Source organism: Amycolatopsis sp. WAC 01376 (assembly GCF_003947415.1).
Taxonomy (GTDB): domain Bacteria; phylum Actinomycetota; class Actinomycetes; order Mycobacteriales; family Pseudonocardiaceae; genus Amycolatopsis.
Window position 1 is genome coordinate 56,747 of record NZ_QHKL01000001.1, and the last position, 111,860, is coordinate 168,606.

A 111,860-nucleotide genomic window follows, 5' to 3' on the forward strand; every position below is an offset into this window, starting at 1 on the left:
GGCCGCCCGCCGATGCCGCCCGGCCGGACGCTCTTCGGCGACCGGGACCGGAGGCACCGGAGGCGGCGGAGGCGAAGGCGGCACGGGAGGAGCAGGCCGGTACGCGATCGGCGGCTCGTCGGCCGTCCGGTACCCGGCGCGGCGCTCGTTCTCGGCCTCGTCCTCCTCGAACCCGAAGTCGCCGTCGTCTTCGACCTTTTCGCTGAGAGTCGACTCGGTCGCCCAGCCGCCCGCGGCCTCCGCTCGCTTCTTCTGCTCGAGCCGTGCCGTCAGCGCCGCGCTCGTCTCCTGCTTGAGCTTGTCGCCGGCGGCCCGGGTCTCCTCGATCGCCTTGGTCGCCCGGTTGTCGACCAGGTACATCCGATCGCCGTTTTCGCGCTCCAACCCGGCCAGCTTGTGCCGGAGTCTGGCGAGATCCTCCTCAGGATTCACTGATCCCTCCCCTGACCGCTAGCGGAAACCGATGACGCCGTCGTCGTCGAGCGAGCCGCTGATCCGGCTGCCCGTCGTCGTCGCGGTGTCGAACAGGCCGCCGTCGACCCGGTATCCGCTGGACGTGCGCTGCTGGTCTTCGCCGGCCCCTTGCCCGCCTCCGGCCGCGCCGCCGCCCATCATGCCCATGCCGCCCATCATCCCCGCACCGGCCGCGGCCGGATCCTGGGCGCCCCCGCCAGGAGCGGAACCGAGTCCGGACGGCGGCGACGGAGCGGACGCGCCGCCGCCGCTCCCGGCCGGATCCGACGTGTCGCCGAGGCCGTTGTCCTCACCGGCGAACGGGTCGCTCAACGACTGCGCCGTCGTCGATTCGGAACCACCGTCGGCGGCCACCGCCACCGGTTCGGCCTGCTGACCTGGCACCGCCGCGGGCGCTCCGCCGCCGGTCCCGCCGGACGTGGTGTCGTGCGGGCGGACACCTTGTTCGGCCTGCTGACGCGCGGCCTCCTCGACCGGCCGGGCCGCGGCGGCACCTTCCGCGGCGTGCCTTCCGGCCGGCTGCGGCGCGGAGTCCTGGCTCCGGTCGTCTTCACCCAAGGTGTACTTCGACGGCTGCCCCGACCCGTCGTCGACGGTCACCAGCGTCGGCCCGTCGGGACCGTTCGGCCGTTCCGCGGTGATCTTGAGACCGCCGTCTTCGATGTGGATCTTGCCGTCGGGACCGGGCTGATGGACCTGCCCCGGGTTGGCCGGCTTCTCGGCGTCCGGCGCGGCCTTGCCGTCACCGAAGTCGAGGTCGTAGTCCTTTGCCTGGCCGGTGCCGTCCTGGACCGAGATGCCCATCTTCCCGTCGGCGCCGGGCTCGGCCATGGAGATCTTGCGGTCGCCCTGCTCGACCGTCACCGGCTCGGGCCGGGTGTCCTCGATGCCGTTCTTGATCGCCTCACCCGTACGGGGGTCGATCGGATACGGCCGGCCGGTGGCCGGGTCGACGTCGAGCGGCTTGTCCGTGACCGGGTTCTTCTCCTGGCCCGGTACTTCGGGCTTTTCCGGCTGGATGTTCTCGTGATTGCTCGGCGTCATGCGGCCTGCCCCGCCCGCACCGGAAGACGGGCCACCACCAGTACCCGACGACGGACCGCCGCCACCGCCGGTGTCCTTGCCGCCACCGCCCTTCTCGACGGGCTTCTCGCCACCCGTTTCGGGGGTCTTGCCCAAATCCGCGAACGGGTTCTCGACCACCTGGCCGAGTGAATCGAAGTACGCCTTCCACGCGCCGTTGATCGCGTCGCGCGTGTTCTTGCACACCAGCTGGAAGTTCTCGATGTGCTTGCCGTACCAAGCGAGGAAGACGTTCTTCAGCCAGGCCACCGCCTGAGGTTTGAGTACCTCGTCGATGGTGCTCTGGTCGATGTCGCCGCCGTCGTCGTTGAACGCGTCCTTGGCTTCGATGCTCAGGAATTTGATGCAGTGGATGATGTCGTTCTGGCTGCACGAGCCGTCCGCGATGCGGATGATCCGCTCGATGTCCTGCGCCGTCGCGCCGTCGATGTTGTCGGTGTACCACTTCTGCAGCCACTCGACCTTTTCGCGGCAGAACTTGCCCACCGAGGCGTTGGTCCGCAGAAGTCCGTCGCCCGCGGCTTTGAAGGCCTCGGCGACCAGACCGGTCTTGTCCGAATAGGCCTTCTGGTAGGCACGCGCCTGTTCGGCCGCGGCGCCTTCCCAAGTGCCGAGCGAGTTCCCCAGCTTCCCGGAGACGTCCTGCGCCGACCCGGCGACGGCCGCGCCGACCGCGGTCAACTCGTCGGCGCTCGCCTTGAACAGGTTGAACGGGATGTTGTCCTGTTCGTGGTAAAGCCGCTGGAGTTCACCGAGGGAGACAGCCGCTCCGCCGCCCGCCAGGCTCAGCGCGCGGAGGTAGGCCGGGTGGAAGATCTCGTAGACCTTGAACCCCGACAGCCCGGGGACCATGATGTCGTTCGAATTCGCGCAGCCCGGGTCGGTCTCGGTGGCGCGACCGGCGATCTCCTGCGTCTTCGCCGCGTCCTTGTTCAGTGCGTCGCGATCGCCCTGCCGCCCCGCGGCCTGGCTCGCGTCGTACTTCTCTTGCGCGGTCTTGTACGCCGTCTGGACATCTTCGAGGTAGGCGTTGTTGTCACCGATGTCGCTTTCGGTGATCCAGTCACCGTTCATCGACTTGATGTAGTCCCGGAAGCCGTTCCGCTCGGCTTCGCTGGCGAATCCGCAGCTTTCCGGGGTCTCGTCCTCGATGTAGTCGATGTAGTTGAGGGCGAGTTCGCGTTTGGTGTCGCGATCGATGTTCGGGTCGTTGAGGATCTTCTCGACTTCGGCCCGGCTGGGAATGTCGTGACCGGTGTCGCCGCCGACGTCCGCGAGAGGCATCAGTGCTTCCTCATCTCGGCGGCGTTGGAGTCCTCATTGGACTGGTAAAGGTCCTTGGACGCCGCGAGTTTGCGGCCGAACTCGTCCGAGGCCGCGAGGTAACCGCGCGCACACTTCGCCAAGCGCTGGATGCTCGCCGAATAGCCGGTGAAGCAGTCCCCGTGCGCGGGCCCGAAACTCCCGGCGTTCAGGTTGATCTGCTCGACCGCCCCGATCGGCCCTTCGCAAGCCTGCTTGGGCAGGTCCTGCAGGACCTTGGCTGCCTCGTTCAGCTGCGCCGGATCGACCTTGTGCCCGTTGCCCGTCACCGTCACCCTCCCCTAGGTATACGCACACGGAATGTACCGGGCCGGTAACCCGGGCGCAGCGACTTGGGAAGATCGTGAGAGGGCTTACGAGGCGGACGAGACGACGCCCGCGAGCCGGTCCGCGGCCGCCTGTGCGGTGTCGTGCGCGGGGGCCTCGACCATGACGCGGACCAGCTGTTCGGTGCCCGACGGGCGCAGCAGGACACGGCCCTCTTCGCCGAGTTCGGCCTCGACGGCGCCGACGGCGTCGCGGACCGCGGCCGAGACGGCGACCGCCGCCTTGTCCGCCACCGGGACGTTCACCAGCACCTGCGGCAGGCGGTTCATGACGGCGGCGAGCTCGGCGAGCGACTTGCCGGTGGACGCCATGCGGCTCATCACCCGCAGCGCGGTGAGGAGACCGTCGCCGGTGGTCGCGTAAGCGGGAAGGACGACGTGGCCGGACTGCTCGCCGCCGAGCGCGAACCCGCTCGCGCGGAGCTCCTCGAGGACGTAGCGGTCACCGACGGCGGTGGTGACGAGGTTGATGTCGTGCGCACGCATCGCCAGGTGCAGACCGAGGTTGCTCATCACGGTCGCGACCAGGGTGTTCTTGGTCAGCTCGCCGGTCTCGGCGAGCGCGAGCGCGAGGACGGCCATGATCTGGTCGCCGTCGATGAGTTCACCCGCGGCGTCGACCGCGACACAGCGGTCGGCGTCACCGTCGTGCGCGATCCCGAGGTCCGCGCTGTGCTCGACGACCGCCGCGCGCAACGCGTCCGGGTGATTCGACCCACAGTGCTCGTTGATGTTCACGCCATCGGGGTCGGCGTGGATCGCGATGACGTCGGCGCCGGCCTTGCGGTAGACCTCGGGGGCGGCGAAGGACGACGCACCGTTGGCGCAGTCGACGACGACTCGCAGGCCCGCGAGCGGGTGCGGAGTGGCCGAAAGCAGGTGCTCGATGTAGCGGTCACCCGCGTCCGCGACGTCCTTGACGCGGCCGACGCCGATGCCGGTCGGGCGGGCGACGGGAGCGGCGAGACCGGCTTCGATCTCGTCCTCGATCCCGTCGGGGAGCTTGTGCCCGCCTGCCGCGAAGAGCTTGATGCCGTTGTCGGGCATGGGGTTGTGGGAGGCGGAGATCATCACGCCGAGATCCGCTTCGAGCGCGCCGACCAGGTACGCGACGGCGGGCGTCGGGAGGACGCCGAGGCGGAGCACATCGGCACCGGCGGAGGTGAGTCCCGCCACGACGGCGGCCTCGAGCATCTCGCCGCTGGCACGCGGGTCACGGCCGACGACCGCGACCGGACGGTGCGAACGGTCGTGGGCCGCGAGGACACGGGCGGCGCTGGCGGCGAGCGAGAGCGCCAGCTCCGGGGTCAGCTCTTCGTTGGCGAGGCCACGTACGCCGTCGGTACCGAATAGACGAGCCATCTGTCGACCTCCTTGAAAAACCACCACGACAACCTAGCCAGTACCCCCGGTTTCGCCTTTAGCGGGCTAAACGCGACGCGCGGAGCGCGTTTAGCCCGCTAAAGGCGAACGCGTGGGGCACGTGGGACTGCTGTGACAACGGGGTCCTCGGGCACGCCGAGACCCCGGAAACACGGAAGCGCCCATCCGAGAGACGGATGGGCGCTTCCGCGGGTTGCGCCAGAGGCGCGATCAGCGCTTGCTGTACTGCGGAGCCTTACGGGCCTTCTTGAGGCCGTACTTCTTCCGCTCCGTGGCGCGAGCGTCACGGGTCAGGAAGCCGGCCTTCTTCAGGGCCGGGCGGTCGTCGGCGGCGGCCTCGGCGAGCGCACGGGCGATCGCGAGACGGAGCGCACCGGCCTGGCCCGAGATCCCGCCACCGTGCAGGTTGGCGAAGATGTCGAACGAGTCGGGCTTGTCGACCGTCACCAGCGGCTCACGGATGAGCTGCTGGTGCACCTTGTTCGGGAAGTACTCTTCGAGCGTGCGGCCGTTGAGCTTGAACTCACCGGTACCGGGAACGACGCGCACCCGGACGACGGCCTCCTTGCGGCGGCCGACGGTCTGGGCGTTGCCACCCGCGGCACGCGACGGACGAGCACCGGAGGGCGTCTCGCTGGTCGCGACGGCTTCGCCGACGGCAGGGGTTTCCGTGGTCGCGACGGCCTCGGCCGGGGCCTCGGTCGTGGTCTCCTCGGTGCTGGTCACAGACTGTTCCTCACTCACTGCGCGACCTGCGCGATCTTGGTGATCTCGCGCGCCTGCGGCTGCTGCGCGGCGTGCGGGTGCTCGGCGCCGGCGTAGACCTTCAGCTTCTTCGCCTGGGCGCGGCCGAGCTTGTTCTTCGGGAGCATGCCCTTGACGACCTTCTCGAGCAGGTGCTCGGGCTTGGTGTCGAGCAGTTCACCGAAGGAGCGCTTACGCAGACCACCGGGGTAACCGCTGTGCCGGTACGCGAACTTCTGCTCTCGCTTGTTACCGGTGAGCGCGACCTTCTCGGCGTTGACGATGATGACGAAGTCACCGGTGTCCACGTGCGGAGCGTAGGTCGGCTTGTGCTTGCCGCGCAGCAGCGTGGCGACCTCGGTCGCGAGCCGGCCGAGCACGACATCCTCGGCGTCGATCACGTGCCAGGCACGAGTGACGTCGCCGGGCTTGGGGCTGTACGTGGGCAAGGGTCTACCTCGTCGTCAACATTGCGTGTGGGTTCTGTGCGGGCCTAGCGCTTACGCGCCGCAGCGCACAACGACATATGAAGATACCCCCACGCCCGACCCTACTGCGAAGCGGGGGTCGGTCCGGGGTCCCATACTAGGACCGGCGCCCGGCGGGCGCCCCGCAACTGTACCTCGCCGGTGTGGCGGAACCGCCCACGGCATCGTCCTTCGCGGGAGAGGATGAGACGATCCGGACGCGCACCGCGCGCGGGGGGACTCGATTCAGGGGAACGGCGATGAAGAAACGTCCAACGACCATCTTGTGCGTGCTGAGCGCCGTGCTGGTGCTCACCACCGCCTGCGGCCAGGGGCGCGCGGGCACGGCCGTGCCGAAGGGCGACGACGCGGCGACCTACGTCGGCACGAAGTTCGAAACGGCGATGAACAAGCTGCAGGACACCATCGGCGACCAGCGCGACGTCACCAGCGAGTCGGGCGCCTACTTCCGCTTCGACGAGAAGTACATCCGCAGCACGCTCTCGTCCGCCCGCACCGGTTCCCCGGAAGGCCGGGTCAGCCGCCAACGCTCGCAGAAGAACCCGGACGACAGCATCGACTGGTACACCCCGGCCGACGGGACCGTCGAATACGTGTACCTCGGCCCCGTCTACAAGAGCCTCGCCCCGACGCCGTGGGTTTCGATGCCGAAGTCGGAGACCGGGCTGACCATCCCCTGTGCCTGGGTCGGGATCATCACCGCCTGCAAGATGGCCGACGCGATCGCCGTGGCCTACAACGCGGACAAGAAGATCGTGAAGGGCGCGAAAAGCCTTCCGGAGAACCGGATCGAGCTGACCGCCGACATCCCGTTCGGGAAGTTCATCGAGCGACGGGTGGAGATCCTGCCGGCGTCGATCAGCGGGGCGATCACGGGCGACATGAAGAAGGCCCCGGTCCGGACCACCGTCTCCCTCAACTCGGACGGGACGCTGAACCAGATCGTGATGGACGCCAAGATCGAGGGTGGCGGGCACAAGATCGAGCTGCGCTACGACTTCCGCTTCACCGGCAAAGCGAGCACGCAGGACCTGCCGAGGCTGCCGGACGCCTCGCAGATCACCGTGCTGCCGGACAAGGCGGCCAAGGACGATTTCAACCGCCGGTTCAACGAGTTGAAAGGCGTCTGAGGCATGACCGAACAGCAGCCGCAGCAGTGGTGGCAGCCGCCGGCGAACCCCGGGAACCAGCAGCAGGGCTGGCAGCAGGACGGCCAGGCGACCGGGCCGCATCCCGGGCAGTGGCAGCAGAACGACCCCAATGCCGCGACCACCGGTTCCTACACCGGGCAATGGCAGCAGCAGCCCGGCGTCACCGGCTCGTTTTCCGGGCCATGGCAACAGAACGCCGCACCCGCGCCGGGCACGGCGTGGCAGCAACCGCAGCAGCAGCCCGCGCCGCAGCAGCAGGATTGGCAGGCACCGCAACAGGTTCCGGGCACTCCCCCGCAGGGACAGTACGGCGGAGGCTTCCAGCCCGCCCAGTCGTCGCAGTACGGCGGGCTCGGCGCTTTCGGCGCGGAGCCCCCGAAGAAGTCCAAGGTTTCCAAGAAGACCTTGCTGATCGGCGGGATCGCGGCGGCCGTCGTGATCGCGGGCGGCGTCTCGGCTTGGCTGCTCGGCGCGTTCGCGGGTGACACTCTCGACGAGAAGTCGGTCCAGGACGGCGTCGTCCGCGTGCTCAACGAGCACTACGGGGAGCCGGACGTGAAGAACGTGACGTGTCCTTCCGGCCAACTTGTGGAGAACGGGACCACGTTCGATTGCTCGATCGATCTTTCGGGACAGCAGAAGAAGGTCACCGTCCGGGTACTGAACACCACCCCGGAATTCGAGGTCGGCGCACCGCACTGAGCTCCGCCGGACACGGAAAAGCCGCGACGAACCCGTCGCGGCTTTTTCTTTCACACAAACGAAACGGCGGGCTCGGCATCCGAAGATGCCTGCCCGCCGTTGCTCGTTCGGAGCCGGAAGACTCAGAACAGGCCGGTGACGCCCTGTTCCGTGGCCTGGTAGCCGTCGGCCAGCTGCGGCAGCACGCCGGCGACCTGCGCGAGCAGCTGCTTGAGCTCCTCGAAGCTGTTGTCCCACTCCTGCTGAGCGGCCATGTACGCGATCTTCGCGTCACCGTCCCAGGTGTTGACCAGCGGCGACAGGTCGCTCTTCAGCTGCCCGAAGAGGGACTCCAGCTCGCCACCGGTGCTCTTGCAGTCGTCGGCCGCCGCGTGGATTGTCGCGTAATCGACCTTCATCTCGCCCATAAGTTCCTCCAGTCAGAAAGTAAGAAAGTCTTGGATTTGGTGCGGTGTAGCCGAATCAGCCGAGGACGCCGAAGCCCTGGTTGACCGACTTGATGAGCTCCTGCTGCTGCTGCTCGGTCGCGTTGTACTTCGAACCGGCCTGCTCGAGCAGGTCACCGATGTTCTGGAGGGACTGGTTGAGCTTGCGGCCAGCACCGTCGAAGCGCGTCATGACGTTGTTGAACGCGAGCGCCGCGTCGCCGGTCCAGCCCGCGCGGGTGGCCTCGATGTTGTCGCGAAGCTTGCTCAGGTTCTGGTCCATCGAAACGCGGACCTCGGTCACGCGCTTCTCGGCCTCGGTGAACTGCTCAACTGTCCCGGTAAATCCGCCAGCCATGGGAGCTACCCCCTTCGTTCGTGGTTTATCCGTACTTGGTGAAGTTCGTTTGGTACGGACCTACGACGGAGACACTGCCACGTCTGGTTCCCTCTTGTCGCTCGTTGGTTTCAAGTAGTTGCTTGCGTTAACGCTCACGGCGGGAACCGAACGCGGAAACCCGGACAGCACGCCGCGAATCGCGTGCCGAAAAGGGCTTTCACCACGCGATTTAGCAAACGCACAGGGGCCGGTCAATCGCCTCGGCTCATGATTCGCGACTGCGAAAAGTCCTCGTCGTCGTCACCCACACGTGGCCTTCTGGCCGCCGGTTCCGGCCGAAGGGGAACCAAGTCCGCCGCCGGGGGCAACGTGGGAACCGGAAGACCGGCGCCCGTGCGGAACCGTTTCGCCGCGTTCCGGACGGCGGCGGGGGTCGGCGCCGTCTCGCCGCCCGCGAGCCGTCCCTTGCCGAATTGCTTCGCCAGTTCCGCGTTCTCGCCCCGGCGGCGTTCGTACCTTGCCTTGGCCGTGCGGGCGACCTGCCGGGCATAAGTGACCGCGTCACGCCCCGTGCGGGCGAAGTGTTCGGCGGCGGTCTCGGGTTCGGGTGGCATTCGCCTCCCCCTTCAGTTGACGACCACCATCGTTTTGACGACCTGCTCGCAGGCCGCGCTCACGCGTTGTTCGAGCGGTGAGCCGGTGCCGTATTGGCAACCGATGTGGACGCGGGTCTTTCCCTGCGCGACGACGTACCAGTCGACACGCGCGCTCGGCTTGGTTTCGCGGTAGTAGACGACGGTCCGGCCGGCGTAGTTCGCGGAACCGTTGAAGCCACTGTACTTATGCGGTTTCTCCCGTGCCCCGGCACTGAGTTCGTCGACGAGTTTCTGTCTGTCGGCCGTCGCGTCGTAGGCCATCACGTACTCCTGGGCGACCACCAGGTCGTCGCCGGTGAGGGAGTCGCTCGGGTGGATCACCACCTGACGGTTGGCGACGCGGTCGTCGGTTTGCGTCCAGTCCATCGGCGCGATGAAGCGATAGTCGTACTGGGCGAGCGTCCGGCCTTCCGGCTCGGCCTCCCCGCTGTTGACGGCGAAGAGGACGCCACCTACGACCGCCGCGACGGTGACCCCGGCCGCGGCGATGATCCAGGGCGCCTTCTTGCCCTTCCCGCCGCGCTCGGCGGGTTTGGTCTCGCGGGAGGGCTCACCCGGCCGCCACGGCGGCGGGGCCGCTATCCCCTGCTGTCCCATCGGAGGCGATGGCGGCCCCTGCTGCCGCGTCGCGTTTAGCGGGCTAAACGCGCTCTGCGGAGGCGGGGCGGGCTGGTGGGGGCCGGGCGGGAACTGGGGGCGCGGGGTTTCGGGGCGCCGGTCGGCGGGGGCGGGCGCGGGGGCACCGCCGACGCGCGAGACCGCGGAACCAGCGAGCGACCCCGTCCGGTCCGGGTCGATCAGCACCGCGCGCAGGGCACCGCGGGCGACCACGGTCTCCGGCTGGTCCAGCGTGGTGGGTACGACACCGGTCCGCTCGTGCACCAGCCGGGACACCATCGGGATCCGGCTCGACCCGCCCACGAGGAAGATCGCAGTCAGCTGCTTCGGCCGCAGCCCGGAATCGCCGATCGCGGCCACGGTCAGCTCGACCGCGCGCCCGAGCGGGCCCGCGATGATCCGTTCGAGGTCCTCCCGGGTCACGTGGGCGTCGGCGAACGGCGGCGGCATCGGAACGTCGGTGTACGCGTGCCGGGACAGCGTCTCCTTCGCGCCGCGCACGTCCTGCCGCAGCACACGGCGGCGCCGCCGATCCGTGAGCTCGCGGCCTTCGACGAGCTTCCGCCATTCCGGCGGATCGACGGACGACACCAGCGAGCCCACGTGCTCCAGGAGCGCCTGATCGACGTCCGCTCCCCCGAAGCTCGGATCCCCCCGGGTGGCCAGCACCTGGAACCCGGCGCGTTTAGCGGGCGAACTGCGATCCGCCGGGCTGCCGGGCATGCGCTGGACCACGGAGACGTCGACGGTGCCACCGCCGAGGTCGAGCACCGCCAGTGCGTCGCCGGGGCGGCCGCTGAACTCGACGGTGCGCTCGGAGTTGAGGTCGGCCGGAGCGAACGTCGCCGCGTGATAGACCGCCGCGGCGACCGGCTCCGGCACGAGCGCGACCTGACGGGCGAGCCCGCCGGCCGCCTGCCGGAGCAGACGGGTCCGGGTCGCGCCCCAATCGGCGGGGTGGGTCAGGACGAGCAGCTCGACCTCGGCGTCACCGGCGAGCCGGCGCGCCTCGGTCACCGCGCGTTTCAGCACGGCGTGGACGACGTCGGTCACGCGGAGGACGTTGTCGCCCAGCAGCAGGTCGCCTTCGTCGATCCGGCGCTTCGGATTCGGCTCGTAGCGCGACGGATCCACCGCCGCCTGCCGTTCCGCCTCCTGGCCGACGAACAGCGTCCCGTCCGGCGCGGCGTAGACCGCCGACGACATCAAGGGCTGCCCGTCCACCACGACGACCTGCGGCTCGCGGCCGTTGATCGAGGCGACTACGCAGGTGCTCGATGTCCCGAAGTCCACCGCTACCCGCACAGTCACTAGCCACTCCCGCAGATCGTCGTCGTCACCCCTCGCCCAGCCGGGACCTCACCTGGTTCCGCGGGAGGTCAGTCCGGCTGGATCCACGAGACCTGCATGAGCTGCTTGCCGTGCTTCCGGGTCACGAGGTTGCCTCGGCCCGGCGGCATCTGGCTCGGCTTCACGTTCGCGACGAGGTTGCCTTCGTCACGCGAGCCGTTCATGACCATACCGGGCGCCGCGATCTCCCTGAGCTTGCCGAGGATCGGGTCGAACATCGCCCGGCTCGCGCCACCACTGCGGCGCACGACGATGACGTGCAGACCGACGTCCTTCGCCTGCGCGAGGAACTCGGCGAGCGGCTTCAGCGGGTTGCTCGTCTGCGTGGCGACCAGGTCGTAGTCGTCGACGATGATGAACAGCTCCGGACCGGTCCACCAGGACCGGGTCTTGAGCTGCTCCTGCGTGACGTCCGGACCGGGGAGCCGCCGGGTCATCGACCCGTGGACGTCCTTGACCATGCTGTCGAGCTGCGCGGCGGACACCGCGTAGCCGAGCAGCTGGTCCCCGCCGACGAAACCGAGCATCGTGCGCCGGTAGTCGACGAGGATGATGACCGCTTCCTGCGTCGTGTACCGCTCGGTGATGCCCCGGGTGATCTGGCGCAGCAGGTTCGTCTTGCCCGACTCGCCGTCCGCGAACGCGTAGAAGTGCGAATCGGAGGCGAAGTCGAGGTAGATCGGCTGGAGGTCTTCCTCGTTGACGCCGATCGGCACCAGCTTCGTGTTGCGCTTGGTGTCGATGCTGAGGACCTCGTCGTAGGTGACCATCTCCGGCAGCAGGCGGACCTGCGGCGCCGGACGGCCCTTCCACGCCGCCTTGATCTTCGCCACCGCGTCGGCGACACCGGCGGCGACGTCGTCCGCGTTGCTCGAACCGTCGATGCGCGGAAGACCGGTCAGCAGGTGCAGCTTGTCCCTGGTGAGACCGCGGCCGGGACGGCCTGCCGGGACGTTCACCGCGACCCGGCGGTCGATGTCCGACTCGCTCGGGTCACCGAGGCGCAGCTCGAACCGGGTGCCGATCATGTCCTTGATCGCCGGGCGGATGTCCGCCCACCGGTTCGCCGCGATGATGACGTGCACACCGTAGGAAAGACCCTGGGTGGCGAGCTTGGTGATCGAGGTCTCCAGCTCGTCGAAGTCGTCCCGCAGCGCCTTCCAGTTGTCGACGATCAGGAAGGCGTCACCGAAGGCGTCTTCCTCTGGCTTGATCTCGCCGCGCCGCTTGCGGTTGCGGAACTCGTTCATCGAGTCGATGCCCATGGCACCGAACCGGCCTTCCCGCTCGGTGAGCAGGGTGGTCAGCTCGGCCACGATCCGGCGGGCCTTGTCCGGCTCGCGGCGGGCGACGGCGACGCCACCGACGTGCGGCAGGCCCTGGAGACCGGCCAACGTACCGCCACCGAGGTCGAGCGCGTAGAACTGCGCTTCCTCGGGGGTGTGGGTCAGCGCCATCGACATGATCAGCGTCCGGAGCATGGTCGACTTGCCCGACTGCGGGCCGCCGACGATCACACCGTGCCCGGCGCCACCGGAGAAGTCGGCCCACAGCAGGTCACGGCGCTGCTCGTACGGGCGGTCGACGATGCCCATCGGCACCTGCAGCCGTCCGTTGCCGAAGAACCCGACCGGGGAAAGACCGCGGTCGTCGGTGGGGTTCAGGTTCGGCAGCAGGGTGTCGAGCGAGTTCGGCTCCTTGAGCGGCGGCAGCCAGACCTCGTGCGCGGGCGGGCCCTGGCCGATCAGCCGGGACACGATCACGTCGAGCTCACTCGGCTCGACGGCCTCCTCCTGCTTGGCCTCTTCCACCGGCGCGGCTTCGATCTGCTGCGGCTCCGGCTCCTTCGGCAGTTCGACGAAGTCCGGGACGAACAGCTGCGGGCGCTTGTCGGCGCGAACCACCGTCGCGACCGGGCCCGCCGCCTTGATCCCCGCGGGCCGGTACGGGCCCGAGACGTACGAGGCCTTGAAGCGCACCAGCGTCGAGGTGTCGTACTTGAGGTAACCGCCACCGGGCACGGACGGCAGCTCGAACGCGTCGGGCACGCCGATCGCGGCACGGGATTCCGCGGCGGAGAAGGTCTTCAGACCGATGCGGTAGGAAAGGTGCGAGTCGAGACCGCGCAGCTTGCCCTCTTCCAGCCGCTGCGACGCGAGGAGCATGTGCATCTGCAGCGACCGGCCCAGACGGCCGATGGCGACGAACAGGTCGATGAAGTCCGGCTTCGCGGCCAGCAGCTCGGAGAACTCGTCACAGACGATGAAGAGCGCGGGCAGCGGGTCGAGGTCGGCGCCGTTCTCGCGGGCCTTCTCGTACTCCCAGACGTTCTTGAAGTTACCGCCGTTCTTCAGCGCTTCCTGGCGCCTGTTCATCTCGCCGGCGAGGGCGTCCTTCATCCGGTCGACCAGCGTGACCTCGTCCGCGAGGTTGGTGATGACCGCGGAGACGTGCGGTGCGGCGTCCAACCCCATGAACGTCGCACCACCCTTGAAGTCCACGAGGACGAAGTTGAGCGTGCTCGACGAGTGCGTGGCGAGCATGCCCAGCACCAGGGTGCGGAGGAACTCCGACTTACCGGAACCGGTCGCCCCGATGCACAGGCCGTGCGGGCCCATGCCCTCCATCGCGGCTTCCTTGATGTCCAGCTCGACCGGCTGGCCGTACTCGCCGACACCGAAGGGGACGCGGTAGCGGTCTCGCACCGGGCGCGGCCGCCAGGACTGCTGGACGTCGAAGGTCATCGGGTCGCCGGGGATGCCCAGCAGTTCGAGCAGACCGGGGTTGGACAGCAGCGGCTCTTCCTCGGCGGCGTCCTGCGCGGCGGTGCCGACCCGGTACGGGGCGAGGAGCCTCGCGAGGGCTTCGGCCTCGACCACGCTGAGCGTGTCCGGGCGGCCGAACCATTCGACGCCGCCGGCGCTGCGGGCGCCGAGGCGGTCTTCTTCGACGACCAGCCGCAGACCGCGGCGGGCCGCGAGGTTGCCGATGGAGTCGGAAAGATCGATCAGGGTGACGCCGACCAGACCCTCTTCGAGGATGATCTGTTCCTCGCGGGTGACCTCGGCGTCGTCGACGATGATGACGACGTGCGGCTGGTCCGGGGCGGGCGTCGCGTTGCGGGAGAACCGCTGACGGTCACGGAGTTCCTCGTCGAGCCACTGCTCGATCTGCGCGAGGGAACCCGCCATCATCCGCAGCTGGCCGATACCGTCGGCGAGCGCCGGGTGCTGGGCGTGCGGCAGCCACTTCGCCCACTCCCACTCCTCCTTGGCGCGGCCCGCCGTCGCGACCGCGATGAGGACGTCGTCGGGGCTGTGGAAGGTGACCAGCTGCGCCAGCATCGCCCGGGTGAGACCGCGGGTGAGGCCGCGATCGCCCTGCATGCTGACCGCGGCGAACCCGCGGAGGGTGATCTGGGTCGGCAGGTCCGGGACGATCGAATGCGCGCGGACGAACCGGCGCAGCGCGAGCGTGGCGATCGGCTCCAGCTCGTCGACCGGGCCGGTCTGCGGCGGCACCAGCCGCGTCGCGAGCCGGTGCGAGCTGCGGCCGACACGGAGGTGGAGGAAGTCCTGGTCGTTCTGGCGGCGCTCCCACATGCGGCGGCTCGCGGCCAACGACCACATCGTCTGCGGGTCGGGGTGAACCCACTCGAGCGCGGCACGCTGGTCGACCATGGCCTCGCGGGCCCTGTCGCGCATCTGGCCGAGGTAGCGCAGGTAGTCCTTGCGGTCCTCGTCCATCTCGGCCTTTTTGGCGCCGCCACCCTTGCCCGCGCCGCCTGCCATCATGCCGACGGTGCTGAGCACCATCATGCCGCCCATCATCATCATCATGGGATTGCGTCCACCCGTGGTGAACATGAAGACCATCATCCCGATGGAGGCGACGATCATCACCGCGGGAAGCAGCTTCATGACGATGTTGCCCGGGATGGTGCGCGGCACCTCAGGCGGCGGTTCGAGATGCACCTCGCCGCCCGGCGGCCGAGGCGCCGCCAGGCGCGGTGACTTCTTGAACTGCAGCGTGCTCATCGAAGGACCCCTCTTCAAACTCGACGATGGCGGCCACCGTTGGTGCGCGTACTGGTGCGCGAGACAACCTATCGAACGTGGGCCGGTGAAATCCGGACAACGCCGAGAACGGCCCCGGCCGGGGCCGTACGCATGTCGGGAGTGTAGGGCTCCGGCTCCGCCGACGTGCGTTTAGCGGCCTAAGTGCGATCCGGCGGCCCAGACGCCCGACGTGCGTTTAGCCCCCTAATCGCGATCTGGCGGCCGGGGCCCGCTCAGGTGCCCAGGGCTCCGGCGCGTCACGATTAGCCCGCTAAAGTCGACGCGCCGGCAGCCGGTCCGAGGGGCTTCGCAGGTCGCCTCTCTTACTTTTGCCGGTCTTTTTCCGACAGTCGATGATGTGGGCACCCGGGTTCGGTATAGGTTCCCCCGGGAGCAGACTCTCAGGGCAGGGGGACGGCAGTGGCAACGGGCACGACGGTATTCAGCAGGGTGACGGTGGTCGCGCCACGCACCCGGATCGACGTGGCTTTGCCGGCTGACGTCGCGGTGGCGGACCTGCTGCCCATGCTGTTGGAGATGGCGAAGGAGGCGACGCCGGACGGCGGCGCCCGCCACGGCGGCTGGGCACTGGCGAAGCTGGGCGACGCGCCGCTCGACCCGAGCCGGACCCTCGCGTCCCTCGGTGTCGTCGACGGCGAGCTCCTCCAGCTGCGCAAGCGCAACGAGAACCCTCCGCCTCCGCTGTACGACGACGTCGTCGACGCGATCGCCGAGTCGTCCCCGGACAGCTTCCGTCCGTGGACCAAGGAGACGGCGCGCCGCTTCGGGCACATCGCGGGCGGGCTGGCGCTGTTCTTCGCGGCCCTCGCGCTCTTCACCAGCGGGTCGTTCTACGGCGGCAACGCACTCGCCGCCGCGATCGCGGGCGGTGTCGGCGCGATCGCGTGCGTCGCGATCGGCGCGACACTGGCCAAGGCCTACAAGGCCGAGGCGACCGGCGTGCGGCTCGCCGCGGCGGGCGGACTTCCGCTGGCCTTCGTCAGCGGCTTCTACATCGTGCCGGGGCTGTCTCTGTGGGCGAACCTGCTGCTCGCGAGCGCTCTCGTGATCATCGTGGCGGCGGTCTGCATCCTCGTCATCGGGCACGGCATCACCACGTTCATCGCGGCGGCGACGACGGCCACGATCTCGGCGCTGACATTCCTGGCCGCGACGCTCATCGACACTCCGATCGCCGGCATCGCGGCCGGCGCCACCGCGTTCTCGCTGGCGTGCATCTCGCTGCTGCCGCGCGCGACGATCAAGCTCGCGGCCCTCCCGACGCCGCACGTTCCTGGTAGCGCCGAAGAGCTCAAGGAAGACTCGGGCTTCCCGGACTATCGCGCCATCGAACGTCGCACCGCCGTCGCGCACGAGTACATGACCGGTCTGCTGACCGGCTGCGGCGCGGCCACCGCGCTGTTCGCCATCATCGCCTCGACATCCACGTCGGTCTTCGGCCCGATCCTCGGCGTCATCGCCACGCTGGTCCTGCTCCTGCGGGCACGGGCGTACGCGAACGGCGCGCAGGCGATCGCCCTCCTGACCACCGGCATGGTGTCCGGCGCGGGCATCCTGCTCGGCTGGATGTGGTCGGCGAGCCCGCTGAACCGCGTCCTGTTCGTGTTCGGCGCGCTGCTGCTGATCGGCGCCGGCGCGCTCGTGGTCGGCGTGATCTTCCCGAACAAGCGCTTCTCGCCGCCGCTGCGGCGGACCGTGGAGATCTTCGAGGCCGTCTTCATCGCGACGGTGCTCCCGCTGGCGCTCGGCGTCATGGATCTCTACACGACGCTGCGCCACCTCAACTTCAAGTGACGACCCGATCGGATGATGCTCTGATGGCCGTAGCGCGGAAGTCCAGGGGGACGCGCGTCCGCCACCTCGGCCTCGCCGGGCGTACCGGAACGGTGCTGCTGGCGGCCGGTATCGGTGTTCTCTCTCCGGCGTCGGTGGCACTTCCCGCCTGGGCGCAGCAAAGCAGCGTCGCGCCGGACGCTGGCGGCTACTACGCGACCCCGCCTCCGGTGGACACGTCCAAGAAGCCGGCGGACGAGGGCAAGCCGGACAAGACCTACGAGAAGAAGACCGAGTGCGTACAGCGCAGCAAGCTCGGCGGCGACCAGGTCGACATCAAGAACCGTCCGTGGGGCCAGGAGTACCTGCAGATCGAAAAGGTGCACCAGCTGATGCGCGGAGCCACCCGGTCGGTCGGCGGGGGCGTAAAGGTCGCCGTGATCGACACCGGCGTCACCGCGCACCCGTACTTCGGGGGCCGCGTCGAATCGGGTGGTGACTACGTCGCGACCCCCGGTGGCGGCAAGGCACCGGGGCTCGAGGACTGCGACGGCCACGGCACCGAGGTCGCGGGGATCATCGCCGCGAATCCGCCCGACGCGAGCATCGGATTCCGCGGAGTCGCCCCAGACGCCACGATCCTGTCGATCCGTCAGTCGAGCCAGAACTACGAGGAAGCGGAGAAGAAGCCCGAGCCGCCCGCGTCCAGCGCCGCTCCGCCGTCTTCGTCGAACAACCCGGGATCGCAGCTTCCGCCGTCCTCACAGGGAAACGGTGCCGTCGGTGGCACCGCGCCGGGTCAGGACAAGGGCGGACGGCAACAGGAACAGGGCAAGACGGCCGGGAACCTCAAGACGCTCGCGCAGGCCGTGGTCAGGGCTGTCGACAAGGGCGCCAAGGTAATCAACATGTCGGTCGACAACTGTCGACCGTCCTCCGGGAACATCACCCCGAATGAGCTACCACTCCAGGCGGCGGTGAACTACGCCGTTCAGAACGACGTGGTCGTGGTCGCGGCGGCGGGCAACGTCAGCGAAAAATGCCCGCAGAACGATCAGCCGGACCCCAAGACTCCCAAGACGATCGTCACGCCGCCCTGGTTCTCCGACGACGTCCTCTCGGTCGCGGCGATCGACGACACCGGCGGTGTCGCGGATTTCAGCGTCAACGGGCCGTGGGTCAGTGTCGCCGCTCCGGGCACCAAGATCATCTCGCTGGACCCGGCCGAGGGGTCGAGCAGCCTCGCCAACCTGACGATCGAGGGCAACGGGAAGCCCGGTGCCATCCAGGGCACCAGCTTCGCCGCGCCGTACGTCGCCGGACTCGCCGCCCTCGTGCGGGCGAAGTTCCCGACACTGCCGGCTCGTGACGTGATGAACCGGATCAAGGCGACGGCGCAGCATCCGGCCGCACCGGGCGGACGGGATAACTTCGTCGGCTTCGGTGTCGTCGACCCGATCGCGGCGCTGACGGCGATCGTGCCGTCGGAGGCGGACAAGGCCAAGCCGGTCCCGCTGCCCGCGAATCTGCCGCCCGCGAACGACCGTGACCCCGCCCCGATGATCGTCGCACTCGCCGGAACCGGCGGGGGCCTGGTGGCGCTGCTCGTCACGCTGTTCGTGGTCCACTCGGTCCGCCGCAACCGGCCGGCCACCCCGGCCCGCAAAACCCCGTAGGCGTCGACTTTAGCGGGCTAAACGTGATCCGAGCGGGACTCGCCTCCGAGCCGCCCAGATCGCGGTTAGCCCGCTAAAGTCGCTCCGCCGCTGGGGCGCCTACTTGGCGGGCTTGGGCTTCGGAGCGGGCTTCGCCGGGGCGTCGTCCTCGCCGATCACGGGCGGGACGACCTGGCCGGGCTCGCCGACCACGTCGGACGGTTTCGATGCGGGCCGCGTCTTCGACTGGTGAGCCGTCTGGCCTCCCCCGCCCATACCGCCCATCATGGGCGCCATCCCCATCGGCATCATCGCCGATCCCGCCCCGGCGACGCCCTGCCCATGGGCCGGAGCGGTCTGAACGGGCGCGACCTCCGGGATCGGCGCCTGACCTTGCTCGATCAGAGGCTCCTGCGACCCGGTCTTCCGGCCGTCGGTCGAGGACGGCGACGTCGACTGTTCGTCCGACGCAGCGCCGGAATCTGCCTCAGCGGCGGCCTTCTCCGGCACCGGCGCACCCGGCGCTTCGGAATCGTCGTGGAGTTTGAACTCGTCCTGCGGGTACCGGTGGGCGATCTCGATGCTCCGCGAGCCGGCGTCAGGATCGTCGACGCCGTCGCAAAACCGCACGAAGCCCTCGAGGACGTCGCGCGCGGCTTCGTAGAGGGCTTTGGCCGACTCCTGCGCCTCCTCCAGTTGAGTTCGCGCGCGCCGGACGCCACCGACCGGGAGCATCGCGGTCTCGGAGGTCAGCTCCGCCGTGTCGACCAGGATCTCGACGAGGTCGGTCAGGATGCGACGGGTCGACACCACCAGCTCGTCCAGCGAACCCGCCAGGGTCGTGAGGGCGTCTTCGACGTCGGAGCCCGCGGCGTTGATGTCCACGATGTACGTGACGAACGCGTCAGCGTCCTTGCCCGCCCACCCGGCGTCGAGGCGCCCGAGGTCCTCGGCCAGTTCTTTCGAAACGGTGCCTGCGGCCTTCGCCGCTTTCCGGAGCCGGTCCGCCTCGTCCTTCAAGTCCTCCCAGCGCCCCGCCAGCGGGGTCAGGTAGGCCTCGACCGGATCGATCAGCCCCAGATGGCCGGACAGCTCCGAAACGAAGGCGAGATGCGGTGCCGCGGCCTCGACCAGCTCCTCGCCACCAGAGCCGGTCGCGTTTAGGGGGCTAAACGCGCTCTGGGGCGCCACGGGAGCGGCAGCCGAACGGGCGGCCGCCATCGGGTGCGGGAGGGAATCCGTCGGGTTCTCCGATTCGGCGATCATGCGGTTCAGAGCTCCACGGCGCGCTTGATCATCTGCGCGGCCTCGTCGTCGTGCCCGGCATGCCGCGCGGTCACCGTGTGCAGGGCCTCGGACGCCGACCTCAGCGCGGCCGCACCTTCCACCAGCTGACGTCGGATGGCCTCCGCCGCGCGCCCGTAGGACGCGCCGAGGCCCAGTTCCTCCCCCAGCGTTCCGTGCGACTCGACGGTGACACCGTCCCCGGTCACCTCCGCGGCCGCCAGTTCGAGCTCTCCGGCGGCCGCGTCCACCCGCTTCGCATAGTCACCGACGACGACGCCGTCGATCTTCAGGCCGGCCACTGCACTCCTCCACTCACCCGATACCGCTTGGGCGTTGAGACGCTCGCGCCGTCCGGCGGGTTCCCGCGATCAGTTACCCGCCGGAGCCTGCTGCGATTGCGTGGCGACCGAACCGGCCCGATCGTCGATCGGCACGGTGTCGAACGTCCGGAGCACGTCCTGCGTGTTCAGCGAAGCGCCGTTGGGCAGGATCCTGATGATGGACTCCGGCGCGGGCACCCGCTTGTTGAGCCCGATCGAGTCCGCCGTCACCGCGTCGGGGACGCCGTAACGGATGCCGCGATCGGAGATCAGCTGGATCGGTCCCTTGTCGAAGGTCTCCTTGCCGGTCGCCGACTGGACGACGGCCGCGAAACCAGGCTCCATGAAGAAGCTGTTGATCGGCGCGCCCACCGGGCCGGGGGTACCGATCTTGACGCCGGGCGCGGATCCGTCGGCGTTCCTGCCCTTCGGCAGCTTGTCGTCGACGAACACCGCCGTGTGCCCGTCCCGGTTGGCGCCGTCGCCCGCGATGGACCAGCCAAGGCACGAGACCCGGGAACCCTGGGTCGCGTTGAGCACCGTCGGCACCGTCTGGGGGTAGGCGTCGAGTTCGACGACCTGGGAGACACGCGTGAGGTTGCGGATCTTGCCCAGCGGCACGGACATCACCGAAGTGCTGCCGTCGTTCTTCCCGGTCTGCACGATGTCCGCGACGGCCGGGGAAATGGACTGGATCCCTTCCTTCGTGATGAGGTAGAAGTCCTTCCGCCCCTCGGCCTGCTCGGTGGAGAAGACGTCGCCGACCTTCATGCTTTCGATTTCGAAGTTGGGGGTCTCGCCGTCGCCGGGGACGGACGGGAGCTTCAGCTCCGGCACCTCGGGAATCGCGTCGAGCAGCCCCTGGGAGATACCGCGGGGCTGGTCGGACAGCTTCAGCGCGGAACGGACGGCGCTCGCGTCCGGCTTGATCTCGGCCTTGACCGCGTTCGCGTTCCGGAGGTTGGGGTCCGGCCTCTGCCGGTAGATCAGGTACTCCCTGCCGTTGGCGCCCTTGGCGAGCAACGCCTCGTTCTGGCCGAGTTCGCGGTTCCCGAGCTGTTTCACACCCGCGTAGACGGTCGTCTCCGTCTTCGACAGATCCGGCTGGGGCACCGTCGGGTCGTACATGACCTCGTCGCACACGCCCCAGTCCGCGGAGACCCGCTGGCTTTCCGTCGGCATCAGCTGCGGGCCGTTCGGAATGCCCATGAGCTGACCGCGGGGAATGTTCTTCAGCTGCTCGTCCGAGACGACTGTGGGGTTCTTCACTTCGGAGGCCTGCGTCGGCCCGGAAGGCTTGGCCCCCGCCTGCTGCGCCCCTTGTTTCGACTGCGCGATGATCAGCAGCCGCGCGGAGGCGAGGTTGAAGGTCGGAATCAGTTTCTTCGGGTTCCCGGCCACGACGTACACCGTTCCGGACTGCTCGCCGATGACGATGTTGCCCGCGTCCGGCACGGACGGCTTCGGGCTCAGCAGGCCCCAGATGACGAAGACCAGGACGCCCAGCGCGGCCAGCACGATACCCACGATGGTGGCCCGCGTGTGCGTGCGCATCGGGTCGTGGAGCATGACGGCGTCGCGACGGACCAGCGCGGATTGCATCCGTCGCAGAACGAACTGATAAGCCTGAACTTGAGACTTAGTAGTCGGTGTTGATGGCATTCTCGACCTACAGTCCTCCCCGTCGCGGTACGGTTCCGCAGGATAGCCGTACGGGGACCGTCTGGTGTGGGGTTTCTACCAACTCCAGCTAGTGTCAAGTTCCTCGGGACCGGCTTTCCGGGTACGCAGCACGCACGAGGGGAAGAGAAAGCGCGGATGTCCGTCACCACTCCTCCACGTCCGCCCGGCCCTCCGGGGCCGCAACCTCCTGGTCGTCCGCCGGGTCCGCCGCCAAGGCCCGGCAGACCGGGTGGTCCGGGCGGCCCGGTCGGAGGCCCGGGAGGTCCCGGAGTTCCTCGCGGTCCCGGTGGCCCAGGCGGCCCTGGGGGGCCTGGCGGACCGCAGGGTCCTGGCGGCCCCGGTGGTCCGGGAGGGCCCAAGGGTCCCGGCGGACCTGGTGGCCCAGGAGGTCCTGGTGGGCCCGGTGGCCCGGGCGGTCCTCCGTCCGGCGGCCCCGGCCCGCAGTCCGGCCCTCCGCCCGCTCCGGCGGCGCGGATCGCCGCGCCCACGCGGCGCCGGACCGGCGGGATCAACCTCGGCCCGCTGCCGGTGGCGAACCTGGTCGTGCTCGAACTCGGGCTCGCGATCGGCCTCGTCCTGCTCGCGATCAACATGAAGCTCAAGTACGTCGCGATCGGCGTGCTCGGGGTCGCGATCATCATCGCGTTCCTGCGCTGGGGCGGCCGCTGGTTCACCCAATGGGCCGGCCTCACCATGCGGTACATGTTCCGTTCACACGATCGTGTGGCGAATCCGCTTCCGCCGAGCAGCATCGAGTCACTCGCCGCCGAAGAGGACGCCGTCACCGGCCCTGACGACGCCCGGGTGAACCTGCTTCGCCTCGCCGTTCCCGACCTCGTCGTCGCGCACGGCGTGGACCACGAACGCCAGCAGGTCGGCCTCGCGTGGAACGACGGGACGTGGACCGCCGTCCTGCTCGTCGAACCCGCGCCCGCGCTGATCACCCAGGCGGGTGGCGCGCCGAGCCTGCCGCTGTCCGCGCTCGCGCCGTGCCTCGAAGACCGCGGTGTGGTCCTCGACTCGATCCAGATGATCTGGCACTGCTACCCGGGCAGCGCCGCGCTTCCGTCGGACTCGCCTGCCCTCAGCTCCTACATGGAGGTGCTCGGCCCGCTGCCCGCTGCCGCGCGGCGGACGACCTGGGTCGCCATCCGGCTCGACCCGCGCCGGTGCCCGGCCGCCATCCGCGAACGTGGCGGCGGCGTCGTCGGTGCGCATCGCGCGCTGATCGGCGCGCTGTCGCGGGTGCGCAACGCCTTGGAGTCGCAAGGCGTGCCGACCCGGCCGCTCGATCCGGACGAGCTGCTGCGGTCCAGCATTTCGGCCGCGGAGCTGACCGCGGTCGCCGGCTCGCAGGGGAAGGTCGGTCTGCAGGAGCGCTGGACCGGCGTCACCGCGGCGGGCATCGGGCACGCGAGCTACGCGATCACCAGCTGGCCGAAGGGCAAGATCAGCGGCAGCCTGAACGCGCTGACCAGTGTCCGCGCGTTGTCGGCGACGGTGGCGATGTCGATCTCGCCGTCCGCGGACGAAGGCAAGATCGGCCTGCGGGGAATCGTTCGCCTGAGCGCGCGGAACCCTCGTGAACTGGACGCCGCCGACCAGCGGCTGCAGGGCATCTCGGACCGGCTGGGAGTGACGTTGACGCCGCTGCGCGGCCTGCAGATCTCCGGGTTCTCCGCGACTTTGCCGATCGGAGGCACGGCATGAGCACCCGCATGCGCGACGCAGGCCAGAGCGCCGGTGTCGCCCCGGAATTCACCGTCGACCCGGCGATGCTCGACGCGATCAGCCCGTCCGGTGACCGAGGCGGCATCGTCCTCGGCTCCGGGCTCAAGGGTGAACCGCTGACGATTTCCGCGCTGCGCTCGGCGCCGACCCGGATCGTGCTCGTCGGTGGCCTGTACCTGGCTCGTCAGGTCGCGCTGCGAGCGATGGCGGTCGGGGCGTGGGTCGTCGTGGCGACCGGGCGGCCGGCCGCGTGGCAGGTTCTCCCGCAGGCCGCGGGGAATCAGCCCAACGGCAGGCCTTCGCCGCTGGTGCAGATCCGGCGGCTGTCGCCGGTGGACCTCCCGCGCCCGTCCGAGGACGCGCCGCTGCTGGTCGTGACCGACGGCGGGCCGACCCCGCAGGACCTGTTCCCGCCGCGGTCGCCGTGGCAGACGACGGTCTACGTGCTGCCGTACCTGCACCCGCAGGCCGGGGCGACCGCGAACGCGGCCGACCTCGTGCTGATGCAGCGGCTCCCGCCGGGCCAGGCCGAACTCGCCGCGCGGATCTGGCGGCTCCCGCCCCAGATGATGAAGCAGCTCACGACGTTGAAGGACGACCAGGTCGTCGCTCTGGGCCGGAACCTCTGGCGCCCTCTTCGCCTGGTCACCACGGCGAAAGAGCAGCAGATCCTGGGCCCCGTACGCCGCGGCGACTGACCCCGACACGGCGACTTTAGCGGGCTAACCGCGCTCTGCGGGGGCACTGTCCATATCGGACAGTGCCCCCGTTCTGCGTCCGCCACGCGTCGCGTTTAGGCCGCTAAAGTCGACCTGGGGCGCGGGGTTTGGGCGTCAAGAGGGAATCGCGCAGGCTGTGGATAAGCCGGGGGTTGTGGATAAATCGCCCCCGAGAGGCAGTGACGGCCGCGCCTTGTCGGTCTTGTCGATCACCGTGTCAGCATGACCAAACCTTTCGATTCATCTCACCTCCCCGAAGTCTTCCGCGGCTCAGACGCACGCAAGGCAGGCCTGATCACGGCCAGCCGCCTGCGTGGCCCGAGCGTCCGGCGACTGTTCCAGGACGTCTACACGCGCGCTGACGTCGAGGTCACGCACGAACTCCGTTGTCGCGGGGCCGCGTTACTGGCACCGCCGGAAGCCGTGCTGACCGGGCGATCGGCCGCGACCGTCCAGGGCGTCCAGCTGGCCAAGCCCCATGACCCGGTCGAGATGGTGGTGCCGGAGAAACAACGCTTCGGCCCGATCGTCGGTATCAAGATTCGGCGGACCGAGGTCAAACCCGAAGAATCGAGGCCGTGGAACGGAATCCGCATCGCGCGAAGAAGTCGAATCGCACTGGACCTGCTCCTCCGGCTTTCTCCTCGCAAATCCGGGTGGGTACGACGGCTCCGCATCGGCGTCCCCGATCTGGACCAGTTCATGAGAGCCGAGAAACTGACCGATCTGCACCTCAACGGAGAGTTCTACGGTCGCCGCAATCGAGGCATTCGCTTGGCCAGGCACGCTTTGCGCCTCTCCGATCCTCGCGCGGAGTCACCCCCGGAATCGGAACTGCGGATCGTGCTGTCCGCCGGTGGCATTACCGCGACACCTCAGTTCGAGGTCTTCTCCCGGACGGGTCACTTCGTCGCTCGTCTTGACCTCGGCGACGAGACACACCGGGTCGCCATCGAATACGACGGCCGATGGCACAACACTCCAAAGCAACGAGCCCACGATCGCAAACGGCGAAGACGAGCGGAGGCCGAGGGCTGGCGTTTCGTCATCGTCACCGCGGAGGACCTGGCGATGGACTTCAAAGGCATCGTCGAGGCCGTCTGGCAGGCCCGCCGCAGCGCGTTTAGCCCGCTAACCGCGCCGCGTCCGGGTCAGGAGGAGGTGCGCATGGCTCGCGTTTGATCCGCACGGGCGGCGAGTTCGGCGTCCGGCGGGTACTCGACGGCCATCAGCGTCAGGCCGTGTGCGGGAGCGACAGCGCTGTCACGCGTCCGGCTCTCCAGAACGCCGCCGGGCCAATCGAGCGGACGACGGCCGTCGCCGACCAAGAGCAGTGCCCCCACGAGGCTACGCACCATCGAATGACAGAACGCGTCAGCGGAGACCGCGACCTCGACCGCGTGCGGCCCGGTGCGCTGCCATTCGAGCCGCTGCAGCTCGCGAATGGTCGTCCCGCCTTCACGCTGCTTACAGAAGGCCGCGAAGTCCTGAAGCCCCAAGAGTGCCGACGACGCCTCGTTCATCGCATCGACCGAAAGCGGACGGGTCCAGGCCAGGGTGTCGTGACGCCGCAACGGATCGACGCCCCATGGCGCATCCGAAACACGGTAAAGGTAGTGACGCCGCACGGCCGAGAACCGCGCGTCGAACCCAGGCGCCGCGACCCGGGCGGCCAACACCCGCACGTCCCCCGGCAGGTACCGATTCCAGCGGTGACGCATCCGCCCCAGGTCAGGAATGCCCTGCTCGTCCAGTTCCAGGCGGCCGGATCGCGTTTTGCCCGCTAAAGGCGAGACGTCGACGTGGACCACCTGGCCGGACGCGTGCACACCGGCATCGGTGCGGCCGGCGACGACGACGGACTTCGGGACCGAGGCTCCTGGGGGCTGCTTCGCGAGCGCCTCTTCGAGGACTCCCTGCACCGTGCGCCGCCCGGGCTGCCGCGCCCAGCCGGAGAAATCGGTGCCGTCGTAGGAAACATCCAGACGCAGACGAACGAGCCCGCCCTCCGCAGTGGGAGTGGCGGGCTCGTCCGGGGTGTTCGGTGCCGTCAGGACGTCAGTCCTTCTTGCTGTCCGCGTCCGCGACGGGGGCCTCAGCGGCCTCGTCGGCGGCAGGAGCCTCGGTGGCCTCCGGAGCCTCGGTGGCGGCCGTGTCGGCAACCTCAGGGGCCTCGGTGGTCTCCTCGGCGGCCGGGGCGGCAGCCTTCGGCTCGTCCTTCGCGAACTTCGTCTTGCGCGCGGCCTCGGCCTCGGCGGTGACGGTCTTCTCGGCAACCAGCTCGATGACGGCCATGGGGGCGTTGTCGCCCTTGCGCGCCATCGTCTTGGTGATCCGGGTGTAGCCACCCGGACGCTCCGCGAAGAACGGACCGATCTCGGCGATCAGCTTGTGCACGACATCCTTGTCGCGCACGATGCGCTGGATCTGACGACGGTTGTGCAGGTCGCCCCGCTTCGCCTTCGTGATCAGCTTCTCGGCCAGCGGGCGCACCCGCCGGGCCTTCGCCTCGGTCGTCGTGATCTTGCCGTGCTCGAACAGCTGGGTGGCCAGGTTGGCCAGGATCAGCCGTTCGTGCGCGGGCGACCCGCCGAGACGGGGTCCCTTTGTGGGGGTGGGCATCGGTTCTCCTCGTTCAGCTCACAGCTGGAGGCCGGGGCTCCCCCACCCCTACCGGTGAGGGAGCCGAAGCTGGCCTTACAGCTGCTCCGTCTCTGCGTAGTCCTGGCCATCGTCGTGGCCGTTGTCCGAAATTCCGTCCGTGATGCTGTCGACGCCCTCGGACCAGCCTTCACCGTCGTAGCTGGCCGCGGCCGCGGTCGGGTCGAACCCGGGCGGGCTGTCCTTCAGCGCGAGGCCGAGACCGACGAGCTTGAGCTTGACCTCGTCGATCGACTTCGCACCGAAGTTGCGGATGTCCAGCAGGTCGGCCTCGCTGCGCGAGACCAGTTCGCCGACGGTGTGGATGCCCTCGCGCTTGAGGCAGTTGTACGACCGGACGGTGAGGTCCAGGTCCTCGATCGGCATCGCGTAGGCGGCGATGGTGTCCGCCTCCTGCGGCGACGGGCCGATCTCGATGCCTTCGGCGTCGACGTTCAGCTCGCGCGCGAGACCGAACAGCTCCACCAGCGTCTTACCGGCCGACGCGACAGCGTCCCGCGGCGTGATCGACGGCTTCGTCTCCACGTCCAGGATCAGCTTGTCGAAGTCGGTGCGCTGCTCGACACGGGTCGCCTCGACCTTGTACGTCACCTTCAGCACCGGGGAGTAGATGGAGTCGACCGGGATCCGGCCGATCTCCGCGCCCGCCTGCTTGTTCTGCAGGGCCGGAACGTAACCGCGGCCGCGCTCGACGACGAGCTCGATCTCGAGCTTGCCCTTGCCGTTCAGCGACGCGATGTGCAGATCCGGGTTGTGCACGGTGACACCGGCCGGGGGCACGATGTCGGCAGCGGTGACCTCACCGGGGCCCTGCTTGCGCAGGTACATGGTGACCGGCTCGTCCTCTTCCGAGGAGACCACGAGCTCCTTGAGGTTCAGGATGATGTCGGTGACGTCTTCCTTCACCCCGGGAACGGTGGTGAACTCGTGCAGCACGCCGTCGATGCGGATGCTCGTCACGGCCGCGCCCGGAATGGACGACAGCAGCGTGCGACGCAGCGAGTTGCCGAGCGTGTAGCCGAAGCCGGGCTCCAGCGGTTCGATGGTGAACCGGGAGCGGGTCTCGTTGACCGTCTCTTCGCCGAGAGCCGGCCGCTGGGAAATCAGCATCTTTCCTAATTCCTTTCCAAACGGCGCCCGCCATATGACACCGAAAGGGATGGCGAAACGGCGGCGCACTCCGGGCGCCGCCGCCCGTGCCCACACCGGGCCGGGGTTTCCCCGGCCCGGTGATGGATCACTTCGAGTAGAGCTCGACGATCAGCTGTTCCTGGACCGGAACGTCGATCTGAGCGCGCTCCGGGAGCTGGTGGACCAGCACACGGAGGTTGGACGGAACAACCTGGAGCCACGCGGGAACGGGACGCTCGCCGAACGACTCCTTGGCAGCGACGAAGGGCAGCATCGCGAACGACTTCGGCCGCACGTCGATGATGTCCCACTTGCTGACCTGGTACGAGGGCACGTTGACCTTGACGCCGTTGACCACGAAGTGACCGTGGCTCACCAGCTGACGCGCCTGACGGCGGGTGCGGGCGATACCGGCGCGGTAGATCACGTTGTCCAGACGGGACTCGAGGATCTGCAGCAGGTTCTCACCGGTCTTACCCGGACGCCGGACGGCTTCCTTGTAGTACCGGACGAACTGACGCTCGAGAACGCCGTAGGTGTAGCGAGCCTTCTGCTTCTCCTGCGACTGCAGGAGGTACTCGGACTCCTTGATGCGCCCGCGGCCGTGCTGGCCCGGCGGGTAGGGGCGACGCTCGAAAGCCTGGTCGCCGCCGATGAGGTCAACCTTGAGGCGACGCGAAATACGCGTCGCGGGGCCGGTGTAACGAGCCATTTCTTCTTACTCCTCCCCGTTCCTCAGACCCGGCGCCGCTTGGGCGGGCGGCAGCCGTTGTGAGGCTGCGGGGTCACGTCCTGGATGGTGCCGACCTCGAGGCCGGCGGCCTGCAGCGAGCGGATCGCCGTCTCGCGACCCGAACCCGGGCCCTTCACGAAGACGTCGACCTTCTTCATGCCGTGCTCGGCAGCCTTGCGGGCGGCGCTCTCGGCGGCCATCTGCGCGGCGAACGGGGTGGACTTACGCGAGCCCTTGAAGCCCACGTGACCACTCGACGCCCACGCGATCACGGCACCGGTGGGGTCCGTGATCGAGACGATGGTGTTGTTGAAGGTGCTCTTGATGTGCGCGTGACCGTGCGCGACATTCTTCTTTTCCTTACGGCGGACCTTCTTGGCCCCCGCCGCAGTACGAGACTTCGGTGGCATGTTTTGAGGGTTCTCCTGTTAGCGCGCGTTCTCTTGGTGAGCGGCGACCGCTTCGGCCTGTCCGCGCCGGATGATCGAACCGGCGTCGGTGTACAGGTTGCGGAGCGCCATCGGGCGGGCGTAGAGCGCCTTGGGCGAGACACAAGCCGAGCCACGACGGCGGACGCCGCCCATCTGCACGACCTTCTTGCCCTGGACGCTCACTTCTTGCCAGCCTTCTTCTTGCCGGCGACCGTCTTCTTCGGACCCTTACGGGTGCGGGCGTTCGTCTTGGTGCGCTGACCACGGACGGGAAGTCCGCGACGCCAGCGAAGGCCCTCGTAGCACCCGATCTCGATCTTCCGACGGATGTCGGCGTTCACCTCGCGGCGAAGGTCACCCTCGACCTTGAAGTTCTCCTCGATGTAGACCCGCAGCTTGGCGAGGTCGTCATCGCTCAGATCCTTGACGCGAGTGTCCGCGTTGAGCTCGGCAGCAGCGATGAGCTGCTTCGAGCGGGTACGGCCGATGCCGTAGATGTAAGTCAGCGCGATCTCCAACCGCTTTTCGCGGGGGAGGTCTACGCCAGCGAGTCGTGCCATTGGCGTTGATGCTCCTTCATAGAATTCATCTTCAGGTCTGCTCCCCGTCCGGTTCCGGGACCGACTCGCCTGTCGTGCCCTTGGCTTGCGCTTCGGGTGTCCCGGCCTCGGCCTGAAGTCCGAGGGCGAACCGGGCCGTTCGCACGGCCCGGCAGGTGCGGGGAGATTGTGTAGCCGTCAATCCACTCTGTACGAGTGCGAGTGATCAGCCCTGCCGCTGCTTGTGCCGCAGGTTCTCGCAGATCACCATGATCCGGCCGTGACGGCGGATCACCTTGCACTTGTCGCAGATCTTCTTGACGCTCGGCTGGACCTTCACGTCTCCTGCTCTCCTGCTTGTGCTAACTCGTCGTGATCACTTGTAGCGGTAGACGATGCGACCACGAGACAAGTCGTAGGGCGAGAGCTCCACGACAACCCTGTCCTCCGGCAGAATGCGGATGTAGTGCTGCCGCATCTTGCCGCTGATGTGTGCAAGGACCTTGTGGCCGTTCTCCAACTCGACGCGGAACATCGCGTTCGGGAGCGGCTCGACTACGCGGCCTTCGACCTCGATGGCCCCGTCTTTCTTGCCCATGTCCTCCGCATTTCCTGTCGCTACGCTGTGTTATCAGTCAGAGCTTGAGTGCTTGGCTGGGTGGTGCATCGGCACACTCCAGCCCGGGTCCAATGTCCGTTCGCGAGAATTCACGAGCGCGCAGGATCCGGGCGCGATGAGTACACCGACTTGACAGTGTACGCAACCCGTGTCGTAAGCCCCAAACGGGGGGTGACTGTGTTAGATGACCCCTGAGTCCGCCTGCTGCGACCTCTACCATCGTAGACCCTCGCCGACCTGCGTTTAGCGGGCTAAACGCGATCCGGCAGGCCTGCGACCTGGCGGGCTCCGGGGGCGAGGTGCACCCGATGGGGTAGCGGGCGGCCGCCCCGGCGGCGCGACCCGAGGCGCTGCGCCGACCTGCGGGCGGACTTGCGTTTCGCGGGCTGACTGCGATCCGGGCGCGTTCGCCTTTAGCGGGCTAAACGCGCTCCGGTGATCGCGTTTAGGGGGCTAAACGCAGGTCAGGGCGACTTGCGTTTAGCGGGCTAAACGCGATCCGAGAGCGGGAAGGCCGAGGTCAGGCGTCTTCGGGGGCGGTCAGCACCCACGGACCGTCGTCGGTGATCGCGACGGTGTGCTCCCAGTGCGCGGCCCGCGAGCCGTCCGCGGTCACGACGGTCCACCCGTCGTCGAGCTCGACGGTCTCACCGCCGCCACCGGTCAGCATGGGCTCGATCGCGAGCGCCATGCCGGTCTTGAGCCGCGGGCCCTTGCCCGGTTTGCCCAGGTTCGGCAGGAACGGGTCCATGTGCATCTGGCGCCCGATGCCGTGACCGCCGTACTCGACGATCATCCCGTACTCGATGCCGTCTTCCTGGCCTGCCTTCTCGGCCGCGGTCTGCACCGCGTGCGAGATGTCCGTGAGCCTGCCGCCGGACGACACCGCGGCGATTCCCGCCCACATCGCCGCCTCGGTGGCGGCCGAAAGCGCCAGATCCGCCTTCGACACCTCACCGATCGCGAGGGTGACCGCGGAATCGCCGTGCCAGCCGTCGAGGATGGCGCCGCAATCCACCGAAATGATGTCGCCGTCGTTCAGGGCGTGCGTCTTCGACGGGATGCCGTGGACGATCTGCTCGTTCACCGAAGCGCAGATCGACGCCGGAAAGCCGTGGTATCCCTTGAACGAGGGCACCGCGCCGGCGTCGCGGATCGTCTGCTCGGCGAGTTCGTCGAGATCGGCCGTGGTCGCCCCCGGCTTGGCGATCTCGCGCACCGCGGTGAGGGTGCGCCAGACGACCAGTCCGGCGGCCCGCATCGCCTGGAGCTCGCCAGGAGTCTTGATTTCGATCATGCGCCCACGACGAAGCCGTTGCAGTACACGCAGTCCTCCGAGGTTCACGTGCGGTCGCGCAGCGCTTCCAGCACGCGGGCGGAGATCTCGTCGACCGTGCCGACGCCGTCGACGGTGACCAGGATGTCCGCGTAGTACTCGAGCAGCGGAGCCGTCTCGGACACGTAGATCTGCTGACGACGACGGATGACCTCTTCGGTGTCGTCCGAGCGGCCGCGGGACAGCAGCCGCTCGACGACGACGTCTTCCGAAACCTGGAGCTGGATGACCGCGTTCAGCTTGGTGTCGACCTCGCCGAGGATCTCGCCGAGAACGTCGGCCTGCTTGGTGTTCCGAGGGAACCCGTCCAGCAGGAAACCGACCTTGGCGTCAGGTTCGGCAAGGCGCTCGCGCACCATCTCGTTCGTGACCGAATCGGGCACGAGTTCGCCGGAATCCAGGTAGCGCTTGGCCTCCTGGCCCAGCGGCGTCTGCTCGCCCACGTGGGCGCGGAACAGATCGCCGGTCGAGATGTGCGGGATCCGGAGCTTCTCCGACAGTGCTACCGCCTGAGTACCTTTGCCCGCGCCAGGAGGGCCAACGAGAACCAGGCGCGTCACTTCAAGAACCCTTCGTAGTTACGTTGCATCAGCTGGCTTTCGATCTGCTTCACGGTGTCGAGACCGACACCGACCATGATCAGCACAGCCGTGCCACCGAACGGGAAGTTCTGGTTGTTCCCGCTACCGGTAACGGACAAGAAGAAGTTCGGAAGGATCGCGATGATGCCCAGGTACAGCGAGCCCGGCAGAGTGATGCGGCCGAGGACGTAGCTGAGGTACTCCGCGGTGGGACGGCCCGGGCGGATACCCGGGATGAAGCCACCGAACTTCTTCATCTCTTCCGCACGCTCGTCCACGTTGAACGTGATCGTGATGTAGAAGTACGTGAAGAAGATGATCAACGCGAAGTACAGCAGGACGTGCGCCCAGCTGGACTGGTTGACGATGTAGTTCTGGATGAAGACCTGCCAGCCGGCGTTGCTGTTGGCGTCACCGACGAGGCGGCTGATCAGGTCCGGCAGGTAGAGCAGCGACGAGGCGAAGATGACCGGGATGACACCGGCCTGGTTCACCTTGATCGGCAGGTACGTCGACGTTCCGCCGTACATGCGGCGGCCGATCATGCGCTTGGCGTACTGCACCGGGATCCGGCGCTGGCCCTGCTCGACGAAGATGACGCTGGCGATGATCACCAGGCCGAACACACAGATCAGGGTGAAGACCACCGGGCCGGCGCTGCTGAGGATGTTGCCACCCTCGATCGGGATCCGGGCCGCGATGTTCAGGAAGATGAGGACGGACATGCCGTTGCCGACACCGCGCTCGGTGATCAGCTCACCCAGCCACATCATGACGGCGGTACCGGCGGTCATCGTGATGACGATGATGGCCAGCGTGTAGACGCTGTTGTCCGGGATGATCGCGGTGTCGCACTGCGGGAAGAGCTGCTTGCGGTCGGCGAGCGCCACCACACCGGTGGCCTGCAGGATCGCGAGGGCGATCGTCAGGTACCGGGTGTACTGGGTCAGCTTGCCCTGGCCGGCCTGGCCTTCCTTCTTCAGTTCCTCGAACCGCGGGATGACCACGGTGAGGAGCTGGACGATGATGCTCGCCGTGATGTACGGCATGATGCCGGTCGAGAACAGCGACAGCTGCAGCAGTGCACCGCCACTGAACAGGTTCAGCAGCTGATAGACGCCCTCCTGCGACCCGGTCTCCGTGCATTGCTGCACGGCGGAATACGAGATACCCGGGGCCGGAATGGTGGCACCGATTCGGTAGACCGCGACGATGGCTAGCGTGAACAGGATCTTCTTACGTAGATCCGGCGTCGCTAGAGCCGAGCGGAAGGCGCTGAGCACGCGGGGAACCTCCTCGGCGTCGTCGGCTGTCTTACCGACGATCGGCTTGGCCGGCCTGGGGCCGGCGGGAACACACAGCTTTCTGGCACAAGCCAGGAACGCTTCGGGGCACACTCGTCCCGAAGCGTGTCGCCGACTCTAACAGCTTCACAGGGCGTGTCCGCAGTGCGTGTGGGTTTTCCGGACGAAGGTTGGTCCGCGAGGTTGATCGACTCGCGCTTCTCGCTCGGGAACCTTGACAGATCGCCTTGTCGTCACTCACTTTCCTGGCCCCACCGGATCGCACTTAGCCCGCTAAACGCGCTGTGATCAGGGACGGGTTCAGGAGCTCGAAGCGGCGAGCGCGCCCGCCATCCCGAGGAGCACGACGCCGGTGCCGCGGTCGACGTTGCGGGTCGCGCGGCGGGACAGCCGGAGCGACTTCACGAGCGCTCCTGCCCCGATGTAGGTCGCGCCGGCGACGAACTCGGCGAGCAGGTAGACGGCGCCGAGGATCGCGATCTGAGTGGAAAAGGAGCCGTGAGCTGCGTCGATGAACTGGGGTACGAACGCGGTGAAGATGAGGATCGCCTTCGGGTTCGTGATCGCGACGACGAATTCCTTCCTCGCGATCCGTAGCGCCGGTACGGATTCAGTACCCTGCGGCGCCTGGACCAGCGCGGTCCGCCCGGCCCGGAACGTCGACCACAGCAGGCGCCCGCCGATCCAGACCAGGTAGGCGACGCCCGCCCACTTGATCACCGTGAGTGCAAGTTCGGAAGCCGCGAGGAGCTGTCCGAGCCCTGCCGCGACAGCCGCGATCAACACCGTGAATGCGGCCAAACGGCCTAACAGGCCGGCGAGCCCTTTCCACGCCCCCTGTGTCATGCCGTGGTGCAGACCGAGCAGATTGTTCGCCCCTGGCGTAAAAGCCACGAGCACCGCCGCTCCGAAAAAGACCGTCACCCAAGTCATCGGCCACCTCCTCCCCCACCGTATCGGCGGCCGCGAGCGCGTTTAGCGGGCTAATCGCGCTCTTTTCGGCCGGATTCCGGTGGAGGCGCGAAGGCCGAATAGTCCGGTGTCGCCGGCTGTGCGTCGGGCGGAAGCACCGTGATGGAGATGCCGTCTTTCGGTGTGGGCATGTCCGCGAGGCTCAGGTCACCGTTCATCGGGAACTCGTCGTCCTGGACGCGGTGGCTCATCAGAGCCGCACCGGCCGCGGCCACGACTGCGGCGAAGAGCGCCCACATGCCCGCCTCCAGCGTCAGCGTCACCTTGGTGTCCTCTCCCATCGGGCGTCCGAGCCCCAGCGTGACGGCGGTGACGACGACTCCCGCGAGGAATACCGCCGCGATGGTGGTGAGCCATCGGTCCACAGTGCCCGGACGTCGGAGGCGGGCGGCGCGGACGCTGGCGACCGTGGCCGCGAGAAGGAACGCCGCGGCGATCAGGAGCGGGATGCCGACAGGCGACGTCGATGTGGTCACTGGAGGGTGGCCGGGCTGGATGATCTTCAGCTCCCACGCACCTTGCACGACCTCGATCACGACCTCGGCGCTGCGATCGAAGCTGAGTTGATGCTCGGTGCTGAATAACGGGAAGAGACAGCCCATGAGGGTCAGCACCAGGGCCAGGACACCCAATCCCGCCGCGACGAGCCTTCGGGGTTCAGGCCGGCCGGACCGCACCGGCCTTTCCGCAGGATCCATGGGACCCGGGACCGATACGACCATCGGCGGGGCGTCCGGCTGCTGAGGGGGCTGCGGATCCTGCCCTGGAGGTATGGCCACCCCACGATCCTTCCAGCTCAGGCACCCCTCCGCCATGCTCCGGCCTCCTCGTCCAGATCGCCTTTAGCCCCCTAATCGCGATCTGGACGGCGGGCACCTGGGCGACCGGCGGAGCGCGTTTAGCCCCCTAATCGCGATCCGGGGGCCGGAGGGGCTGCCCGCGTCGGGATCGCGATTAGGGGGCTAAACGCAAGTCGGCGCGAGCGCCGGGCGGAGGGGCCGGATCGCGATTAGGGGGCTAAACGCGCCCGGGGTGAGCGCAAGCGAAAGGCCCGCCGTGGCGGAGCCAGGCGGGCCTTTCGGTGAAGCGAGCGAAGAAAGCTCAGAGCGTGGTGGCGGAGCCACCGGCGGCGGAGAGCTTCTCCTTGGCGGAGCCGGAGAAAGCGTCGGCGGTGACGTCCAGCTTGACGCCGTTCAGGTCACCGTTGCCGAGCACCTTCACGAGCTTGTTCTTGCGAACAAGACCCTTTGCGACGAGCTCCTCGTTGCCGACCTTGCCACCCTCCGGGAAAACGCGGGCGATGTCGCCCAGGTTCACCGGCTGGTACTCGGTACGGAAGCGGTTCTTGAAGCCGCGAAGCTTCGGGAGCCGCATGTGGATGGGCATCTGCCCACCCTCGAAACCGGCGGGCACGTTCTTCCGGGCCTTGGTGCCCTTGGTACCGCGACCGGCGGTCTTGCCCTTCGAGCCCTCACCACGGCCGACGCGCATCTTCTCGCGCTTCGAGCCCGGAGCGGGACGAAGGTGGTGGATCTTGATGGCAGTCATGCCTTGACCTCCTCGACCTCCACCAGGTGGCGGACCGTGTGGATGAGGCCGCGAACCTGGGGGGTGTCTTCACGCACCACAGACTGCCGGATCTTGCGCAGCCCGAGGGTGCGCAACGATTCACGGTGGTTGTGCTTGGTGCCGATCTTGCTCTTGACCTGGGTCACCTTGAGCTGAGTCATGTCAGACCCCCTGACCCGCACGCTGGCGCAGCATCCGAGCCGGGGCGACGTCCTCGAGCGGGAGACCGCGGCGGGCCGCGACCTCTTCGGGACGCTGCAGACCCTTCAGGGCCGCCACGGTCGCGTGCACGATGTTGATCGCGTTGTCGGAGCCGAGCGACTTCGACAGCACGTCGTGGACACCCGCGCACTCCAGCACCGCGCGGACCGGACCACCGGCGATGACACCGGTACCGGCGGAAGCCGGACGCAGCAGCACGACACCGGCGGCTTCCTCACCCTGGATCGGGTGGGGAATGGTGCCACCGACGCGGGGAACGCGGAAGAAGTTCTTCTTCGCTTCCTCGACGCCCTTGGCGATGGCCGCGGGAACTTCCTTGGCCTTGCCGTAGCCGACGCCGACCTGACCGTCGCCGTCACCGACGACCACCAGGGCGGTGAAGCTGAAGCGACGACCACCCTTGACGACCTTGGCGACGCGGTTGATCGTCACGACCTTCTCGAGGTGCGGGGTCTTTTCCTGGCCGGCCCCGCCACGACCGCTGTCGCGACGATCCCGGCCGCCACCACGACGTTCATTGCGGTCGTTGCCGCCCTGTCCGCCGGGTCCGCCCTGTCCGCCGCCGAATTGCCGTGTACGTCCCGGCATCAGGCTGTCCTTCCATTCACGAGCATCTGCATCAGAATTCCAACCCCGCTTCACGGGCGGCGTCAGCGAGAGCGGCGATGCGGCCGTGGTAAGCGTTACCGCCACGGTCGAACACCACGGTCGAGACACCGGCGTTCTTGGCGCGGTTGGCGACAAGCTCCCCGACCTTCGCGGCCTTGGCCTTCTTGTCGCCGTCGAGCGCGCGGACGTCCGCCTCGAGGGTGGACGCCGACGCCAGGGTCTTGCCGGCGAGGTCGTCGATCAGCTGCACGGCGATGTGCCGCGACGAACGCTTGACGACCAGGCGCGGACGCTGGTCCGTGCCGTTGATCTTCTTGCGAAGGCGGAAGTGCCGACGGGCCTTCGCGACGCGGCGGCGGGTCGAGATGTCCTTGCCGACCGGCTTGCGCTTCGTAGTCGTGTCGCTCATGATCACTTACCCGTCTTTCCGACCTTGCGGCGGATCTTCTCACCCTCGTAGCGCAGGCCCTTGCCCTTGTACGGGTCCGGGCGGCGCAGCTTGCGGATGACCGCGGCGATCTGGCCGACCTTCTGCTTGTCGATGCCCGAGACCGAGAACCGGGTGGGGGTCTCGACCTTGAAGGTGATGCCTTCCGGGGCCTCGATCTTCACCGGGTGGCTGTAGCCGAGGGCGAACTCGAGGTCCGATCCCTTGGCCTGCACGCGGTAACCGACACCGTGGATTTCGAGCTTCTTCTCGTAGCCTTCGGTCACACCGACGACGAGGTTGTTGACCAGCGTCCGGGTGAGACCGTGCAGGGCACGGCTGGTGCGCTCCTCGTCGGGCCGCTTCACCTGCAGCGTGCCGTCTTCGGCGCGCTCCACGGTGATCGGCTCGGCGATGGTGTGCTCAAGGGTGCCCTTGGGCCCCTTGACCTTGATCTGCTGACCATCGATGGTCACCTCGACCCCGGAGGGGACGGCGACCGGCAGCTTTCCAATGCGTGACATGTCTGTGCCCCCTTCCTTACCAGACGTAGGCGAGGACTTCGCCGCCCACGCTGTTTCGCTTGGCCTGACGGTCGGTCTGGAGGCCGGACGACGTCGAGATGATCGCGACGCCGAGGCCACCGAGAACCGACGGCAGTTCGGTCGATTTTGCGTAGACCCGCAGGCCGGGCTTGGACACGCGGCGAAGGCCGGCGATGCTGCGCTCACGGTTGGGGCCGTACTTCAGCTCCACGATGAGGTTCTTGTGCTTCTCGCCCGGCTCGTCGCGGTAGCCCGAGATGTAGCCCTCGCGCTTGAGGATCTCGGCGATGTTCGCCTTGATCTTCGAGTGGGGAAGCACGACCTCGTCGTGGTAAGCCGAGTTCGCGTTACGCAGACGGGTCAAGAAGTCTGCGATGGGGTCGGTCATCGTCATGGTGACCTGTCAACCTTTCTCGCCCTGGTTCCCTGCATCGACTGCAAGGCCTGTGGCGAAGTGGGAGTTAAAAAAGACTCTTACCAGCTGGACTTGCGGACGCCGGGCAGCTCGCCCGCGTGTGCCATCTCGCGAAGGCAGATCCGGCAGAGCCCGAACTTGCGGAACACCGAGTGCGGGCGACCGCATCGCTGGCAACGCGTGTAACCGCGAACCTTGAACTTCGGCGTCTTCGCGGCCTTGTGGACCAGTGCTTTCTTGGCCATCGACTCAGTTCTCCTTGAACGGGAAGCCGAGCTTGCGAAGCAGCGCGCGGCCCTCGTCGTCGGTGTTGGCGGTGGTGACGACAGTGACGTCCATACCGCGCGGGCGGTCGATGGCGTCCGGGTCGATCTCGTGGAACATGGACTGCTCGTTGAGACCGAACGTGTAGTTGCCGTTGCCGTCGAACTGCTTCGGCGAAAGTCCGCGGAAGTCACGGATACGCGGAAGCGCGATGGTCAGCAGCCGGTCGAGGAACTCCCACATCCGGTCGCCGCGCAGCGTGACGCGCGCACCGATCGGCTGGCCCTCGCGCAGCTTGAACTGCGCGATGGACTTGCGAGCCTTGCGAACCTCGGGCTTCTGCCCGGTGATCGCGGCCAGGTCGCGGATGGCGCCTTCGATCAGCTTGCTGTCACGGGCGGCGTCACCGACACCCATGTTCACGACGACCTTGACGACGCCCGGGATCTGGTGGACGTTCTCGAAGGAGAACTCCTCCTGGAGCTGTCCCTTGATCTCCTCGCGGTACCGCACCTTGAGGCGCGGGGCGATCTTCTCTGCGGTGGTCATGATCAGATGTCCTTACCGTTCCGGCGCGAGACCCGGACCTTCTTGCCGTCCTCGCCGATGCGGTAGCCGATGCGAGCCGGCTTGCCGTCGGAGTCGACGACCATCACGTTCGAGACGTGGATGGGCGCCTCCTGGGTGACGATGCCGCCGGACTGCGCACCGCGCTGGGTCTGGGAGATCCGCGTGTGCTTCTTGATCCGGTTCACGCCTTCGACCAGCACGCGCTCACGCTCGGGGTAGGCCTGGATGACCTTGCCCTTGGCACCCTTGTCCTTGCCGGCGATGACGACGACCGTGTCGCCCTTCTTCACCTTCATGCTCTACAACACCTCCGGCGCGAGCGAAATGATCTTCATGAACTTTCGGTCGCGCAGCTCGCGGCCCACCGGGCCGAAGATGCGGGTGCCGCGGGGCTCATTGTCGTTCTTGATGAGCACAGCAGCGTTTTCGTCGAAGCGGATGTAAGAACCGTCCGGACGACGGCGCTCCTTGCGCGTGCGAACGATGACGGCCTTGACGACGTCACCCTTCTTCACGCCGGCAGCCGGCATGGCGTCCTTCACGGTGGCGACGATGACGTCGCCGATGCCCGCGTAGCGCCGCCCCGAGCCGCCGAGAACGCGGATGCAAAGGATTTCCTTCGCGCCCGTGTTGTCGGCAACCCGAAGCCGCGACTCCTGCTGGATCACGTCTACTCCTGTATGTCGCGCTGGTTCTCGCGCTGAAGCGCGAGCCTTGCGGAACTAAGGGACTCAAAAAGAGCCCTACTTACTTGGCCTTCTCCACGATCTGCACCAGACGCCAGCGCTTGGTCGCCGACAGCGGGCGGGTCTCCATCAGGGTGACCCGGTCGCCGACGCCGGCTTCGTTGTTCTCGTCGTGCACCTTGACCTTGCTGGTGCTGCGGAGAACCTTGGCGTAGCGACGGTGCTTCTTGCGGTCTTCGAGCTCGACCACGATCGTCTTGTTCATCTTGTCCGAGACGACGTAACCCTCACGGACCTTGCGGTCGTTACGGGGGGCCGCCTCAGCGTTGGGCTGCTCGCTCATGCGGCACCTTCACTCTCGGCGTCAGGGGAAACGGACAGGCCGAGTTCACGCTCGCGCATGACCGTGTAGATCCGCGCGATGTCCGTGCGGACGGTGCGCAGACGGCGGTTGTTGTCGAGCTGTCCGGTCGCCATCTGGAAGCGGAGGTTGAAGAGCTCCTCCTTGTATTCCTTCAGACGCAGAACGAGCTCTTCCGCGGTGAGCTCACGCAGCTCCGATGCCTGGGCAGCACCTGCCTTCGCCATCAGAACTCACCACCTTCACGGGTCACGATGCGGCACTTCATGGGCAGCTTGTGGATCGCGCGACGGAGCGCCTCACGGGCGGTCTCCTCGTTCGGGAACGAGATCTCGAACATCACGCGGCCCGGCTTCACGTTGGCGATCCACCACTCGGGCGAACCCTTACCGGAACCCATGCGGGTTTCCGCCGGCTTCTTGGTCAGCGGGCGGTCCGGGTAGATGGTCGTCCACACCTTGCCGCCACGCTTGATGTGACGCGTCATGGCGATACGAGCGGACTCGATCTGCCTGTTGGTCACGTAGCTGTGCTCAAGCGCCTGGATGCCGTACTCGCCGAAGCTCACATTCGTACCGCCCTTGGCGGCACCGTGGCGCTTCGGGGAGTGCTGCTTCCGGTGCTTGACCCTGCGCGGGATGAGCACGTGTCAGCCCTCCGTCTTTTCTGCAGTCTCAGCAGCCGGGGCCTCAACGGCCGCAGGGGCGGTGTCGTCGCTCTTGGCGGCGGCAGCTGCCCGACCGGCTTCGGTCGAGGTCGGCGTCGTGACCGACGCACCGGAACGGCGCGGGCGGGACGGACGGTCACCACGGTCACGGCGCGGGGCACGCTCGGCGGCCGCGGCGGCGTCACGCGCCTCCCTGGCCTTGAGGCCACCCACGAGCTCGCCCTTGTAGATCCACACCTTCACGCCGATGCGACCGAACGTCGTCTTGGCCTCGAAGAAGCCGTAGTCGATGTCGGCACGCAGCGTGTGCAGCGGGACGCGGCCATCGCGGTAGTGCTCGGAGCGGGACATCTCGGCACCGCCGAGACGACCGCCGCACTGCACGCGGATGCCCTTGACCTGCGGCGAACGCATGGAGGTCTGGATCGCCTTGCGCATCGCGCGGCGGAACGCCACACGGTTGCTCAGCTGCTCCGCGACACCCTGAGCGACGAGCTGGGCGTCGGCCTCGGGGTTCTTGACCTCGAGGATGTTCAGCTGGACCTGCTTGGCGGTCAGCTTCTCCAGCGCGCCGCGGATGCGGTCGGCCTCCGCGCCGCGACGGCCGATGACGATGCCCGGCCGGGCGGTGTGGATGTCGACGCGGACCCGGTCACGGGTGCGCTCGATCTCGACCTTGGAGATCCCGGCGCGCTCCATGCCCGTGGACAGCAGCTTCCGGATCTTGACGTCCTCGGCCACGTACTCCGCGTACTGCTTGTCGGCGTACCAACGCGACTTCCAGTCCGTGGTGATACCCAGGCGGAAGCCGTGCGGGTTGATCTTCTGGCCCACTACCGGCCACCTGCCTTCTTCTTGCCCTGTGCCTTCTTGGCCTCGGCCTTCGGACGCGACTCCACCTCGACGGTGATGTGGCTGGTCCGCTTGCGGATCCGGTACGCGCGGCCCTGGGCCCGCGGACGGATGCGCTTGAGGGTCGGGCCCTCATCGGCGTAGGCGTTCTTGATCCAGAGGGTGTCCGGATCGAGATCGAGGTTGTTCTCGGCGTTGGCCATGGCGCTGGCGAGCACCTTCGCGACCGGCTCGCTTGCCGCCTGCGGGGCGAACTGGAGCACGGCCAAGGCGTCGGCGGCGCTACGTCCCTTGATCAGCTCGATCACCCGGCGCACCTTGGTAGGCGAGTCCCGGACGAAGCGAGCCCGCGCGTAAGCCGTCGGCAATGCCTCGGCCACGTCGTTCTGGGCGTTCATCGCTAGCTTCCTTGTTCTCTCGTGCCCGCTCAGCGGCGGCGCGACTTGCGGTCGTCCTTGATGTGGCCCTTGAAGGTCCTAGTCGGGGCGAACTCGCCCAACTTGTGACCCACCATCGCCTCGGTGACGAACACCGGGACGTGCTTGCGTCCGTCGTGGACCGCGATCGTGTGTCCCAGGAAATCCGGGATGATCGTGGACCGACGCGACCAAGTCTTGATCACGGTCTTCTTGCCCGACTCGTTGAGAACGTCCACCTTCTTGAGCAGGTGGTCGTCCACGAAGGGGCCCTTTTTAAGGCTACGTGGCATGTGCTTCTACCTCCCTGCTCAGCGCTTGTTCTTGCCGGTACGGCGGCGGCGGACGATCATCGAGTCCGAAGCCTTGCGGCGACGGGTACGACCCTCGGGCTTACCGTTCGGGTTCACCGGGTGACGACCACCGGAGGTCTTACCCTCACCACCACCGTGCGGGTGGTCGACCGGGTTCATGACGACACCACGGACGGTGGGACGCTTGCCGCGCCAGCGGTTACGGCCCGCCTTGCCCCAGTTGATGTTGGAGTGGTCGGAGTTGCCGACCTCGCCGATGGTGGCGCGGTTGCGCACGTCGACGTTCCGGATCTCGCCAGACGGGAGACGAAGCTGGGCGTAAGGCCCGTCCTTCGCCACCAGCTGCACCTTGGCACCGGCGGACCGCGCCATCTTCGCGCCGCCACCGGGGCGGAGCTCGATCGCGTGGATCACGGTGCCGACCGGGATGTTGCGCAGCGGCAGGTTGTTACCCGGCTTGATGTCGGCGCGGGGGCCGTTCTCAACCGTGTCACCCTGCTTGAGCTTCTCCGGGGCGATGATGTAGCGCTTCTCGCCGTCGGCGTAGTGCAGGAGCGCGATACGAGCGGACCGGTTGGGGTCGTACTCGATGTGCGCGACCTTGGCGGGAACGCCGTCCTTGTCGTTCCGGCGGAAGTCGATCAGCCGGTACGCACGCTTGTGGCCACCACCCTTGTGGCGGGTGGTGATCTTGCCGCTGGAGTTACGGCCGCCGGTCTTGCTCAGCGGACGCAGCAGCGACTTCTCCGGGGTGGACCGAGTGATCTCGGCGAAGTCGGAGACGCTGGAACCGCGACGACCCGGGGTCGTCGGCTTGTACTTGCGGATGCCCATGTGTCAGCTCAGTCCTTTACGCGGTGGGTCCGCCGAAGATCTCGATCGGCTTGCTCTCAGCCGAAAGAGTCACGATGGCGCGCTTGGTGTCCTTGCGCTTGCCGAAGCCGGCGCGAGTCCGCTTACGCTTGCCCTGGCGGTTGAGGGTGTTGACACTGACCACCTTGACGCCGAACACCTTCTCGACCGCGATCTTGATCTGGGTCTTGTTGGCGTCCGGGCGAACCACGAACGTGTACTTGTGCTCTTCAAGCAGTCCGTAGGACTTCTCGGAGATCACCGGCGCGAGCAAGATGTCGCGGGCATCGGGGATGGCGATCGCACTCACTGCTCGTCACTCCCTTCAACCTCGCTCGACCGAGCCGAAGCCTTCGCGCCCTTGCCCCGGACGGGGCCGGCGACGAACACGTCGTAAGCGGCCTTGGTGAACACCACGTCGTCGTTGACCAACACGTCGTAAGTGTTGAGCTGGTCGGGCGTGATGAGGTGGACCTCGGCCAGGTTCCGCAGCGAGTTCCAGCTCAGCTCGTCGTCGCGGTGCAGCACCACGAGAACGCGCTTGGCCTGGGTCACCGCGGCGATGACGGCCTTGGCGGACTTGGTGGACGGCTTCTCGCCGGTCACCAGTTCGGTGACGACGTGCAGCTGTCCGGCGCGGGCCCGGTCAGAGAGGGCGCCACGCAGGGCGGCGGCCTTCATCTTCTTCGGGGTCCGCTGGGTGTAGTCGCGCGGCGTGGGGCCGTGGACGACGCCACCACCGTTGAACTGCGGCGCACGGGTCGAACCCTGGCGGGCGCGGCCGGTGCCCTTCTGGCGGTACGGCTTCTTGCCACCACCGCGGACTTCACCGCGGGTCTTGGTGTCATGCGTGCCCTGGCGAGCGGCGGCCAGCTGGCCCACCACGACCTGGTGCATGAGGGGCACGTTGGCCTGCACGTCGAAGATCTCCGTGGGGAGCTCGACCGTGCCGTCGGCTTTACCGGCCGGGGTCTTCAGCTCGACGCTGGTCATGATCAGTTACCACCCTTCGCGGCGCTGCGAACGAACAGCAGGCCGCCCTTGGGACCGGGCACGGCGCCCTTGATCAGCAGCAGGCCGTCCTCGGCACGCACCGCGTGCACGGTCAGGTTCTGCGTGGTGACCCGGTCGTTGCCCATCCGGCCCGCCATGCGCAGGCCCTTGAAGACACGGCCCGGGGTGGCGCAGCCACCGATCGAGCCGGGCTTGCGGTGCACGGCCTGTGCACCGTGGCTCGCGCCCTGGCCCTTGAAGCCGTGACGCTTCATGACACCGGCGTAGCCCTTGCCCTTGCTGGTACCGGTCACGTCGACCTCGATACCGGCCTCGAACACCTCAGCGGTGATCTCCTGGCCGACCTCGTAGGTCTCGGCGTCGGTGGTACGCAGCTCGGCAAGGAAACGACGCGGGGTCACGCTCGCCTTGTCGAAGTGGCCGGTGCGCGGCTTGTTGACCCGGCGCGGGTCGACCGCGCCGAAAGCCAGCTGCACGGCCTTGTAGCCGTCGGTTTCCTGGGTCCGAACCTGGGTGACCACGTTCGGGCCGGCCTGCACGACGGTCACCGGGACGACCCGGTTGTTCTCGTCGAAGACCTGGGTCATGCCGAGCTTGGTGCCCAGAATGCCCTTCATTTGCCTGTCAGACATGAGTCTCTTACTCTCCGCCGCTCGCCAGCCGCTACTGGATGTTGACGTCGACGCTCGCCGGCAGGTCGATGCGCATGAGCGCGTCGACCGTCTTCGGCGTCGGGTCGAGGATGTCGATCAGACGCTTGTGCGTGCGCATCTCGAAGTGCTCGCGCGAGTCCTTGTACTTGTGCGGCGAGCGGATGACGCAGTAAACGTTCTTCTCGGTGGGCAGCGGCACCGGCCCGACAACACGGGCGCCGGTGCGCGTGACCGTCTCGACGATCTTGCGCGCCGAGGTGTCGATCGCCTCGTGGTCGTAGGCCTTGAGCCGGATGCGGATCTTCTGTCCCGCCATGGTGGCTGCTCGTTCCTTGTCGTCTCGTGCCGCTTTTGTCTTTTCAAACCTCAGTCTGGCTGAGGTTTTCCCAGTTCAACGGCCCTGTCCCCGGTCCACGCGGTCGGGCGTGTCGAGCCCGACGCACAGACGGATCCCGCGGGATCTTCGTCTTGCCTGGTCTTCCTCAACGTGAGGAGGCATCGAGCCGGCGAAAATGCTTCATCGCCGTCTCAAACGCCCTTGCCCGCTAGCCTCACCCGAAGGAAGTGCTCCGCGGACCGTGGCCGCTCATACCAGGGCGGCCGGAACCTCGAAAGGTTCGGCCGCCCCAGGACGAGCAACCTGAATAGTGTCGCACACGTGATTTGACGCCCCAAACCCGGGGGTGTATCGACCCCGGGCGGGGCGTCTAAATCACTTGTTGATCTTGGTGACCTGGCCGGCGCCCACGGTCCGTCCACCCTCACGGATGGCGAAACGCAGACCCTCGTCCATGGCGACCGGCTGGATCAGCACAACGCTGATGTCCGTGTTGTCGCCCGGCATGACCATCTCGACACCCTCCTTGAGGGTGACGACGCCGGTCACGTCCGTGGTACGGAAGTAGAACTGCGGGCGGTAGTTGTTGAAGAACGGGGTGTGACGGCCACCCTCGTCCTTCGACAGGATGTAGACCGAGCCCTCGAACTCCGTGTGCGGGGTGGTGGTGCCCGGCTTCACGACGACCTGGCCGCGCTCGACGTCCTCGCGCTTGATGCCGCGGACCAGCAGACCGACGTTGTCGCCGGCCTCACCCTGGTCGAGCAGCTTGCGGAACATCTCGACACCGGTGACGGTGGTCTTGGTCGACTTCTCCTTGATGCCGACGATCTCGACCTCTTCGTTCACGTTGACGCGGCCACGCTCGATACGGCCGGTCACGACCGTGCCACGGCCGGTGATCGTGAAGACGTCTTCGATCGGCATCAGGAACGGCTTGTCGAGCTCGCGCACCGGGTCCGGCACGTTCTCGTCGACGGCCTGCATGAGCTCGAGAACGCTCTCGCCCCACTTGGCGTCGCCCTCGAGGGCCTTCAGGCCGGAGACCTTGACGACCGGAGCGTCGTCACCAGGGAAGTCCTGGGAGGACAGCAGCTCGCGGACCTCGAGCTCGACGAGCTCCAGGATCTCCTCGTCGTCGACCATGTCGGCCTTGTTCAGCGCGACCACGATGTAGGGCACGCCGACCTGCTTCGCGAGCAGCACGTGCTCACGGGTCTGCGGCATCGGGCCGTCGGTCGCCGCGACCACGAGGATCGCGCCGTCCATCTGCGCCGCACCGGTGATCATGTTCTTGATGTAGTCCGCGTGACCGGGGGCGTCCACGTGAGCGTAGTGACGCTTCTCGGTCTGGTACTCGACGTGCGAGATGTTGATCGTGATGCCGCGCTGCTTCTCTTCCGGCGCGTTGTCGATCTGGTCGAACGCCGACGCCGTGTTCAGCTCGGGGTACTTGTCGTGCAGAACCTTGGTGATCGCCGCGGTCAGAGTGGTCTTACCGTGGTCGACGTGACCGATGGTCCCGATGTTGACGTGCGGCTTGGTCCGCTCGAATTTCGCCTTCGCCACTGGAATGTCCTCCTGGACTGTTTTGCTTACTCACCGGCCAACGTGGCTGTCGGACGGGGATTCGTTTCTTGACGGATGCTGCGGACGTTCAGGAGTGTTCCTTATGCCCGCGAGCGGACGGGAACTACTCCCCCGTCGCCTTCGCGATGATTTCCTTCGCGACGTTCGCGGGAACCTCGGCGTAGGAGTCGAACACCATGGAGTAGTTGGCACGTCCCTGCGTACGCGAACGCAGGTCGCCGACGTAACCGAACATCTCCGACAGCGGGACCAGTGCCTTGACGACACGGGTACCGGCGCGCTCCTCCATGGCCTGGATCTGGCCACGGCGGGAGTTGAGGTCGCCGATCACATCGCCCATGTAGTCCTCGGGCGTGGTGACCTCGACGGCCATCAGCGGCTCGAGGATGACCGGACCGGCCTTCTTCGCGGCTTCCTTCATCGCCATGGAACCGGCGATCTTGAAGGCCATTTCCGAAGAGTCGACCTCGTGGTACGCGCCGTCCAACAAGGTGAACTTCAACCCGACGAGCGGGTAGCCGGCCAGCACGCCGTACTGCATGGCGTCCTGCGCGCCCGCGTCGACCGACGGGATGTACTCCCGCGGCACGCGACCACCGGTGACCTTGTTGTCGAACTCGTAGAGGGCACCGTCGGTGGACTCGAGCGGCTCGAGCTTGACGATGACCTTCGCGAACTGGCCGGAACCACCGGTCTGCTTCTTGTGCACGTAGTCGAGCTTCTCGACCGTCTTGCGCACCGTCTCGCGGTAGGCGACCTGCGGCTTACCGATGTTCGCCTCGACCTTGTAGTCGGACTTCATGCGGTTGACCAGCACCTCGAGGTGCAGCTCGCCCATACCGGCGATGATCGTCTGGCCGGTGTCCTCGTCCAGGTTGACCTGGAACGTCGGGTCCTCTTCGGCCAGCTTCTGGATCGCCAGGGACAGCTTTTCCTGGTCGGCCTTGGTCTTCGGCTCGATCGCGACGCGGATGACCGGCGCCGGGAACGTCATCGACTCGAGGACGACCGGGTTCTGCGGGTCGGCCAGGGTGTCACCGGTGGTGGTGTCCTTCAGGCCGATGACCGCGTAGATGTGGCCCGCCTGGGCCTCATCGACCGGGTTCTCCTTGTTGGAGTGCATCTGGAAGAGCTTCCCGATGCGCTCCTTGCGCTCCTTGGTGGCGTTGATCAGCTGCGCGCCGGCGGAGACCTTGCCCGAGTACACCCGGATGTAGGTCAGCTTGCCGAAGAACGGGTGCGCGGCGATCTTGAACGCCAGTGCGGAGAACGGCTCTTCGGTCGACGGCTTGCGCGACACGACGGTCTCGCCGTCGGGCAGCGTGCCCTCGACGGCGGGGACGTCCAGCGGCGACGGAAGGTAGTCGATGACCGCGTCGAGCATGGGCTGAACGCCCTTGTTCTTGAAGGCGGAACCGGTGAGCACCGGGTACGCCTCGCGGTTCACGGTGAGCTTCCGGATACCGGCCTTGAGCTCGGCCTCGGTCGGCTCCTCACCCTCGAGGAACTTCTCCATCAGGGAGTCGTCGGTCTCGGCGATGGCCTCGACCAGCTTCTCCCGGTACTCGGCCGCCTTGTCGGCGAGCTCGGCCGGGATCTCCTCGACGGCGTAGTCCTCGCCCTTCTGGACCTCGCCGCGCCAGGTCAGCGCCTTCATGCGGACCAGGTCGACGACGCCTTCGAATTCGCTCTCGGCGCCGATCGGCAGCTGGATGACCAGCGGGCGGGCGCCGAGGCGCTCCTCGATGGTGCGGACGGTGAAGTAGAAGTCCGCGCCGAGCTTGTCCATCTTGTTGACGAAGCAGATACGAGGAACCTCGTACTTGTCCGCCTGACGCCAGACCTGCTCGGACTGCGGCTCGACACCTTCCTTGCCGTCGAAGACGGCGACGGCACCATCGAGCACGCGGAGCGAACGCTCCACCTCGACGGTGAAGTCGACGTGCCCCGGGGTGTCGATGATGTTGATCTGGTGATCGGCCCAGAAAGTGGTGGTGGCAGCCGAGGTGATGGTGATACCCCGCTTCTGCTCCTCCTCCATCCAGTCCATGGTGGCGGCGCCATCGTGGACTTCACCGATCTTGTAGTTGACCCCGGTGTAGAACAGGATCCGCTCGGTGGTGGTGGTCTTACCGGCGTCGATGTGGGCCATGATGCCGATGTTGCGGACCTGGTTCAGGTCGGTCAGCACGTCACGTGCCACGAGAGTGTTCCCCTGTCTCAAAATTGGGGCCCGGCAAGGCTTTGATCGGCAGCCGGGCGGTCATCACCAGCGGTAGTGCGCGAAGGCCTTGTTGGACTCGGCCATCTTGTGCGTGTCCTCGCGCCGCTTCACGCTGGCGCCGAGGCCGTTGCTCGCGTCGAGCAGCTCGTTCTGCAGGCGTTCGATCATGGTCTTCTCGCGGCGGGCCGCGGAGAAGGAAACCAGCCAGCGAAGCGCGAGCGTGGTGGAACGTCCCGGCTTGACCTCGATCGGCACCTGGTAGGTGGCACCACCGACACGGCGGCTCTTCACCTCGATGGTGGGCTTCACGTTGTCAAGGGCGCGCTTCAGCGTGACGACCGGGTCAGTGCCGGTCTTCTCGCGAGCGCCTTCGAGGGCGCCGTAGACGATGCGCTCGGCCAGAGACCGCTTGCCGTCCTTCAGCACCTTGTTCACCAGCTGAGTGACCAGCGGGGATGCGTAGACGGGGTCAGAGATCAGCGGCCGCTTGGGGGCCGGACCCTTGCGGGGCATTAGCTCTTCTCCTTCTTCGCGCCATACCGGCTGCGCGCCTGCTTACGGTTCTTGACACCCTGGGTGTCGAGCGAACCGCGGATGATCTTGTAGCGGACACCCGGCAGGTCCTTCACACGACCACCGCGCACGAGCACCATCGAGTGCTCCTGCAGGTTGTGGCCTTCACCGGGAATGTAGGCGGTGACCTCGATGCCGCTGGTCAGCTTCACACGAGCGACCTTGCGAAGCGCCGAGTTCGGCTTCTTGGGGGTTGTGGTGTACACGCGAGTGCACACACCACGCCGCTGCGGGCTCCCCTTGAGGGCCGCGGTCTTCTGCTTGGCAGCCTTGTCCTGGCGGCCCTTACGGACCAGCTGCTGGATCGTGGGCAATGGACCAGCTTTCTGTTCGCGATCTTGCTACTACGTGTTGTCTCCGGCCCCCGCGGTCGGGCGTGTCGGCCCGCGTCACGGTCTTGCGACCGGTAACTTCCCGTAGGGATTTTCCGTCGGATCCCGTGTGGGCGAAGCCGGTGGACCGGATGCCTGAGCACCCCGTCCATGCCGCACGGCACACGGGACGGCCCGACGCCTGCCGGGCACGGTCTCCAAAGATACCCGGCCTCTTCCGGACCGGCCAAATCGGGGGGTCTATAACTATATCGTGCCGGGCGTCACGCCGCGGCGACCCTGATGGAACGGCGTTTCGGGCCGGTTCATTCCTCGTCGGGCTTGGCGTGGTCCGCCCTGCCCGGATGCGGGTCCCTCGAGAGATCGATCAACGGATGCACGGGAGCCCCCTCCGGCGCCGCGTGACTCCCCCGCCGGGGTTCTTCGATGCTTTCCTGCTGCTCGGCGTCCACGACGCCCTCCCCTCACTCGTACTGATCCCGTACTGATTCCGCCCTGCTCGGCGAACCACGCTACCTATTCCCCTATCGGGTGAGCCGGATGGATCCGGAAAGGACACCATCGCGGCAAAGCGGTGAATGGGTCACGATGACACCGGTCACAGTGCCGCCGCTGATGACCGGACGACGCACCGCAAGCACGGGGAGGCTCCATGTCGGCCGAGTTCGAACAACTCGTCGCGGAATTCGAGAAATTCCAGTCCAAGATCAAACAGGCCGAGACGCAGTTCGCGAAGGTCGGCGAGATGCAGAGTGAACTGGCCGAACTGGAGTCGGTGGCGACGTCACCGGACCGTTCGATCACCGTCGTCGCGGGCCCCGGCGGGTCCTTCAAGGACATCCGCCTCAGCCTGGAAGCCCTTCGGCAGCAACCACAACAGCTCGGCGCCGCCATTCTGTCCACTTTGCACACCGCGGTGGCCGACGCGGCGCGGAAGCAGGCCGGGATCGTCGACGCGCAGTTCGGCGGGACGTTCCATCCGAACGTCGGAGAACAGGTTCTCGAAGCCCAAGCCGAAGCATTGGGAACCACAACGGACGATCTGCGGTCTCAGATGTCGGAGGAGCCACCACCGAGCACCGCCCGCCGCCCTCGGAACGAAGACGACTTCAGTGAGGAAACGGTGCTCCGGCGGTCGGACGAACCGGCTCCCGGACGACCGCCGTCGGCCGGGGACTCGCCCGGTGACCAGTTCCTCAAGAACCTGTTCGACGAGGAGGATCACCGATGACCGGACCAGGCGGGCACGCGGTCAAAACGCAGGCCTTGGTCGACTACGCGACCAAACTCGGTTACTACAAGGACGAGGCGGGGAAGTTCGGCGACCTCGTCGACCAGGCCGATGTCACGGACAAGTCGTGGGGCCTGATCGGGCTCGCGGTGAAGCAGACCTACACCGGCAAGCTCGCCGATCTGCGCGAACTGCTCGAACTGATGAAGACCGGGGTCGACGCGTTCTCCGGGAAGATGACCCAGGCGGCGTCGATCTACAACGGCTTCGAAAACGACGCGACGATCACCCTGGGGAAGTACGAAGCCAAGATCGACGGACCGAAGTGAGCTGGGGGACGGCATGACCGACGAGAAGGCGAGTATCGCCGGCGGCGTCAAGATCACGGGTGACGACAGCTTCGGCAAGAACGCGCTCGACGCGGCGAAGAAGGTGCCGATCGCGGGCAAGGGCGTCACCACCGTCGCCAACGCCTACGAGAAGTTCGGCGCCGCGCAGGGTCCCGGCGACGTCGTGGCCGCGGGCGGGCAGCTGATCCAGGACGGCGCCGGGTTCATCGCGGGGGCGGGCGCGGACCTCGCGAGCTTCGTGCTCGACCCGGTCGGCTGGCTGGTCAGCAACGGCCTGAACATCCTGATCGAGCTGATCCAGCCGCTGCAGGACGCGCTGCACTTCGTCACGGGCGACGGTCCGGCGCTCAAGACCGCGGCCGGCAACTTCGGCAACATCGCCAAGGGCTTCGTGACGCTGGCCGACGACTTCGTCAAGACCGGCGACGAGTCACTGAAGGACTGGGTGGGCGACGCGGGCGACGCGGCCCGGAACGCGCTCGGCGACTTCGCCGTCGGCATCAAGGGCATCGGCAACAGCGCCGGCACGGTGGCCGAGACCCTGCAGATGTGGTCGATGGTGATGACCGTCATCGAAGAGGTCGTCAAATCGATCATCTCCGAGCTCGTCACCTGGGCGATCTACATCTGGCTGCCCGCGCTGGCCGCTTCCGTCGTGAGCCTCGGCTCGTCGGTGGCCGCCGCGATGACCGCGACGATCGCCAAGGCCGCGAGCGCGATGGGCAAGATCACCAAGCACCTCGGCAAACTCGGCAAGCTGCTCGACAAGTTCATGGGCTTCCTGCTGAAGTGGACGGACGACCTGGTCAAACAGGGTTCGAAGCTGACGAAGGCGGGCAAGGTCGGGATGACCCCCGGCCAGGAGAAGGCGATCGTCGGCGCGTTCGCCAAGGAATCCGGGACCCAGCTCGGCACGTTCGGCGATGCCGCGAAGGACGCCCTCAAGGGTGTGCCGAACCAGGCGATCAAGCAGGTGGTCGGGGTCAATCCCGCCGATCTGTCGAAGGGATCGGCGTACCAGGGCAAGGCGGCCTTCGACTTCGCGAACAAGGCCATCGACAACACCAAGACCACCACGACCGGGCAGGAATACGGCCGGACCGGCGGCCACCACAGCGAAGAGGAGACCCGCGAGAACCTCGACATGGACCAGTAGGGTCGCCCGATGGACGATCAGCTGGCCGGGCCGTGGCTCATCGCCGGTGGGTACAGCCTGGCCCTGGGGCTGTTGCTGCTCGGCGGGCGCTTCGACGGACGGCGGCCCACGGCGGCGGCCGTCAGCTACGCGCTCTGCGGGATCCTCGTCTCCGAAACGTCGCTGTACTGGCTCTCGGCGGGGTCCGGCAGCGCGGTGCCCGGCTGGCTCTGGTTCGCCTTCCCGGTGGTGATCGCGGCGTTGGCGGCGTGGCGGGGGCATCGGCAGCGGACGTGGACCGGCAGGCTCGACGGGACCGGTGAGCCGAGCTTCGGCGTGCTCCCCCAGCGCGGGATCGCCGTCACCCACGCCTCGCCCGAGTCGGTGGCGACGGCCGTCGAGTTCGAGCACAACGGGCATCGGCTGCTCGGGGCCGAGTACGGGCTCGGCGGCTCGGCGGACTTCCCGGACCTCGCCAGGACAGCTGACCTGATCGATGGGACGTATGCCCTGATCCAGCTTCGGACGCCTGAGGTGCCGTCGGTCGTCATCACCCCGGTCACGGGTGCCTTCGAGCCGGAGCGGTTCACGCCGTTGGAGGACGCCCGCATCACGCGGAACACCATCGGGGCACCGAAGCCGGACGCGCTGCTCCAGCGGTTCGAGACCGGCACGGAGTTCGACCGCCGGTTCACCGTGACGACGTCCGATCCGGAGTTCGCCAAGACACTGCTCTCCCCCGGCGTTCGCGCGCTGCTGGAGGGCGACTCGTGGTTCCGGGTCCGCGAAGTCGCCTTCCACGCCGGCTCGCTGTGGACCTCCGAAGCCGGGACGCTGACCGAAGAGATGATGTTCGCCGACTCCCGGCGGCTGGCCATCCTGGCGTCCACAGTGGACTGGGAGGACGCGGATTTCCGTGCTGTCGCGGAGGCTTCCGACACCAGCGACGCCGGATGGCTCGGCGGACGGCGTGGCCCGCTCGCCGGGCTCCGCGGCCCGCTCAACCGGCGCCGGGAAGCGGCGGGCCGTCAGCCGCTGTCGTCGCTTTCACTGGTGGCGCGCACGGTCGTCGCGCTCGCGCTGGTGCTGCCGGGGCTGGCGCTCGCGGTGAACTCGCTGACCGCGTTGACCGGGCTCGCCCCCGAGGCGCGGCTCACCGTGACCGCGACCCTGCGCGCGGAGGCGGGCACGTCGAACTGCACCAGCTGCGGCAACGGCAACCTGGTGGACGGCACCTACGAACTCGACGGCGAGACGCACGAGGTCAAGGACCTGCGGTGGATGTCGTTCGGGACGTTCCCAGAGCGGGGTGACGTCGTCGACATCGCCGTGACCCCGCTGTGGTGGCATCCGCTGATCGAAGGCAAGGACACCGGCGTCATCCTGCTGCTGATCGGACTGGCCCCCGTCCTCGCCGGTGCCCTCCTCGGCAAGGCGACCTTCACCCCGCGGCCGCGTCGCCTTTAGCGGGCTAAACGCGATCCGGCACCGTCTGGGCCAGGGACTTCGCGAAGTAGTGATGCGCGAAGGGCTCGTTGTTGAAGGGCTCGACCGTCTCGTAGCCGAGGCGGGCGTACAGGGCCCTCGCCTCGACGAGGTCGTCGCGGGTGTCGAGGCGGATCAGTGTGGCGCCGAGTCCCCTGGCGACGTCCTCGGCGGCGGCCACGAGCAGCGACGCACCGCCCTTGCCGCGTTCGGACTTCCGCAGGAAGACACGGGTGAGCTCGGTGATGTCCGGCGCGGCGACCCGCAGCCCGGCGCAACCCGCGAGCACCCCGTCGCGCCAAGCGAGCAGGAAGGCGCCGGTCGGCGGGACCAGGTTCCGGCTGTGGTGCTCCTCGAGCAGGACGTCGAGCTCCTCCTCGGTGACCTGGCGCCCGTAGTAGCGGGACGCGATCTCGTCGAGGTACTCACGCAGCAACCGGGCGGCGTCCGGGTGATCGACGGGGGTGACTTCGAAGCTCCAGGTCATGGCTACATTCTGCCTACCCGGGCCAGTGAATTTCCCCGGCCGCCGGATCGCGATTAGGGGGCTAAAGTCGACACGGGGGCCGGAGAGCGCGCCCGGGCCCGGATCGCGATTAGCCCGCTAAAGTCGACATCGGTCAGGAGGGGGCGAGGCGGCCGGCGCAGGTCGCGACCTCACCGGGAGCGGACTTCTCCGACGTGACGACGGCACCGCCGACGGCCACCCGACATTCGACCGCGCCCTCGCCCTGCCCCATCAGCTGGACGGTCGGCGGGGTGCCGGTGTTCTTCCACGTGAGCTCCTTGCGCCACGGCAGCGTCACCTGCGACTCCTGATGCACGAGCCCCAGCCCGTTCGAGTCGTAGACCACGGTCGCGGTCCCCGTCCCTGCGAGCTCGTACGCGATCCGCCAGTCGTTCGACACCGCCTGCGGCTGGCTGAGCGTCCGTGTGATCGTGCGGTCCGGCTCCCGCGACGGCGCGGCGCCGGTGGGCTCGCCGACAACGGCTACGGTTTCGGCCTGCGGCTCTTCGCCGCCCTTGAGCAGCACCACACAGGTCGCGAGCGCGGCCACCACGATCCCCGCGATGGCGATGCGCCCGATCAGTTGTCTGTCGGCCATCGGTTCTCCTCACCGAAAGCGGCGGCGCGGCCCGGGAGCCGCGCCGCCGCGGAAGTCAGGACGGCAGCAGCCGGCCGGGGACGCCGTTGAGGGACTGGATGAGGCCCAGCACCGGGACACCGAGCGGCGCGAACGTCCAGATGTTGTTGAGGTCGCTCGTGTCGGGTTCGTCGACGACCACGACATCGTTCGGGGCGTCCTGCGCAGCAAGCGCCGGAGCGGCCGAGCCGAGCACGACGAGACCGGCGAGCGCGGCACCGGTGACCGCGCGAACGAAGGTCTTCTTCATGAGATTCTCCTTTGCTGGTAACGGTTTTACGAAATCGGCGTGATGATCCCGTAGATCGGGGCGAGGACGTCGGTGGGCACGGGAACGGTCGGACCGAGCAGTCCGCCGAGGTCGACGCCGGGGATCAGCCAGAGCGCCGGGCCGCCGCCACCGGTCGGCAGGCCCGGCAACGGGTCGGCCGAGGCGACCCCGCCGGCGAGTCCGGACAACGCGCCCGCGACGGCGAGCGGCAGCAGCACACGGGCCGCGATTCGCTTCATCTCTTCTCCCTTTTCCTTTCACCGCTGCTGGAAGCGAGCGGAATCCTTCACCGCAGAACCGAGCTGACCGGCACGATCGTGCCGTCGGGAATCCATTGCCCCGCGTAGTTCCGGTCGGCGATCATCCCGACGGCGTGCGGTTCGCCCGGGTACATCGGCATGGCGTTGACCTGTGCGGCCGCAAAAATCTGGACGTCGCCGTTCATCGACCTCCACTGGTCGCCGAGCCAGTTCCGGAAGCCGCCGAGCGTGGGGCTTTCGCCGCCGAAGGCGTTGCTCGCGGCGACAGCGAAGCTCACGGCGACCTGTTCGCGCGGGTCGAATCTCAGCGGCAGGGAGGAACTCGCGACGGAGTTGACGATCGGCCCGTTGAGCAGCCAGGGCGCCAGGTACAGGCCGTACTGGTGGGTCGGCTTGAGCCGCTGGGACTCGGCCGCGCGGGTCATCGCCGTGTAGCCGCCCGCCCAGCCGGACACGACGACCAGCGCGGTGTTCGCGCCAGCCTCGGTCTGCACCGCGAGCCCGGAGCGTGCGGCGGTCTCGCGGACCAGTTTCGCGGCGGCCACACCGCGCGGTGAGGTGTCCTCGACAAGCGTGAGCGCGGAAGGCTTGCGCGCGGCGAGGAACTCGACGAGTTTGACGAGAGAACCGCTGTCCTCACTCGAAAGCGCGTCCGCGGGGCAGGAGGTGAGGACCTCGCGGCGGTCGGCGATCAGGCCACCCAGCGCGGCCGAAGCACACTCGGGCGCGTCCGTGTCGGCGATGGGGTGCCCCTGCTCGTCGCCCGCGTCGACCTCGATGGTCGTCTTCTCCTCGCCACGGCTGATGATCAGGTCGCTGCGCCCGGTCGGCAGGTCGATCTCGGCCCAGGTGCCTTCGGCGCCGGGGCGCACGATGGCCTTGCCGATCAGGCCGCCTTCGATCCCGGCGGACAGGTCTTCTCCCGCGCTCGCGGGAAAGTGGACGAGATTCTTGCCGGGCCGCTGCGGGCTCACGAGTACCGGGAACCGCTGGTCGCCGATAGCGGCGTCCGCGAGCAGCGCGACACCGGGAATCGGCGATTCGGGCGGCTTGGGAATGGCCGCGAGGGCGCTCCAGGCAAGGAAACCGACGGCCACGGCGGCCGCGCCGAACCGGTAAGCCCGCGTGGAATCCTTGCCTGTGAAGAAGAATACCGCGACCACGGTGGCGACGACCGGCAGCAAAGCGATCACGAGCAACGTGAGGCCGAAGAGCGTGCCGTAGATCCGGCGGTCGAAACCCAGACCGGAGGAGAACAGCTGGACCGTACCCGCGACGACGAGAAGTCCGCCCAGGGTCAGCGAAAGCGGGCCGAGCCGGAAGTTCGTCTGACGCCACTGCCCGGCGGGCACCCAGACGGACAGAACGGTGACACCGAACCAGAGGGCCGCCGCGGCGACGTAGACGGTGTCGATGGCGAATTCGACGCCCGTCCGCCCGAGCGAGGTTTCGAGCACCACCAGCGCGGCGAGCGCGAGGGAGGCCCAGCGGCCCGCCGACGGCCAGCGGATCAGGACGGGGATCGCCAGCGCGAGTACGAGATGCACGATCAGCGCGATGACGTTGACGTCGGTCGCGAAGGCGGAGATCGCGGCCAGCGCGGCCGAAACCCCGCCCAGTACGGCGATGGTGAGGTGGAGGCGCCGGGGCAGCTCGCCCACGAGCGGGCGGAGGATTCCCGTTCCGGCGAGGAAAGCGGTCGCCAGCAGGAGGCCGAGCCGAAGCACGACCAGTGCGATGTCGACTCCGGCCGAACCCGAGCTCGCCGGTATGACGTGGTGATCCATGGGGACCTTCTCCGAGCAGATCGGCGGAGCCGTGGGTGGCGGAGTGTGCCCGCCACCCACGACCTTCCGCGCCGAACAGGGTTACTTGAGATCCGCGTCCGCCACGACGAACAGTTCGGAGTGCGGTTTGGCGTTGCCGAAGGACCCGTGCGGCCAGGTCTTCCGGTTGAAGTTGATCCCGACTCCTCCGGTGAACTCGTCCCGGAAGTTCTGGTCGACGCCGACCTTCCCGTCCTCGCCGAGGTTCAGCAGGTTGACCTTGTGGTCACCGTCCAAACCGGACCGAGCGACGAAGTAGTTCGACACCGCGAGATGTTGCGGCTTGTCGGTTTCGTGGTAGTACCCGTCCTCGCCGAGCACGAAGTTGTCGTACGCGCCCCAGTGCGGGCCACCGCCGGACGTGCCGGGGTTGATCGGCGCCGCGCCGACGACGGTCGGCAGGTCGCCGCCACCGCCCTGCTGCGACTTCTCCTTCGTGTCGATCCGGCCCTTGATGTTCTCGACCTTGTCACCCGCGGCGACGAGTTTCTGGATGTCGAGCACGTAGACGCCACCGGTGGTGCCGGGGTCGTCGGGGCCGAGCGCGCCCTTCTGGCGGCCGGTGATCGCGCGGTAGAGGTACTTGTCGTCGGGGCTGGTCTGGATCCAGCCACCGTTCGAGCCGCCACCGTTGGAGTCGTTGTTCGGGTGGATCGCCTTGTTCGCCGCGCCGTCGTCGAACACCTGGATCCAGTGCGGCTCCTTGGCGGTGATGTCGGGCGTGTAGAACACCGCGCCGCCCTGCATGGTCTGGGCGAACGCGCCCTTGTGACCGGGCAGGTTCGTCACCGTGGTCTCCATGACCGCGCGGCTTTCGGCGTGCAGCGGGTCCGCGGGATCGGCGCGAGGGCCGTCCGGCAGGTACGAGACCGCCTTGAGCTTCGGCTTGTTGCGGTCGGAGATGTCCCAGGTGCGGACGGTCGGCCGCCGCAGATACGGCGACGGCTGCTTCACCGGGTCGAGGATGATGTTGCGCGGCTCGGCGTAGTCACTGGTGACCAGGGTGTTGAGGTCCTCACGGGCCTGGATGCCGTGCGGGTTGGCGCAGGTCGGTTTGTCCAGCTGCGGGAGGTTGTCGCACAGCTTCTTGTTGTCGCCCTGCGGGGTGGCCGCGGGGGACTCGGAAAGCACCTGCGCGTTCTGGTCGAAGCGGACGACTTCACCGGGACTGCCGGCGAAACCGTTGCCCACCACTGTGGAACCGTTGGCGTAGGTGTGCGGACCGGGAACCACCGGACCGCCCATGTACGTGCCGTACGCGGTGCCGTCCTTGAGTACCCAGTACGCGTCGGGCACGGAACCGCCGAGGGTCTGGGTCGGGAGGCTGACGCCCTTGAGCTTCAGTTGCGGCAACGCGGAGACGTCGAAGGCGTACGTCGCGGCGGCGAACAGCGCGCCGGCGTAGATCGTGTCGCCCTTGTGCCACACGTATTGCATGTGGTGCGGCTCGTTCTCGACGAGCGGTCCGACGGTGGCGGTGTTGACGACCTTGCCGTAGGTCGGCGAACCCTGCGTCGCGTCGATCACGGCGAGGAAGTCCGGACCGGGCAACGCGTTCTTGATCTTGTTCAGGCCCCCGCCGAGCGAACCCGGCAGGTTCTTGACGTCCTTGACCAGGGTGTCGGCGATGTTCTCGTCACCGGCCCAGACCAGCAGCCACTTCTTGCGCTTGCCGTCCGCACTCCGGGACGCCGTGATGTCCTTGGACACCAGGTGGTTCTGGACCCAGTACTCCTTGCCGTCGGCCGCCTTCTTCGCGTCTTTGACGACCTGGACGTCGGCGTAGGCACTGGTCGTGGAGCCGGTGTAGGTCACCGTGCCCACGGCCAAGGCCGCCGCCATGGCGCCGATCACCACTTTTCGCCACTTTGGCGAGTTGGATAGCATTCTTTCTCCCTGTTTTCGCTACCGAAGCGCCGGACATTCGGCACACCTCTCCCCCATTTCGCGCAGGCGTCACCGGCGCGAATCAAAGGGAAAGCAATCAACCGCCGGTTCGCACAGGGAACCGTTGCGGCACAGTGGAAAGCGTCAGCGCACGAGGAACGGACGCATCCGTGTCGGATACGCTGATTCAGCACGGCGCGACAAACCCGGAATAGGTCAGGAATCCATACACAGCGCGCTTGCCTGCTGTCGCAGATCAACGTGCCGGCGCCACACCAAGGCGACTGGGGATTGCATGGGCGAAATACTCGTGTGAAGCCGTCAGAGTGTCAATCTCGTGATCAAAGAATGGGACACGCCACGGCCGGGTGAATTTCCCACGATGCGGATGGGCCATTGAGCCGAACGGGTGACGGTTTTCCGAGCACTGGGAATTAGGCCACCTGGCGGCACTACGGCAGGTCACAACGGACCAGTAACCCGAATCCGGCGGCCACTATCCCGTTACGTGTTCGTTATGCAATCCCGGGAACTCTGGCTTCGCTGGAGCGGTATGACATGGCCATGCCGAAGACGGATACGTGCAGCCGCCACTGCTACCGGCCGCAGCGCGCCGTCGACCACTTCGCCCGATGGGCCAAGGAGCTCTCGGACGAGAAGATGAAGGCGGAGTTCTACCCGAACGTGGCGAAGGACCGGCTGTTCGCCGACGGGTACATCGCGGAGAAGTCCGGGCACAGCCACAGGAGCACGGTGGACCTGACGATCGTGGAACTGCTGCCCCGGCCGCAGCGCCCCCATCGACCCGGCGAGACCCTCATGCCCTGCTTCGCGCCGGACCAGTTCCCGGACACCTACTTCGACTTCCCCGGCTCCCGATCCTCGCTGACCTGCGCTTCCACCCTGCCGGATCGCGATTAGGGGGCTAAACGCAAGTCGCCCTCGCCCCGGCGCCGGATCGCGTTTAGCCCGCTAAACGCAAGTCCCGCCGGATCGCGTTTAGCGGGCTAAACGCGATCCGGCGGGACCGGGCGCGGGCAGGTGACAGATCGCGATTAGGGGGCTAAACGCACGTCAGTCGGCCTGGCGGCGACGGCGGCGGGAGGTGAAGACCAGACCCGCGCCGAGTACCAGGGTGGCCAGGGCGAGTGCGCCGAGGCCGAGTACGTCGACTCCGGTGCTGGCCAGACCCGTTCCGCCGCCGGAGCCTTGCTGACCCGGCGCGCCGGGAGCGGGCGTGGTGGTTCCGGAAGCGTCACAGCCAGGACGCCGGGTCGGCATGGTGAGCGGCGGTTCCTCGCCCTTCTCCGCTACGACGTGCAGCCGGGAAGGGTTGTCCGCCGGGCCGACGACGTAGATCGAGGCCGGGTTGTCGTACTTGACCCGCCAACCCTTCGGGGGCGCGAAGAACAGGCGGTACTTCGGCCCCGGCACCACGTTGGCGATCTTGAAGTGCCCCTTCGCGTCGGTCGTCGTCTCGGCGATGGTCGGACAGTCACCGTCGGAGGTGAGTACGAGCTTGACGCCGGCGAGGCCCTCCTGAGGCTTGCCCGGATCGGCGTTGCGGACCACCTGGCCCGCAAGGGTGGCGATCCCACCCGGCACCGCGGCTTCGTCGTTCGCGACCGGGTTGCCGTCGATGCCGACGTCGGCAAAGCCGAAGTCGCAACCCACCGCGACCCGGCCATGGTTCAGTGCGGCGTCCGGAACCTTCTCGGTCACGTCGAAGGTGCGGGTCTGGCCAGGCGCGATCGTCGCTCCACCCGCGGAGTACGAGAGCTCGCCCCAACCGGGACCGCTGCTCTTCAGACCGAAGTCCACCCCGGCACGATTGCACCCGGCCACGATGCCGACGAGCGGAATGGTGCCGGAATTCGACAGCTTCACGGTGACATGCGCGAGCTCACCGGGTTTGTAGCTCTCCTTGGTGAAGGCCACCGTCGCTTTGAGTGCGCCGTTCAACGGCCGCACACCACGGATGGACAGGTCCTTGGTGTCCGCGCCGATCTTGATGACCTTGAACGGGAACAGCCAGCCCTTGATCGCGTCGCCGCCGCCGAGGAAATACTTGGCAGCCGGAATGTCCCCGAAATCGATCTTCCCGTCGGCGCCACTCGTGGCCTTGTACTCCTTGGAACCGATGGCGTGCCGCAACGTGAGCGGGATATCGGCCAGTTGTTCGCCGTCGTCGAGTTGGCCATCGCCGTTCTCGTCGCCGAATACGACACCCGCCGCACGGCCGGTGACCTTCGTGACGGAGACGGGCTGGTCGAACGTGCCGGCGCTGAAGCCGGTGTGGTCGTAGACAAAGCCCCGGACGGTCGCGGTGTCCTTGTCGAGGTCTCCGATCTGCCCGGTGACGGTCACCTCCGTGGCCTCCCCCGGCTCGAGGTTCACGCCCGGCGCGCGACCCAGCGCTCCCCAGCCCGGCTCGTAGGGAATCGACAGGGCACCCGGCTCGCTGAAGAACTGGTTGACCCGAAGACCGGCTGCCCGGGTTTTTCCGGTGTTCTTGACCTTGAAGGTGAATCGGACCTCTTCGTCGGTCTTGTAAGACGCTTTTTCGAAAGCGACCGTGGCGACGACTTCCGCTCGCTCAGCCTGCTGCTTCGGCGCCGCGGGCGGCGAACTCTCGGCAGGTGGCGCGCCGGGTTCCGGAGCCGGAGAAGTCGCCGGTGCTTCGGACGTCACCGGCACGCTGGAGGTCGGGGCTGGAGGCTCCGGATCCGCTCCGGCGGGCGTGGCGAATACGCCGGTCAGTGCCGCTGTCGCGGCGATTGTGGCGAGAGCACGCGAGATGGATCTGCCACTTGGAGATTTATTCACACAAAGTCACCCCAGATTGCGAACAGGAAATGCGCAGAGCCCCCGAACCGCGTATAACCGGATCACCTTAACCGGATTCGCCTGGAGTCAGAAGTCGTTTCGAGTGACCGAGTCACCCGGAAACGGGAATGGCCCCCGCCGGATCGGCGGGGGCCATTCTCGTGGATCGTGCTTCGGTCAGCGGAAGTCGCGGCCGAAGTCGTAGTCGTCCAGCGGAACCGCGGCACCCGGGGTGGAGCCGAAGACATCCGGCGTGTAGTAGCCGTCGTCGTAGGACGGGATCGCGTAAGCGGCGACCCGCGCCTCCTCGGTCGGCTGCACCTGGATGTTGCGGTACTTGTTGATCCCGGTACCGGCCGGGATCAGCTTACCGATGATCACGTTCTCCTTGAGGCCCACGAGCTTGTCCGAACGGCCGTTGATGGCCGCGTCGGTCAGGACACGCGTGGTCTCCTGGAACGAGGCCGCCGACAGCCACGAGTCCGTGGTCAGCGAGGCCTTCGTGATCCCCATCAGCACCGGACGACCCGAGGCGGGCTCGCCGCCTTCGGCGACCGACGCCCGGTTCTTCGCCTCGAACTTGGTCCGCTCGGGCAGTTCGCCCGGGAGGAAGTCCGTGGCACCGGAGTCGATGATCGTCACGCGGCGCAGCATCTGCCGCACGATGACCTCGATGTGCTTGTCGTGGATCGACACACCCTGCGCCCGGTACACCTTCTGGACCTCGTCCACCAGGTGCATCTGCGCCTCGCGCGGCCCCATGACCCGCAGGACCTCGTGCGGGTCCGGCGTACCTTCGAGCAGCTGCTGACCGACGTTGACACGGTCACCGTCGCCCAGCGGGCCGCTCGGGGTGTTCGCGAGCCGCTGACGCTTGGACAGCTTGTCGAAGACGATCTCTTCGCTGCCGTCGTCCGGGATCAGCGTGATCTTCCAGAACCGCTCGCTCTCCTCGATGCGCACACGGCCATCGACGTCGGCGATCGGCGCCTTGCCCTTCGGGACCCGGGCCTCGAACAGCTCCTGGACACGGGGCAGACCGGTCGTGATGTCGTCACCGGCGACACCACCTTGGTGGAACGTACGCATCGTCAGCTGCGTACCCGGCTCACCGATCGACTGGGCCGCGACGATACCCACGGCCTCGCCGACGTCGACGAGCTGACCGGTCGCCATGGACCGGCCGTAGCAGGTGGCGCAGATACCGACAGCCGACTCGCAGGTCAGCACCGAACGCACCTTGACCTTGGCGATCCCGCTCGAGATGAGCTTGTCGATCGCCGGGTCACCGATGTCGTCACCGGCGTTGAGCACGACGTTGCCCTTGGCGTCGACCGCGTCGGTCGCCAGGTTCCGCGCGTACACGCTGGTCTCGACGTGCTGGTCGCGCAGGACCTTGCCGTCGCCGATGTCCTCACCGATCGGCATGTTGATGCCTCGGGTGGTGCCACAGTCGACCTCGCGGACGATGACGTCCTGCGACACGTCCACCAGACGACGGGTCAGGTAACCCGAGTCGGCGGTACGGAGCGCCGTGTCCGCCAGACCCTTACGGGCACCGTGCGTCGCGATGAAGTACTCCGCCACCGACAGGCCTTCACGGAAGTTGGCCTTGATCGGACGCGGGATGTACTCACCCTTCGGGTTCGACACCAGACCACGCATACCGGCCAGCGACCGGACCTGCGTCATGTTGCCCGCCGCGCCCGACTTCACGATCATCGCGATCGGGTTGTCGTCCGGCAGCGCCGTCTCCATGATCTTGTGGACCTCTTCGGTGGCCTGCGTCCACACCTTGACGAGCTCGTTGTTGCGCTCGGCGTGCGACAGCTGACCACGCTGGTACCGCTTCTCGACCTGGTCGGCCTTGCCTTCGTACTCGTCCAGAATGGCCTTCTTGCCGGTCGGGACGAGGACGTCGGAGATCGCGACCGTGACACCCGAACGGGTCGCCCAGTAGAAACCGGCGTCCTTCAGGCGGTCCAGGGTCTGCGCGACCTGCGTCATCGAGTAGCGCTCGGCGAGGTCGTTCACGATCAGGGCCTGACGCTTCTTCGGCATCGGCTCGTTGATGAACGGGTAGTCCGCCGGCAGCAGCTCGTTGAACAGCACGCGGCCCAGGGTGGTCTCGGCCAGCCAGGCCTTGCCCGGCTCCCAGCCCTTCTCCGCGAGCGCCGCTTCGTCGGCCTTGGCGGGCTGACGGTCGACAATGCGGATCTTGACCGGGGCGTGCAGGCTCAGCGCCTTGAGGTCGTACGCCATGATCGCTTCGGCGGGCGAGGAGTACGCGTTGCCGGCACCCGCGGCGTTCTCGGTGAGACGGGTCAGGTGGAACAGACCGGTCACCATGTCCAGACGCGGCATGGCGAGCGGGCGGCCCGACGCCGGCGAAAGGATGTTGTTCGCCGACAGCATCAGGATGCGGGCCTCGGCCTGCGCCTCCGCGGAAAGCGGGAGGTGCACGGCCATCTGGTCACCGTCGAAGTCCGCGTTGAACGCTTCACAGACCAGCGGGTGCAGCTGGATGGCCTTGCCTTCGACCAGCTGCGGCTCGAAGGCCTGGATACCGAGACGGTGCAGGGTCGGCGCACGGTTCAGCATCACCGGGTGGCCGGTGATGACCTCTTCGAGCACGTCCCACACCTGCGGCCGCGAGCGCTCCACCATCCGCTTGGCGGACTTGATGTTCTGCGCGTGGTTCAGGTCGACCAGCCGCTTCATGACGAACGGCTTGAACAGCTCGAGCGCCATGTCCTTCGGCAGACCGCACTGGTGCAGCTTCAGCTGCGGGCCGACGATGATGACCGAACGGCCCGAGTAGTCGACACGCTTGCCGAGCAGGTTCTGACGGAACCGGCCCTGCTTGCCCTTGAGCAGGTCGGACAGCGACTTCAGCGGGCGGTTACCGGGACCGGTGACCGGGCGGCCGCGGCGGCCGTTGTCGAACAGCGCGTCGACGGCCTCCTGCAGCATCCGCTTCTCGTTGTTGACGATGATCTCGGGCGCGCCGAGGTCGATCAGCCGCTTCAACCGGTTGTTCCGGTTGATGACCCGGCGGTAGAGGTCGTTCAGGTCGGAGGTGGCGAACCGGCCACCGTCGAGCTGGACCATCGGGCGCAGGTCCGGCGGGATCACCGGGACGGCGTCGAGCACCATGCCGCGCGGGTCGTTGCCGGTGGCCTGGAAGGCCGCGACGACCTTGAGCCGCTTCAGCGCGCGGAGCTTCTTCTGCCCCTTGCCGTTGCGGATGGTGTCGCGCAGGTTGTCGGCCTCGGCCGCGACGTCGAACTCGGTGGCCAGCTTCTGGATGGCCTCCGCGCCCATGCCGCCGGTGAAGTACTCGCCGTAGCGGTCGACGAGCTCGCGGTAGAGCAGCTCGTCGGCGATCAGCTGACGCACGTCGAGCTTGGTGAAGGTCGTCCAGACCTCCTCGAGACGGTCCAGCTCGCGACCGGCGCGGTCACGCAGCTGACGCATCTCGCGCTCGCCGCCTTCCTTGACCTTGCGGCGGACGTCGGACTTGGCGCCCTCCGCCTCCAGCTCGGCCAGGTCGGCTTCCAGCTTCTGCGCCCGTGCCTCGATGTCCGCGTCACGCTTGGTCTCGAGGTTCTTGCGCTCGACGCCGATCTCGTTCTCGAGGGTCGGCAGGTCGTTGTGCCGCAGCTCGGTGTTCACACCGGTGATCACGTAGGCCGCGAAGTAGATGATCTTCTCGAGGTCCTTCGGCGCCAGGTCGAGCAGGTAGCCCAGGCGGGAGGGAACACCCTTGAAGTACCAGATGTGGGTGACGGGGGCGGCCAGCTCGATGTGGCCCATCCGCTCACGGCGCACCTTGGCGCGGGTGACCTCGACGCCACAGCGCTCGCAGATGATGCCCTTGAAGCGGACCCGCTTGTACTTACCGCAGTAGCACTCCCAGTCCCGGGTCGGGCCGAAGATCTTCTCGCAGAAGAGGCCGTCCTTCTCGGGCTTGAGCGTCCGGTAGTTGATGGTCTCCGGCTTCTTGACCTCACCGAAGGACCACTGACGGATGTCGTCGGCGGTCGCGAGGCCGATGCGGAGCTCATCGAAGAAGTTGACGTCCAGCACGTCTTTGCATCCCCTTGGGGTTGAGTCGACTAGAGGGGTTGGCGGTCGAGGCGGGGCCCACGGGAGGCAGGCCCCGCCTCGGACAGCCGTCAGTGCACGACGTCGTCCACCGAGGGCGACTCGTTGCGGGACAGGTTGATGCCGAGGTTGGCCGCGGCGCGCTCGAGGTCTTCGTCGTCGGAGTCGCGCATCTCGATCGCGGCGCCGTCGCTCGACAGCACCTCGACGTTGAGGCAGAGCGACTGGAGCTCCTTCAGGAGCACCTTGAACGACTCGGGGATACCCGGCTCGGGGATGTTCTCCCCCTTGACGATGGCCTCGTACACCTTGACGCGGCCGACCACGTCGTCCGACTTGATCGTCAGGAGCTCCTGCAGGGTGTATGCGGCGCCGTACGCCTGCATCGCCCAGCACTCCATCTCGCCGAACCGCTGGCCACCGAACTGCGCCTTACCACCCAGCGGCTGCTGCGTGATCATCGAGTACGGGCCGGTGGACCGGGCGTGGATCTTGTCGTCGACAAGGTGGTGCAGCTTCAGGATGTACATGTAGCCGACGGCGACCGGGTACGGGTACGGCTCGCCGGAGCGGCCGTCCAGCAGCGTGGCCTTGCCGTTCTGCTTGACCATGCGCTCACCGTCGCGGTTCGGCTTGGTGGCGCCGAGCAGACCGGTCAGCTCGTCTTCCTTGGCACCGTCGAACACCGGGGTGGCGGTGTTCGTGCCGGGGTCGACGTCGTAGAGCTCCTCGTTGAGGTTCTTCGCCCAGTCCGGGTTGCCTTCGATCTTCCAACCCTGCGAAGCCAGCCAGCCCAGGTGAAGCTCCAGGACCTGGCCGATGTTCATACGACGCGGGACACCGTGGGTGTTCAGGATGATGTCGACGGGCGTGCCGTCCTCCATGAACGGCATGTCCTCTGCGGGGAGGATCTTGCCGATGACACCCTTGTTCCCGTGGCGGCCGGCGAGCTTGTCGCCCGGCTGGATCTTCCGCTTCTGGGCCACGTAGACGCGGACCAGTTCGTTGACGCCCGGGGGCAGCTCGTCGTCGTCCTCACGCGAGAACACGCGGATGCCGATGACCTTGCCGGTCTCACCGTGCGGCACCTTCAGCGAGGTGTCGCGGACCTCACGGGCCTTCTCACCGAAGATCGCGCGGAGCAGACGCTCTTCCGGGGTCAGCTCGGTCTCACCCTTGGGCGTGACCTTGCCGACCAGGATGTCGCCGTCGCGGACCTCGGCACCGATCCGGATGATGCCGCGCTCGTCGAGGTCGGCCAGGACCTCTTCGGAGACGTTCGGGATGTCCCGCGTGATCTCCTCGGCGCCCAGCTTGGTGTCGCGGGCGTCGATCTCGTGCTCCTCGATGTGGATCGACGTGAGCACGTCGTCCTGCACCAGGCGCTCCGAGAGGATGATCGCGTCCTCGTAGTTGTGGCCCTCCCACGGCATGACCGCGACGAGCAGGTTCTTGCCGAGCGCCATCTCACCGTTCTCGGTGGACGGGCCGTCGGCGATGACCTGACCCTGCTCGACCCGGTCACCCTCGTTGACGATCGGGCGGTGGTTGAAGCAGGTGCCGTGGTTCGAGCGGCGGAACTTGTACAGTCCGTAGCTCTTCCGCGTGCCGTCGTCGTGCATGATCGTGATCAGGTCGGCCGAGAGCTCCTCGACGACACCGGACTGCTCGGCGACGAGCACGTCACCGGCGTCCACCGCGGCGCGCAGCTCCACACCGGTGCCGACGTACGGCGCCTGGTTGCGGAGCAGCGGCACGGCCTGACGCTGCATGTTCGCGCCCATCAGCGCGCGGTTCGCGTCGTCGTGCTCGAGGAACGGGATCATCGCCGTCGCGACCGAGACCATCTGCCGCGGCGAGACGTCCATGTAGTCCACGTCCAGCGGGTCGATCAGCTCGACCTCGCCGCCCTTCTTACGGACCAGGACGCGATCTTCGACGAAGGTGCCGTCTTCCGAGATCGGCGCGTTCGCCTGCGCCTTCACGAAACGGTCTTCCTCGTCCGCGGTGAGGTAGTCGACCTGGTCGGTGACGCGGCCCTCGACGACCTTGCGGTACGGGGTCTCGATGAAACCGAACGGGTTGACCCGCGCGTACGAGCAGAGCGAACCGATCAGGCCGATGTTCGGGCCTTCCGGCGTCTCGATCGGGCACATGCGGCCGTAGTGCGACGGGTGGACGTCACGGACCTCCATGCCGGCGCGCTCACGCGACAGACCACCCGGGCCGAGGGCGGACAGACGACGCTTGTGCGTCAGCCCCGACAGCGGGTTGTTCTGGTCCATGAACTGCGACAGCTGCGAAGTACCGAAGAACTCCTTGATCGCCGCCACGACGGGACGGATGTTGATCAGGGTCTGCGGCGTGATCGCCTCGACGTCCTGCGTGGTCATCCGCTCGCGGACGACGCGCTCCATCCGGGACAGACCCACGCGGATCTGGTTCTGGATGAGCTCGCCGACGGTGCGGAGACGACGGTTGCCGAAGTGGTCGATGTCGTCGGTCTCGACCGGGATGACCTGGTCGCCGACGGTCGCCTTGTCCTCGCCCGCGTGCAGGCGGACCAGGTACTCGATCGTCGAGACGATGTCCTCTTCGGTCAGCGTCCCGGTGTCGTACGGCGTGGTCAGGCCGAGCTTCTTGTTGACCTTGTACCGGCCGACCTTGGCCAGGTCGTAGCGCTTCGGCTTGAAGAACAGGTTCTCCAGCAGCGTCTGCGCGGACTCCTTGGTGGGGGGCTCGCCCGGGCGCAGCTTGCGGTAGATGTCGAGGAGCGCCTCGTCGGTGCCGGCGGTGTGGTCCTTCTCGAGGGTGGCGAGCAGCGTCTCGGAGAACGAGAAGCGCTCACGGATCGCCTCGGTGGTCCAGCCCAGCGCCTTCAGCAGCACGGTCACCGGCTGGCGGCGCTTGCGGTCGATACGGACGCCGACGGTGTCGCGCTTGTCGACGTCGAACTCGAGCCAGGCACCCCGGCTCGGGATGACGCGGACGTTGAAGACGTCCTTGTCGGTGGTCTTGTCGACGCTGGTGTCGAAGTACACACCCGGCGAACGGACCAGCTGGGACACGACGACACGCTCGGTGCCGTTGATGACGAAGGTGCCCTTGTCGGTCATCACCGGGAAGTCGCCCATGAAGACCGTCTGGCTCTTGATCTCGCCGGTGTTGTTGTTCACGAACTCGGCGGTCACGAACAGCGGGGCCGCGTACGTCATGTCCTTGTCCTTGCACTCCTCGACGGAGGCCTTGACCTCGTCGAAGCGCGGGTCGGAGAAGGACAGCGACATGGATCCGGAGAAGTCTTCGATCGGCGAGATCTCGTTGAGGACCTCTTCCAGGCCGCCGACCGGGTTTTCTTCACCTTCTTCGACGCGGCGTTCGAACCACGCCTCGTCGCCGGTGAACCATTCAAAGGACCTGATCTGCACGTCGAGCAGGTTCGGGGTGCTGAGCGGCTCGCGAATCTTTGCGAAGGAGACCCGCTTGGGGGCTCCCGGGATTCCCGTGGACTCCGAGCGAGATACAGCCGAGGTGGTCGCAGCAGTGGCCTGGTTCGCGGGAGAGACTGCCAAGATGCGTCCTTCCGGGGACAATGAGCGGTGAGCAGCCGCGTCAGCAACAGCTGATGCGGTCTGTCAAGGGTGCCGTGTGCCCACTATCCTAACTACCGGCTCCGGGCAGCCTGAAAGAGGGCAGCGCAAAGAAGCAGTCTAGCCCGAACGTCACGGTCTGTCCAGGGGGCGCTCCTGATGGGGCCCAGCCTGCTTCGCAACGTCTTCAGGTATGCCTCTCCTCGGCCTCCCCGGACCGTCCCTCCCGCAAGGGCACCGCCGGTTCTCACCGTTGCCAGTAAGCGTGACCCCACAGGGGCTCTGAGTCAAGATGCCGCGCGGTGGTCCCGCCGGTTGGCGCAGCGTCGAAGAAGCTCCGCGGCGGGCGTCTTACAGGACGATCATCCTGGTTACCGACCGGTACGCGCAGGTTACGGCGTTGGGGCGCCGACCTGCGTTTAGCGGGCTAAACGCGATCCCGCCCGGGCGGCGTTTCGGAGGGTCACCGGGTCGGGGCGGGGGTGGTTCGGGGCGCCTCAGGGGCGTTTCGGGGCGTGTGGCGGTTGTGGCCGGTGGGTCGGCTGGTGCGGCGCACAGGAAGGGCGCTCGGATCGCGTTTAGGGGGCTAAACGCGACGCGTCTCGGGCGGCTGCGGAGGCGAGGTGGTCGTGAGTGGCCAGGACGGTTCTGGCGGGCCTCTTGGGTACCTGCAGCGCCTCTTGCATGAAGTACGTGAAGGCCCCCTTCCTGTACCTAAGCGCAAGGATGGGGCCTTCATGTACTTGGGCAGGGGTGAAGGTCGAGTTTCCTCGGCTGAGCCGAGGGAAGGGGGCCTTCACGCGCGGGTCTGCCTCGGCTCGCGCCGAGCTCAGCCCGACATGACGTGAGGGGCCCCTTCCCTACTCTCAGGGTAGGGAAGGAGTCCCTCACGGACCTGCGATCCCGACCCACCCGCCGCCGGTGCTGGTGCCGGTGGCTCCGGATCGCGTTTAGCCCGCTAAACGCAGGTCAGCGGGCCGCGGGGCTGGCGGAAAGCCGTGAAGGCGCCGGTAGCGTCGGATCGCGTTTAGCGGGCTAAACGCGACGCGTTACTTGGAGGGGGCCGGGGAGGCGGGGGGTGAGGCGGGCGCAGAGGAAGCGGCCGGGTTGGGCGGAGCGGCGTAGGTGTTCATCGCCGTGATCTTCCACTTGTCGCCCTGCAGTTCCGCGTTCAAGTGCAGTTGCGCGCTTCCCGCGGTGGTCTTGTTCGTGTCGGCCCGCGTCGAGCTCTGGTCGACGAACACCATCACGTCGGCCCGGTCGCCTTCCAGCCGGATGACGGCGCTGCGGGTGACCTTGCAGGTCACGACCATCTTCTGCTGCGGGGCCAGCCGTTTGACCTCACCCATCAGCAGGTTGTACTTCGCCCGCACCTCGTCGTTGACCAGCAGATCGCCTGCCGCGGTCTCGGTCTTCGCGATATTGTTGTAGTCGTACGAGAACAGCGCTTCGGTCGCCTTCGCGACCTGGTCCTTGACCTGCGCGGTCTTCGCGACGTCCAGCAGCGCCGTGTTGTTCGTCGAGCTGGACACCTCGTCGGCTTGGATCTTGAAGAGCACGGCGGTCGCGGCCAGCAGGAGTCCGACGACGACCAGCGCGCCCGCCAGAATCAGCTGCCGAGAGCCTGACTTCTTCTCGCTCTCCGAAGAAGACTCCGACTCTTCATCGGCTTCGGTAGCGACCTCGGCTTCGGCCTCTTCGAGGTCGTCCGGCTTCTCTTCGGCGGCCGCGCGGACCTTCGCACGCGGGCTCGGCTTCGCGACAACCTCGTCTTCGGAGGCTTCAGAGGCTTCGGCGGCTTCAGGAGCTTCGGACGGCTCTTCAGGAGCCTCGACAGCGGCAACCTCAGGCTCAGCCGCCTCAACGACCTCAGGCTCAGGCTCCGGTTCGGGCGCAGGCGCGGGCTTAGGCGCAGGCCGCGGCGACGGGCGGCGGACCGGCACCGGCGTTTCGTCGACCTCGACCTCTGAAGCGGGGCCTTCCGGAGAGGCGGGAGCAGGAGACGCTGCGGGCCGTCGCAGACCGGCCACCCGGGGGCGGCGCACCGGCGGAGTGCTGCGAGGGGGCTGGCGGCGAGAGGGGGGCACTACGAGGCTCCGTTCTAGGTGACGCTCTTACTGACCGGCCGCGACGAGGGGCACGTTGTCGATCCCGGACAGCTTCCACTCATCGCCGACCCGGGTCATCGAGACCTCCAGGCGCAACGCCTTCGAGCTCGCCTTGTCGCCCTGGGTGACCTGGGTGGAGATGGCGGCGAGGAAGCTCGCCTTGCCTTCGTGGTCGTCGAGTTCCTGGACCGCGATGTCCTGGATGGTGGTCACGACCTTGGTCTTCGCGTCGCCGAGTGCCTTGCGATAGGTCGGTTCCAGTTGCTTCAGCTGCTCCGCCATCTTGTCGTCGGAGACGGCTTTCTGGCGGTTGAAGAACTCGTCGAGGTTCTCGAAGTCGACCTCGGTGTAGGCCTTGATCGCGGTGCCGCCCGCCTTGGCCACTTCGTCGCGGGAGCGCGCCAGGTCGGCGTTGTCGTCCGACGCGGCCACGGCCCACATGACACCGAAGATCGCCGCGGCGACGAAGGCGGCCAGCGCGAACGCCGCCGCCCCCAGGACGAGGGTCCGCGATCGAGAAGAACTCATGACACTCCAGGGTAGGTATACGGTCTCGGGCTCAGCCGGGCAGGCCCAGCAGCGTGCCCAGGGTGGGCAGGCTGACCCCCGGGCTCTGCAGGACGCTCGGCATGCCCTGCGCCGCGCGCAGGCTGGCCAGCTCCTCGGCCGACCGTCCGGCGTTGGCGGCGACGTCGCCCTGCGACGGGATCTGTGGGACCCCGTTGTACGGCACGTTCTGCGAGCCGCGCACGTTGATCGGGCTGCCCTTCGGCTCGGCGCAGTACGCGTCGTCCTTCGGCGCGCGAGGCGTCGTGTCGGTGCCTTCGCGGTACTTGTCGAGGCCGATGTAGCCCTTGGTGCACGAAGGCGGGTTGAACAGGTTGAGCGCCAGGCCCAGGTGCGCGGTGCCGTCGTTGGCGACGCTGTTCGCGCCCGCGGCCAGCATCGGGTACGTCACCAGTCCTTGTTCGAGCCCGTCGAGCCGGGTCACCAGGAGGTTCGACGTCGTGAGCAGGTTCGCCGTCAGCGCGCCGAGCCCCGGGCCGGATTCGGCGAGCACCGAGCTGATCTGGTTCGCCACCTGCGGGGTGATCCCGATCAGCTTCCGGATGTCGGCGTCGGAGTTCTTCAGCGTGCCGGAGAGCTTGTTGAGGTCGGCGCTGAACGACTTCATCGAGCTCGCCATGTCGTTCTGCGTCTCGAGGACCTGCCCGCCCTTTTCCAGCAGCTGGATGGTCTGCGGCAGGTACTCCTGCGCGGTCGCGGTGAAGCTCCGCGCGGTGTCGAGCAGCCGTTGCAGGTCCGGGCCGGTGCCGTTGAAGGCGTTGTACGACTCGTCGACGACCTTGCGCAGCGAGTCGGTCGGCACCGACGCCGCGAGGCTGTCGAGGTCGCCGATGAGCTGCTCGGTGGGCACCGGCGTCTTGACCTTGTCGGCCGGGATGACCGAACCCGAGTTCAGGAACGGTCCCTTCTCGCTCTTCGGCTTCAGGTCGACGAACTGTTCGCTGACCGCCGACCGGTTCGCGACGACGGCGTCCAGATCGGCGGGCACCGGCGGGGCGTCCGGCGCGATGTTGAGGTCGGCTTCCAGCCCGGTCTTGGTGAGGCGCAGCTCGCCGACCCGGCCGATGTTGAAGCCGCGGTAGGTGACCTCGGCGTTCTGGAAGATGCCGCCGGACTGCTTGAGCTGCAGCTTCACCGTGTAGCCCTCGTCGCCGAAGACCTGGCCGAGTCCGGCGAACCGGATCAGCGCGTACACGATGGCGACCACGGAGATGATCGCGAACGCGACCAGCTGGATCTTCGTCCTACGGACCAGCATCAGCCGGCACCTCCCGACAGCACGCCGAAGATCCCGGCGGGACCGGTCTGTTGCGGTTGCCCGCCGCCCTGCGGCGCGCTCGCCTGGCCACCGGCGACACCGCCGACGCTGTCCGGGATCGGCAGCGGCGGGTTCGCGCCCGGACCCTCGGTGCCCCCGGTCAGTCCTGGCACCGGGATGACGTCCTGGAGCGGGTTCTGGCGGCTGCGGCCGAGGTTCTTGAGGATCTCGTTCAGGTTCAGGTCGATCTTCGCGAACAGGTTGAAGTAGTCGCCCTTGACCCCGTCGTAGGCGGCGTCGCTGAACGGGAAGGTCAACAGGATCTCCAGCGCCTTGGGCAGATCCGCGCCCGCCTCGCCGAGCTTCTGCAGCGTCGGCTGCAACGCCTTGAGGTCGGCGACGAGGTCTTCCTTGCTCTTGTTCACCGTGTCGACGGCGACCCCGGAGAGGTGGTTGAGCGCGTTCAGCATGGTCACCAGCTGGCCGCGCTGCTGCTCCAGCACGCCGAGGCCGGGGCCGAGGTTGTCGACCGCGCCGACCAGCTTGTCCTTCTGGCCGTTCAGCGTGAGCGAGAGCCGGTTCAGCCCGTCGAGCGCCCGCGTGATGTTCGCGGACTGCTTGTCCAGGTTCGTGACGAGCTCGTTGGCGTTGTTCAGCAGCGCCTTGAGCTCCGGCGAGCGGCCGGCGGTGGCGTTGTTGAGTTCCTTGGTGATGGTGTTGAGCTGTTCCACCCCGCCGCCGTTGAGCAGCAGTGAGAGCGCGCCGAGCAATTCCTCGACCTCGACGCTGCGGTTCGTGCGGGCCAGCGGGATCACGGCGTTGTCGGCGAGTTCGCCCTGCCGGTCGCCGGGCGCGGCCAGCTCGACGTACTTCTCACCGAGAAGGCTCGACTGTTTGACGTTGGCCAGCGCGTTCGCCGGCAGTTTCACGTCGCCGTTGACCCGAAGTGTGACCTCGGCGTTCCAGCCGTCCTGGGTCAGCCCGATTGCTTCGACGCGGCCGATGGCGACCTCGTTGACCTTCACCCCGGCTTGCGGCGTCAGGTCGAGGACGTCCCGGAACTGCACCTTGACCGTGTACGGGTGGTCGCCGAGTTCGGCGCCGCCGGGCAACGGGACGTCGTAGATCCCGTTGAATCCGCAGCCGCTCAACGTCAATGCCGCGATCGTGCCGACAGCCGCGAAAGTAAGTTTCTTCATCACTTCGCCGCCGTTCCATAGAGCTGCCCGGCGATCGGGAGCGGAAGTGGCGGCAGCTGGCCCGCCTGCGAGGACTGGATCACCTGCGCGATCGACGGCAACGGCACCAGCCCGTCGACCAGTCCGGCGATCCCCTTGCACGCGTCGCCCAGTGCGTCGAGCGCGTCCGGGGTCTGCTTGAGCAGGTTGCACACCATCACCAGCGGCGGCTGGGTGAGCTCGTTGAGGTTGGCCCGCGCGTCGAGCGTGCCCGACGAGGCGTTGTAGGTGTTGACCAGGTTCCCGAGGCCGACCGGGGCGACGTCGAGGATCTCGGCGAGCGCGCCGCGCTGGTCCACGAGCACCTTGGTCACGCTGGCCAGCTTGTCCACATTGGACTTGAGCCGGTCGCGGTTCTTCTCGATGAACCCCTGCACCGCGGTGAGCGTGTCGGACAGCTGCTTCACCGTGGCCGAGAGGTTTTCCCGCTCTCCCGCGAGGAATCCGCTGACGTCGGCGAGCTGCCGCTCGAAGTCGCGGACCTGTTTGTCGCTGTTCACCAGCGTCTGCGAGAAGGAGCCGAGGTTTTCGACCGTCTTGAACAGGTCGTCCTTGTTGCCGGACAACGTGCCCGCGGCCTGGCCGAGCTTCGTGATCGTGTCGTGCAGTGCCTGCCCGTTGCCGTCGAAGTTCTTCGCGGCGGTGTCGAGCAGGTTCGACAGCGAACCGTTCTTGTTGGCGCCATTGGGTCCGAGCGACTTGCTGACCCGGGAGAGGCTGGCGGCGAGTTCGTCGACCTCGAGGGGGACCTCGGTGCGGTCGAGCCCGATGACGGCGCCGTCGGCGATCCGCGGGCCGCCCTTGTAGGCCGGGGCCAGCTGCACGTACCGGTCGCTGACCAGCGACGGCGACACGATGATCGCCTTCGCGTCGGCGGGCACCGCCACCGAACGGTCGTATTCGAGTTCGACGCGGACCTGGTTGCCCATCGGCTGGATCTTGGTGACCGTGCCCATGTCGACGCCGAGCATGCGGACACTGTTGCCTTCGTAGAGGCCGACGGTGCCGGCGAAGTAGGCGGTCACGTGGTTGCGGCCGGCGTCCTTGAGCGTCCACCACAGCGCGCCGGCGACGACCAGCGCGAGCACGATCGCGATGGTGAAGCCCCGCGCGAGACCGGCTGAGAGACGGGTACTCATTTCTCGTAGCACCCCTTGTCGTTGATCGGGCCGAACGACGGCAGGACCAGTCCGCAGATGTAGTTGTCGAACCAGCGGCCGTTGCCGATCGTGTTCGTGAACACCCGGATGAACGGCGCGAACCGCGCGATGCCCTGGCCGAGGGCGTCCTGGTTGCGCTGCAGCATCGAGGTCAGCTGGTCGAGCTGGGTGAGCACCGGGTCGAGCTGCGCGTCGTTGTCATCGACAAGGCCCTTGAGCTGGGTGGCGAGGGCGCGCGAGCCGTCCAGGAGGGCGGAGATCGCCTCCTTGCGCTTGGCCACCTCACCGAGCAGCTTGTTGCCGTCGGCCAGGAGCTTCTGGAACTCGGCGTCACGGTCGACGAGCGTCTGCGACACCTGCCGCGTGTTCGCGAGCAGGCTCGACAGCTGCGAGTCACGCTTGGCGATCGTGTCGGAGAGGCGGGAAAGGCCGTTCAGTGCGCCCTTCACGTCGGCCGGGGTGTCGGAGAAGGTCTCCGTGATGACGTCGAAGCTCTTCGCCAGCTGCGTCGTGTCGATGTCGTCGACGGTCTGCGAAAGCCCGCGGAAAGCGTCGAGGACGTCGAACGGCGACGCCGTGCGCTCACGCGGGATGGTCGTGCTCGGGTCGAGCGTGCGCTGCCCCTGCGGGTCGAGCGCCAGGTACTTCTGGCCGAGCACGGTCTTGATCTTGATCGCCGCGCTGGTCTTGTCACCGAGCCAGGCGTCCTTGACCTTGAACGAGATCCGGACCTTGTCCCCGTCGAGCTTGATCTCGGAGACCTTGCCGACCTTCACCCCGGCGACCCGGACGTCGTTCTCCTCCTGCAGGCCGGAAGTCTCGCTGAAGTCCGCGCTGTAGGTCGTCCCGCCACCGATGACCGGCAGGTCGTCGGAATTGAGGGCGGCGAGGAAACCGAGCAACAGCACCGAGATGCCGACCAACGCGATCGGGATCGGATTGCGTTTCTGGAACGACTTCATGCCGTGCACCTCGCCCGGTTCACCGGCAGCAGCGGCAGGTTGATCGGTTCGTTGATCAGCGGAGGCAGGGCGACGGCTCCCGTCATCTCACAAGCGAAGAAGTTGAACCAGGAGCCGTAGTCGGCCGTGCGGGTCAGCGCCGTCACCTTCTGCGGCAGGAACTGGATGAAGTGCTCGACGATCGGCTGGCTGTCATTGAGGTTCTTCGTCAGCGTGCCGAGCGCGGCGATGTCCTGCTTCAACGGCTCACGAGCTTCCCCGAGCAGGCCGGAAGTGGTCTGGGCGAGGGTGCCGAGCGACTCGATGGCGTCGCCGATCGGCTCGCGGTCCGCGGCCAGCCCGGAGACCAGCTGCTGCAGTTTGACGATCAGGTCGTTCAGCTGCGGCGTGTGCGCGTTGACCGTGTCGAGCACCGAGTTCAGGTTGTCGATGACCTCACCGATCACCTTGTCCTTGTCGGAGATCGTGGTGGCCAGCGACGCGGTGTGCTTCAGCAGGCTTTCGATCGTGCCGCCCTCACCCTGCAGGACCTGGATGACCTCGTAGGACAACTTGTTGATGTCGTCCGGGTTGAGCGCGGTGAACAGCGGCTTGAACCCGTTGAACAGCTGCGTCAGGTCGAGTGCGGGCGTGGTCCGCTCCAGCGGGATGTTACCGCCGGGCTCCAGGTTCTTCCCGGACGAGTCGGTGCCCTGCCCGAGCGAGACGTAACGCTGGCCGACCAGGTTCCGGAACTTGATCTGCGCGGTGACCCCGGCGGGCAGCTTGCGGCCGGCGTCGACCTCGAACTCGACCTCGGCCTGGCGCCGGTCGACGATGCGGACGTCCTTGACCTGCCCCACCCTGACGCCGGCGATGCGGACGTCGTCGTTGGGCAGCAGCAGGGTCGCGTCGCTGAACCGTGCCTTGTAGGCGTTGGTGCTGGTGGTGTTCACGTTGGCGATGCTGATCCCGAGGATCGTCGTGAACAGCACGGTCACGACGATGAAGGCGCAGAGCTTGATCAGCGGAGCGAGCAATCCCCTCACTGGACGTGCACCTCCGCCCCGCGATAGAGCGGACCGACGAGCAGCGAGCCCCAGCCGGGCACGTCCGAAGCGGACATGCCGACCTGCGGGGCGACCAGCTGCGCGAGGAAGTCCGATTCGGACGCGCTGTAGGACGGGCTACCGCCGGGCGCTCCCCCACCGTTGCCGTTGTAGCCGCCGTAGTTCGCGAAGCCGTTCGACGGCGAGAGACCGTCGTTCGCCGACCGCGCCGGCGGCTTGGCCGTGCTGCCGTCCTTGATCGGGCCGTCCGGCGGGTACTGCGGGAACGGGTCCGGGAACTGCTTCAGGTCGTAGCAGCGCGGACCGCGTTTGTCCTCGAACCGCGGCTCGTCCTTGCCCGGCAGGTACGGCCCGCGGTTGACGGTGACCTCGATGGTCGCGTGCAGGCCCGGCCGGTCGGTGCCCTTGCCGAGGGCCTTGTCGATCTTCGGCAGGTTGGCCGCCATCTGCCCGATCACGCACGGGTACTCCGGCGCGTACTTCGCCAGCAGCTCCGCCGTCGGGCGGGCGGTGTCGGCGAGCCGGATCAGGTTATCCGCGTTGTTCTGCAGGAACGTCTGGAGATCGACCGAAGCCTGGGTGACGCTGCCGTACAGGTTCGCGAGGTTCATCTTCTGGTCCACCACGGTGCGGGTGGTGGTGCTCAGGTTGTCCAAGGTCTGCACCAGATCCGGGGCGACGGCGTTGAGGTTGTCCGAGAACTTCGCGAGTTCCTTGAGGTTCTGCTGGAGCTTGGGCTCGTGCGGGTTCAGCTCCCCGACGTAGCTGCCGAGCTGCGCGAGGGTGTCGCCGAGCTGGTCGCCGCGGCCGTTGAGCGCGGTGGAGATCGCCGAAAGCGTGCTCGACAGCTTCTGCGGCTGGACGGCCTGCAAGACCGGCATCAGATGCGCGAAAGCCTGCTCCAGCTCGACAGCGCCGGACGTGCGGTCCTGGGTGATCACGTCGCCCTCGGCGATCGTCTTCGACGAAGGCGCGTCCGGGATCTCCAGTGAAACGAAACGCTCACCGAACAACGTCTTCGGCAGGAATCGCGCGGAAACGTTCTGAGGGATCAGTTTCGCCGACTCCGGATTCAGCGCGAGCGTGAGTTCGGCACCGTCCGGGGTCGCGGCGATCTCCTTCACCGAACCGACGATGAGGCCGCGGACCTTCACGTCGGACTGTTTCAGCAGCTGGTTCCCGATGCTGCCCGACTGGAGCTTCACACTCACCACGGGGGTGAACGCCCGTTGGTACAGCGCGATGCTCAGGGCCACCCCGCCGATGAGCACGGCGACCAAGAGCAGACCCAACAGCCTGCGCCGGATTGTCGCGATCATCCTGCGATCCTCACCGTGACGTCGGTTCCCCAGATCGCGAAACCGATGAAGAAGTTCATGATGGACACCGTGACGATGCTCAGCCGGACCGCCTTACCGACCGCCACGCCGACACCGGCGGGGCCACCGGTGGCCCGGTAACCGAAATAACAATGCGACAGGATGATCAAGACGCTGAACAACAGCACCTTGATGAACGAATACAGCACATCCTGTGGTGGTAGGAACAGATCGAAGTAATGGTCGTAGGTACCCGCCGACTGGTTGTAGATGTAGATAACGACCAACCGGGACGCGAGATACGAACTCAGCAGGCCGATGACGTACAGCGGGATGACCGCGACGAAACCGGCGATGATCCGCGTGGTCACCAGATACGGCAGGCTCGGGACACCCATGACCTCGAGCGCGTCGATCTCCTCCGAGATCCGCATCGCACCCAGCTGGGCGGTGAACCCCGCGCCGACCGTCGCCGAAAGCGCGAGGCCGGCGACCAGCGGGGCGATCTCACGCGTGTTGAAGAACGCGGTCAGGAAGCCGGTGAAGGCCGAAGTGCCGATCGAGTTCAGCGCCGAATAACCCTGAAGGCCGACGAGGACACCGGTGAACAGCGTCAAGCCGACCATCACACCGACCGTGCCACCGATGACCGCGAGCGAGCCGGAACCGAAGCTCACCTCGGCCAGCAGCCGCAGGACTTCTTTCATGTAGCGGCGAAGCGTCCTCGGCGTCCACAGCAACGCGCGGCCGTAGAACGACATCTGGTCACCGAGGTTGTCCAGAGTCTGCAAAGGACGGTTGGCAACCCCCTTGGCGCGGGTAAGGAAGGTCATGCGTCAGTCCAGCTTTCCGGGCACGATCTGCAGGTAGATCAGCGTGATCACGAAGTTCACCACGAACAGCATGAGGAACGTGATGACGACCGACTGGTTCACCGCGTCCCCGACGCCCTTCGGGCCGCCGGACGGATTCAGTCCCCGGTAGGCGGCGACGACCCCGGCGATGAAGCCGAAGATCAGCGCCTTCAGCTCGCCGACCCAGAGGTCCGGCAGCTGGGCCAGCGCGGAGAAACTCGCCAGGTACGCGCCCGGTGTCCCGCCCTGGAGGACGACGTTGAAGAAGTAGCCGCCGAGCACGCCGATGACGCTGACCATGCCGTTCAGCAGGAGCGCGATCAGCATCATCGCGAGCACACGCGGCACGATCAGCCGCTGCACCGCGGAGACGCCGAGCACCTCCATGGCGTCGATCTCTTCACGGATCGTCCGCGCGCCGATGTCGGCGCAGACGGCGCTACCGCCGGCGCCCGCGACCAGCAGCGCCGTGACCAGCGGACTGGCCTGCTGCACGGTGGCGAGCACCGACCCGGCACCCGTGTAGGACTGGGCGCCGAGCTGGCGGGCGAGCGAACCGAACTGCAGCGAGATGACCGCGCCGAACGGGATCGCGACGAGCGCCGTCGGCAGGATCGTCACACTCGCGATGAACCAGGCCTGCTGGATGAACTCCCGCAGCTGGAACGGGCGCTGGAAGATGCCACGAACGATGTCGAGGCCGAGAGCGAACAGGTTCCCGGTCTCGCGCAACATGCCGATCCCGGGGATCTTCGCCGATGAAGCGGAAGAGCTCACGCGCCACCTGACCCCGGATCTTGTGGCCGCAAGCGGTGGTTGCCTGCTCTCCCGGGGTGCGGGATGTGGGCGACCTGGTCGTCGGGCAGTTGCCCCTGGTGATGGTTCGGAATCGAGCTTTCGGCGGGCACCGACCGGTGCCCGGCCGTCGCGAGGCGCTGCGGGCGGACGCCGTAGCGCTGCTGCTCCTCCGGGGAGAGCGACTCGATGATGCTCTGCTGTGCCTCGTCCGGCAGGCCGTGCAGGATCTGCATGACCCGGTCCTTACGGCGGACCGCGCCCATCCGCGTCGGCACGCCGGGCGTCGGCTGCATCTGCGGCGGCACCCCGCTGACGTCCTCGACACCGCCCGCGTGGTGACCGGCCTCGAACATCGCGCGCTCCGCGGCGAGCTGGGCCGAGTCCTTCTCCTCGCTCATGCCGATGGGGCCGTCCATCTTGCCGTTGAGGAACTGCTTGACGACCGGCTCCTCGCTGGTCAGCAGCACCTCGCGCGGGCCGAACATGACCAGTTCCTTGCGGAACAGCATGCCAAGGTTGTCCGGCACGGTGCGGGCGAGGTTGATGTTGTGCGTGACGATCAGGAACGTCGCGTCGATCTGCGCGTTGACGTCCAGGAAGAGCTGGGAGATATAGGTGGTGCGGACCGGGTCGAGACCGGAGTCCGGCTCGTCGACCAGGATGATCTGCGGGTCCAGCACCAGAGCACGGGCGAGACCGGCGCGCTTGCGCATACCGCCGGAGATCTCGCCGGGCAGCTTCTTGTCGGCGCCGTTGAGACCGGTCATCTCGAGCTTCTCGAGCACGATCCGGCGGACCTCGGTCTCCGACTTCTTCGTGTGCTCCCGCAGAGGGAACGCCACGTTGTCGTAGAGGTTCATCGACCCGAACAGCGCGCCGTCCTGGAAAAGGACGCCGAAGAGCTTGCGCACCTCGTAAAGCTGGTGTTCGGAGCACGTCACGATGTCGACGCCGTTGATCATGCAACGGCCACGGTCCGGTTTGAGCAGACCGATCATCGACTTCAAGAAGACGGACTTACCGGTTCCGGACGGACCGAGCATCGCCGAAACCTCGCCCGGAGGCAGGGTCAGCGTGACGTCCCGCCAGATGGCCTGCTTACCGAAGGACTTGGAAAGACCTTCGATGACCACCTCGGCACCCATCGCACCTCCAGGAGCTGTTCCGCGTCGTCGCGCACTGCCGTCCCGTGCCACTGGCCCGAGAGGACGCATGCGTTCGCGCAGCGATACCCGCGTCAACCAGGTGCAACGAGCTGAGTGCGAACAGGTTACTCACCAGTTTTCTTTTCTGGCCAGACCCGCGGGTAACTTTTCGCGCAGCCCGCCACCGGCCCGTGCACCGCTTGCAGCACCGTAGTGCACGTCACTCCCGCCCGCAGATCCACAACCGGGCCCTGCCCAGGTCGGGGCGCTACCGCGTCGCGATTAGGGGGCTAAACGCAGGTCAGCGCGGGTGCCCCTCAGCGTCCCGCCGGATCGCGATTAGGGGGCTAAAGGCGATCCGGCGCCCTGGGCGCGCTCAGGTGCTTAGCGTGGCTACGCGTCGCGATTAGGGGGCTAAAGGCGATCCGCGCCCTAAGGCTGGAGACAGCGAAGGGGCGGGCATCCGTACTGGATGCCCGCCCCTTCGACGGTGCTGCGGTAGGCGCTGACGCGCCCGGGATCACTTGATGGTGATCTTGGCGCCCGCGGCCTCGAGCTTCTCCTTGGCGGCCTCGGCGGCCTCCTTGTCGACCTTCTCCAGGAGGGCCTTGGGAGCGGCCTCGACCAGCTCCTTGGCCTCCTTCAGGCCCAGACCCGAGACGACCTCACGGACGACCTTGATGACCTGGATCTTCTTCTCACCGGCGGACTCGAGAACGACGTCGAACTCGTCCTGCTCCTCGGCGGCGGCCGGGGCGGCGCCGACCGGGCCGGCGGCGACGACGGCAGCCGGGGCGGCCGCGGTCACGTCGAAGGTGGTCTCGAATTCCTTCACGAACTCGGACAGCTCAAGAAGGGTGAGCTCCTTGAAGGCGTCGATCAGCTCGGTGGTGCTCAGCTTCGCCATGGTGGCTTCCTCTCTGAAACGAACTAAAAGTTCGGGGTGGGGGGTGTTCAGCTCTCGGCGGGTGCTTCGGCTGCTTCGGTACCGGCGTTGCGCTGCTTGTCCTCCAGCGCGGCAGCCAGGCGAGCGACCTGGGACGCCGGCGCCTGGAACAGCGCGGCAGCCTGGGACAGCTTCGCCTTGAACGCGCCCGCCGCCTTGGCGAGCAGGACCTCACGGCTGTCGAGATCGGCGATCTTGGTGATCTCGTCCACGGACAGCATCTTGCCGTCCATGTAGCCGCCCTTGATCACAAGCGCGTTGTTGTCCTTCGCGAAGTCGCGAAGCGCCTTCGCGGCGTCAACAGCTTCACCTTCGACGAAGGCGATGGCGGTCGGGCCGACGAACAGGTCTTCGAGGCCCTCGATGCCCGCGTCCGTGGCGGCACGCTTGACGAGGGTGTTCTTCGCGACCCGGTACTTGGCACTGGTGCCGAGAGCGCGGCGCAGCTGGGACAGCTGGGACACGGAGAGGCCGGTGTACTGGGTAACGACTGTGGCCGAGCTGGTGCGGAAACGCTCCGCGATCTCGGCGACGGCCGCCTCCTTGTCAGGCTTCGCCATGGTCGCCTCCTCTCTTGGCTAGTGGTCCACTGGCCTTGAGAGCCCTGAAACGACGAAACGCCCCAGCGCAGACAGGCGCGGGGCGTCAGGGCACGCGACGGGATGCGTCGCGGCGAGCCTCGTTCCTCCTGCGCGGGTCGCCCGCCCTAGCGGGGCCTTCGTTCTCCAGGCCAGATGACCAGGAGAAGACCAGCGGTCTTCGGTAGAACCTTGACAAGAGTACGTGACCCTGTTTCGGCCTCCGCACGGACCCCTGGCGAATCGCGTTTAGCGGGCTAAACGCGACCGGCGGAGTGCACGGGAGGGCTCGCGGGGCATCATGGTGACGTGGCGGAGCAGCGTGATGACGGAAAGCCGGGCAACGAGCCCGGCACGGACATCGAGCCCAAGGCGGGAGGTCAGCCCGCGCCCCGGCTGGACGAGGAGCAACTGCGCCAGTTCCAGCAGTTTCAGCAGTTCCAGGACTATCTGAAGTTCACCGAGGCACAGCAGCAGGGCCTCGTGCCGTCGCAACCCACGCAGCCCGTGACCCAGCACTACGGTGGGCAGCCTCCAGTGCCTCCGGGGCCGCCGCCCGGCGAACTCGTCAAGGCCCCTCGGCCGCGCGCGCCGCGCTGGCTGCGGCGGCTGGGCGGGAAGCTTCTCGCCTGGGTGATCGTGATCCTGCTGATCTGCATCGGCGCCACTATCGCCTACCGGCAGATCTTCCCCAGCGACGCCGGGCAGGACACGGCGACGTTCGTCCAGGGCGGCGGGGGCAAGCACCACACGAACCAGGTGCTTTCGACCAATCCCTGGGAAGCCGTGCGGGCCATCTACGACACGATCGGCAAGCCGTATCCGCCCGCCACCCGGGTCGAGAAGGTCTGCCTGTCGATGAGCGAACAGGCGCAGGCCCAGTTCGCCCGCGACCTCGGCTACCCGGACTGTGCGACCGCCGTCCCGGCCCTGAACGCCAAGGTCACCGACATCACGCCGTACATCTACGCGGTACGCCCGATGTCGAGCGTGGTCCCGCGGCAGAACCTGACGATCCACTCGTGCTGGTACAACATCCGCGGCGGCCCCCTGCTGGGCAGCTTCACCCTGCAGGAAGTCGAAATGGGCCAGTGGCTGATCACCGGGCACGCGAACTCGCCCGAGCCCTGCCCCGCTCCCCCGACCGGCAACTGACCTGCGCTTCCTGCCGCCGGATCGCGTTTAGCCCGCTAAACGCAAGTGCGCCGGCGGATCGCCTTTAGCGGGCTAAACGCGACGCGGGTCAGAGGTCGTGCGAGGTCAGGAAGCCGGTCAGCGCCGAGCCGAAGGCGGGGTGCATGACGGCGGCCATGTGATCGCCGGGGACGCGGACGAGGCGCGCGCCGGCGATGGCGGCGGCCAGGCGTTCGGGTTCCGCGGCCAGCGGGTCGGTGTCCCCCGCGAGGATCAGGGTCGGTACGGCGATCGCCGTCAGGTCCAGTTTCGGATTCGCCGTCCCGCGGGCGACGGCCGCGAGCGCGATCCGGTCTGCCCGCAGCGCGTCGGCGAGGATGCGGAAAGGCGCCGAAGACGGCGGAAGCGTCGAAGGGGCCTCCGTCAGCAGAGCCTCACTGATCGCCTCCGGAGTGACGACGCGGGTGTCCACCCCGCCGAAGTCGACGATCCCCGAACCGACCCCGCCGATCGCGAGGCACCGGATGCGCGGGTCGGCGGCCACCGCGCCGAGCGCGATCATCGCGCCCATCGAGTAGCCGACCATCGACACCTCGTCGAGGTTCAGCGTGTCGAGCAACGCCGACACGTCGCGGACCATCGCGTCGTCGCCGTAGCTCGCCTCGTCGTGCGGCTTCGCCGACCGTCCGTGGCCGCGCGCGTCCAGGCTGATCACGGTCAGCTCCGCGTCCTGGAGGGTGTCGACGACGCCCGGCGCGATCCAGTTGGCGTTCGTGTCCGCGGCGAAGCCGTGCTGTAGCAGCACCGGACGCCCTTTACCTTCCCAAACGGTGTAGCTGAGCTGAAGCCCGTCGAACGACGCGAAGGTAGGCATGCCCTCAAGCAAACACGAAAAAGGGGCGGCCCCGCCGTAGCGGGACCGCCCCCTTCTCAGTGATGTCTAACTCAGACTCACGCGTCCTCGGAGAGGAGGTTGCGAGTCCGGGCCGGGTCGACCGGGATACCCGGGCCCATCGTCGTGGAGACGACGACCTTGCGCAGGTAACGGCCCTTGGCCGACGACGGCTTGGCGCGGAGGATCTCGTCCAGCGCGGCCGCGTAGTTCTCCACCAGCTTCTCGGTGTCGAACGAGGCCTTGCCGATGACGAAGTGCAGGTTGGCCTGCTTGTCCACGCGGAAGTTGATCTTACCGCCCTTGATGTCCGTCACGGCCTTCGCGACCGCGGGGGTCACGGTGCCGGTCTTCGGGTTCGGCATCAGGCCACGCGGGCCGAGGATGCGGGCGATACGGCCGACCTTGGCCATCTGGTCCGGCGTCGCGATCGCGGCGTCGAACTCGAGCCAGCCACCCTGGATGCGCTCGATCAGTTCGTCGGTGCCGACCACGTCCGCGCCGGCGGCCTCGGCCTCGGCGGCCTTGTCACCAACGGCGAAAACGATGACGCGGGCGGTCTTACCGGTGCCGTGCGGCAGGTTCACGGTGCCGCGGACCATCTGGTCGGCTTTGCGAGGGTCGACACCGAGGCGCATCGCGACCTCGACGGTGGCGTCCATCTTCGCGGAGGAAGTCTCCTTGGCCAGCTTCGCGGCCTCGAGCGGGGCGTAGAGCCGCTCGCGGTCCACCAGCTCAAAAGCCTTGCGGTAGGCCTTGCTGTGCTTGGGCATTGCTTCTGTCCTTAACTGTTCAACGGATCAGTGTGGTGTTGGAGCCAGCACTGGCTCTCCCACGGTGGAACTGGGTGGAACTCAGTCGACGACCGTGATGCCCATCGAGCGGGCGGTGCCGGCGATGATCTTCGCGGCCTGATCGACGTCGTGCGCGTTCAGGTCGGATTCCTTGGTCTTCGCGATGTCGCGGACCTGGTCCCAAGTGACCTTGGCGACCTTGGTCTTGTGCGGCTCGCCGGAACCCTTCTCCACGCCCGCGGCCTTCAGCAGCAGCTTCGCGGCCGGCGGCGTCTTGAGCTTGAAGTCGAACGAACGGTCTTCGTACACGGAGATCTCGACCGGGACGACGTCCCCACGCTGCGACTCGGTCGCGGCGTTGTAGGCCTTGCAGAACTCCATGATGTTGACGCCGTGCTGACCCAGCGCGGGGCCGACCGGCGGCGCGGGGTTGGCCGCACCCGCCTTGATCTGCAGCTTGATGATCGCCGCAAGCTTCTTCTTCTTGGGTGGCATTTCGTTTGTTCCTTCTTACTGACTTGAGTCCCCCGCACACCTGCCAGTACGCGGGGACTGCCGGCCGTCTGGCAGCCGTCAGATCTTGGAGACCTGGTTGAACGACAGCTCGACCGGGGTCTCCCGGCCGAAGATCGACACCAGGACCTTCAGCTTCTGTCCGTCCACGTTGACCTCGGAGATCGTCGCGGGCAGCGTCGCGAACGGGCCGTCCATGACGGTGACCGACTCGCCGATCTCGAAGTCGACCTCGACCGCGGGGCCACCCAGCTGCGACTCGGAAGCGGCAGCCTCGCCCTTGCCGGACTTGGCCGGCGTGGCGGTCTCGACCTTGGGCGCGAGGAACTTGAGCACCTCTTCCACGGTCAGCGGCGACGGACGCGACGTGGCGCCGACGAACCCGGTGACACCCGGCGTGTTGCGCACCGCGCTCCACGAGGCGTCGTTCAGGTCCATCCGGACCAGGATGTAGCCGGGCAGCACCTTGCGCTGCACCTGCTTGCGCTGGCCGTTCTTGATCTCGGTGACCTCTTCGGTCGGGACCTCGATCTGGAAGATGTAGTCCTCGACGTCCAGGGTCTGGGTCCGGGTCTCGAGGTTGGTCTTCACCTTGTTCTCGTAACCCGCGTACGAGTGCACGACGTACCACTCACCGGGAGCGGCGTTGAGTTCCGCGCGCATCTTCGCGACCGGGTCGACGTTCTCGTCGGCTTCGGCGGCGGTGTCGTCGGCTGCGTTGTCGTCGGTCTCGTCGGACGCCTCTTCGGCCTCCGCGACATCTGCGGCTTCGTCGACCTCGTCGCCTGCGGCGGGCACCTCGACGGAATCCAGGTGCTCGGACTGCTCGTCGCCGAGTGCCGCGTGCACCTGCTCGTCGGAAAGCTCGGTCAGCTCATGACCGGCTGCTGTGCCGTTGTCGGAGGTCACGTTCCGTCCTCTCAGTTGATCGGTTGCCGTGGCGCAGGCCACCGTGCGGTGCGCTCAGGCACCGCGAACGGCTGCCTCAGCTGCCGAAGACGGCACCGACGACCTCTTTGAAGGCCAGGTCGAGGCCGCTCACCAGCGCCACCATGAACACCACGAAGACCAGCACCACCGCGGTGTAGGTGACCATCTGCTTGCGGTTCGGCCAGATGACCTTGCGCAGCTCGGCCCAGACTTCGCGGATGAAGCGCATCAGCCGGGCGAAGATCGACGCCTGCTTCGGCTTGCGGTCGCGCTTCGGAGTCGCCGTGCCCTTGGCGTCCTTGGACTTCTCGGTCTTGTCCCCGGCCTTCGCCTTGCCGGCGGGGCGGGTCTTGTCGTCCGACTTGGCGTCGGACTTACCGGACGGGCGCGCGGACGCACGGCGCTCACGCCGGGCAGCGGCGGTCACCGGGCGGGACTGTTCGTCGGGCTTCTGCCCGGCGCCGTCCTGCGCCTTCTCACCGCTGGCGTCGCTGTCGCTCACGACCACTCCTCCGCCTTCACCAGTTCGCTTACGCAGGGGTGACAGGACTTGAACCTGCAACCTGCGGTTTTGGAGACCGCTGCTCTGCCAATTGAGCTACACCCCTTTGGAACCCCGATGCTCTGGAGCTCCCGAGGACGCATTCCATCGTCCCCACCGCCGTGGCGGGGATGACCGTAGTGCGTTCCGAGACCAGAAGTCTACGGCAACCCCGGAACAGCTTCGCAACCGCGCCCCTCAAAGCGGCGCGGAGCAGCCTTCCGCGAGGAAACTCCCCCACGGCCGACACCATGATCGTGCCACGATGTCGCCATGAGCGCTCCCGCACCCTCGCCTTCGCCGGCTTCCCGCGTCTCGGCCCGCATCGGCGGCATCACGCCGTCGGCCACGCTGGCCGTCGACGCGAAGGCCCGGGCGCTCAAGGCGCAGGGTCGTCCGGTGATCGGCTTCGGTGCCGGCCAGCCGGACTTCCCCACCCCCGCCAACGTGCTCGAAGCCGCCGAAGCGGCCGTCCGCGACAAGGTCAATCACGGCTACACCGCCGCGGGCGGGCTGCCGGAGCTGCGTGAGGCGATCGCGGCGAAGACCGTGCGCGACTCCGGGTACGAGGTCGACCCCGGCCGCGTCCTGGTGACGAACGGCGGCAAGCAGGCGGTCTACTCGGCGTTCGCGACGCTGCTCGACCCGGGCGACGAGGTGCTGCTGCCCGCCCCGTACTGGACGACGTACCCGGAGTCGATCGCCCTCGCCGGCGGGGTCCCGGTGCAGGTCACGGCCGACGAGACGACGGGCTATCTGGTCACCGTCGAGCAGCTCGAAGCCGCCAGGACGCCGCGCACGAAGGTGTTGCTGTTCGTGTCGCCGTCGAACCCGACCGGCGCGGTGTACCCGCGTGAACAGGTCGAGGCGATCGGGCGCTGGGCGCACGAGAACGGCCTCTGGGTCATCACCGACGAGATCTACGAGCACCTGGTCTACGACGGTGCCGAAGCGCCCTCGATGCCCGTCCTGGTCCCGGAACTCGCCGACCGGACGATCGTGCTCAACGGCGTCGCGAAGACGTACTCGATGACCGGCTGGCGGGTGGGCTGGCTGCTCGGGCCGCAGGACGTGGTCAAGGCGGCGACGGCGTACCAATCGCACTTGTGCGGCAACGTTTCGAACGTCGCGCAACGGGCCGCGCTGGCCGCGGTGAGCGGTCCGCTCGACGCCGTGCACGCGATGCGCGATGCGTTCGATTCCCGTCGAAAGACGGCACTTTCGCTGCTTTCCGAGATCCCCGGCGTCGAGACTCCGGTGCCGCTCGGCGCTTTCTATGTTTACCCGTCGATGAAAGCCTTGCTGGGCAAGGAGATCCGCGGCGAACGACCGGCCGACACGGTCGCGTTGGCCGATCTGATCCTGCGCGAGGCCGAAGTCGCCGTGGTGCCCGGCGAGGCGTTCGGCACGCCGGGGTACTTCCGGATTTCCTATGCGCTGAACGAAAATGATCTTGCCGAAGGGATATCCAGGATGGGCCGGCTGCTCGCGGAAGCACGGTGACCGTGATGCGCCTGGGAATCGCCCTTCCGCAGTACGGTCCCCTCGCTTCCCTGGACGCCGTCCCCGGTTTCGCCGCGGCCGCCGAGGAACTCGGATACGAGTCGTTGTGGGTCGGGGATCGGGTGCTGGCCCCGGTTTCTCCGTCGGACTTCTATCCCGGCGGCACCCCGGAACGGCCGTACCCGCCGGAGTTCGTCACCTTCGCGGATCCGCTGATCCTGCTGACGGTGGCCGCGACCGTCACCCGACGGGTCCGGCTCGGCACCAGCACGCTCACCGGGACGGTGTATCCCGCCGTGGTGCTCGCCCGGATGCTGACTTCACTGGATCAGGTGAGCGGCGGCCGGCTGGATGTCGGGCTGGGCACCGGTTGGCTTCGCGACGAGTACACCGCGACAGGCACGCCATGGAAGGGCCGCGGCAAGCAGCTGGAGGAACTCCTCGACGTCCTTCGGGAGTTCTGGACCGGCGATCCGGTCGAGCACGAAGGCGAACGCTGGCGGATCCCGGCGTCGAAGGTGGGGCTGCGACCGGTACAGAATCCGCATCCGCCGGTGTTGCTGGGCGGGCTTTCGGCGGCGGCACTGGACCGCGTCGGCCGCCGCGCCGAGGGCTGGTTGCCCGCCGGACTGCCCGCGCCCTATCTCGCGAAGCTCTGGGGAACCGTGGTGAGTGCCGCCGAGAAGGCGGGCCGCGACCCCGAGACGCTGCGGCGGGTGCTGCGGATCAATCCGAAACCCGGCACCGATCTCAAGGACGTCGCCGCGCAGCTGGCCGCGGCCGCCGAAACCGGGATCACCGAGGCCTTCGTCGACCCGCACTACCTCGCGCGGGACGTCACCCATGCCCTCGATCTCGCCGCCGAGCTGCGCGATCTCGTCCCGACAGACTGAAGGCCCTCCCCGCCGGGAAGGGCCTTCAGAAGTCAGGATTCGCCGTCGGCGAGCTGAATGAGCGCGTGGGCCTTCGCGGCGTATTTCCAGTTGCCGAGGTCCCGGATCGTCTTGATCTTGAGCTCCGCGAGGAGCTCGTCGTGCTTCTTGGTCAGGCCCTCGAGCGCGGACGGCGGGGCGTCCAGCAGCTCGCCGATGGTCTTGTCCTCCCACGCCTTGTCGACCAGCTTGTTCAAGTTCAGGCTCACGTTTTCGCCTTTCCTCGGTGCCAGGTACTCGCCCACCCTGAATGTGATCCACGTCTCAGGCAACTCGAGATCACCCGTTCACCTGAGCTTCACCGACGGTCGGACCGATGACAAAAGTGACCCAGGTCGCGTACAACGAACGGGTGACGCGGCGGAGAACTGGCGGGGGCTGCCTGTTCCTGGTGATCGTGCTGTCCGTCCTGGGGATCGCCTATCACCTGTGGGAGCGTGGAACGTCGGTGACACCGCCGGGGGTCACCACTTCGGACGGCTCGGGCCGCTACGTGGCGCTGGGGGATTCCTATACGGCTTCGCCGGGCACCGGACGGCCCGTGGGCGCGCCGGCGGGCTGCGACCGTTCGGACAACAACTACCCGAGCTTGCTGGCCGCGAAGCTGCGTCCGGCCGAGTTCGTCGATGCCAGCTGCGGTGGCGCCACGACCGAACACCTCACCGGCGAACAGAAGACCCGTGACGGCACGAACGCTCCGCAGCTCGACGCCATCGATGGCGACACGACGCTGGTGACCGTCGGGATCGGCGGCAACGACGTGGGCTTCGTCGGCTTCGCGAACCAGTGCGCGACGCAGCAGCAGACCGCTTCGCCCTGCAAGACCCAGCTGACCGCGGGCGGCCGCGACCAACTCGCCGAGCGGATCACCGCCGCGGCGGACCGGCTCGGCGGAATCCTGGACCAGATCCGCTCGAAGGCCCCTTCGGCGCGCATCGTGGTCGTCGGATACCCGACGGTGCTTCCGGACGACGACGCCGGTTGCTGGCCGGTCCTGCCGGTCGGCGCGGGAGACGTGGCCTACTTCCGAGACTCGCTGAAGCGGCTTAACACGGCGCTACAGGAGACGGCGAAGGAGCACGAAGCGGGCTTCGCCGACATGTCGACCGCGAGCAAGGGGCGGGACATGTGCAGCGCCGCGAACCGGCGCTGGGTCGAAGGCCCCGCGCCTTCGGTGCCCGCCGCGCCGCTGCACCCGAACGCGCGGGGCGCGGAAGGCATGGCGGAGGTCATCGAGAAGCTGCTCAAGCTCGCTTGAGGCGTGGTGGGCTCGCTTGCATGACTGGACCTGTCACGCGGGACCGTGTGGATTTCGGGTCATCCAACGCCTCAAAATCCACACAGTGGGCGTCATTGGTCCGGTCATGCGCCTTACAGCCGCTTAAGCGCGCGAAGCAGGCTTTCTTAAGCTCGCGAAGCCCCTTCGCGCCCCTACGCGAGCCGCCGCAGCCTTTCTCAAGGCCCGCTGACCTGCGGAAAGAGAGCAAGGGACCTTTGCTCTCGCTTACTTAGGCACGCTAAGCGACGCTAGCAAAGGTCCCTTGCTATCACTTTTCGAGGTCAGGCGCGGACGACCGCCTGCGCCTTGCCCAGGACGGCCTTGCCGTCGAACTTGGCGGTGATGTCGATGCGAGCGGTGCCGTCGTCGTTGACCACGGCGACCTTCCCGGTGAACTCGATCGTCGCGGCGCCCTCGTTCGGCACGACCACGGGGCGCGTGAAGCGCGCGAAGTAGTCGACGAGACGGCCCGGGTCGCCGAGCCAGTCGGTGACGAGCCGCGCGCCGAGCGCCATGGTCAGCATCCCGTGCGCGATGACGTCCGGCAGGCCGACCTCCTTGGCGAAGGCCTCATTCCAGTGGATGGGGTTGAAGTCCAGAGAAGCGCCGGCGTAGCGCACCAGCTGCTCCCTGGTGACGTCGACGGTCAGCGGCGTCAGTTCTTCTCCGGCGGTGAACGTGCTCACGCGCCCTCCCCTCGGACCACGAGCTGGGCGTACGTGGTGGCGATCGGGCCGCCGTCGGCGCCGGAGATCTCGGCGCGCAGGTTGATGAAGTCGTTCCCGGCGCGGGTCATGATGTTGTCGATGTACGTGGTGAGCGACAGGACGTCGCCCGCGTGCACCGGCCGCGTGTAGGTGAACCGCTGGTCGCCGTGGACCATCCGCGAATAGTCGAGACCCAGCTCCGGGTCGGAGACGATCGCGTTGATCGAAGCGAGGTTGATGATCGTGAGGAACGTCGGCGGCGCGATGACGTCGGGGTGCCCGGCCGCCTTCGCCGCTTCGGTGTCGCGGTAGAGCGGGTTCGTGTCGCCGAGCGCGTCGGCGAACTCCCGGATCTTCTCGCGACTCACTTCATAGGTACTGGTCGGCGGGTACGCCCGCCCGGTGAACGACTGGTCCAAGGCCACCCGAGCAGGCTACCTAACCCGGAAAAGCCCGAAGCCGCCCTGGTTGACCAGGACGGCTTCGGGTGAGACAGGTAGAACCGCTAGACGCTCAGCGGGTCTCTTTGTGAGTCCGGTGCGTACCGCAGTTCGGGCAGAACTTCTTCATCTCCAGGCGATCCGGGTTGTTGCGCCGGTTCTTCTTGGTGATGTAGTTGCGGTGCTTGCACTCCTCACACGCGAGCGTGATCTTCGGTCGCACGTCAGTGGCAGCCACAGCATATCCTTCTCTACTAGGCCTGGGATACCCAGGATTACCGCGTAGCGGTGGCCGGACTTGAACCGGCGACACAGCGATTATGAGCCGCTTGCTCTGCCAGCTGAGCTACACCGCCTTACATGCCCCTGGCCGCGACACGCTTACGTGACGCGGCTGAGGTAGCGAGCCCCTTTACGGAATCGAACCGTAGACCTTTTCCTTACCATGGAAACGCTCTACCGACTGAGCTAAAGGGGCCTTGCCCTCTCGCGAGGACTTAGAAAGATTAGCAGGCCGGTTAAGGGGCCTTAACCGGGGGGCCGGTTAAGGCAAAACCTCAGGTCAGCAGGGTTAAAACGGTCTCGGAGTGTCGTCCGGGCGAGCGCGCCGTGCGGGCTTGCAGCCACGCCTCCAGGCGGTCCTCCGGCAGCGGCCGCGAGATGAGATAGCCCTGTGCCACGTCACATCCCATCGCCTCGAGCTGATCCCGCGCGACGTCCTCCTCGACGCCCTCCGCCACGACCGTGAGGCCGAGCGAATGGCCCAGTTCGACGATGGAGCGCACGACGGCGAGGTCGCCGAGGTCCGTGCCCATGCCGAGGACGAAGCTCTTGTCGATCTTGACCTGGTCGACCGGGAGCTGCCGCAGGTACGCCAGCGACGAGTAGCCGGTGCCGAAGTCGTCGACGGCGAGCACGATGCCCAGCGAGTGCAGTTCCCGCAGGATCGGCAGCGCCTTCTGTGGGTCGGACATCACACCGGACTCGGTGAGCTCGAAGGTGAGCAACTCGGGCGGGATGCCGAAGCGGTCGAGTTCGCGGGCGACCTTCGTCGGGAAGTCCTCGTCGGCCAGGTTCCGCACCGACAGGTTCACGGCGGCGGAGATGCGCAGACCTTCGTCGAGCCACTTCCGCACGCGCTTCAACGACTCTTCGAGCACGAACGACGTCAGGACGCCGATGAGGCCCGCCGCTTCGATCGCCGGGACGAACTCGTCCGGGCCGAGCCTGCCGAACTCCGGATGCACCCAGCGCACGAGCGCCTCGACGCCCTGGATCTGCCGGTTCGGCAAGGTGATCTTCGGCTGGTAGTGGACGCTCAGCTGGCCTTCTTCGAGCGACTGCCGGAACTGCGTGACCATCTGGAACCGGCGCATGAAGATCTGGCCCATGCTGGCCATGTAGCCGCGGACCTCTTCGCCGCCCTTGGTCGCGCGGACGGCGACGTCGGCGCGTTGCAGGAGCCCGTCGACGTCGACCTGGTCGTCGTCTTCAGCCGACGAGGTGGCGTAGCCGATCATCGCGTTGGCTTCGACGGAGAGCCGGTCCACCGGGTACGGGGCGACGAGTTCCGCGCGGAGCAGTTCCGCGGCGGCCTGGGCACGTTCCGGCGCGCAGCCGACGAGGAGCGCCGCGAAGGACGCGCCTTCGAGTCTGGCGAGCGGGACGTCGGGGCCGAGCGCGTCGCGGATCCGCCGGCCCGCGGCGATGACCATCCGATCGGCCCACACGTAGCCGAGGGCGTCGCTGACGGTGGAGAAGACGTCGAGATCGACCCGGAGCACGACCGCGTCGACCTGTTCCCGCAACGGTTCCTTGGCGACCTGGCGGAAGCCCGGCCGGTTGAGCAGGCCGGTCAGCGGATCGTGGTAGGCGTCGTGGCGCAGGGTCGCAAGCAGGCGCCGGTTGTCCAGCGAGGTCGCGAGGTGGCTGGCCATCGTGCCGAGCAGCTGGACGTCGTACTTGCCGAAACCACGCCAGCGGGACAGCCTGTCGTGCGCTTCGACGACGCCGAGGAGCTGGTTCGCGCTGCGCAGCGGCACGACGAGCGCCTCCTGCGCGCCGCGGTCGAGCAACGCGGAGCGGACGTCAGGGTTGGCTTCGGTGATCCGGAAGTGCCGGACGTGCGCGCCGGGCAGGCGCAGCAACGGGTCGTCGGCGGCCGGGTCGACGGGCGGGAGTTCGTCGCCCGCGACGACCATCCGCATGGTGTCCTTGGGTTCCAGCCGCAGCCTGAGCACGACCCGGCCGGCGGCCAGCTGGTCCTTGATGCGTTCGGCGATGGTCGCCCACTCGCGGACGTCGACACCGCCGACGAGTTCGTCGGCTCGTCCGGCGGGCCGCGCGGCGGCCTGTTGACCGGATCGCGCGACCATCAGGCTGACGTCGGACAACGCTTCCATGTCGCGCTGTTCGCGCAGCAGATCCGAGTACGCCCAGTACAACGCGGTGAGCCCGAGGAAGACGGCCAGCACGAGCGGCCAGGCCTTCGGCGTACCGGAAATGACCAGATAACCGGAAAGACCGACCGAAGCGTTGACGAAGCCGACGACGAGGATGCGGCCGGTCAGCCGGATCGCGGTGCTGACCCGCATGCGGCGGCGCAGCACGCGGACGGCGGCGAGCGCGAGCAGCGTGCTGACCAGCGGCGCGGTCAAAGTGCCAGCCAGCGCGGCGATCCAGGTCATGTCGTGGGCACCGGAGGCCTGTTTCACCAGTCCTGCCACGGCGAACGCGCCGGTGATCTCCAGCAGGAAGGCACCGGCGTTGTAGAGGACGCGGCCCGCGACCTTGCGGGCCAGCAGTGTCCCGATGCCCGCCGCGAGATGGGCGGCGAGCACGACTTCGAAGGGAGCGACGAAGAATCCGATGACCAGCGGGATCTCGGTGAACGAGATCGTCCACGAGATGCCGCTGCGGACGTCGACGTTGATGCCGAGCTGTTCGGCGAGCAGGAACGCGAGCGCGAGGATCGGCCCGATCCACAACAGATCGTCCGAGGCCTCGAAGTCCAGCCAGAGGCTGACCGCGGCCGCGGCGGCGATGCCCATGGTGAGTACCGCGAAGGTGTAGACGCGGAACCGTCGCTCGTCGGTACGAGCCTCCGTAACGGCGCCTCCCTTGCCCGCTGTCGCCTGTGCGGCGCTCCCGGGCCTGCCGTTCGTGTCCGGCATCCGACCTTCCTTCCCGGCTGCCCAACCGGTCTTGTCCCACCGCGACCCCGGGGACGAGGGCAATACAGTACCCCGGAGGGCGTACCCAAGTCCCATTCGAGACAGTATGAGATCACCCCAGGGTTAACAATGGGCGCGTCGCGCTGACCTGCGTGGACCAAGGGGTGAAATGGGAGCGTTATTCGCGTTCCTTCCGACTACCGGAAGTCACCTGACGCCACGCTCCGGCCAATCTCGTGAAGTTCCCGGCGGACCCGTCAGTAGGGGCTTCAATAGCCCTATGAATAGCCACGCCATCGCCGCCGGGCATGCCGAGCGGCTCGCCACCGTGGACGCCCTGCTCCCCGAAATGCCTGCACTGGAGCCTGTCCAGGGCGCCGTGTCACTCTCCGCGACAGAAGGCGACTCGGCCGCCGCCGGATTGTCGGTACGGACTGAAGCGGGTCCCGATTCTGCTGACTCTCCGTGGCGGGCCCTCGTCGAACATCGCCTCGAAGCGCGACTCACCGGCCCTCGCCCGGAAGCGGCCCTTGACGCATTACTCACCCGATGGGATGAACATCTGAAGACCGTGGCCCCACCAGGGGATGTCGAGACGGCGGCGACCGTGGTGCGGCCGAGCCGGGACTCCCCCGGCTCGGCCGAATTGCTGCGCCGCGGCTTCGCGCCCGTGCTGGTGATCGCGGTCCGCCCGGCCGACCGGCTCGCCGTGACGGGACCGCCCGCCACTCCCGGTGTGCACATCCGGCCCGCCGAAGCCGATGATCTCGAAACCGCCGTCGGACTCGAACTGGAATTGCAGCGTTACGACGCGCAGTTCGGTTCTGTCACCTTGCGCGAGGGCGCGGAGGAAACGATCGCCGCGGACCTGTCGAAACACCTGGGCCGGGAGAACCCGACGTTGTGGATCGCCGAGTTGTACGGGCGGGCGCTGGGCATGGTGCGGGTGCAGTTCCCCGGCGAGACGGCGTGGGTCAGCGGCCGGGTCGCGGCCGACCGGGTCGGCTACCTGTCGTCGCTGGCGGTGGCCGAACCGGCGCGTTCGAGCGGGGTGGGGACGGCGCTCGCCGCGCACGCGCACCAGATCTTCGACGAGTGCGGCACCGAAGCCGTGCTGCTGCACCACGCGCTGGCCAACCCGCGCTCGACGCCGTTCTGGTACGCGCAGGGCTACCGGCCGCTCTGGACGTACTGGCAGCGCCGACCGGCGGTGCCCTGATCCCGATAGGCTCGTTTTCGTGAAGAAGGACGAGGACGCGGCCCCGGTGGCGCCGACGGGTGTCGACACCGAAAAGCCGTCCGCGGCGAGGATCTACGACTGGTTCCTCGGCGGGACCCACAACTGGGCGGTCGATCGCGAGTTCGCCCGCGCGCTGGAAAAGCAGTGGCGGTGGGTCAAACCGGGCGCGCGGCACAACCGGGAGTTCATGAACCGGGTCGTGCGCGCCGCGCTGAACGCGGGGATCCGGCAGTTCGTCGATCTGGGTTCCGGTGTCCCGACAGCCGGGAACGTGCACGAGATCCTCCAGGAGGAACTGGAGCCTGGTGACACGGCGAAGGTCGTGTACGTCGACTACGAGCCTGTCGCGGTGGCGCACGCGGAGCTGATCCTCGAACGGCACGAGGCGACCGGCTGGGCCGGGATCGTCCACGCGGACATGCGGCGGCCGAAGGACGTCCTGCGGCATCCGGAGACATTGCGGCTGATCGATTTCGACCAGCCGGTGTGCCTGATGATGATGGCCGTCCTGCATTTCGCCGGGCCGCAGGACGATCCGCCGACACTGGTCGCGACCTATCGGAACGCGCTGGCGCCGGGCAGCTGGCTGGGGCTGTCGCATATGAGCTTCGGCGGCCAGACCGGCGAGGACGCGGACGGGCTGCACTGGATGGTCGAGCAGTACCGGAAGACGAGCAACCCGGTGTGGATGCGGGACCGCGAAGAGATCGAGCCGCTCTTCGGGGACTGGCCGCTGCTGGAGCCCGGCGTCGTCCACCTGCCCGACTGGCGGCCGGTGCGGGAGCTGCGGCGGGACGAGGAAGGCGCCCGGCCGTTCGCCTGGTGCGGGGTCGCCGTCCACCCCTGACCTCCGACCTCTGACCCGGACACGTCGCCTTTAGCGGGCTAACCGTCACGCGTTGGGGCGCAGAGGTCGGAGGGGTGGGGTGATCGCTGACGGCGAACGCGGAAAGGAAACAAACGGGTCGATCGGAGAGTTGAGCTAGGCAGACTCAACTAACCGAGGAGTGCACAGATGACCGACAACCGCCTCCTGCCCGTCCTCCCGCTCGATGACGACGTCGTGCTGCCGGGCATGATCGTCCCGCTCGACCTCGCCGACACGGAGACGCGGGCCGCGGTGGAGTCCGCCCAGGCCAACACGCCTGCCCAGGCTTCCTTTCCGGGGATCCGGTCCAGCGCCGCCACCAAGGCCGAGGTGCTGATCGTCCCCCGCGTCCACGGCGAGTACGCCGAACTCGGCACCATCGCGACCGTCGAGCGCATCGGGCGCGTGCCCGGCGGCAAGACCGCGGTGCTGCCGCGCGGCACCCGCCGCGCCGTCGTCGGCCGCATCGCCGACGGCCCCGGCGCCGCCCGCTGGGTGCACGCCGAGGTCGCCACCGAGACCACCGACGACAACTCCGCGAAGCTCGCGTCCGAGTACAAGAGCGTCGTCCTCGCGATCCTCCAGCAGCGTGGCGGCTGGCAGATGATCGACGCCGTCCAGGAGGTCGAGGACCCGTCCGCGCTCGCCGACCTCGCGGGCAACTCGTCGTACCTGAACACCGAGCAGAAGCTCGAACTGCTCTCCGCGCTCGATGTTTCGGCACGGCTCGAAAAGGCGCTCGAATGGAGCCGCGAGCAGCTGGCCGAACTCGAGGTCACCGACACCATCCGCAAGGACGTCCAGGAGGGCATGGAGAAGCAGCAGAAGGAGTTCCTGCTGCGCCGCCAGCTCGAAGCGATCCGCAAGGAGCTGGGCGAACTCGACGGCACCGCCAACGACGACGACTACCGCGCCCGCGTCGAGGCCGCCGAACTGCCGGACGCGGTCAAGAAGGCCGCACTGTCCGAAGTGGACAAACTGGAGCGGACCTCCGACCAGTCCCCCGAGGGCGGCTGGATCCGCACGTGGCTGGACACGGTCCTCGAACTGCCGTGGAACGAGCGCACCACCGACGTCCACGACATCGCCGCCGCGCGAAACATCCTCGACGCCGATCACGCCGGTCTCGACGATGTGAAGGAACGCATCATCGAGTACCTGGCCGTGCGCAAGCGTCGCGCGGAGTCGGGGCTCGGCCCGGTCGGCGGACGGCGTTCGGGTGCGGTGCTGGCGCTCGCCGGTCCTCCCGGGGTCGGCAAGACGTCGCTCGGCGAGTCCGTGGCGAAGGCGATGGGCCGCAAGTTCGTCCGCGTGGCGCTCGGCGGCATCCGCGACGAGGCCGAGATCCGCGGTCACCGCCGCACCTACGTCGGCGCGCTGCCCGGCCGGATCGTCCGTGCCATCAAGGAAGCCGGCTCGATGAACCCGGTCGTGCTGCTCGACGAGATCGACAAGGTCGGCGCCGACTACCGCGGCGACCCGACGGCCGCGCTGCTGGAGGTGCTGGACCCGGAGCAGAACCACACGTTCCGCGACCACTACCTCGAGGTCGAACTGGACCTGTCCGACGTCGTGTTCCTCGCGACGGCGAACGCGCTCGAGACCATCCCAGGCCCGCTGCTGGACCGGATGGAGCTGGTCACCCTCGACGGCTACACCGAGGACGAGAAGGTCACCATCGCCCGCGACCACCTGCTCCCCCGCGAGCTGGATCGCGCCGGTCTCGGCAAGGACGACGTCACGCTGACCGACGGCGCGTTCAGCCGCATCGCCGCCGAGTACACGCGGGAAGCCGGGGTACGCAACGCGAACCGGACCATCGCGAAGGTGCTGCGGAAGGTGGCGACCAAGGTCGCGCTGGACGAGGTAGAGCTGCCGCTGACGATCGACGCCGACGGGCTCGAAACCTACCTCGGCCGTCCGCGGCACCTGCCGGAGTCTTCGCTGCCCGCGTCGACCCAGCGCACGTCCACCCCGGGCGTGGCGACCGGGCTGGCGGTGACCGGCGCCGGCGGTGACGTCCTCTACATCGAGGCGTCCCTGGCGGATCCGGAGTCCGGCTCGACCGGGCTGCAACTGACCGGCCAGCTGGGTGAGGTGATGAAGGAGTCGGTGCAGATCGCGTTGTCTTACCTGCGCTCGCGCGGCGCCGAACTGGAACTCCCGGTCGCCGACCTGAAGGACCGCGGCATCCACGTGCACGTCCCCGCGGGCGCGGTGCCCAAGGACGGGCCGAGTGCCGGCATCACGATGACGACCGCGCTGGCGTCCCTGCTTTCGGGCCGGGTCGTGAAGTCGGACGTCGCGATGACCGGTGAGGTGTCGCTGACCGGACGCGTGCTACCGATCGGCGGGGTCAAGCAGAAGCTGCTGGCCGCGCACCGGGCGGGGATGAAGACGGTGATCATCCCGCAGCGCAACGAGCCCGACCTGGACGACGTCCCGGCCGAAGTGCTGGCACAGCTGGACGTCCACGCCGTGGCGAACGTCCGCGACGTACTGGACATCGCGTTGGCCCCGGCGACGGCTCCGGTCGCCCAGGCGGCGTAACAGCGCGAGGCTGAAGCCCCGGATCCCGCCAAGGGTCCGGGGCTTTCGGCATTCCGGAATCCGGACGAACCCGGACATTGACTCGACTTAAACTCCCTATCACGTTTTGATAACGTGTATTGCGTGCCACCCAGCCGGGGTGCGTGACCCTTGAGAGGGCAAGGTCATGAGTCAAGGAATTCTTTCCCCGTTGCGGCCGAGGCGCAGGTGCGTTTCGACCGGTCAGATCGTCTGTTTGAGCGTTCTCGCCACATTCACCACACTGCTGACCTTCGCCGGTACGAGCGCGCCGATCGCGGCGGGAGTCGCGATCGGGCTCTTCAGCGCCGTCTTCGGCCGGACCGTGCCCGCACGGGCACGCCGATGAACACGGAATCGGCGTTCATGGCGCATTTGCGCGAACTCCGCGACCGAAGCGGCCTCAGCATCCGCGCGCTGGCCGCCGCGACCGGTCAGTCCCGCAGCACCTTGGCCGACACGCTGGCCCGCGACACCTTGCCCGGTAACGAAAACCAGATGAGAGTCCTGCTTCGGGTCCTGCTCCGCGCCGTTCCGGGAGAGCCCGGGCTCGACGAACATCTCGACGGCTGGCGTCACCTGATCGGACGTCGTCACCACCGTAATGGCGGATACGGTTCACTCGATCGGATACTGCTCGCTTTGGCCGTCGCGGAACAACACGGCGGGGCCGACGCGCCCGGGCTCCGCAAAGCCCGGGAAATAGTGCTGAGCGAGGGTTCCCTACGAAAGTTGCCTTCTCGCGGTGAATACGCCGCGAATTCACCTGGAAGTCCCGTTCCGCCCGTACTCTCCGACCCGCTCCTTCCCGCACCACCACATCAGCGGATGTCTCGGAGGCATGAGTGAAGCGACGGAATTTCCTGCGCGCGGCCGTGGTCGGCGCCGGTGTCACGGCGTTCGGAAACAGGCTCTCGGGGGCGGCCCTCGCCGCACCCGCCCAGAACGGCCCCAGCCCGTACGGCGCGCTTCAGGCGGCCGACGCGAACGGGATCCAGTTGCCGGCGGGCTTCACCAGCCGGGTCATCGCCCGATCCGGCCAGAAGGTCGCGAGCACCGGATACACCTGGCACAACGCGCCGGACGGCGGCGCGGTGTTCGCCGACGGCAGCGGCTGGATCTACGTGTCGAACTCGGAGATCACCCCTGGCGGGGGCGCGAGCGCGGTCAAATTCGACGCGAGCGGGAACATCACCGGCGCCCACCGCATCCTGGCGAACACCCGCCAGAACTGCGCGGGCGGCAAGACTCCTTGGAACACCTGGCTTTCCTGTGAAGAGATCGACCTCGGATTCGTCTACGAGTGCCAGCCGAACGGCCCGGCCACGGCCGCCGTCCAGCGGCCCGCGATGGGGAAGTTCAAACACGAGGCCGCGGCGGCCGACCCGGTGCGCAAGGTCGTCTACCTGACCGAAGACACCTCGGACGGCTGCTTCTACCGCTTCGTCCCGACGACCTGGGGCAACCTTTCCGCCGGAACGCTGCAGGTGCTGAAGGCGGGCACGGCGACATCGGGCAGCTTCACCTGGGCGAACGTGCCCGACCCCGACGGCTCCCCCACCGCCACCCGCAACCAGGTCTCCGGTGCCAAGCGGTTCAGCGGCGGCGAAGGGCTGCACTACGCCAACGACACCGCGTGGTTCACCACCAAGGGTGACAACCGCGTCTGGCAGCTCAACCTGACCAACAGCACCTACGAACTGGCCTACGACGACTCCCTGGTCAGCCCCGGTTCGGCGCCGCTGACCGGCGTCGACAACGTCGCCGGCACCTCGTCGGGCGACCTCTACGTCGCCGAGGACGGCGGCAACATGGAGATCTGCATCATCACGCCGAACGACATCGTGGCGCCGTTCCTGCGGATCAACGGCCAGAGCTCGTCGGAGATCTGCGGTCCCGCGTTCACCCCCGCCGGGAACAGGCTGTATTTCTCGTCGCAACGCGGCACCTCCGGTTCGTCCTCCGGCGGGATCACCTACGAGGTGACCGGCCCCTTCCGTTCCTGACCACCGTGTGCGGGGGCGCCCGGTCTGGGCGCCCCCGCACCGGCTCAGGCATTCGTGCGGTTCTTCTCACGCAGCCGGGTCACCACGAAGAGGGTCAGCGCGATCGCGACGGCGGCGATCACGAAGTACTGGAAGAACCCGGCGTACTCCTCGACCAGGTGCCAGCTCTCCCCGAGGCCGTAACCGGCCAGGACGAACCCGGTGTTCCAGATCAGGCTGCCCAGCGTGGTCAGCGCCAGGAACCGCCAGAACGGCATGCGTTCGATCCCGGCGGGCAGGGAGATGAGGCTCCGGAAGATCGGCACCATCCGGCCGAGGAACACCGCCTTGGCACCGTGCTTCTGGAACCAGGCTTCGGTCTTGTCGAAGTCCGAGGTCTTGACCAGCGGGATCTTCGCCATCCAGCGGCGCGTGCGGTCGCGGCCGAGCAGCAGGCCGAGGTAGTACACGATGACCGCGCCGGCGACCGAGCCGAAGGTGGTCCACACCAGCGCTTCCACCAGGGTGAACGTCCCCCGGCTCGCGGAGAACCCGGCGAGCGGCAGCACCAGTTCGCTCGGGATCGGCGGGAACAGGTTGTCCAGTCCGACGATGATCGCGGCACCAGGACCTCCCAGTGAGTCCATCAGTGACACTGCCCAGCCGGCGAGGCCGCCCATCGATTCGTTGGCGGTTTCGGCGAGGAGGAGGTTCATGGCGGCCTTTCGTGGTCGTCTGCGGGTACCAACGAACGTACGAATTGCCCGGGTTCCGCACCCTGCGGTGAAGCGGCATAAATCACTGCGGAAAACCGCAATACCGACCTTCGGATACCCCGCTAACCTGGCGCTATGCCCATTCCGGCAGCGATGCGCCGCTACCTGCGCAAGATGCTCCGCGGCACGCTCGGCCTGGCGATCGGCGCCACGACAGCGGTCGCGGAGTTCTTCTACCTGCTCTTCGGCGGCATCGCGCTCGTGGTCCCCGCGTTGCGGGCGCCCGTCTTCTCGGGCGCCCGCGCACTGTCCGAAATGGAGCGGCAACGGCTGGAGAAGTACTTCGGCGTGGAGAACGCGACGGATTACACCGGTCGCCGCGCGATGGCCTACCTGGTCCCGCGTTGCGTCATCGGGTTGCTCACCGCAGCGATCTTCGGCCTGATCCTGCTGGGCGCCGGATCCGGCCTGATCATCGGATACCAGCTCCTCGACGGCAGGTCGCCCGGCGGCGACGCCCCGGCCGACTGGTACGACCCGGTCACCACGTCACTCTTCGGCGCACTGCTCGTTTTCCTTTCCTTGCAAGGACTCCTCGGTGCCGCGACGCTGGACCAGAAGCTGGCGATGAGCTTTTTCGGCCCCAGCAAGAAGGAACAGCTGCGCCGCCGGGTCTCCGAACTCGCGACCAGCCGGGCGGAGGTGGTCGAGGCGGTCAACGGCGAGCGCCGCCGGATCGAACGTGACCTGCACGACGGCGTCCAGCAGCGGCTCGTCGCGCTGGGGATGCTGCTCGGCCGGGCGCGGCGCGCCGGTGATCCGGGCCACGCGTCGGAGCTGCTGCGGCAGGCGCACGAGGAATCCCAACGCGCCCTCGAAGACCTCCGAGAGGTCTCGTGGCGGGTGTATCCGATCGCGCTGGACTCGGACGGGCTGCACCCAGCGCTGGAAGCGCTCGCGGAACGCTCCGGGGTGCCGGTCCACCTGCGGGTCGACCTGCCGGAACGGCCACCGGCGGCCATCGAGACCGTCGTCTACTTCGTCGCGTCCGAAGCGGTCACCAATACGATCAAGCACGCCGCGGCGACGCGGATCGACATCGAGGCCGAGCGGGACGGGGACAGGGTGCGGGTGCGGATCACCGATGACGGCACGGGCGGGGCGCGGGAGTCCGGCGGCGGGCTTTCCGGCCTCGCGATGCGCGTCGCGGCCGCGGACGGTGAGTTCACTGTGGACAGTCCACTCGGCGGGCCGACCGTGGTGACGGCGGTGCTGCCGTGCGGGTGATCCTCGCCGAGGACTCGACCCTGCTGCGCGAGGGGCTGGTCCGCTTGCTGGTCGAAGAGGGACACGAGGTCGTGGCGTCGGTCGGCGACGGCGACGCGCTCCTCTCGACGACGGCCGCGTATCGGCCGGACGTGATCGTCACCGACGTCCGCATGCCGCCGACCCATACGGACGAGGGTCTTCGCGCGGCGCTCGAGATCCGGAAACGCTGGCCGGAGATCGGCGTCCTGGTGCTCTCCCAGTACGTCGAGAAGCGCTACGCCGCCGAACTGATCACCGGCGACGGCGAACGCGTCGGCTATCTGCTGAAGGACAGGGTCGCCCAGGTGGGCGAATTCCTGGAGGCGCTCGACCGGGTCGCCGCGGGTGGGGCGGCGTTCGATCCGGAGGTGGTCCGGCGGCTGCTCGCGCGGACCACGCACACCGATCCGCTCGCGAAGCTGACCGTCCGGGAGCGTGAAGTGCTGGAGAAAATGGCGCAGGGCCACACGAACCCCGGGATCGCCGAGTCGCTGTTCGTGTCGCTGAGTGCCGTCGAGAAGCACGTCAACGCCATCTTCGACAAGCTCGGACTGGCCAGTACCGCCGGCTACAGCCGGCGCGTCCTGGCGATCCTGCGCTACCTCGGTTCCTGACCGCCGAGTTGACAGGCAAGTGACGGCTTGCCTATAACTGAGTCGTGGACGGCGACCTGTTCAAGGCGATCGGCGACGCGACGCGGCGCGCAATCCTGGACGAGCTGACCGAAAAGGACGGTCAGACCCTGTTCGAGATCTGCGGCAGGCTGACCATGAAACATGGCCTGAGCTCTTCGAGGCAGGCCATCTCGCAGCATCTCGCGATGCTCGAACAGGCGGGCCTGGTGCACACCCGGCGGCAGGGCCGCTACAAGTTCCACCATCTCGACACGAGCCCGCTGCGGTCGATCGTCGAGCGGTGGCCCATCGACCGAGAGGAACCGAACCCGTGATCCGGATCAACATCACCAGCGTCTTCGTCGACGACCAGGCCAAGGCCCTCGCCTTCTACACCGAGAAGCTGGGGTTCACCAAGAAGCACGACGTGCCCACCGGCGACGCCCGCTGGCTCACCGTGGTCTCCCCCGCCGACCCCGACGGCGTCGAACTGCTGCTGGAGCCGGACGGCCACCCGGCGGCGAAGCCGTTCAAAAAGGCGCTGGCGAGCGACGGCATCCCGTTCACCCAGTTCGCCGTCGACGACGTGTACGCCGAGGTCGAACGACTCAAGGGGCTGGGCGTCGAGTTCACGCAGGACGCCGTCGACATGGGGCCGGTGGTCACCGCCGTCTTCGACGACACCTGCGGCAACCTCATCCAGCTCGCCACGATGAAGTAGGACTGGCGACGGAAAGCGGGGCTTGGTCCACTGTGGACCAAGCCCCGCTTCGTTTCACTGAAAGATGGACGTTTTCCCTACTGCTGCACCCATTCCACGAGTTCCACGGGCACGCCGTTCGGGTCGGTGACCATGAAGAGGCGTTCCCCCCAAGGCTCTTCCCGCAGCGGCAACGTGATCTCGACACCTTCGCCGCGCAGGCGCTTCTCCTCGGCTTCGAGGTTCTCGACCGTGAAGGCCACGATCACGCCGGACGCGCGCTGCTGCCGCAGGTTCTCCGGCAGGACCTCGATGCCCGCCTGGAGCAGCACGATGGTCACCTTCGCGGTTTCGTGCCCGAGGGAGACGAAACCCTCCGCGGCCATCTGCTCGGTGAAGCCGAAGTGCTCGGTGAAGAAACGGCTGGAGGCGGCGACGTCGTCGACGGTCAGCGAGACGGTGGAGGCAAGGACGTTCATGGGCTATCCCCTTCGGTCGGCAGTGCGGTATCGGATGAGCTGATCGGTCAGTACGACCGGCGGCGCGGGACGCCGGTCGAGCGGCGCACCGGCATCGAGCGGCCGGGGAACGGCTGCTGATGGCGGCGGTCGTTCCGGCGGGCCTGAGCGCGGTTGGTGCCTTCGTTGCCTTGGGGGATTCGAGCAGTCAAGGAGCCTCTTTCTCTCACTGGGCGGTAGTACGGACGTAAGTTTACATCCGACCTACAGGAAGTCAAGGATATTTTTACGACGGTGGTAAACTTCGCGCATGACCAGCACGGACGTGGGTTTGCGAGAGCTCAAGAAGCAGGAGACGCGGCAGCTGATCTCCGATCAGGCGACGCTCCTCTTCATCGAGAAGGGCTTCGAGGAGACGACCATCGCGGAGATCGCCGCGGCGGCGAGAGTCGCGAAGAAGACCGTCACCAACTACTTCGCCCGCAAAGAGGACCTGGCACTCGACCAGCACGAAGAGTTCACGAACGGGCTGGCGAACGCCGTCCGCGACCGGAAGGCGGGTGAATCGGCCCTGGCCGCGCTACGGCGTACCTTCCTGGACGCGGTGGCGGAGCACTCGCCCGTGATCGGCTTCACCGGGCCGGTCTTCGCGAAGATGGTGCTGGAGAGCCCGACCCTGACCGCGCGGCTGCGTGAACTGCACGAACTGCGGGAAGCGGCACTCGCCGAACTGCTCGCCACCGAGACCGGGGCCGACGCGGACGACGTCACGCCGATCATGGCGGCCGCCGAACTCAACGCGATCGACCGCGTCCTCTTCCGCGAGGCCCTCCGGCGCTCGCACGCCGGTGAGAGCAACGAGGAGATCGCCAAGGCGCTCACGAAGGCGACCAAGCGGGCTTTCGAACTGTTGGAACCGGCCTTCGGCGACTACGCGATCCGTGAGAAGGCGTGAGTTTTGTCGGGGATACCCACTAGGTTTCCCTCATGTCTGAGGGGACCTTGCTGGACGTCGTCTACTGCGAAGGCTGGGATCCGGCCGCCCGCGCGTTGACCGGGAGGCTTTCGCCCGGCACCGCGCGGGAACGCGACGCCGCCGGAGAGCAGTACGCCGTCGCGCTGGTGCGCCCCGGTACCGAGGTGCCGCTGATGCTGCTCGAAATCGCGTGGAAGCACCGATTCGCCCGCTCCGTCCAGTTCGATGGGCAGCGCAGGCGCCGCGGTCTGTACGAGTTCCGCGTCCTCGAGACCGGCGACCTGTTCCTCGTGAAGATCGAGCAGTGGACCTATCAGCTCGATGACCAGGAAGAGTTCGACGAACAGAGCGCCGGCCGCGTGGAAATGTCCTTCGGGCCCGACGGGGAGGGCTGGGTGTATCGGGCCCCCAAGGGTTACGGCGGCGGTTCCAGCAATGGCCGCGTGCAAAAGCCGGTGTCCGAGCTGACCATGCCGAAGCCCGACTTCGGCGACTGGAAACCTTTCACGAATGTGCGGCAGCTGACCCTCCGAACGCCGGACGCTCCGAAAACCGATCCGCCGCTCCCCGTCGACCAGCGCCCGTGGCGGCCGTCCGTTCCGATGCGTCCTTCCGCCCTGGAGCAGATGTTCACCGCGGGCACGCGGTTTTCGCTGAACGAAGACGATGGCGTCGTCGAGGTCGAGCTTCGGGACGCCGGGAAGCTGCGCATGCCCAGCGGGAGGCTCGTCGCCTCGGACCCGGCCTTCCTGGATCGGGAGACCGGGCAGTTCACGGTCACCGTGCCGCCAGGGGAATACCGGGTCGAGCTCGTCGTGATCCGGTTCGTCGACGAACCCACCCACGAACGGGTCGCCGCCGCCAAACTCGTCATCGCCGACGTTCCGGCCGCCACGTGGGAAGCCGCGCTCTGGCCGGGGCAGGACCCGCTCTTCCTCGGGGACGGTGAGTTCTACGGCTACGGCGTGGACAGCGGGACAGGCTGTTTCGCCGATGCCACCGCCCTTCCCGAGGAGGTGGACGACGACCTCATCGAGAGGTTCGCCGAGGCGGATCCCCACGTCGACATCGCCCTGGACGGCGTCGAGGGCAACATCATCGCGTTTTCCGCCGGCTGGGGAGACGGGAGCTATCCGACCTGGATCGGGCGGGCGGCCGACGGCACGCCGGTCTGCTTCGTCACCGACATGCTGGTGCTCAATCACGCGCAGGTTCTGACGGCTTGAGCGAGGAGGATGGCGTCATGGCTTTCACAGAGGAAGAGATCGCATACCTGCGCTCGCAACCCTTGGCCCGCTTCGCGACGCTGTCCGAGGACGGCGAACAGCCCGACGTAGTCCCCTTGGCGTTCGAGTTCGACGGGACGCATTTCTGGGTCGGCGGCGTGGGCGCGTCGGTCCTCGCGACCCGGAAGTTCCGCAACATCCAAGCGGGGCAACGCAAAGTCGCCTTGCTCATCGACGACCTGGTCTCACTCGACCCGTTCATCGCCCGCGGCGTCCGGGTCTATGGCGAGGCCGCCGATCCGGTCGAACGAATGGGAGCCGTCGGCCCGGGCATCTACGCGCGCGTCACGCCGAAGGTGTCGTGGAGCTGGAACATGGCGGGCGAACCCGCGGGTGAGACCTGGTACCCGTCGAGGCGCGCGGTTCACGGCGAGGCGTAGAGAAGCATGTCCCGCAGGGCACCGCCGATCTCGTGATGGGCGGGTAGCAGTCCTTCGTTCCGGTAGCCCGCTTTCTCGGCCGCGCGGACAGAGCCGCGGTTCCACGGCTCGATGTACAGCTCGATCCGCTCGATGCCAGTGACGGTCCAGGCGAACGGGGTGATCGCTTTCAGCGCATCGGTCGCGAAACCGCGCCGCCGTTGTCCGGGCGAGATCGAGTAGCCCACGATCCCGATGCCTTCGGACAGCTTGCGCAGCCAGAGTCCGATCGTGCCGACGGCGGTTTCGTTCGCGGAGATCACGAAGGCGAAGCCCTGGCCTTCGGCGCGAGCGCTTTGCTGCCGTCGCACCCACACTTCGGCTTCCTGACGCGTCGGCCGGGCGGGAAGCTTCCCGATGAGCGGGATGTACGGGTCCTGCCCGAGTTCGTGGGCGAGCCGGACGTCGGCTTCGGTGAACTCGCGGAGGACGACGGATCCGTGGGCAGGCGGCTCGGTCATCGGTCCATTCTTGTCGGTGGCCGGCGGTACGGTCGGGTTCATGCGAGAGCTGATCGTCACGGAGAACAGCACGATCGACGGCGTCATCGAACTGGCGGGCGACTGGTTCAGCCCCGGCGACACCGATCCGGACGTCGACCAGTCGGATGTGCTGGCCGTACTCCGCGAACAACGTGAGAACGCCGACGCGTTACTCCTCGGACGCGTCACCTTCGAAGACATGCGCGGGTACTGGCCGAAGCAAACCGATGACACGACAGGCATTTCGGCTTATCTCGACTCGGTGAGCAAGTACGTGGTTTCGAGCACGCTGACGGAGCCGGAGTGGGAGAACACGACGGTGCTCTCCGGTGAGCTGCGTTCGGAGATCGAGCGGTTGAAGGCCGCCGAAGGCAAGGACATCGTGACGACCGGCAGCATCTCGCTGGTGCGGGCGCTCATCGCCGAGGGTCTCGTCGACGAGTACCGGTTGTTCGTCTATCCCGTCGTGGTCGGCGAAGGCCGTCGGTTGTTCGAGGGTGCCACCGATGTCCCGAAGCTTCGGCTGGTGGAGGAGCGGCCGTTCGCTTCCGGGATCGTGCTGCTGCGGTACCGGGCCGCGTCGAGCTGACGCTTCACCGGGAATTCCGCTGCTCACCGGCCGCTGGGTAGGGTCGTACTCCGGTTTGGCGACGGGAGAACGACGGAGGTGGCGCGCGTGGTCGACGCGTCGAAGTTCACGGCCGAGGTGTTCCGCCGCGCGGCGGAACGGCCTGACGTCCCGCCGCGGCTGGCCCGGGCGGCGGACTGTGTCCGGGACGGCAAGTTCAGCTGGGAGGAGGTCGCCGCCGGGAACTGCGAGCACCCGATCGCGCAGGCGCTGTTCGTGCCCAGGGCGCAGGAGAAGCTGTGGCCCCTGCTGGCCGAGGTCGCCGCAGGCCTCGAGTCGGAGACGGCACCGGCCGAACCTCGTCGCGCCCGCAGAGCACCCACGACGGACGACGACTTCAGCGAGTACACCTACCTCGAAGACCTGGCCGAACCGAACAGCCATCCGGCGTGGCCGCAAAGGCGGGATCGCGGCCGGTGACGGGAAAAACGGGATGAGAAGCGCCCGGTCGCGGGCGTAGCGTCGGCGACCGTGATCGATGACACGAACACGGAAGACGATCCGGCGGACGGCTGGTTTCCCGAGAGTGTCGCCGCGGGCTACGACTCGCCGGGCGGCGCGAACGCACCC

Annotated in this window: 122 protein-coding genes and 3 tRNA genes (2 of these 125 running past the window's edge); 32 read left to right on the top strand and 93 right to left on the bottom strand. The window is 67.5% G+C overall.

The window, feature by feature from the left end:
- The 6 genes from DMH03_RS00270 to rplM form a co-directional block, all read right to left on the bottom strand.
- Window positions 1-432: the 5' portion of a hypothetical protein gene (locus DMH03_RS00270; protein ID WP_125790052.1), read on the bottom strand. It extends 51 nt beyond the left edge of the window; 432 of the gene's 483 nt are visible here — the first part of the coding sequence; its start codon is at window positions 430-432; the stop codon falls past the left edge of the window.
- A gap of 18 nt (window positions 433-450) precedes the next feature.
- Window positions 451-2,841, bottom strand: coding sequence for a hypothetical protein (locus tag DMH03_RS00275; protein ID WP_125790053.1), 2,391 nt, complete (start codon window positions 2,839-2,841; stop codon window positions 451-453).
- Window positions 2,841-3,149: a type VII secretion target gene (locus tag DMH03_RS00280; RefSeq protein WP_125791464.1), complete on the bottom strand. Its 309-nt coding sequence runs from the start codon at window positions 3,147-3,149 to the stop codon at window positions 2,841-2,843. Before DMH03_RS00280 ends, DMH03_RS00275 begins: the two co-directional genes overlap by 1 nt.
- An 84-nt stretch (window positions 3,150-3,233) precedes the next feature.
- On the bottom strand, window positions 3,234-4,568 hold the full coding sequence (gene glmM / locus DMH03_RS00285; protein ID WP_125790054.1) for a phosphoglucosamine mutase: 1,335 nt from the start codon (window positions 4,566-4,568) through the stop codon (window positions 3,234-3,236).
- Window positions 4,569-4,799: 231 nt separating this feature from the next.
- The gene (gene rpsI, locus DMH03_RS00290; RefSeq protein ID WP_199748617.1) at window positions 4,800-5,315 is read right to left on the bottom strand and encodes a 30S ribosomal protein S9; all 516 of its coding nucleotides are present in this window, start codon (window positions 5,313-5,315) and stop codon (window positions 4,800-4,802) included.
- A gap of 14 nt (window positions 5,316-5,329) precedes the next feature.
- Window positions 5,330-5,782: a 50S ribosomal protein L13 gene (gene rplM / locus DMH03_RS00295; protein ID WP_005166833.1), complete on the bottom strand. Its 453-nt coding sequence runs from the start codon at window positions 5,780-5,782 to the stop codon at window positions 5,330-5,332.
- Between the two features lie 278 nt (window positions 5,783-6,060).
- Here rplM and DMH03_RS00300 point away from each other — a divergent pair, with 278 nt between their 5' ends.
- Window positions 6,061-6,951 carry a hypothetical protein gene (locus DMH03_RS00300; protein ID WP_125790056.1) on the top strand — a complete coding sequence of 297 codons (891 nt, stop codon included), beginning with the start codon at window positions 6,061-6,063 and terminating at the stop codon, window positions 6,949-6,951.
- A 3-nt stretch (window positions 6,952-6,954) separates the two neighbouring features.
- Entirely contained in the window at window positions 6,955-7,674 is a 720-nt protein-coding gene (locus DMH03_RS00305) for a DUF4333 domain-containing protein (protein ID WP_125790057.1), read from the top strand.
- Window positions 7,675-7,796: 122 nt separating this feature from the next.
- On the opposite strand, the gene DMH03_RS00310 is transcribed toward DMH03_RS00305, so the two are convergent.
- From DMH03_RS00310 to eccCa, 5 genes are all read right to left on the bottom strand, one after another.
- Window positions 7,797-8,081: a WXG100 family type VII secretion target gene (locus tag DMH03_RS00310; RefSeq protein WP_125790058.1), complete on the bottom strand. Its 285-nt coding sequence runs from the start codon at window positions 8,079-8,081 to the stop codon at window positions 7,797-7,799.
- Between the two features lie 55 nt (window positions 8,082-8,136).
- Window positions 8,137-8,457 carry a WXG100 family type VII secretion target gene (locus tag DMH03_RS00315; protein WP_125790059.1) on the bottom strand — a complete coding sequence of 107 codons (321 nt, stop codon included), beginning with the start codon at window positions 8,455-8,457 and terminating at the stop codon, window positions 8,137-8,139.
- 233 nt (window positions 8,458-8,690) lie between these two features.
- Window positions 8,691-9,053, bottom strand: coding sequence for a hypothetical protein (locus tag DMH03_RS00320; RefSeq protein WP_125790060.1), 363 nt, complete (start codon window positions 9,051-9,053; stop codon window positions 8,691-8,693).
- A gap of 12 nt (window positions 9,054-9,065) precedes the next feature.
- Window positions 9,066-11,024, bottom strand: coding sequence for a type VII secretion-associated protein (locus tag DMH03_RS00325; protein WP_125790061.1), 1,959 nt, complete (start codon window positions 11,022-11,024; stop codon window positions 9,066-9,068).
- 68 nt (window positions 11,025-11,092) lie between these two features.
- Entirely contained in the window at window positions 11,093-15,100 is a 4,008-nt protein-coding gene (gene eccCa / locus DMH03_RS00330) for a type VII secretion protein EccCa (protein ID WP_125790062.1), read from the bottom strand.
- Window positions 15,101-15,571: 471 nt separating this feature from the next.
- Here eccCa and eccD point away from each other — a divergent pair, with 471 nt between their 5' ends.
- The gene (gene eccD / locus DMH03_RS00335; RefSeq protein WP_125791465.1) at window positions 15,572-16,936 is read left to right on the top strand and encodes a type VII secretion integral membrane protein EccD; all 1,365 of its coding nucleotides are present in this window, start codon (window positions 15,572-15,574) and stop codon (window positions 16,934-16,936) included.
- A gap of 23 nt (window positions 16,937-16,959) precedes the next feature.
- Window positions 16,960-18,591 carry a type VII secretion-associated serine protease mycosin gene (gene mycP / locus DMH03_RS00340; RefSeq protein ID WP_125790063.1) on the top strand — a complete coding sequence of 544 codons (1,632 nt, stop codon included), beginning with the start codon at window positions 16,960-16,962 and terminating at the stop codon, window positions 18,589-18,591.
- 99 nt (window positions 18,592-18,690) lie between these two features.
- Here the strand turns inward: mycP and DMH03_RS00345 are convergent, their stop codons facing one another.
- The 3 genes from DMH03_RS00345 to eccB all read right to left on the bottom strand — a co-directional run bounded on the left by DMH03_RS00345 (window position 18,691) and on the right by eccB (window position 21,839).
- Complete coding sequence (locus tag DMH03_RS00345) at window positions 18,691-19,836, bottom strand: WXG100 family type VII secretion target (protein ID WP_125790064.1); 1,146 nt, start codon at window positions 19,834-19,836, stop codon at window positions 18,691-18,693.
- 5 nt (window positions 19,837-19,841) lie between these two features.
- Window positions 19,842-20,156, bottom strand: coding sequence for a hypothetical protein (locus DMH03_RS00350; RefSeq protein ID WP_125790065.1), 315 nt, complete (start codon window positions 20,154-20,156; stop codon window positions 19,842-19,844).
- Between the two features lie 69 nt (window positions 20,157-20,225).
- Window positions 20,226-21,839, bottom strand: coding sequence for a type VII secretion protein EccB (gene eccB / locus DMH03_RS00355; RefSeq protein WP_125790066.1), 1,614 nt, complete (start codon window positions 21,837-21,839; stop codon window positions 20,226-20,228).
- 549 nt (window positions 21,840-22,388) lie between these two features.
- On the opposite strand from eccB, the gene eccE reads away from it, so the two are divergent.
- The 3 genes from eccE to DMH03_RS00375 all read left to right on the top strand — a co-directional run bounded on the left by eccE (window position 22,389) and on the right by DMH03_RS00375 (window position 25,492).
- A complete protein-coding gene (eccE, locus tag DMH03_RS00365) occupies window positions 22,389-23,570 on the top strand; it encodes a type VII secretion protein EccE (RefSeq protein WP_199748618.1) in 1,182 nt (393 codons plus the stop codon).
- Window positions 23,567-24,289, top strand: coding sequence for a hypothetical protein (locus DMH03_RS00370; protein WP_125788830.1), 723 nt, complete (start codon window positions 23,567-23,569; stop codon window positions 24,287-24,289). Before eccE ends, DMH03_RS00370 begins: the two co-directional genes overlap by 4 nt.
- A gap of 243 nt (window positions 24,290-24,532) precedes the next feature.
- Window positions 24,533-25,492, top strand: a complete 960-nt coding sequence (locus DMH03_RS00375; RefSeq protein WP_125790067.1) for an endonuclease domain-containing protein — start codon at window positions 24,533-24,535, stop codon at window positions 25,490-25,492.
- Here the strand turns inward: DMH03_RS00375 and truA are convergent.
- The 40 genes from truA to DMH03_RS42220 all read right to left on the bottom strand — a co-directional run bounded on the left by truA (window position 25,462) and on the right by DMH03_RS42220 (window position 50,561).
- Complete coding sequence (gene truA / locus DMH03_RS00380; RefSeq protein ID WP_125791467.1) at window positions 25,462-26,295, bottom strand: tRNA pseudouridine(38-40) synthase TruA; 834 nt, start codon at window positions 26,293-26,295, stop codon at window positions 25,462-25,464. The two genes, DMH03_RS00375 and truA, sit on opposite strands and share 31 nt — an antisense overlap.
- A 73-nt stretch (window positions 26,296-26,368) precedes the next feature.
- Window positions 26,369-26,932 carry a 50S ribosomal protein L17 gene (rplQ, locus tag DMH03_RS00385; protein WP_125790068.1) on the bottom strand — a complete coding sequence of 188 codons (564 nt, stop codon included), beginning with the start codon at window positions 26,930-26,932 and terminating at the stop codon, window positions 26,369-26,371.
- A 75-nt stretch (window positions 26,933-27,007) separates the two neighbouring features.
- On the bottom strand, window positions 27,008-28,081 hold the full coding sequence (locus DMH03_RS00390; protein ID WP_005166811.1) for a DNA-directed RNA polymerase subunit alpha: 1,074 nt from the start codon (window positions 28,079-28,081) through the stop codon (window positions 27,008-27,010).
- A gap of 127 nt (window positions 28,082-28,208) precedes the next feature.
- A complete protein-coding gene (gene rpsD / locus DMH03_RS00395; protein ID WP_037314696.1) occupies window positions 28,209-28,814 on the bottom strand; it encodes a 30S ribosomal protein S4 in 606 nt (201 codons plus the stop codon).
- A 23-nt stretch (window positions 28,815-28,837) separates the two neighbouring features.
- Window positions 28,838-29,245, bottom strand: a complete 408-nt coding sequence (gene rpsK, locus DMH03_RS00400) for a 30S ribosomal protein S11 (protein ID WP_020643222.1) — start codon at window positions 29,243-29,245, stop codon at window positions 28,838-28,840.
- Window positions 29,246-29,263: 18 nt separating this feature from the next.
- On the bottom strand, window positions 29,264-29,449 hold the full coding sequence (locus tag DMH03_RS00405) for a hypothetical protein (RefSeq protein ID WP_034304268.1): 186 nt from the start codon (window positions 29,447-29,449) through the stop codon (window positions 29,264-29,266).
- Window positions 29,446-29,826 carry a 30S ribosomal protein S13 gene (gene rpsM, locus DMH03_RS00410; protein ID WP_005166805.1) on the bottom strand — a complete coding sequence of 127 codons (381 nt, stop codon included), beginning with the start codon at window positions 29,824-29,826 and terminating at the stop codon, window positions 29,446-29,448. Before rpsM ends, DMH03_RS00405 begins: the two co-directional genes overlap by 4 nt.
- Before the next feature lie 205 nt (window positions 29,827-30,031).
- A complete protein-coding gene (gene rpmJ, locus DMH03_RS00415; protein WP_004558882.1) occupies window positions 30,032-30,145 on the bottom strand; it encodes a 50S ribosomal protein L36 in 114 nt (37 codons plus the stop codon).
- Window positions 30,146-30,181: 36 nt separating this feature from the next.
- The gene (infA, locus tag DMH03_RS00420) at window positions 30,182-30,403 is read right to left on the bottom strand and encodes a translation initiation factor IF-1 (RefSeq protein ID WP_005166804.1); all 222 of its coding nucleotides are present in this window, start codon (window positions 30,401-30,403) and stop codon (window positions 30,182-30,184) included.
- Window positions 30,404-30,944: 541 nt separating this feature from the next.
- Window positions 30,945-31,721 carry a type I methionyl aminopeptidase gene (map, locus tag DMH03_RS00425; RefSeq protein ID WP_125790069.1) on the bottom strand — a complete coding sequence of 259 codons (777 nt, stop codon included), beginning with the start codon at window positions 31,719-31,721 and terminating at the stop codon, window positions 30,945-30,947.
- A 44-nt stretch (window positions 31,722-31,765) separates the two neighbouring features.
- Window positions 31,766-32,320 carry an adenylate kinase gene (locus DMH03_RS00430; RefSeq protein ID WP_125788827.1) on the bottom strand — a complete coding sequence of 185 codons (555 nt, stop codon included), beginning with the start codon at window positions 32,318-32,320 and terminating at the stop codon, window positions 31,766-31,768.
- Complete coding sequence (gene secY / locus DMH03_RS00435) at window positions 32,317-33,624, bottom strand: preprotein translocase subunit SecY (RefSeq protein ID WP_034304262.1); 1,308 nt, start codon at window positions 33,622-33,624, stop codon at window positions 32,317-32,319. The genes DMH03_RS00430 and secY overlap by 4 nt, the downstream gene beginning before the upstream one ends.
- A gap of 321 nt (window positions 33,625-33,945) precedes the next feature.
- A complete protein-coding gene (locus DMH03_RS00440) occupies window positions 33,946-34,578 on the bottom strand; it encodes a LysE family translocator (protein ID WP_125790070.1) in 633 nt (210 codons plus the stop codon).
- Between the two features lie 50 nt (window positions 34,579-34,628).
- Complete coding sequence (locus tag DMH03_RS00445) at window positions 34,629-35,294, bottom strand: hypothetical protein (RefSeq protein WP_233611204.1); 666 nt, start codon at window positions 35,292-35,294, stop codon at window positions 34,629-34,631.
- A 424-nt stretch (window positions 35,295-35,718) separates the two neighbouring features.
- Window positions 35,719-36,165: a 50S ribosomal protein L15 gene (gene rplO / locus DMH03_RS00450; protein WP_125790071.1), complete on the bottom strand. Its 447-nt coding sequence runs from the start codon at window positions 36,163-36,165 to the stop codon at window positions 35,719-35,721.
- Window positions 36,162-36,347 carry a 50S ribosomal protein L30 gene (gene rpmD, locus DMH03_RS00455; RefSeq protein WP_076163011.1) on the bottom strand — a complete coding sequence of 62 codons (186 nt, stop codon included), beginning with the start codon at window positions 36,345-36,347 and terminating at the stop codon, window positions 36,162-36,164. The genes rplO and rpmD overlap by 4 nt, the downstream gene beginning before the upstream one ends.
- Before the next feature lies 1 nt (window position 36,348).
- Window positions 36,349-36,996 carry a 30S ribosomal protein S5 gene (gene rpsE, locus DMH03_RS00460; protein WP_125790072.1) on the bottom strand — a complete coding sequence of 216 codons (648 nt, stop codon included), beginning with the start codon at window positions 36,994-36,996 and terminating at the stop codon, window positions 36,349-36,351.
- Window positions 36,997-37,027: 31 nt separating this feature from the next.
- Window positions 37,028-37,426 (bottom strand): 50S ribosomal protein L18, encoded by a 399-nt coding sequence (rplR, locus tag DMH03_RS00465; protein WP_037314970.1) that lies wholly within the window; start codon window positions 37,424-37,426, stop codon window positions 37,028-37,030.
- A 2-nt stretch (window positions 37,427-37,428) separates the two neighbouring features.
- Window positions 37,429-37,968, bottom strand: coding sequence for a 50S ribosomal protein L6 (rplF, locus tag DMH03_RS00470; protein ID WP_125788824.1), 540 nt, complete (start codon window positions 37,966-37,968; stop codon window positions 37,429-37,431).
- Between the two features lie 16 nt (window positions 37,969-37,984).
- Window positions 37,985-38,383: a 30S ribosomal protein S8 gene (rpsH, locus tag DMH03_RS00475; protein WP_005166791.1), complete on the bottom strand. Its 399-nt coding sequence runs from the start codon at window positions 38,381-38,383 to the stop codon at window positions 37,985-37,987.
- Window positions 38,384-38,463: 80 nt separating this feature from the next.
- Window positions 38,464-38,649, bottom strand: a complete 186-nt coding sequence (locus DMH03_RS00480) for a type Z 30S ribosomal protein S14 (RefSeq protein ID WP_005166789.1) — start codon at window positions 38,647-38,649, stop codon at window positions 38,464-38,466.
- A 4-nt stretch (window positions 38,650-38,653) separates the two neighbouring features.
- A complete protein-coding gene (rplE, locus tag DMH03_RS00485; RefSeq protein WP_061979954.1) occupies window positions 38,654-39,217 on the bottom strand; it encodes a 50S ribosomal protein L5 in 564 nt (187 codons plus the stop codon).
- A gap of 2 nt (window positions 39,218-39,219) precedes the next feature.
- Window positions 39,220-39,534, bottom strand: coding sequence for a 50S ribosomal protein L24 (gene rplX, locus DMH03_RS00490; protein WP_125788822.1), 315 nt, complete (start codon window positions 39,532-39,534; stop codon window positions 39,220-39,222).
- Window positions 39,535-39,537: 3 nt separating this feature from the next.
- Window positions 39,538-39,906: a 50S ribosomal protein L14 gene (gene rplN, locus DMH03_RS00495; RefSeq protein WP_125788821.1), complete on the bottom strand. Its 369-nt coding sequence runs from the start codon at window positions 39,904-39,906 to the stop codon at window positions 39,538-39,540.
- Window positions 39,907-39,985: 79 nt separating this feature from the next.
- Window positions 39,986-40,267 carry a 30S ribosomal protein S17 gene (gene rpsQ, locus DMH03_RS00500; protein ID WP_007031041.1) on the bottom strand — a complete coding sequence of 94 codons (282 nt, stop codon included), beginning with the start codon at window positions 40,265-40,267 and terminating at the stop codon, window positions 39,986-39,988.
- The gene (gene rpmC / locus DMH03_RS00505; protein ID WP_007031040.1) at window positions 40,264-40,512 is read right to left on the bottom strand and encodes a 50S ribosomal protein L29; all 249 of its coding nucleotides are present in this window, start codon (window positions 40,510-40,512) and stop codon (window positions 40,264-40,266) included. The genes rpsQ and rpmC overlap by 4 nt, the downstream gene beginning before the upstream one ends.
- Window positions 40,512-40,931 (bottom strand): 50S ribosomal protein L16, encoded by a 420-nt coding sequence (gene rplP / locus DMH03_RS00510; protein WP_061979956.1) that lies wholly within the window; start codon window positions 40,929-40,931, stop codon window positions 40,512-40,514. The genes rpmC and rplP overlap by 1 nt, the downstream gene beginning before the upstream one ends.
- Window positions 40,932-40,934: 3 nt before the next feature.
- Window positions 40,935-41,786: a 30S ribosomal protein S3 gene (gene rpsC, locus DMH03_RS00515; protein WP_125790073.1), complete on the bottom strand. Its 852-nt coding sequence runs from the start codon at window positions 41,784-41,786 to the stop codon at window positions 40,935-40,937.
- On the bottom strand, window positions 41,786-42,202 hold the full coding sequence (gene rplV / locus DMH03_RS00520; protein WP_125788819.1) for a 50S ribosomal protein L22: 417 nt from the start codon (window positions 42,200-42,202) through the stop codon (window positions 41,786-41,788). Before rplV ends, rpsC begins: the two co-directional genes overlap by 1 nt.
- Window positions 42,203-42,231: 29 nt before the next feature.
- Window positions 42,232-42,513 carry a 30S ribosomal protein S19 gene (gene rpsS / locus DMH03_RS00525; RefSeq protein ID WP_026468892.1) on the bottom strand — a complete coding sequence of 94 codons (282 nt, stop codon included), beginning with the start codon at window positions 42,511-42,513 and terminating at the stop codon, window positions 42,232-42,234.
- An 18-nt stretch (window positions 42,514-42,531) separates the two neighbouring features.
- Window positions 42,532-43,368: a 50S ribosomal protein L2 gene (rplB, locus tag DMH03_RS00530; RefSeq protein WP_125788818.1), complete on the bottom strand. Its 837-nt coding sequence runs from the start codon at window positions 43,366-43,368 to the stop codon at window positions 42,532-42,534.
- A 16-nt stretch (window positions 43,369-43,384) separates the two neighbouring features.
- Window positions 43,385-43,696 (bottom strand): 50S ribosomal protein L23, encoded by a 312-nt coding sequence (gene rplW / locus DMH03_RS00535; RefSeq protein WP_125790074.1) that lies wholly within the window; start codon window positions 43,694-43,696, stop codon window positions 43,385-43,387.
- Window positions 43,693-44,379, bottom strand: coding sequence for a 50S ribosomal protein L4 (gene rplD / locus DMH03_RS00540; protein ID WP_125790075.1), 687 nt, complete (start codon window positions 44,377-44,379; stop codon window positions 43,693-43,695). The genes rplW and rplD overlap by 4 nt, the downstream gene beginning before the upstream one ends.
- A 2-nt stretch (window positions 44,380-44,381) precedes the next feature.
- Window positions 44,382-45,032: a 50S ribosomal protein L3 gene (rplC, locus tag DMH03_RS00545; RefSeq protein ID WP_125788816.1), complete on the bottom strand. Its 651-nt coding sequence runs from the start codon at window positions 45,030-45,032 to the stop codon at window positions 44,382-44,384.
- A gap of 31 nt (window positions 45,033-45,063) precedes the next feature.
- A complete protein-coding gene (gene rpsJ, locus DMH03_RS00550) occupies window positions 45,064-45,369 on the bottom strand; it encodes a 30S ribosomal protein S10 (protein ID WP_003102098.1) in 306 nt (101 codons plus the stop codon).
- A gap of 396 nt (window positions 45,370-45,765) precedes the next feature.
- Window positions 45,766-46,959 (bottom strand): elongation factor Tu, encoded by a 1,194-nt coding sequence (gene tuf, locus DMH03_RS00555; protein WP_125790076.1) that lies wholly within the window; start codon window positions 46,957-46,959, stop codon window positions 45,766-45,768.
- Between the two features lie 124 nt (window positions 46,960-47,083).
- On the bottom strand, window positions 47,084-49,183 hold the full coding sequence (gene fusA / locus DMH03_RS00560; RefSeq protein ID WP_125790077.1) for an elongation factor G: 2,100 nt from the start codon (window positions 49,181-49,183) through the stop codon (window positions 47,084-47,086).
- A gap of 63 nt (window positions 49,184-49,246) precedes the next feature.
- Window positions 49,247-49,717 carry a 30S ribosomal protein S7 gene (gene rpsG, locus DMH03_RS00565; protein WP_005166770.1) on the bottom strand — a complete coding sequence of 157 codons (471 nt, stop codon included), beginning with the start codon at window positions 49,715-49,717 and terminating at the stop codon, window positions 49,247-49,249.
- Window positions 49,717-50,091: a 30S ribosomal protein S12 gene (gene rpsL, locus DMH03_RS00570; protein ID WP_003102113.1), complete on the bottom strand. Its 375-nt coding sequence runs from the start codon at window positions 50,089-50,091 to the stop codon at window positions 49,717-49,719. Before rpsL ends, rpsG begins: the two co-directional genes overlap by 1 nt.
- A gap of 323 nt (window positions 50,092-50,414) precedes the next feature.
- Window positions 50,415-50,561, bottom strand: coding sequence for a hypothetical protein (locus DMH03_RS42220; RefSeq protein ID WP_199746243.1), 147 nt, complete (start codon window positions 50,559-50,561; stop codon window positions 50,415-50,417).
- Window positions 50,562-50,761: 200 nt separating this feature from the next.
- On the opposite strand from DMH03_RS42220, the gene DMH03_RS00575 reads away from it, so the two are divergent.
- From DMH03_RS00575 to DMH03_RS00590, 4 genes are read left to right on the top strand one after another with little or no spacing between them, the layout of a single operon-like run.
- Complete coding sequence (locus DMH03_RS00575) at window positions 50,762-51,340, top strand: YbaB/EbfC family nucleoid-associated protein (RefSeq protein WP_125790078.1); 579 nt, start codon at window positions 50,762-50,764, stop codon at window positions 51,338-51,340.
- Window positions 51,337-51,669 (top strand): hypothetical protein, encoded by a 333-nt coding sequence (locus DMH03_RS00580; protein WP_125790079.1) that lies wholly within the window; start codon window positions 51,337-51,339, stop codon window positions 51,667-51,669. Before DMH03_RS00575 ends, DMH03_RS00580 begins: the two co-directional genes overlap by 4 nt.
- 13 nt (window positions 51,670-51,682) lie before the next feature.
- Window positions 51,683-52,846, top strand: a complete 1,164-nt coding sequence (locus tag DMH03_RS00585) for a hypothetical protein (protein ID WP_125790080.1) — start codon at window positions 51,683-51,685, stop codon at window positions 52,844-52,846.
- A 9-nt stretch (window positions 52,847-52,855) separates the two neighbouring features.
- A complete protein-coding gene (locus DMH03_RS00590; protein ID WP_125790081.1) occupies window positions 52,856-54,292 on the top strand; it encodes a hypothetical protein in 1,437 nt (478 codons plus the stop codon).
- A 4-nt stretch (window positions 54,293-54,296) separates the two neighbouring features.
- Here DMH03_RS00590 and DMH03_RS00595 read toward each other — a convergent pair whose 3' ends face one another.
- The 6 genes from DMH03_RS00595 to DMH03_RS00620 form a co-directional block, all read right to left on the bottom strand.
- On the bottom strand, window positions 54,297-54,797 hold the full coding sequence (locus tag DMH03_RS00595; RefSeq protein WP_125790082.1) for a GNAT family N-acetyltransferase: 501 nt from the start codon (window positions 54,795-54,797) through the stop codon (window positions 54,297-54,299).
- 133 nt (window positions 54,798-54,930) lie between these two features.
- Window positions 54,931-55,416 carry a hypothetical protein gene (locus DMH03_RS00600; RefSeq protein WP_125790083.1) on the bottom strand — a complete coding sequence of 162 codons (486 nt, stop codon included), beginning with the start codon at window positions 55,414-55,416 and terminating at the stop codon, window positions 54,931-54,933.
- A 55-nt stretch (window positions 55,417-55,471) separates the two neighbouring features.
- Window positions 55,472-55,705 carry a hypothetical protein gene (locus tag DMH03_RS00605; protein ID WP_016331079.1) on the bottom strand — a complete coding sequence of 78 codons (234 nt, stop codon included), beginning with the start codon at window positions 55,703-55,705 and terminating at the stop codon, window positions 55,472-55,474.
- Between the two features lie 26 nt (window positions 55,706-55,731).
- Complete coding sequence (locus DMH03_RS00610; protein WP_125788807.1) at window positions 55,732-55,965, bottom strand: hypothetical protein; 234 nt, start codon at window positions 55,963-55,965, stop codon at window positions 55,732-55,734.
- Window positions 55,966-56,012: 47 nt separating this feature from the next.
- Entirely contained in the window at window positions 56,013-57,773 is a 1,761-nt protein-coding gene (locus DMH03_RS00615) for a hypothetical protein (protein WP_125790084.1), read from the bottom strand.
- A gap of 81 nt (window positions 57,774-57,854) precedes the next feature.
- Window positions 57,855-59,654: a hypothetical protein gene (locus DMH03_RS00620; protein WP_125791469.1), complete on the bottom strand. Its 1,800-nt coding sequence runs from the start codon at window positions 59,652-59,654 to the stop codon at window positions 57,855-57,857.
- A gap of 609 nt (window positions 59,655-60,263) precedes the next feature.
- On the opposite strand from DMH03_RS00620, the gene DMH03_RS00630 reads away from it, so the two are divergent.
- Window positions 60,264-60,620, top strand: a complete 357-nt coding sequence (locus DMH03_RS00630) for a hypothetical protein (RefSeq protein ID WP_370310618.1) — start codon at window positions 60,264-60,266, stop codon at window positions 60,618-60,620.
- 153 nt (window positions 60,621-60,773) lie between these two features.
- Here the strand turns inward: DMH03_RS00630 and DMH03_RS00635 are convergent, their stop codons facing one another.
- From DMH03_RS00635 to rplJ, 16 genes are all read right to left on the bottom strand, one after another.
- Complete coding sequence (locus DMH03_RS00635; protein WP_233611206.1) at window positions 60,774-62,525, bottom strand: hypothetical protein; 1,752 nt, start codon at window positions 62,523-62,525, stop codon at window positions 60,774-60,776.
- Between the two features lie 177 nt (window positions 62,526-62,702).
- On the bottom strand, window positions 62,703-66,614 hold the full coding sequence (locus DMH03_RS00640; RefSeq protein WP_125790085.1) for a DNA-directed RNA polymerase subunit beta': 3,912 nt from the start codon (window positions 66,612-66,614) through the stop codon (window positions 62,703-62,705).
- An 89-nt stretch (window positions 66,615-66,703) separates the two neighbouring features.
- Window positions 66,704-70,204, bottom strand: a complete 3,501-nt coding sequence (locus DMH03_RS00645; protein ID WP_125788804.1) for a DNA-directed RNA polymerase subunit beta — start codon at window positions 70,202-70,204, stop codon at window positions 66,704-66,706.
- A 1,067-nt stretch (window positions 70,205-71,271) separates the two neighbouring features.
- Entirely contained in the window at window positions 71,272-72,252 is a 981-nt protein-coding gene (locus DMH03_RS00650; RefSeq protein WP_125791472.1) for a hypothetical protein, read from the bottom strand.
- 84 nt (window positions 72,253-72,336) lie between these two features.
- Window positions 72,337-72,858, bottom strand: coding sequence for a hypothetical protein (locus tag DMH03_RS00655; RefSeq protein WP_125790086.1), 522 nt, complete (start codon window positions 72,856-72,858; stop codon window positions 72,337-72,339).
- Window positions 72,859-72,889: 31 nt separating this feature from the next.
- Window positions 72,890-74,155: an MCE family protein gene (locus DMH03_RS00660; RefSeq protein ID WP_125790087.1), complete on the bottom strand. Its 1,266-nt coding sequence runs from the start codon at window positions 74,153-74,155 to the stop codon at window positions 72,890-72,892.
- Window positions 74,155-75,354: an MCE family protein gene (locus DMH03_RS00665; RefSeq protein ID WP_125790088.1), complete on the bottom strand. Its 1,200-nt coding sequence runs from the start codon at window positions 75,352-75,354 to the stop codon at window positions 74,155-74,157. The genes DMH03_RS00660 and DMH03_RS00665 overlap by 1 nt, the downstream gene beginning before the upstream one ends.
- A complete protein-coding gene (locus tag DMH03_RS00670; RefSeq protein ID WP_125790089.1) occupies window positions 75,354-76,532 on the bottom strand; it encodes an MCE family protein in 1,179 nt (392 codons plus the stop codon). Before DMH03_RS00670 ends, DMH03_RS00665 begins: the two co-directional genes overlap by 1 nt.
- Entirely contained in the window at window positions 76,529-77,515 is a 987-nt protein-coding gene (locus DMH03_RS00675; protein ID WP_125790090.1) for an MCE family protein, read from the bottom strand. Before DMH03_RS00675 ends, DMH03_RS00670 begins: the two co-directional genes overlap by 4 nt.
- On the bottom strand, window positions 77,512-78,543 hold the full coding sequence (locus DMH03_RS00680) for an MCE family protein (protein WP_125788798.1): 1,032 nt from the start codon (window positions 78,541-78,543) through the stop codon (window positions 77,512-77,514). Before DMH03_RS00680 ends, DMH03_RS00675 begins: the two co-directional genes overlap by 4 nt.
- Window positions 78,540-79,883 (bottom strand): MCE family protein, encoded by a 1,344-nt coding sequence (locus tag DMH03_RS00685; RefSeq protein WP_125790091.1) that lies wholly within the window; start codon window positions 79,881-79,883, stop codon window positions 78,540-78,542. Before DMH03_RS00685 ends, DMH03_RS00680 begins: the two co-directional genes overlap by 4 nt.
- Window positions 79,880-80,716 carry an ABC transporter permease gene (locus DMH03_RS00690; RefSeq protein ID WP_125790092.1) on the bottom strand — a complete coding sequence of 279 codons (837 nt, stop codon included), beginning with the start codon at window positions 80,714-80,716 and terminating at the stop codon, window positions 79,880-79,882. Before DMH03_RS00690 ends, DMH03_RS00685 begins: the two co-directional genes overlap by 4 nt.
- Before the next feature lie 3 nt (window positions 80,717-80,719).
- A complete protein-coding gene (locus DMH03_RS00695; RefSeq protein WP_125791473.1) occupies window positions 80,720-81,472 on the bottom strand; it encodes an ABC transporter permease in 753 nt (250 codons plus the stop codon).
- Between the two features lie 38 nt (window positions 81,473-81,510).
- Window positions 81,511-82,680 (bottom strand): ABC transporter ATP-binding protein, encoded by a 1,170-nt coding sequence (locus tag DMH03_RS00700; RefSeq protein ID WP_125790093.1) that lies wholly within the window; start codon window positions 82,678-82,680, stop codon window positions 81,511-81,513.
- A gap of 520 nt (window positions 82,681-83,200) precedes the next feature.
- Window positions 83,201-83,587 (bottom strand): 50S ribosomal protein L7/L12, encoded by a 387-nt coding sequence (gene rplL / locus DMH03_RS00705; RefSeq protein WP_125788795.1) that lies wholly within the window; start codon window positions 83,585-83,587, stop codon window positions 83,201-83,203.
- A 47-nt stretch (window positions 83,588-83,634) separates the two neighbouring features.
- Complete coding sequence (gene rplJ / locus DMH03_RS00710; RefSeq protein ID WP_125788794.1) at window positions 83,635-84,186, bottom strand: 50S ribosomal protein L10; 552 nt, start codon at window positions 84,184-84,186, stop codon at window positions 83,635-83,637.
- Between the two features lie 327 nt (window positions 84,187-84,513).
- Between rplJ and DMH03_RS00715 the strand changes: the two genes are divergently transcribed.
- On the top strand, window positions 84,514-85,359 hold the full coding sequence (locus DMH03_RS00715) for a hypothetical protein (protein WP_125790094.1): 846 nt from the start codon (window positions 84,514-84,516) through the stop codon (window positions 85,357-85,359).
- An 88-nt stretch (window positions 85,360-85,447) separates the two neighbouring features.
- Here the strand turns inward: DMH03_RS00715 and DMH03_RS00720 are convergent, their stop codons facing one another.
- From DMH03_RS00720 to DMH03_RS00745, 6 genes are all read right to left on the bottom strand, one after another.
- Entirely contained in the window at window positions 85,448-86,212 is a 765-nt protein-coding gene (locus tag DMH03_RS00720) for an alpha/beta fold hydrolase (protein ID WP_125790095.1), read from the bottom strand.
- A gap of 77 nt (window positions 86,213-86,289) precedes the next feature.
- Window positions 86,290-87,003, bottom strand: coding sequence for a 50S ribosomal protein L1 (gene rplA, locus DMH03_RS00725; protein WP_125790096.1), 714 nt, complete (start codon window positions 87,001-87,003; stop codon window positions 86,290-86,292).
- An 81-nt stretch (window positions 87,004-87,084) separates the two neighbouring features.
- Window positions 87,085-87,519, bottom strand: coding sequence for a 50S ribosomal protein L11 (gene rplK / locus DMH03_RS00730; RefSeq protein WP_076164368.1), 435 nt, complete (start codon window positions 87,517-87,519; stop codon window positions 87,085-87,087).
- A gap of 78 nt (window positions 87,520-87,597) precedes the next feature.
- The gene (nusG, locus tag DMH03_RS00735) at window positions 87,598-88,446 is read right to left on the bottom strand and encodes a transcription termination/antitermination protein NusG (protein WP_125790097.1); all 849 of its coding nucleotides are present in this window, start codon (window positions 88,444-88,446) and stop codon (window positions 87,598-87,600) included.
- A gap of 76 nt (window positions 88,447-88,522) precedes the next feature.
- Window positions 88,523-88,975, bottom strand: a complete 453-nt coding sequence (gene secE / locus DMH03_RS00740; RefSeq protein ID WP_125790098.1) for a preprotein translocase subunit SecE — start codon at window positions 88,973-88,975, stop codon at window positions 88,523-88,525.
- Window positions 88,976-89,002: 27 nt separating this feature from the next.
- Window positions 89,003-89,075, bottom strand: a tRNA-Trp gene (locus DMH03_RS00745).
- Between the two features lie 206 nt (window positions 89,076-89,281).
- Between DMH03_RS00745 and DMH03_RS00750 the strand changes: the two genes are divergently transcribed.
- A complete protein-coding gene (locus tag DMH03_RS00750; RefSeq protein WP_125790099.1) occupies window positions 89,282-90,511 on the top strand; it encodes a pyridoxal phosphate-dependent aminotransferase in 1,230 nt (409 codons plus the stop codon).
- Entirely contained in the window at window positions 90,508-91,404 is an 897-nt protein-coding gene (locus DMH03_RS00755; protein WP_125790100.1) for a TIGR03619 family F420-dependent LLM class oxidoreductase, read from the top strand. Before DMH03_RS00750 ends, DMH03_RS00755 begins: the two co-directional genes overlap by 4 nt.
- A gap of 32 nt (window positions 91,405-91,436) precedes the next feature.
- Here the strand turns inward: DMH03_RS00755 and DMH03_RS00760 are convergent, their stop codons facing one another.
- Window positions 91,437-91,652: a hypothetical protein gene (locus DMH03_RS00760; protein WP_125790101.1), complete on the bottom strand. Its 216-nt coding sequence runs from the start codon at window positions 91,650-91,652 to the stop codon at window positions 91,437-91,439.
- Between the two features lie 116 nt (window positions 91,653-91,768).
- Here DMH03_RS00760 and DMH03_RS00765 point away from each other — a divergent pair, with 116 nt between their 5' ends.
- Window positions 91,769-92,701 carry an SGNH/GDSL hydrolase family protein gene (locus tag DMH03_RS00765; RefSeq protein ID WP_125791474.1) on the top strand — a complete coding sequence of 311 codons (933 nt, stop codon included), beginning with the start codon at window positions 91,769-91,771 and terminating at the stop codon, window positions 92,699-92,701.
- A 302-nt stretch (window positions 92,702-93,003) separates the two neighbouring features.
- Here the strand turns inward: DMH03_RS00765 and DMH03_RS00770 are convergent, their stop codons facing one another.
- From DMH03_RS00770 to DMH03_RS00795, 6 genes are all read right to left on the bottom strand, one after another.
- A complete protein-coding gene (locus DMH03_RS00770) occupies window positions 93,004-93,408 on the bottom strand; it encodes a MaoC family dehydratase (protein WP_125790102.1) in 405 nt (134 codons plus the stop codon).
- On the bottom strand, window positions 93,405-93,854 hold the full coding sequence (locus tag DMH03_RS00775; protein WP_125790103.1) for a MaoC family dehydratase N-terminal domain-containing protein: 450 nt from the start codon (window positions 93,852-93,854) through the stop codon (window positions 93,405-93,407). The genes DMH03_RS00770 and DMH03_RS00775 overlap by 4 nt, the downstream gene beginning before the upstream one ends.
- A gap of 88 nt (window positions 93,855-93,942) precedes the next feature.
- A complete protein-coding gene (gene rpmG, locus DMH03_RS00780; protein ID WP_005152047.1) occupies window positions 93,943-94,107 on the bottom strand; it encodes a 50S ribosomal protein L33 in 165 nt (54 codons plus the stop codon).
- A gap of 45 nt (window positions 94,108-94,152) precedes the next feature.
- Window positions 94,153-94,225: transfer RNA gene (locus DMH03_RS00785), tRNA-Met, on the bottom strand.
- Between the two features lie 49 nt (window positions 94,226-94,274).
- Window positions 94,275-94,347, bottom strand: a tRNA-Thr gene (locus DMH03_RS00790).
- A 79-nt stretch (window positions 94,348-94,426) separates the two neighbouring features.
- On the bottom strand, window positions 94,427-97,042 hold the full coding sequence (locus DMH03_RS00795) for a bifunctional diguanylate cyclase/phosphodiesterase (RefSeq protein WP_125788784.1): 2,616 nt from the start codon (window positions 97,040-97,042) through the stop codon (window positions 94,427-94,429).
- Window positions 97,043-97,322: 280 nt separating this feature from the next.
- Between DMH03_RS00795 and DMH03_RS00800 the strand changes: the two genes are divergently transcribed.
- From DMH03_RS00800 to DMH03_RS00825, 6 genes are all read left to right on the top strand, one after another.
- Window positions 97,323-98,261 (top strand): GNAT family N-acetyltransferase, encoded by a 939-nt coding sequence (locus tag DMH03_RS00800; RefSeq protein WP_125790104.1) that lies wholly within the window; start codon window positions 97,323-97,325, stop codon window positions 98,259-98,261.
- A gap of 19 nt (window positions 98,262-98,280) precedes the next feature.
- Window positions 98,281-99,129: an SAM-dependent methyltransferase gene (locus DMH03_RS00805; protein ID WP_125790105.1), complete on the top strand. Its 849-nt coding sequence runs from the start codon at window positions 98,281-98,283 to the stop codon at window positions 99,127-99,129.
- Between the two features lie 168 nt (window positions 99,130-99,297).
- Complete coding sequence (gene lon, locus DMH03_RS00810; RefSeq protein WP_125790106.1) at window positions 99,298-101,700, top strand: endopeptidase La; 2,403 nt, start codon at window positions 99,298-99,300, stop codon at window positions 101,698-101,700.
- A gap of 235 nt (window positions 101,701-101,935) precedes the next feature.
- Window positions 101,936-102,067, top strand: a complete 132-nt coding sequence (locus tag DMH03_RS43000) for a hypothetical protein (protein ID WP_370310619.1) — start codon at window positions 101,936-101,938, stop codon at window positions 102,065-102,067.
- A gap of 17 nt (window positions 102,068-102,084) precedes the next feature.
- Window positions 102,085-102,567 (top strand): helix-turn-helix domain-containing protein, encoded by a 483-nt coding sequence (locus DMH03_RS43005; protein WP_370310751.1) that lies wholly within the window; start codon window positions 102,085-102,087, stop codon window positions 102,565-102,567.
- Window positions 102,564-103,724 (top strand): alkaline phosphatase PhoX, encoded by a 1,161-nt coding sequence (locus DMH03_RS00825; RefSeq protein ID WP_125790109.1) that lies wholly within the window; start codon window positions 102,564-102,566, stop codon window positions 103,722-103,724. The genes DMH03_RS43005 and DMH03_RS00825 overlap by 4 nt, the downstream gene beginning before the upstream one ends.
- Before the next feature lie 44 nt (window positions 103,725-103,768).
- Here DMH03_RS00825 and DMH03_RS00830 read toward each other — a convergent pair whose 3' ends face one another.
- The gene (locus tag DMH03_RS00830; RefSeq protein ID WP_125790110.1) at window positions 103,769-104,419 is read right to left on the bottom strand and encodes a DedA family protein; all 651 of its coding nucleotides are present in this window, start codon (window positions 104,417-104,419) and stop codon (window positions 103,769-103,771) included.
- A 135-nt stretch (window positions 104,420-104,554) separates the two neighbouring features.
- On the opposite strand from DMH03_RS00830, the gene DMH03_RS00835 reads away from it, so the two are divergent.
- Genes DMH03_RS00835 through DMH03_RS00850 form a run of 4 tightly spaced genes read left to right on the top strand, consistent with a single transcriptional unit; the run spans window position 104,555 to window position 107,062 of the window.
- Window positions 104,555-105,706, top strand: a complete 1,152-nt coding sequence (locus tag DMH03_RS00835; protein WP_233611212.1) for a sensor histidine kinase — start codon at window positions 104,555-104,557, stop codon at window positions 105,704-105,706.
- The gene (locus DMH03_RS00840; protein ID WP_125790111.1) at window positions 105,697-106,341 is read left to right on the top strand and encodes a response regulator transcription factor; all 645 of its coding nucleotides are present in this window, start codon (window positions 105,697-105,699) and stop codon (window positions 106,339-106,341) included. The genes DMH03_RS00835 and DMH03_RS00840 overlap by 10 nt, the downstream gene beginning before the upstream one ends.
- A 44-nt stretch (window positions 106,342-106,385) precedes the next feature.
- Window positions 106,386-106,676 carry a helix-turn-helix transcriptional regulator gene (locus tag DMH03_RS00845; protein WP_125788776.1) on the top strand — a complete coding sequence of 97 codons (291 nt, stop codon included), beginning with the start codon at window positions 106,386-106,388 and terminating at the stop codon, window positions 106,674-106,676.
- Window positions 106,673-107,062: a VOC family protein gene (locus DMH03_RS00850; RefSeq protein ID WP_125790112.1), complete on the top strand. Its 390-nt coding sequence runs from the start codon at window positions 106,673-106,675 to the stop codon at window positions 107,060-107,062. Before DMH03_RS00845 ends, DMH03_RS00850 begins: the two co-directional genes overlap by 4 nt.
- Window positions 107,063-107,139: 77 nt before the next feature.
- On the opposite strand, the gene DMH03_RS00855 is transcribed toward DMH03_RS00850, so the two are convergent.
- Together DMH03_RS00855 and DMH03_RS41995 are read right to left on the bottom strand one after the other, a co-directional pair.
- Window positions 107,140-107,520 carry a VOC family protein gene (locus DMH03_RS00855; protein WP_125790113.1) on the bottom strand — a complete coding sequence of 127 codons (381 nt, stop codon included), beginning with the start codon at window positions 107,518-107,520 and terminating at the stop codon, window positions 107,140-107,142.
- A gap of 47 nt (window positions 107,521-107,567) precedes the next feature.
- Window positions 107,568-107,711 (bottom strand): hypothetical protein, encoded by a 144-nt coding sequence (locus DMH03_RS41995; protein WP_158633055.1) that lies wholly within the window; start codon window positions 107,709-107,711, stop codon window positions 107,568-107,570.
- 98 nt (window positions 107,712-107,809) lie between these two features.
- Between DMH03_RS41995 and DMH03_RS00860 the strand changes: the two genes are divergently transcribed.
- From DMH03_RS00860 to DMH03_RS00870, 3 genes are read left to right on the top strand one after another with little or no spacing between them, the layout of a single operon-like run.
- A complete protein-coding gene (locus tag DMH03_RS00860; RefSeq protein ID WP_125790114.1) occupies window positions 107,810-108,454 on the top strand; it encodes a TetR/AcrR family transcriptional regulator in 645 nt (214 codons plus the stop codon).
- Window positions 108,455-108,486: 32 nt separating this feature from the next.
- Complete coding sequence (locus tag DMH03_RS00865; protein ID WP_125790115.1) at window positions 108,487-109,701, top strand: DUF4241 domain-containing protein; 1,215 nt, start codon at window positions 108,487-108,489, stop codon at window positions 109,699-109,701.
- Between the two features lie 17 nt (window positions 109,702-109,718).
- Window positions 109,719-110,141 (top strand): PPOX class F420-dependent oxidoreductase, encoded by a 423-nt coding sequence (locus DMH03_RS00870; RefSeq protein WP_125790116.1) that lies wholly within the window; start codon window positions 109,719-109,721, stop codon window positions 110,139-110,141.
- Here the strand turns inward: DMH03_RS00870 and DMH03_RS00875 are convergent.
- Window positions 110,126-110,641 (bottom strand): GNAT family N-acetyltransferase, encoded by a 516-nt coding sequence (locus DMH03_RS00875; protein ID WP_233611214.1) that lies wholly within the window; start codon window positions 110,639-110,641, stop codon window positions 110,126-110,128. The genes DMH03_RS00870 and DMH03_RS00875 overlap by 16 nt on opposite strands.
- A 40-nt stretch (window positions 110,642-110,681) precedes the next feature.
- On the opposite strand from DMH03_RS00875, the gene DMH03_RS00880 reads away from it, so the two are divergent.
- The 3 genes from DMH03_RS00880 to DMH03_RS00890 form a co-directional block, all read left to right on the top strand.
- Window positions 110,682-111,251, top strand: a complete 570-nt coding sequence (locus tag DMH03_RS00880) for a dihydrofolate reductase family protein (RefSeq protein WP_125790118.1) — start codon at window positions 110,682-110,684, stop codon at window positions 111,249-111,251.
- An 87-nt stretch (window positions 111,252-111,338) separates the two neighbouring features.
- Entirely contained in the window at window positions 111,339-111,710 is a 372-nt protein-coding gene (locus DMH03_RS00885) for a hypothetical protein (protein WP_125790119.1), read from the top strand.
- 51 nt (window positions 111,711-111,761) lie between these two features.
- Window positions 111,762-111,860, top strand: partial view of a class I SAM-dependent methyltransferase gene (locus DMH03_RS00890; RefSeq protein ID WP_125790120.1) — the start only. The gene runs 663 nt beyond the window's last position; only the first 99 of its 762 coding nucleotides appear in the window; its start codon is at window positions 111,762-111,764; the stop codon falls past the right edge of the window.

Coding starts and splice junctions, on each gene's coding strand:
- DMH03_RS00275 (WP_125790053.1), bottom strand. CDS start 2,841: ATGCCTCTCGCGGACGTCGGCGGCGACACCGGTCACGACATTCCCAGC.
- glmM (WP_125790054.1), bottom strand. CDS start 4,568: ATGGCTCGTCTATTCGGTACCGACGGCGTACGTGGCCTCGCCAACGAA.
- DMH03_RS00300 (WP_125790056.1), top strand. CDS start 6,061: ATGAAGAAACGTCCAACGACCATCTTGTGCGTGCTGAGCGCCGTGCTG.
- DMH03_RS00305 (WP_125790057.1), top strand. CDS start 6,955: ATGACCGAACAGCAGCCGCAGCAGTGGTGGCAGCCGCCGGCGAACCCC.
- DMH03_RS00310 (WP_125790058.1), bottom strand. CDS start 8,081: ATGGGCGAGATGAAGGTCGATTACGCGACAATCCACGCGGCGGCCGAC.
- DMH03_RS00315 (WP_125790059.1), bottom strand. CDS start 8,457: ATGGCTGGCGGATTTACCGGGACAGTTGAGCAGTTCACCGAGGCCGAG.
- DMH03_RS00320 (WP_125790060.1), bottom strand. CDS start 9,053: ATGCCACCCGAACCCGAGACCGCCGCCGAACACTTCGCCCGCACGGGG.
- eccCa (WP_125790062.1), bottom strand. CDS start 15,100: ATGAGCACGCTGCAGTTCAAGAAGTCACCGCGCCTGGCGGCGCCTCGG.
- mycP (WP_125790063.1), top strand. CDS start 16,960: ATGGCCGTAGCGCGGAAGTCCAGGGGGACGCGCGTCCGCCACCTCGGC.
- DMH03_RS00345 (WP_125790064.1), bottom strand. CDS start 19,836: ATGATCGCCGAATCGGAGAACCCGACGGATTCCCTCCCGCACCCGATG.
- eccB (WP_125790066.1), bottom strand. CDS start 21,839: ATGCCATCAACACCGACTACTAAGTCTCAAGTTCAGGCTTATCAGTTC.
- DMH03_RS00370 (WP_125788830.1), top strand. CDS start 23,567: ATGAGCACCCGCATGCGCGACGCAGGCCAGAGCGCCGGTGTCGCCCCG.
- DMH03_RS00375 (WP_125790067.1), top strand. CDS start 24,533: ATGACCAAACCTTTCGATTCATCTCACCTCCCCGAAGTCTTCCGCGGC.
- rplQ (WP_125790068.1), bottom strand. CDS start 26,932: ATGCCCACCCCCACAAAGGGACCCCGTCTCGGCGGGTCGCCCGCGCAC.
- DMH03_RS00390 (WP_005166811.1), bottom strand. CDS start 28,081: ATGCTGATTTCCCAGCGGCCGGCTCTCGGCGAAGAGACGGTCAACGAG.
- rpsD (WP_037314696.1), bottom strand. CDS start 28,814: ATGGCTCGTTACACCGGCCCCGCGACGCGTATTTCGCGTCGCCTCAAG.
- rpsK (WP_020643222.1), bottom strand. CDS start 29,245: ATGCCACCGAAGTCTCGTACTGCGGCGGGGGCCAAGAAGGTCCGCCGT.
- rpsM (WP_005166805.1), bottom strand. CDS start 29,826: ATGGCACGACTCGCTGGCGTAGACCTCCCCCGCGAAAAGCGGTTGGAG.
- infA (WP_005166804.1), bottom strand. CDS start 30,403: ATGGGCAAGAAAGACGGGGCCATCGAGGTCGAAGGCCGCGTAGTCGAG.
- map (WP_125790069.1), bottom strand. CDS start 31,721: ATGATCGAAATCAAGACTCCTGGCGAGCTCCAGGCGATGCGGGCCGCC.
- DMH03_RS00440 (WP_125790070.1), bottom strand. CDS start 34,578: ATGACTTGGGTGACGGTCTTTTTCGGAGCGGCGGTGCTCGTGGCTTTT.
- rplO (WP_125790071.1), bottom strand. CDS start 36,165: ATGACTGCCATCAAGATCCACCACCTTCGTCCCGCTCCGGGCTCGAAG.
- rpmD (WP_076163011.1), bottom strand. CDS start 36,347: ATGACTCAGCTCAAGGTGACCCAGGTCAAGAGCAAGATCGGCACCAAG.
- rpsE (WP_125790072.1), bottom strand. CDS start 36,996: ATGCCGGGACGTACACGGCAATTCGGCGGCGGACAGGGCGGACCCGGC.
- rplR (WP_037314970.1), bottom strand. CDS start 37,426: ATGAGCGACACGACTACGAAGCGCAAGCCGGTCGGCAAGGACATCTCG.
- rplF (WP_125788824.1), bottom strand. CDS start 37,968: ATGTCACGCATTGGAAAGCTGCCGGTCGCCGTCCCCTCCGGGGTCGAG.
- rpsH (WP_005166791.1), bottom strand. CDS start 38,383: ATGACGATGACCGACCCCATCGCAGACTTCTTGACCCGTCTGCGTAAC.
- DMH03_RS00480 (WP_005166789.1), bottom strand. CDS start 38,649: ATGGCCAAGAAAGCACTGGTCCACAAGGCCGCGAAGACGCCGAAGTTC.
- rplE (WP_061979954.1), bottom strand. CDS start 39,217: ATGACCACCGCAGAGAAGATCGCCCCGCGCCTCAAGGTGCGGTACCGC.
- rplX (WP_125788822.1), bottom strand. CDS start 39,534: ATGAAGGTGAAGAAGGGCGACACGGTCGTCGTCATCGCCGGCAAGGAC.
- rpsQ (WP_007031041.1), bottom strand. CDS start 40,267: ATGAGCGAGCAGCCCAACGCTGAGGCGGCCCCCCGTAACGACCGCAAG.
- rpmC (WP_007031040.1), bottom strand. CDS start 40,512: ATGGCGAAGGCAGGTGCTGCCCAGGCATCGGAGCTGCGTGAGCTCACC.
- rplV (WP_125788819.1), bottom strand. CDS start 42,202: ATGAACGCCCAGAACGACGTGGCCGAGGCATTGCCGACGGCTTACGCG.
- rpsS (WP_026468892.1), bottom strand. CDS start 42,513: ATGCCACGTAGCCTTAAAAAGGGCCCCTTCGTGGACGACCACCTGCTC.
- rplB (WP_125788818.1), bottom strand. CDS start 43,368: ATGGGCATCCGCAAGTACAAGCCGACGACCCCGGGTCGTCGCGGTTCC.
- rplD (WP_125790075.1), bottom strand. CDS start 44,379: ATGACCAGCGTCGAGCTGAAGACCCCGGCCGGTAAAGCCGACGGCACG.
- rplC (WP_125788816.1), bottom strand. CDS start 45,032: ATGTCTGACAGGCAAATGAAGGGCATTCTGGGCACCAAGCTCGGCATG.
- rpsJ (WP_003102098.1), bottom strand. CDS start 45,369: ATGGCGGGACAGAAGATCCGCATCCGGCTCAAGGCCTACGACCACGAG.
- rpsG (WP_005166770.1), bottom strand. CDS start 49,717: ATGCCCCGCAAGGGTCCGGCCCCCAAGCGGCCGCTGATCTCTGACCCC.
- DMH03_RS00575 (WP_125790078.1), top strand. CDS start 50,762: ATGTCGGCCGAGTTCGAACAACTCGTCGCGGAATTCGAGAAATTCCAG.
- DMH03_RS00580 (WP_125790079.1), top strand. CDS start 51,337: ATGACCGGACCAGGCGGGCACGCGGTCAAAACGCAGGCCTTGGTCGAC.
- DMH03_RS00585 (WP_125790080.1), top strand. CDS start 51,683: ATGACCGACGAGAAGGCGAGTATCGCCGGCGGCGTCAAGATCACGGGT.
- DMH03_RS00590 (WP_125790081.1), top strand. CDS start 52,856: ATGGACGATCAGCTGGCCGGGCCGTGGCTCATCGCCGGTGGGTACAGC.
- DMH03_RS00595 (WP_125790082.1), bottom strand. CDS start 54,797: ATGACCTGGAGCTTCGAAGTCACCCCCGTCGATCACCCGGACGCCGCC.
- DMH03_RS00600 (WP_125790083.1), bottom strand. CDS start 55,416: ATGGCCGACAGACAACTGATCGGGCGCATCGCCATCGCGGGGATCGTG.
- DMH03_RS00605 (WP_016331079.1), bottom strand. CDS start 55,705: ATGAAGAAGACCTTCGTTCGCGCGGTCACCGGTGCCGCGCTCGCCGGT.
- DMH03_RS00610 (WP_125788807.1), bottom strand. CDS start 55,965: ATGAAGCGAATCGCGGCCCGTGTGCTGCTGCCGCTCGCCGTCGCGGGC.
- DMH03_RS00615 (WP_125790084.1), bottom strand. CDS start 57,773: ATGGATCACCACGTCATACCGGCGAGCTCGGGTTCGGCCGGAGTCGAC.
- DMH03_RS00620 (WP_125791469.1), bottom strand. CDS start 59,654: ATGGCGGCGGCCTTGGCCGTGGGCACGGTGACCTACACCGGCTCCACG.
- DMH03_RS00630 (WP_370310618.1), top strand. CDS start 60,264: ATGCCGAAGACGGATACGTGCAGCCGCCACTGCTACCGGCCGCAGCGC.
- DMH03_RS00655 (WP_125790086.1), bottom strand. CDS start 72,858: ATGAGTTCTTCTCGATCGCGGACCCTCGTCCTGGGGGCGGCGGCGTTC.
- DMH03_RS00660 (WP_125790087.1), bottom strand. CDS start 74,155: ATGCTGGTCCGTAGGACGAAGATCCAGCTGGTCGCGTTCGCGATCATC.
- DMH03_RS00665 (WP_125790088.1), bottom strand. CDS start 75,354: ATGAAGAAACTTACTTTCGCGGCTGTCGGCACGATCGCGGCATTGACG.
- DMH03_RS00670 (WP_125790089.1), bottom strand. CDS start 76,532: ATGAGTACCCGTCTCTCAGCCGGTCTCGCGCGGGGCTTCACCATCGCG.
- DMH03_RS00675 (WP_125790090.1), bottom strand. CDS start 77,515: ATGAAGTCGTTCCAGAAACGCAATCCGATCCCGATCGCGTTGGTCGGC.
- DMH03_RS00685 (WP_125790091.1), bottom strand. CDS start 79,883: ATGATCGCGACAATCCGGCGCAGGCTGTTGGGTCTGCTCTTGGTCGCC.
- DMH03_RS00690 (WP_125790092.1), bottom strand. CDS start 80,716: ATGACCTTCCTTACCCGCGCCAAGGGGGTTGCCAACCGTCCTTTGCAG.
- DMH03_RS00695 (WP_125791473.1), bottom strand. CDS start 81,472: ATGTTGCGCGAGACCGGGAACCTGTTCGCTCTCGGCCTCGACATCGTT.
- DMH03_RS00700 (WP_125790093.1), bottom strand. CDS start 82,680: ATGGGTGCCGAGGTGGTCATCGAAGGTCTTTCCAAGTCCTTCGGTAAG.
- rplL (WP_125788795.1), bottom strand. CDS start 83,587: ATGGCGAAGCTGAGCACCACCGAGCTGATCGACGCCTTCAAGGAGCTC.
- rplJ (WP_125788794.1), bottom strand. CDS start 84,186: ATGGCGAAGCCTGACAAGGAGGCGGCCGTCGCCGAGATCGCGGAGCGT.
- DMH03_RS00720 (WP_125790095.1), bottom strand. CDS start 86,212: ATGCCTACCTTCGCGTCGTTCGACGGGCTTCAGCTCAGCTACACCGTT.
- rplA (WP_125790096.1), bottom strand. CDS start 87,003: ATGCCCAAGCACAGCAAGGCCTACCGCAAGGCTTTTGAGCTGGTGGAC.
- rplK (WP_076164368.1), bottom strand. CDS start 87,519: ATGCCACCCAAGAAGAAGAAGCTTGCGGCGATCATCAAGCTGCAGATC.
- DMH03_RS00750 (WP_125790099.1), top strand. CDS start 89,282: ATGAGCGCTCCCGCACCCTCGCCTTCGCCGGCTTCCCGCGTCTCGGCC.
- DMH03_RS00795 (WP_125788784.1), bottom strand. CDS start 97,042: ATGCCGGACACGAACGGCAGGCCCGGGAGCGCCGCACAGGCGACAGCG.
- DMH03_RS00800 (WP_125790104.1), top strand. CDS start 97,323: ATGAATAGCCACGCCATCGCCGCCGGGCATGCCGAGCGGCTCGCCACC.
- lon (WP_125790106.1), top strand. CDS start 99,298: ATGACCGACAACCGCCTCCTGCCCGTCCTCCCGCTCGATGACGACGTC.
- DMH03_RS43005 (WP_370310751.1), top strand. CDS start 102,085: ATGGCGCATTTGCGCGAACTCCGCGACCGAAGCGGCCTCAGCATCCGC.
- DMH03_RS00830 (WP_125790110.1), bottom strand. CDS start 104,419: ATGAACCTCCTCCTCGCCGAAACCGCCAACGAATCGATGGGCGGCCTC.
- DMH03_RS00835 (WP_233611212.1), top strand. CDS start 104,555: ATGCCCATTCCGGCAGCGATGCGCCGCTACCTGCGCAAGATGCTCCGC.
- DMH03_RS00855 (WP_125790113.1), bottom strand. CDS start 107,520: ATGAACGTCCTTGCCTCCACCGTCTCGCTGACCGTCGACGACGTCGCC.
- DMH03_RS00860 (WP_125790114.1), top strand. CDS start 107,810: ATGACCAGCACGGACGTGGGTTTGCGAGAGCTCAAGAAGCAGGAGACG.
- DMH03_RS00865 (WP_125790115.1), top strand. CDS start 108,487: ATGTCTGAGGGGACCTTGCTGGACGTCGTCTACTGCGAAGGCTGGGAT.
- DMH03_RS00870 (WP_125790116.1), top strand. CDS start 109,719: ATGGCTTTCACAGAGGAAGAGATCGCATACCTGCGCTCGCAACCCTTG.
- DMH03_RS00875 (WP_233611214.1), bottom strand. CDS start 110,641: ATGACCGAGCCGCCTGCCCACGGATCCGTCGTCCTCCGCGAGTTCACC.
- DMH03_RS00880 (WP_125790118.1), top strand. CDS start 110,682: ATGCGAGAGCTGATCGTCACGGAGAACAGCACGATCGACGGCGTCATC.